The organism is Aeromonas genomosp. paramedia (genome assembly GCF_023093515.1).
Classification (GTDB): Bacteria; Pseudomonadota; Gammaproteobacteria; order Enterobacterales; family Aeromonadaceae; genus Aeromonas.
In genome coordinates this window covers 324,954-413,578 of sequence record NZ_JAAROG010000003.1, presented here as the reverse complement: position 1 = coordinate 413,578, position 88,625 = coordinate 324,954, and the positions used below count along the sequence as shown (strand labels likewise).

Below are 88,625 nucleotides of genomic sequence, written 5' to 3'. Positions count from 1 at the left end.
ATGTTATTCACGCTGGCCAACCTGTTTCGGGCGGACCAAATGATACGTCAGTGGGAGAGATCTCACTAAAAACTGGGAATAACGCCTTAAATGGCGAAGAAACGGTCTAAATAGGCTGATTCAAGGCATTTACGGGAGAAAAAATCGGCTCAAACATGAAGAAATGAAATGACTGAGTCAGCCGAGAAGAATTTCCCCGCTTATTCGCACCTTCCCTAAAATGAAAGAAGCCAATGCGGTCTTGTTGATGGATAAATTTATCTACTACCTGAAGCAACACCGCTTATATACCCGCACACTTGGAATTATTTGAGTCTCTAAAAATGAGGGGATCTCTGAGCCCGCGATGTGGTCAAGCGGGCACTGCACTACAATGCTGCCGCCCTGATATTGGTGCATAACCACCCGTCGGGATACCCGGAACCCAGCCGGGCAGATATCGAGATCACCCTGCGCCTACAGAATGCCCTGGCACTGGTGGATATCCGGATTTTGGATCATCTGGTCGTCGGTACTGAGGGTGTGGTGTCGCTGGCAGAACGAGGGAATTTGTAACTACCACGCCGGTCAGGGAGCACATGGAGGAAGGCATGGTCAGCAGTGAGCTCTACTACGACTTACCATCATTAGGAGTACACAGAAAATGGGAACCATAGGGAGTTGGGGATTACACACCCAAGTTCAACCACGTTTTGGCGCACGTGCAATTGTCGAACGAAACAGGGTCTCCCTATTTTTGGATCGCTGCGGCGTCTATGGCGATGGCCCACTCCATTACTACAGACCCATGGCACTTGTCATTTCTCTTTCGCTGACGGCTTCGGGGGTGACCACTGCATCTTTCAGCATCAGCTTGCCGCGCAACAGGCGATCCAGATGGACATCGAACGCATCAAATCGCGGGTGAGTCAGGGTCGGCAAGTGGATAAACACTGGTTTTTGCTGGCCGATGCGGTAGACCCGGTCTGAGGCCTGGGCCTCTTTGGCTGGGTTCCAGTGACGCTCCAAGTGGATCACATGGTTGGCACTGACCACGGTCAGACCGACCCCTGCAGCCACAGGGGACATGATTATCACATTGAAACCGGCTTGAGCCTCGAACTGGCTGATCAGCTTCTTGCGCGTCAGATCCTCGACTTTACTGGCCACCGCCTTGGTGTCGCCATTGATGATGGCGATATCCAGGCCGTAGATCTGATCCAGCCAGAGCTTGAGTACTCGCTGCAACCGCTTGGTCATCATAAACAGAATGACTTTTTCGTTCTGGCTACGGATCTGCTCCAGTAGCTGCAGAACAATGGTGAGCTTGCCGGATTCCTGCATGTACTGACGGGCCTGCTTGGCATCCTGACTGTAGAGCGCAGCTTCGTCATCCAGCCTTGGATGCAATGAGATGCTTCTGAGCCGGGAGAGTGCAGCCAGGGCCGCTCCTTGCATGTTTTCGTCACTAGCCCGGCGACTGCGATACTCATCGAGTACGGCATCATAGGCCTGCAACTGTAAGCCGCTCATGACGCGGCTCAATTCGGGGTGATAGCGTTGCAGCTGGCTATCTGCTTGCTGTACGCCACTACATATGGTCTTGCTGGGTAGTCCCTTGAGCTGCTCCTCTTTGACTCGGCGTAACATGAAGGTACCTACGGTGCGGCGTAATTGCTCGCCGATTTGGATACGGATCAGGTCGCGTTCTTGCTCTTCGGCATTCAGAATGGGTTTTATCCAGCTGTCCCGGTAGTGTTGCCAGCTACCGAGCAGCCCGGGTTGGGCGGTATCCAGCAAACACCAAAAATCTCCCAGGCTGTTCTCCACTGGGGTTCCGGTTGCCAGCAGCTTGAAGTCAGCCTTGAGGCCTTTGGCTGCACGGGTCTGTAAGGCATTGGGGTTCTTGATGTTTTGCGCTTCATCGAAGATCACCATACCCCAGTCGATGCGGCAGAGTGAAAACTGGTAGTCCCGCAAGGTTTGATAAGTGGTGAGTACTAGCCGTCTGTCCATGTCCAGCCGATGGATCCCGGCCTCTGGGCCTATGGCCAGGGCATAGCGGATGCTTTGTTCATCTAGCATGCCGCTTTCATCTGCCAGCGAGGCCAACTGTACCGACTCTCTTTCTGCACCTCGGATCCGAAACCTCCCTAGATCACGACCTGCTTGCAACACCACCTGGTCGCGAAACGGCACGCTGTTATAGGTCTTGGCGACCTCATCTTCCCAGTTCTCCAGCAGACTCAGTGGCGCCACCACCAGAATGGGCTTTTCTGCCTGGCCCAGGCTGCGTTGACGATGCAGGTATTCACCGATGGTCACCAAGGTCATATAGGTTTTGCCCAACCCCATGTCATCGGCCAGCAGGCCGCCTTGCAGTCGGTAGAGATCCTCGGGATCTTCATGCAAGGCCACATTCAGCAGTTTTAGCATCCATTCGATGCCTTCTTGCTGGTGAGAGAAGGGCGTGCGCGCATAGCGTGACCAGTCAGGTGAGGCTGGCAGGGTGGCGAAATTGGTCTTGTTCAACAAGGTGGTATGGATGGCATCCGCCTCCTTGAGAATGACGGCAACGCGCTCTTTGACTTTTTCTTCGTCTACTGGTGTCTCAAGTGTGACTGATTCATCTGCTGGTTCATCGTCGAGGCCAGAATGGCCGGCAAGACGTTGCTTGATGGCGGTAACTTGTTTTTCCACTACATCGACGTTGGTGATGTCGATCGTCTGTTCACCAAAAGTCAGAGTGCTGGCGCCTTGGGCTCGTGCCGCTTGCAATAGATCTTCAAAACGTTGCAATTCCTCAGGCGACTGAATAAGTCCGCTGAGTACCTCCGGGGGTGATGGACGGGAGTCAAGAGCAAACCAATTGTTTTGGTTGGTATCCAGCCCGCCAAAGTCCATGTACTGTAGTCGGCCTACACCTGCGACCCTAATGGAGAAACCAACCTCGAGATTAACCAAGGCGGCATCCAAAAAAGCGGTAGGGGTGGCAATAAACTCATTGACCTTGTCGGCAGGAATGCGTGTATTGGCCAGTACGTTGCGGATCCCGGCCAACCGGGGTTCGTCCAGCAGTACTACGCGATTATCTATTCGCAACACGCCGCCATTAGCGCTCATATCTATCTGCGCCCATCGCTTCTGCAATTGATCTGGCGTGGATCCCTCTCCCAGACAGGGGCAAAGCTGCAGGCTACCATCCGGCATGCGGGTGGCTATGATACCTATGTTGTCCGGCACCACTACGTCAAGGCGCTCAAAATGACTAAGGTCGATGCGCATACCACTTCGTGCCGCCGTTTGCAGCTCGGCCATCAGTCGCAGGTTAGCGGTTTCGCCTCGCAGCTCGGCTGTCAGGGTCTCGTGTTGCTCCCAAGCCATCAGTCCCATTAATTCTGCTGGCGTCAGCCAATAGCATTCTTGGCTACCCAAGTACAGAAAGGGCCCTTTGCGGGTAAAGGGGGTTTCCCCTTCAGGCATACTGGCGGTAATGGCTACCCGAAAGCCGCTGTTACCGGTTCGGCCGTGAATCGTGGAGACAAATTGCCCGGGGAAGCGGGGCGGCAGGTCCAGGATCTCGGCTTGTTCGCCATCCATACCAGTGATGTCTTCTGCCTCAATATGAAAACCATTAGCAGTGGTCTCGGCCACACCCTGCTCGGCCAACATGTTGAGGCAGATGAGTTGCACCTTTTGCCGGGTGTTCCCCTGTCCTACTTGCAGTGATTTGAGCTCACTTGCTGGCAGGAAAAAATTCAACCCGCTGGAGTCAGGTTGGCTGTGAAAACCTAACTGGTTGTTGATGGCGCTGTCCGTGTCGCCAATAAAAGATCGCAAGAATTCGACTAAGCGCATTTAGTGGCCTTTATGATGCTCTTCATAAGCGGTTAATTCCGCGGCTGCTACGGATGTGAGGTGCCAGCCATATTGGCTGTTTTGCCAGCAGAGCGTACCAAGGGGCCCATAAAGCTGTTGATTGATCTCTTGAACTGTCATGCCCAAGACGTTGGCGCCATGACGAGCTCTGTCACCGGCATTGCTGGCAAAATATTGCAGTACCTTAAGCTCTAGCGGTTTGAGCTGGCTAACCCGGGGGCAGAGTTCGGAGAGCGAAGGCTCCGCAACAGTGTTAGCGCTGGTTATTTCATCCGAATGGGGTGTTGCTGGAGTGGGTTTGTTCTTGTATTTGAACCTGCCATTCAGCTTTGAAAGCTGCTCAGCTGATAACTTGTTCACTGCACGTGACGCATTCGCTGGGAGCTGCTGGGGTTCTTCATAAAGCTTGGCCTGATGGGATGCCTCCCTGACTTGATCTACTGGTGATGGACTGAGACTAGTTAGAGCTGACTGGTGAGTTATCGTGTCGACAAATGACTTGGCTGTCGGCTGGCTGGGAGTTGGCACCGGTGTCCGTTTGGGATTGACTGCAGGGATGCCAAAGCGGCGAAGCTGGTATTGGTAGTCCTGGCGGCTCAGTAGTTGCTCCATATCCAGACCGATGCCGTTGTCTGCCAAGAAGGTGAAGACCTTGTGCTGCCAAGTGTGTGGTGTGTGGACGATGCTGGCGAGAGGAAGATTGCCATATCGTTTTTGGTAGCCAGCAGGAATGGTGGATGTCAGTGCGGCGTGGCTGAATATCCGTTTCTCATAAGTGGTCAGTATGTCACTTGGGGGCGCCAAATAGACCCAAATTTTGAAACTGTGGGAACCTTCAATCAGGTAGAAATCGCCACAGTCCAGATAGATCACCGCTTTATCGCTCATAGCCCCATCCATGGGAGCGAAGCTGGTTTTTACTTCCTTACCCAAAATCCCTTTAACGATTTGCTGGGCCCGGTTACCGAGTAGCAGACGGGTATTACGGATCAGTTTGAGTTTGAACAAGCCCTCCAGAAACAGCTTTCTGGCGGGAAACATCCGCTGTAATTCGTCGTTATGACTCTGGATCCCATATTGCTCAACGGCCTGCAAAAAGAGGCGAAGATCCTCTTTGGATAGCCAGCCTCTGACCTTTTGAATCCGTGCCTCGCCCAGTGGTTGCCACCATTGACGGTAATTTGTGGCGGCGCTGGATATGCGGGGATCGCCTGCCAGGTTGAGGATGAAGGTTTGCCAGGCATCGCTGGGCTCCTGGCCTGTACGGTCGATCAGGATCTCCAGCGCGGCATGGCCGATACAGCGGTCCCCCTCAAAGGGAGCCTTGCTGACCGAGGGTTTAAGTAGCTCATCCATCACAGGTGACCATTCGTCCAGTGACAAAGTGCGCAAGGTCTCGAGATAGAAGTGAGCCCGACAGATATCGCCATAGCGGCCATCATCTAGGCCTTGCAGGCCTAGTTCGCTAAATGTCGCACCAAGCTCGCGTCCTGCTTGTAGCGTCTGTTCGGCGAGCTGACGTGGGCCGTTCAGTCCAAGGAGTTTGTGCCCTTCTTGTTTTAGGCTAATGAGCGGGTTCGGCCGCAGGGTGGCAATACGAGGTTCTGGCAGTTGCTCCAGTTGTGACAGCAGTGCCTGTTCCAGCAGAGCACGAAAGCCATCATGTTGGTCTAGCAAGTCGAATTGGCGAAAGTAGAGCTGTACCAGTTGCTGAAGTGTTATTCGAGTCAGCCTGGGTTGTTGGGCATGCAACAGCGCGGAGAGGAGTTGGGGGCTGAGCAGCCGTTCGGCATACTGGTCGCCACTAAGCCAAAACCAACTGAGTGCACGAGCAGTGAGTCGGCGCTTCAGCAATCCAGGTAATGCCTCAAACCGGCCTGATATGGCCATGTTGCGCAGCAAGGTCAGCATCTGGCTGAAGGCGTCGTTGTGCCCTGCTGTCCCTTCCATCCTGGAAGCCTTCGTCTGGAGTTCGGTCCAGGCGTTTACCGTGGGTAGGCCCCAAGAGGTTGCCATGGATTTGGCCTCGGGCAACTTCATTGCTGAAGTTCCTCCTGCAGCCGTTCCTTCACTTGTTCGTACTGTGCGCTGTCTGGTCTGCGGATGGTAAAACGAATGTCGATGCGACGATTACGCTTAAAATCTGTCTCCGTCACTTGATTAGACACCGCTGGCCGTGTTTCTCCATAGCCACTGACCGAAAAGAGGGGATGGCCATCTCTATTTTTCAGCCGGGATAGTTGTTCATCACCGATGAGTGATTTTTCCCAAAACTGCCAGAGGGAAATGGCGCGGAAGGTTGACAGCCCCCAGTTACCCTTGCCCATAAAGCCCTGCAGGGGACGGTTGTCGGTATGTCCTTCGATGAAGATGGTATCTAGGAACTCCACTCGATTGTCACGAGAGATTACCATGTTAAGCACTTCGCCTATTTCCCTGGCCCGAGATTGATAGGTCGGACTTATATCAAAGGCGCCAGTTTCAAAGCCGAGCAGTTCGTTGGGAATGCTCAAGACGGTGTGATTCTGGCTGACCTCTACCTTGATGCCGCGCTTGCGCAGGGTCTCTACTGCTTCGTCAAGAATTGTGCGGCGTACTTGCTCGGCTTGTTTTAGCGCGACAATCTCTTCTTCAAACTTGGCTTGTTTATGCTCCAGCTCTTTTTGGATCTCCATCAGCTGCAGGATCAGGATCACCGAGGCCATAATAAAGATGACGAGCAGGGCGGACATGATGTCGGAAAAGGACATCCAGTAGGGATTTTCTTCGTCAACGTTGGTGGTTTGAGCTTTACGAAATTGCATCAGCGTTGCTCCAGCTCATCCAGCACACTGCTCATGGCTTCGGCCGTGTGATACATCTTGGTGGCATATTCCAGAGAAACCTTGTTCCACTGATCCATACGCTCATGAACCTGGGTGCTGACTTCGCTGGCGTATTTTTGCAGCCACTGTTCAGCCTGTTTTTCGATGGCTTCAACTTGGGAACGCAACGTCTCGCCTAAGGCATTGAATTCGGTTCTCACCCCTGTCAGGAATTGTTGCTGCGTTTGCTTCATCTCAACAAAGCCATGGCGAGCCTCACTGGCAGCCTGTTCGAAACGTTCTGCTCCCATCAGCAAGCCATCTTGCAATCTGGCCAGCATTTCGGCTTGTTGCTTGAGTTGATCAGTAAGTGCAGCATTTTGGCTACCGGCTTGCTCAATTTGTTGTGTCACTTGTTCCAAGCGCTGCCCCAGTAGATCGGCGGCAGAACGGACATTGGTGGAGAGCAGGCCTAGCTGATTGGCACTGCTGTCCATATGCTTGCTGCTCTGGGCTGCGGAATCGGTCACTTGCTGCAAGCGAGTCAGCAATTGCTGGTGCTGTTCCGCCATTTGGCGGCTTTGTTGTTGACCGGCTTGCACTGAGTCGGCTAAGGCGGTCAACAACGCTTGCTGCTGTTGTGTTACGTCAGTCAGCTGCTGTTGGAATTTATCCTGACGAATCTGTTCGCGAACATCCGCCTGAGCACCTTGTTGACTTAAGTTATCCAGCAGTTTGCCAACGGCATCCTGCAATGTGTTCTGTTGTTGCTGTACGGCCGAGGTCATAGCCTCGATTTGCTGTTGGCTCGCGGTGCCCAGACTGCCCAGCATTTTTTGTTGCTGCTCCAGTAACGTGGTTTGCTGTTGCTCATGTTGCTGGGCCAAGTCACCCATCATCTTACCAAATCGACTCTCCAACTGGCCTTGTCGTTCGTCTGCCGAATTGGCCAGTTGTTGCAACTGCTCCTGGAAACGTTTGGACTGCTCATCCTGAGCATCCAGGCTGCTAGTCTGTTGAGAGCTTAATTTACTAAACAGCTGTTCAAGACGTTCGCCCATGCTGCTGACGGCGATATTGACATCCGCGGCCACTTTTTCGAGCTGTTCACCCTGTACTCTGCCTGCCGAGCTCATACCCTCCATAAAGCTGCTTACCAGGTTTTCCATCACCTGGCTTGATTGTTGATTAGTGGAATGAACTAGGGTTTGGATGGCCGGCCCCATGATATTATTAAGTGTGTCAGTGAGGGCATTTTGCATAGCTTCGCTCATGCCATTGATGCTTTCTTGCAGTCGGTCTCCGATCCGCTCGTGCAGCTCCTGCAGTGCTTCTTTACTTTCTTTGCTGTACTCGGCGATATGCACCAGAGATTGTTCCGCAGGGAGTCTTGGATAGAGGAAATCAATCCTGTTTTGCAGGTCTTGGATATCGTTCAGCGCTTTGCGTTCAAACAGCTTTTCACACAGATTGAGCAGGAGACTGAAAGCAACCCCCCAGACCGAGGTCATAAATGCAACTGCTGCGCCAGAGATGAGCTTATTGATACCACTCTTGAGGGTCTCGATTTCTGCCGTATTGCCCACTAGCCCCTCTAGACCAATGGTTAATCCAACAAAGGTTCCGAGCACCCCGATCGCCACTAAAAAGCTGGGGGTCGCTGCTAGTAAACGGCTGGCGGTTAGGCCCGTTGCCAAGGTTTTTGCATTGAAAAAATGCTCCGCGTCAATGCTGTTGAAAAGTTGTTTCTTGTCAGAAGATAAGACAAGGCTTTCATCAAATTCCTGCCAGAGATGACCAATATTGTTGGCATTCAGCTTTTGAGCCCTCTGAAGTATTTCACGGCGAGAGTAAGCCAATGTTTCTCTACTTTGCCCATCCAACAAAGATCTCAATGCTTTGTTTCTTTCAATGAAATTGAGGTAGTGCTTAATCAAAAAAAACAGGGATAGTAAAAAGATGAAGCATGTGAATGACCAGAACCACGCACTGATCCCATTGGTAGTGCCATTCAGCATCTGGCTAAAGTCAGGCCATAGGTGTTTAAGTAAATCCCACATGTCTAATCCCAAATGTTCAACTGATTCTTGAAAAAAACCGGCAGTCTTTAACCTAGTGTTTTGACCAGGTCGAGATAACGAATGAACAAAAACAAAGTAATCCGCTCAACAGATGAGCCGCGTCAATCTGGTTTTGCCGGCACCATACCACAAACTTACCTAACTACTTTTCCCTAATACCCCCACCGGTTAAACGCCAGCGGCATCTTGTTGAGCTTCTCGCGATGCTCGCGCCAGTTGGGCAGATGGGTATCCATCAGTGTGATAAATCGCTGGTTATGTTTGCGTTCTAACAGATGCACCAGTTCATGAACCACAATAAATTCCAGGCATTCAGGGGGCTTCTTGACTAGTTCGAGGTTAATCCAGATGCGGGCCGTATCCGTTTTGCAGCTCCCCCACATGGTCTTCATCCGTTTGATACCGACAAACGAAGGGGTGACGTTGAGCAAGGCCTGCCACTTGGCAATCAATATCGGCAACCGCTGGCGCAGCAATTGGCGATACCAGCCCAGTAGCAAGGCTTCTCGCTTCGCGGCGTCATAATGAGCGGGAACCCGCATCCGGATCCACCCCCCTTGTAGCTTGACGCTGTGCGCACCCTCAACCAGGATCACCTCCAATCGATAGCCCCGTCCCCAAAGGTAGTGCGTCTCGCCACTGCACATCTGGCGCTCGCTCTGACGTGGCTGCGCCTGAAAGTGGGCCTGTTGTTGGCGGATCCAGGGCAAGCGTCTGACCACTGCCATTCTGATGGCCGTCTCCGACAGCGACGCCGGGGCCGAGACGCGCACGCGACCATCAGGGGGCAGCACATTGATGTGCAGGTTCTTGATCCCCTTATGCTGCAACTCCAGCGTGAGCTCACCAATGGTGATCAGGGGCATCAGTGGTACTCCTGCTGCGCTTTCACCAGCTCCATCACCTCGGCAACGGTCACATCGTATCCCTTGGTTTCTTCGGCAATGGCAAACGCGATCTCCCGCTCCTTGAAGCGATCGCCATACCAATCGGCCTTCTTGGTATAACGCACGGCGGTATCAATTCTGGCCACCAGCAGCTCATCCTTGCCCAGATTGTCATAGAGTGCCCGTTTGGCTGCCGTGTCTATGCTCTCTGGGTAGGCGCTCTGGCTATGGCTCTGTGGATATTTCACCTGCTTGGCCAGCTCGCGGACCTTTTCCAGATACTCCTGATAGGAGATGGCCTGCTGGCGGCGCAGATCGATCAGCTCATCGAGCAGCACCGACATCCTCTCGTAGTATTTGGGGTTGACCGGGTTCTCATCGACGATGGTCCGGCGCACGTTGTTTTCAATCGCCTCGGCCATCGACTCCTGATTGTCGCGCATCTCCTTGGGCAACCCATCCAGCGCCTCGGGGCCGCGCTGGATAATGAGCTCCAGCAGCCCCAGCTCCTCAAAGTCCATCAGCGTCTCGCTGGGGTCGGCATCCACCCACAGATCCAGCATCTGGCGCATGCCCGGCTCGAACTGCTTCATATCCACCAGATCACCACTGGCCAGCTTGATCTCATCCCGGACCTTGGCGAAGTGTTCGACCTCCTGCTTGATCGAGGCGGCCTGCGAGGCGCTGTAACCCGCCTCCTCCAGCTCACCCGCCAGATTGGTAAAGGCGCGGATCAACTTGGCCACCAACTGATAGAGGGTCAGCCGCAATGCCTCTTTCTCGCTCAACGTCTCTTCATCGGCTCCCGGCTCACAACAGAAATAATGCTGATAATCGAGTTGCGACTTGGGCGCCTTCACCGGCTCACACAAGGCACGGACGGCTTCCAGAGCGTTATCCAGATCCTCTTTGGCCTGGGCCAGTCGATCCTTGAGCAGCCCGGCCACATCCTCCTTGTCATAACCCGCGAAGGCCTCGGCCGTATAGTCGTTGACCGTCTTCTCCAGCGACTTGAACAGGTCTTTGTAATCGATGATGTAGCCGTACTCCTTGTCGTCACCATCCAGCCGATTCACCCGACAGATGGCTTGGAACAGGTTGTGATCAGCCATCTTCTTGTCGATATAGAGGTAGGTGGCAGAGGGGGCATCAAAACCGGTCAGCAGCTTATCCACGACAATGAGCAGCCGCATCTGGCCCGGCTCTTTGATAAAACGCTGCTTGACCAGTTTTTCAAACTCTTCGACCCGCTTAGCCGCCTCATCCTCCGGCTGCTCGAAATAGTCGGCCAGCATCTTGCGATAGATGTTGTACTTGGCCAGCTTCTCCGTCAGCCCCTCGCCCGTCTCCTCGCCCTTGATCTCGCTGGCATTGGGTTGGTAACTGGTGACGATGGCGCACTTGCCAGCAAAACCGGCCTGGCTGAACATCTCGTAACTTTTGCAGGCTTGATAGACGCTGGCGCAGACCAGCATGGCATTGCCACGACCATCGGCCAGCCGGGGCTTGCGCTCGAAGTCGAGCAGAATATCGGCCACTATCTGCTCCAGCCGCGAACGACTGGAGAGCAGCTTCTGCATTGAGGCCCACTTCTGTTTAAGCTGCTGCTTGCCCAGCCGCGAGAGATCCTTGGTCTTGGTATCGAACCACTCATCCACTTTTTTCTGGGATTTGACCCGCTGATCGATATCCCGCGCCTCGTAGCGCAGATCCAGCACCACGCCATCACTCACCGCCTCGTTGAACTTGTAGGTGTGAATGTAGGGGCCAAAGACCTCGATGGACTTTTTTTTGTCCTGCTTCATCAGCGGTGTGCCGGTAAAACCGATAAACAGAGCCTCCGGCAACAGGCTCTTCATAGCCCCATGCAACTTGCCAGACTGGGTGCGGTGACACTCATCGACAAACACAAACAGCTGGCCCTTGGGGCTGAAGTCCGAGGGCAAGCTGCGGCGCATATCAGCAATAAAATCATCCGAGCTGCCATCATCTTCGTCATCCGACTCGCCTTCTGGCGTGCGACCGAACTTGTGTACCAGCGAGCAGATAAGCCAAGGGTTATGGGCATGCAGACGGGTCACCAGATCGGCACCGCTTTTGGTGCGCAGGATCTCCTCCTCCACCCCACTGAATACCTTCTCGATCTGCTCATCGAGTTCGGTACGGTCGGTGATGATAAGCACCCGACTGTCGGTCACATTTTCGCGGATCCACTTGGCCAACCAGACCATGGTCAGGCTCTTGCCGCTGCCTTGGGTGTGCCAGATGATGCCGCCATCCCGGCGGCGGATATAGGCCTTGGCGGCACGGATGCCGAAATACTGGTTATGGCGGCAGGTTTTCTTGGTGCCCGCATCAAACACGATAAAGTCGTGGATCAGCTCCAGAAAGCGCGCCTTACTGCACAACTGTGCCAGATGCTGGTCCAGCAGATTGGCACTCGGCAGATCGACATGGTCGGAATGGATTGGATCGGCTGGCTCTTTCCACTCCAGATAGTATTTCTCGTGGGTTTCGATAGTGCCGTAGCGCACCCCTTGGGTGTCGTTGCCCGCCATCACCAACTGCATGGTGGTGAAGAAGTTACGGATAAAATCCTTCTTCTGGTTATCCAGGTTCTGGTGGATACCTTCAGAGACAGAGACGGTAGATCGCTTGAGCTCAATGACGCCAAGGGCAATGCCGTTGACATAGAGCACCAGATCCGGCCGTTTCTTATGCTCGCCCTTGACCGTCACCTCTTCGGCAATGGCAAAGTCGTTGGCCTGCGGATTGGCCCAATCGATCAGCCAGACGGTTTGGTTCTGCTCGCCTGCCCCTACTTTTTCCTTTACGCCATAACGCAGCAGGCGATAGACCTCCTTGTTGGCATCATAGAGGATGCGCCCTTCGCCCAGGCTCGCTGCCCGATCCAGTTGCCTGAGTACCTTGGGGATCAGCGCCGCGTCCACGCCCCGCCCCACCAGCCAAGCGGTCAGCAGTTCGGGCTCGACATTCCGGTTGTTCTCCCGCTTATGCCAATCCCCCAGATAGCGATAGCCCAGCTTCTGCTCGAAAAGATGGATCACGCGGTTTTGGGTTGCCCGTTCACGTTGGCCGACTGAAATCATGCTCTCTATCCCTGTTATTCTCTCAAGCCGCCGCGACAACCGCGCAGCCGCTTCTATTCGTTACACCAACGTCGTTACACCAATCCCTGCTGCAAACGGGTCAAGGCGATCTGCAGGCTGCGATCATCAAACAGCCGCGCCTTGCGCTCACCCCACGGGGTTCCCGCTGGCCAGCGATGCAACCCCTCGCGCAGCGCGCTCAGTGTCGGCGCACAGCCCTCTTCGGCGATCAACCAATCCACCGTGGCCAATAACTCCATGCCATAGGGCGACTCAAAACCATCGATTAACGCGGTCGTCTGCTCCAGTATCGGTAAAAATGCTTTGGCCTCGGTCTGGAGATAAACGGCAAGCTCTTGTTTTTTAGCCTCATTAAACCAGATGACATCAAACGGCTTGCTATCCGGGATGCGCTTGTCGGACTGCAGATAACTGCCGTCCATCGCATTGAGCAGATGGGTCAGATTGTTGGCATAAGGGCCATAACGATGGGCCTTAAACTGCAACTGCAGCGGATCCCCCAGCGGGTTACGGCCAATGACCCGAGCCAGAAACCAGGCCAGTTTCTGGATCTCCAGCAAGCTGCACTCCATCCCTAAAAACCAGTAGCGACGCACCAGTTCAGCAATCAGGGCCCGGGCCGGAGTCAGCTCCGCCACCCCGCCGCGCTTGGCCACATTTTGGTATTGGCTACTGGGCTCATAGAGCAGGATATCGATATCCAGATCGCCCAGTGCCGTTTCGATCGCCTGTTTGACCTCCGGCCAAGGCAGACCGCCGTTGCCAGCCCCCAGTGGTGGAATGGCAATCGAGGAGACCTGCTGCGCCTGTAACCAGGCCCGCAGATCCTGCAAACCGTCCTGGATCCACGCCATCTGTGCCGGATTGCGCCAGTGCTGTTTGGTCGGAAAATTCACGATCCAGCGCGGCCCTAGCAGCTCACCCGTCTGGGTAATAAACATCTTGCCGGTGACGACATCACCCTGCTTGCACGCCTCGGCATAGGCACGCATATTGGCCGGGAACCGCTCTTTGAACATCAAGGCGATCCCCTTGCCCATGACACCGACGGTGTTGACGGTATTCACCAGTGCTTCAACCGGAGCATCCAGCAGATTGCCTGTTGTATATCGAATCATCTGAAATACCACCCATCACGGACATAGACGGGGCGCGCGACCCCGACCCGATTCATGCATTGTTCCACGCTGTTCTTTATTTCTTCGTTGTAACACACCACGCCCAGCAACGCCTCGATGGGGCAATGTTGATGGATCAAGGCCTCGGCCTGATAGCGTTCCAGCTTGCTCAAATCTTCCGCATCACGCTTGAAGTCACGGCGCTGCAACAGTGGCCAGTCAATCCGCCCCAGATCGCCAAGATCGACATAGAAATTGGCCCACTGGTAATAGGCATGGCTATCGGTAAACACAAACGGTAGCCCCAATTCAGCTATGCGATGCAGGCTGGAAACCAGGATCAGGATTTCATCATTTTCACGCTGGGGAACACCGCGCCCTGAGTGAATATTGCTGAGCATGGGAGAAAACGGCGTGAAGTAGAAGGGCACATAGTCATTCAACACGCCGTAAGGCGCCAGCGGCACCGGATGGCGCGCGCGCTTGGCAATCAGCTCCGGCAACCCGATATGCACCCAGTGCGGGCTTTGCTGCTGACCATTCCCCGCCCACAGGCCATGGGTCAGGATCCATTCCAGATTATCCCGATGCACGATCCGGAATATCAGCGCCTTCTGCGGATTCAGGCTCTGGCTATAGTCATAACCCATGCCGTATTAGCTCCTATTTTGACAATTGGCTGCATTTTCAACCTCATCGAAATAAGTCTGAAATTCAGCGATCATCTGCGATTGATGGGCCAATGCCAGCTCACTATTCCAGTGTTCATGTTCATAAATCAGCGCCAGCTTGATCGAATCCACACGGTTTTTATTCCGCTCCTGAAAACGGACTCGTTTTTCGACATAGGGCTTATTGCCATACTCCGAATTGATACTGCGTGATACCAGCCCCAAATTACCAAAGCAGTCGAGCATTTCCTGATCAACCTTATTGGAATCTACAGACTCTGGACTCTGAGGGGAAACATGCTCCACCGAGTTTCGGGCCGTCATTCTAAAGGCGCGCCACTTGTCATCTTTCTGGTTGCAATAGCGTTCCCAGAGAATGTATTCCAGCTTGTAGAACCAGTAATGCGCAAAACTAGTCCCGTCATTAGCTGTTAGCACAGACTGCATATCGCGAAGTGGGTAGGCCTCACTCCATGGATTACGCACAAACTCGCGAGTGCGTTCGATCAGAGGCTGCTCACTGTCACTGCACAGTAGATGGTTATCCAGATACTTCAGATAGTGATGGGCGTTTTTACCACCTTGATCCAGCAGATAATTTAGAAGAGGCGTTAACCAATAATGGGTTGTCAATTGCTGCGAGTGATAAAGCATGCTTTGCAGCATGGCAAAGCCGCTTTCAACATCTTGACTGTCGCGGATCAGACTACAATATCCTCGACTTTCGTTTACTCTTAGTCGCCGAATCCCGAGATTCTCTTCATTTTCATCATCAGTGAGCCATTTGATCACATGCTTGTCGAACAGATAACGGCAACGCCACAACAGTTCTATAAAGCTGCGAACCTCATTGGTCTGTACCGACTTTTCACACTGAGCCAATCCATCCAGCCAATGCGTCTGGAAAATCTGTAGCAGCTCTTTATCCAGGATCTTGCTGATGTCGTCTCGATGCTGTCGCAAGAGGAAAAGACGCAGAACATGTTGCAGCAACATGGGAAAGCCGATAATGCTGCGCACATCATCTGCTTCATAACTCTCCTCGTCTTTGGAGTTCTCATCAGAAGGCTCAATAAGAAGCGCCCCATTTTTGAGAATATCCTCTAGTGACTGAGGCTCAAGTTCCTGTTGTCTGCCAAGCTCCCGCAGTGCATCGCGTACCGCAACGGGATCGGCTAGTCGCTCTCGATCCTGTTTTCCTGCCTCTGCATCATAAAGTGGCATCAGTTTGAGCCCCTTGACAGCCCGCAGGTTTTTTTCGACATAGGCACCCATAAACGAGCAGGCATCCCACATCTGGCCATACACGTCCCGCTCACTGCGCTCCGGCAACAGTGCCAGCAAGCGTGCCTTGAGGATCTCGTGATGCTGCAGTTGGACACCACGATTATTGATGACCTCAAACAGCTTGTTGAGATCCGTATTGGCCGGTACGCGGGTCAAGACCAGCTTTACCCGATCCCGGATAAACATACCTAGTTTGACAAGATCAACATGGCGACGTTTATTCGTCCCATCTGTGAAGTATCCCTCTATGACCTGCATGGCATAACCCAACGCAGCGGCTTCCGGCTCATCGGGTACGGCACGACCTTCCAGCAACGCCGTAAAAAATCGGCTAACACCGGGGCGAATGGCAAACCGAATGCGCGGCTCACGACCTTCCCCTAACCAGGCACCGCAAAAATCGTGAAGCGGGTTAACGCTGGTGTGCACTGTCATTGAAGTGGGAAGCAGACGCTCCAGCACCACACTCAGCAACCACAGGGTCGTAAAACGCTGTTGACCATCGATAAGATCCAGCAAAGGGTGTCCGCACTGGGTCTTCCCCTGCTCAATAACCAATGCGCCGCCCAGATAGAACACATCCTTGTCCGCTTCACAGGCACCCACCAGATCATCGAGCAAGACCTTGATCTGGTCACTGCCCCAGACGTAGAGCCGCTGATAGATGGGAATATTGAAGAGGCGTTTATCGGCAATAATCTCGGTCAACGAGGTCAATTTTGATTCGTGTTGCATCTTAGGCTTCACTCCCCCGACCAACAGGCCAGTACCCAGTTGTTACTGTCCGCGACTGGTTCTTTCCCCAAATACTCCAGCAAGGCATCCAGATAACGCCCCTGCACCCCATGACCCCGAGTGATACCCGCTGCTTTTTTATATCCCTCACTGCGCGCGATTTCAGACCGAAGAAAGGCTTTCACCTCCTCCGGGCGATAGGCACCACTTATCTCATCCAGCAGGTTGTATGGTGCATCTTTGAGGTATTTAAGTGGTGATGTCTGGAAGATGTAACTGTTTTTAAGCCGTAATCCGCCCAGAACCAACTCCAACCCAATCGCCACCGTTGATAACTGTTGATAGCCAAATCGATCCACATACATCAGCAGGGCCAACTTGAAGAGCTCTTGCAGATAGCTGGAATTAACACACACGACCCGCCGATAAAAATCACGAAACTTAAGCAGTTCCTGATTGCTGCTTGCTTGATACAGGAGTGCATCGAGCAAGGCCGCATATTTTTGCGCATAGAGGAAAAACCCTACCCCCTTGTGGATCGGTTGCCGCAGGGTGAATGGCAAACTCGCCGAATTCCAGCCCACCTGAACTGGCGACAACGCAAGTTGATAATCATCGCAGCCCTGTAATGTCAATGAACTGGCAAACTGATTCCGGTGCCCCGGGTAAAGCGGGATCTCATCGCTGTTCTGATCCGAGATGCTCTTGTGCTGAAAGGTTTCTAGCAAGCGATCATGATCTTCACGCTCAATGCACTTACTGCCCCGCCAGTTACGCGCGCGCCATAGGAAGTGATTGAACAGGACAGGAGCAAAATCCTGCCGTTGGTTCATTTGTCGCTGAGGGCCTGCCGCTTGCACCGACTCCCAACGCTGAGCACAGATTTTTTGCAACGCTTCAGTATCTGTTTTATCCGTCCCGCTGACCGCCCGCAGATGATAAGCCTTGAGCAGGTCGGTCGCATTGAGTGGCACGCCACGATGGTTCTGGGTGTCAAAAAAGGTAAAGGCCAGATCCTCCCGCTCTACCGTGATCACGGTAAAACGCAATTGATCAAAGATGGAAGGATCGAGCTTGGCAGGATCTCGCTCGGCTATTAGCCGTCGAGTCTCGCGTAAATTACGCGCCGAAATGGGCGAGCGATAATGAAATGCTATTCCCTGGGGTAACGAACCATGCAAAGCATGGTGCAGTACGGCCAGCGTGCTGAGCCGTTGCTGGCCATCGATAACAAACCTCGCCAGCTTCTCATCGTGCCGGTGCAGCAACACAGTACCGAGGTAGTAGACATGCTCTGTGTTGTTTTTTTTGAACTCGTGCAAATCATCCAGCAGTTGGTTCACCTTGAGTGAATCCCACACATAGGGCCGCTGATAGTGATCGAGTTGTAATGCCGCGCCTTCAGTACACAACTCGGCAAAGTCCATTACCCGAACCTTAACTGCTTGCTCCTGCATGGAGGCAATGACTTCTGGTGTGTGCAGGCTTTCGGCGTTCATTTCGCTATCCCGATGTTCAGTTATAAGGGCCGCTATCCTGCGGCCTGTTTTTATGGTTATCCCTGGGGGCAACCACAGCAGTCAATCAAACAACTAAAGCTGGATTTATATCGATATTTCAACAACATAATAAAAACAGCCGCACAAAACAACCGCATCAGTCAAGCAACCATCAAGCAAACTCCGCACTGGCTGGGCCCGAGACATCCGGCGCGGTGCGATTGCTCCGGGGGGCTGAGCCATGCTGACGCTGATATACCATGATCCGGTGTTGCCCTGTGGCACACAGACCGCCGAGCCCTCCCCTGAGTCGCCTCTTCCCGGAGCAGACAGGTACAAGGGGAAGATAGGGTTATGCCTTGCGGCTAAAGCGCCAGACGAGAATATATAATACCAATAAAATCAATAAGTTATATCTTATTGATTTTGCCAATTATTTTATATCTATTTGATTTTATTGATTTTTTTGATAGCCCCCTCTTAATCTCCCCCTTGCAAAGGGGGAGGAACGCCCCCCTGAAAAGGGAGAGGCACTTATGCCCCCGCCGCCAGCGGCAGGCGGATTTTGCCGGTCAGCAGTTGCTGCATCATGCCTTGTTTGAGGGCGCGGGCCTTCTCCAGCTTCTGGGTCAATGCCTGCAGCTCGTTATCCATATCGGATAAAATAGTGGCAATGGCGGTTTGTTCTTCTATATTCGGAGCAGAGAACTCGAAATTTACAAAATCCTTTTGATAAAGGTGGGTTATGGTTGAACCAGCCGTTATTTGATTCATGAAATCGTTAAAGAGTCGAGATGTGAGAACATAAAACAGGTAGCGCGGTACAAAACTATTGTTTTTGGGGCGAATAACAAAAACCCCACTATTGAGTGTAGCGGGCTTCTCTAGTGCTGATACATATCCAACTTTACCAACAGTTCCATCTTTAGTGATCAAGACATCATTTTCTCTGAGCTGGATATTAGTATCTTGTTTATAACGCCATTCACTCACATAGCAGCATTTATCCCACATCACAGCCCCAGCATCAAAATCGATACCAGTCACCAGATAAATATCACCTGAGACTTGATACTCTTTCGTTGTCAGAGCCTGCCAACCAATACGAGCTTTTAGTACAGCATCCTGACCAATTGAAATCTCTTCCCAATCATCCGGAATATCTCCCAGTTCGCTGGGTTTATAGCCTTTAGGCGTACCATCGGGGCGTAGGGCGAAGGCAGGCAGGCGGGTGCGGCCGGTCAGCAGTTGCTGCATGGTGCCGCTCTTGATGGCCTGCTTCTTGGCGATCAGCTGCTCCAACGCATCGATCAGCGCATCGCTATCCGACAGCACATTGGCAATGGCGGTTTGTTCGCCTGAATCATTTGGAACTGGAATTTTAATTTTTTTTAGATTAGCCAATGTTATTTCAAAAAACGTACTTCCTTTCGCCTCTTGAGCTGCCTGCTCTAATGCATTAGGACTTTGCAACGCCCAGTAAATATATTTATTTGACACATTTGGCAACGGGGATATTCTTGCCGTACCCTGCGTTAAATTAGCTCCTGCGACAGAAGGCGGGACATTCCTTACGTGACCTAATTTCCCACGAAGAGCATAAATAATATCTCCTTCATCTACTCTAGATCTTGCGAATGCTGCTGCAATTTCCACACTCGTTCTAAGCATTCCATCCACATTAAGCTCTCTGTCCGTCATATCTGAAACACGCACATATGGAATACCGTTCACGATATGTGGTCCACATTGCACGATCCCATAGGTGATTGGCACTCGGCACAGATGCTGTAACTCCTTAATATTCCAAGCCTCCGGAATAACCCCCACTTCGGTCTGCTGATAGCCTGCCGGGATCGCCTTGCCTGCTGCCTCTTGCATCATCTGTTCTGCCATTATGCCCACTCCAGCCCTATGCTCTTCAGATGAGCGGCGACCTTGGCCTCCAGAGCTGCGACCTGCTGGGTCAGTTGCGGCAAGGTGGCGCTGTAGCGCTCCTCCAACTCTTTGACGCGGTTGGCCAGCTGCTGGGTGATGCGCTCAATCTCCGCCTCAATGGCGGCCTGCAAACTGGCGCGCCACTTATCCTCCACCAGCAGTTGCTTGATCTCACTCTCCAGAAGCTTGGGGTAACGGGCAACCACCGCCCGATCCAGCGCCTCTTGCGCTTTTTTTACCGCCTTTTTAGCACTGCTTTCGGCTTCGAACAGCTTGATGGCGGTTTTCAGCGCCGCCTTTTCCTCGGCATCGCTGGCTTGCTTGAGCCGCGCCTTCAGGCTGGCGGGGTTGATCTTGCCCGCGTCGTTGGCCGCGTCACTCAGCAGCCCCTCCTCGCCGCCCTGCTCTTCCAGATTGCTTTCCAAGGCTTGGCTTGCCTCATCCGCGGCGGCCTGCAAGGCGTCGATTGCAGCCTGCTCGTCGGCAAAGAAGCGTGCCACCAGCAGCGCCGGTGGCAGCAGCTCGGCCTTGTATTTACTCTTGCCTAGCACCAGATCCGGCGTCTCTTTGAGCTTCTCGCCCCTATCGACTTTAAGCTCGCGCAGCACCTTGCCCGCCGCCCAGCCATCCTGGGAGAGCACATAGACATCGTCCTGCATCACGGCATGCCAGTAGTCCATCAGCAGCTGGTAGATATCGTAGTTATCGATCAGCGGCAACGGCGCATAGGCGGCGAGCAGCGATTCGCTGATCTCCTCGATCAATGCCTTGGGCGATTCGCCCGGCTCAATCTCCGGCAGATGGCACTCGGTAAACCAGCGCGAGAAGGGTTCGAGTGAAGCAGATGCAAAACGTACAAATTCGGGGTGCGCCAGTATGGTGCCCTTGACCTTGGCGGCCTCCACCAGACCATGGCTATAACCCGCATGGGCCGGGGCAAACAAATCGGCCCGCAGGGTCGGAAACACCTGCCAGTAAGCGCCCAGGGCGTCGATATCCCGATTGGGAATGCCGCCTTTAAGGTGGGCGGCCAGATCGTGCAGATCTTCGGCCTCGCTGGCATCGATATAGCGCGGAATATTCAGGTTGTAGTCGTTGGCGGCGATCTCGGAGAGCGGCACGGCGCGGCTGTAACGGGGAATTACCTGCTCGCGGGTAAAGGTATCGACAATCTTGTGGATGTCCTGCTCGCGCAGCCGGTTCTTGTTGCCATCTTTGATAAAGCCTTTACTGGCATCGATCATAAACAGGCGCTGGCTGGTATAGCCGTTGGCCTGGATGGCGCGCTGGTGCGCCGTCTCTTTGTCGATGACGATGATGCAGGCCGGAATGCCGGTGCCGTAGAAGAGGTTGGCAGGCAGGCCGATGATGCCCTTGATAAAGCCCTGTTTGAGCAGATTCTCGCGGATGCGCGCCTCGGCATTGCCACGGAACAGCACGCCGTGGGGCAAGATCACCGCCCCCTTGCCACGGCTGTTGAGGCTCTTGATGATGTGCAGCAAGAAGGCGTAATCGCCGTTTTTCTCCGGCGGTACCCCCCAGACAAAGCGGCCAAACTCATCGTGCTCAGCATCCAGGCCGCTGGTCCAGTTCTTGTTGGAAAAGGGCGGGTTGGCGACGGCAAAGTCGAAGCACTTGAGCTGGTTGTTGCCCTCCTTCCACTGGGGCGCGGCCAGGGTATTGCCCTTCCAGATCTTGGCGGTCGGATTGTCGTGCAGGATCATGTTCATGCGCGCCAAGGCGCTGGTGGCGTTATCCATCTCCTGACCGTAGATGGTGAGCCCCTTGGGTCCCGCCTCGTCACTGGCCTTGAGCAGCAAGGAGCCGGAGCCGCAGGTGGGGTCGTAGACGGTGGCATCTTGCGGCGTCTGGCGACTGATGCCGATCACCTTGGCCAGAATGCGCGACACCTCGGCCGGGGTATAGAACTGCCCCTTGGACTTGCCCGATTCAGTGGCAAAGTGGCGCATCAGGTATTCGTAGGCATCGCCTAGCAGATCATCGCCCTCGGTGCGGTTGGCGGAGAGATCCAGCCCCTCGAAGATGCCAATCAGCTTGGTCAGGCGGTCGATCATCTCCTTGCCCTTGCCGAGCTTGTCCTCATCGTTGAAGTCGGCGATGTCGATGACGCCCTTGAGATCATTAGCTTCGGCCAGCGCCGAGATGGTGAGGTTGATCGCCTCGCCGATATTCGCGGTCCCCTTGAGCGCCACCATGTCACTAAAACTCGCCCCGTGCGGCACCTCAATCATGGCGTAGGGGTTACCCTTGGCCTTGTCGGAAACGTACTTCACAAACAGCAGGGTGAGCACATAGTCCTTGTACTGGGAGGCGTCCATGCCACCGCGCAGTTCATCGCAACTGGCCCACAGGGAGGAGTAGAGTTCGTTTTTCTTGATAGCCATGGAAAGGGTTCCAATAAGAGTCAGTTTGCGCCAAGGGCGCATGGAAAACGAAAAGAGGCGATTGTTTGCACCCATACGGGTGAGCACGCCAGAGATTGCCAACGAGTTTACCCACTTGACCCCGTGGCAACCATGGTGGATATCACATCAGTGACGGATAGGCAGATCGTTTGCTGCAAAAGCCATCATTTGCCTTCCAGCAAGGCCGGCGGTGTGCTCTCGCCACGGCATTTGAGTTGTCCCAGCGCGTTGGTTCGACAGACGGTGCCATCAGATGCACGCAACTGACCAAGTGCATCTTCACGCCATGTCACCCGTTCACCGGTTTTGGCATTGCTGCCGCGAATATTGCCCAGCGCGTCTTGCCGATAGGTAGTGCCATCGCTCCCCTTAAGATTGCCGAGCGCGTCCTTACGCCAGGTCGTTCCGGTTCCCGAGTCTTTGATGTTGCCAAGCGCATCCTCACGTAAGGTGCCCTGCTTGCCATCGTCACATTGATAGCGGGTATGGCCCAATGCATCTTTTCGATAGGTGCAGTCGGCTGCAAACACGACTTGCGGCGTTAGGCTCAGCAGCAGTGCGGCCAGCGACCACTGGCGTGTCGCTAACCAAAAGCCGGGTTGGTGACTCATTGCATCTCTCCTCTGACGTGAACTCTATTGACTATACCGGGCCAGCCGCTCAGCCTCGATACTGAGGTTTTTAACATGTCGTGTTTTCAGGCGGATGCGTGATGGCAAGATCGTCCACTGAGGCGCGATCAGTCCAGCTTGAGAGAATTAACCTCGTTGGTATTTACCCACTTGCTCAAGAAAGTAGCTGCCCAGCTCACCCTTATGCTGGCTTGCTTCGCTTTCTGCGCTGGCCAAGTAACCGTTGCGCTCCTTCCATACCGCATATGCGGCGGCCTTCTCGACCTCGACCCGTTCTTGCTGCTCTTTCGGTAGGGCACACAGATTGTGACTCATACTGACCTCTTTGTTATTTGTTGGCGCCATGGTACGTCATCAGTGGCATGCGGGACTTGCGCTGGTTCAAAGGTGGTGCGCTATAATGGCTGTATATAAATACAGGTGTTTTGCCATGAAGCTGTTAACCCCAGACCCATCACCCGCCGAGGTGACCATCCCGCTGTTCTTACACCGCGCCTCTTGCGGCTTTCCCAGCCCAGCCAGCGACTATCTGGAAGGGAAGTTGGACCTTAACACCCACTGCGTGTCGCACCCTGCAGCAACCTTCTATCTGCGTGCCGAGGGGGAGAGCATGACCGGGGTCGGCATCTTTCCCGGTGACTTGCTGGTAGTCGATAAGAGCCTGACCCCGCGCCATGGTGATGTGGTAATTGCACTGCTTGACGGCGGCTTCACGGTAAAGACCTTGCAGCTCAAGCCGAGGTTGCGGCTGCTGCCAGCCAATCCGGCGTTCGCGCCTATCGACCCTTGCATGAGCCTCTCCCTGGAGCTGTTCGGAGTGGTCACCCATGTGATCGGCAATCTGAGGCAGCGTGATGGCTATAGCGCTCGTTGATGTAAACAACTTCTACGCCAGCTGTGAGCGGCTGTTTCGCCCTGAGCTGCGTGGCCGCCCGATCGTTGTGCTCTCCAACAACGATGGATGCGTGGTGTCGCGCAGCCCCGAAGCCAAGGCGATGGGTATCAAGATGGCCGGGCCCTACTTCAAGATCCGCGAGCAGTTCGAGGCGCATGGCGGTGTGGCATTCAGCTCCAACTACGCGCTCTATGGAGACATGTCTGGCAGGGTGATGAGCACATTGGAGACCATGGCCCCCGAGCTGGAGGTCTACTCCATCGATGAAGCATTCCTGTCACTGTCGGAGTCGTTTGCCGGGGACCTGACAGCCTATGGACAACAGATCCGGCAGCGAGTGTGGCAGTGGACCGGCCTAACGGTAGGGGTTGGGATCGGCCCCACCAAGACCCTCGCCAAGCTGGCCAACTATGCAGCCAAGAAGTGGCTTGCCACGGGCGGCGTCGTGGATTTGCGTGACGAGCTACGCCGTGCCCGGCTGATGGCCATCACCCCGGTGGATGAGGTGTGGGGCATAGGGCGGCGCTTGGGAGCCAAGTTGGTGGCACAAGGCATCAACACTGTGGCTGACTTGGTGGCTAGCGATGCCAAAGGGTTACGCGCCCAATACGGCGTGGTGGTCGAGCGGATCGTACAGGAGCTGCGTGGCCTGCCTTGCGCGGAGCTGACCGTTGAACCGGCGGCGAAGCAGCAGATCCTCTCGAGCCGTTCCTTTGGGGAGCGCGTGACTGACCGTGGGGAAATGGCTCAAGCGTTGTCAGGCTTTATGGCTCGCGCAGCCGAGAAGCTGCGGGCCGAGGGGATGTGCTGCCAGCGGGTGCACCTGTTCGTGCGGACCAGCCCCTTTGATGAACGAGCCCCTTACTACAGTGAGCAGGCGGGCATCCGGCTGGTCTGCCCTAGCGATGACACCCGGTTGCTGCTGCAGCAAGTGAACGTGCTGCTACCGCAGATTTGGCGCGACGGTTACCGCTATCAGAAGGGTGGCGTCATGCTGAGTGAGTTCACCCCCAAGGGGCAGCAACAGGCTGACCTGTTTGCCCCGTCCTCCGCTCAATCGGACGCGCTGATGGCCGTGATGGATCAGATCAAAGCCAAGGGGTTGGGAGGGGTAGGCTTTGCCAGCCAAGGCACGGGGTCGCCTGAGTGGATGATGCGACAAGAGCACCTGAGTCCCTGTTACACCACACGCTGGGAGGACCTGCCGGTGGCGAGGTAAAAGCCACCGAAGGTTGAACAGTCTATTCAAAGCTCGCTGGACAGGTAAATTTTGGACGGGGAATTTTTTTCCAAACGAGGAGCTGATACAACAGAGAGCGCCAACTTTCGCAAGAGTCAGTTACCTTTTGAGAAAGGTGAGAGTTAAAATTTCCTCCACGGCCAATTAACCACATATGACCATTCCAGCCCAGATAACACTATGTTATTGCAGAAGTTCTGATGTTAGGCATACGGTTAGGCATATTAAAATTTTCTGAATTGGCGATTTTTATTTTAAATCAATAAATTAACCATCCAGTTCAACCTCCCCCAGCACGTTTGGAAAAGGCCACTTCGCAGGAAGTGGCCTTTTTTTATGGATTGCGTTCATGTCTGAGCCGGCGCTGGCAGCCTGGTCGGGGGCTGTGGAGGGCTGATGCCGCCCTCTGCCGTGGCAGAGGGCGTCCTCGCGAGGGAGACTAGTCGCCGGATGTCAGGACCAGTCTGCGCCAGGGCCCCGTGATGTCACAGTGCCCCGTTTCATCGGTATTTTCCCAACCCAGCCGGTGATAGAACGCCAGCGCTGTGGTGTTGCGGGTGGCCACCTTGAGGGATGCCGGGGGCTTGTGTCCAGCCAGCCCGGCGGCCAGCAAGGCCCGCCCCATTCCCTGCCCATGCCAGTCGGCCACCACATAGAGGTGATGCACGAAACTGTCAGGGCCCCAGATGGAGATAAATCCGCAGGGGGTACCGCCCTTCTCCGCCACCCAGATCTGCTCACCCCGGGTCTGCTCGGCAAAATCCTCCAGCCTAAACAGGGAGGGCTCGACCCAATGAAAGGCCTGCCGCCTCCCCTTGAGGAACAGTTGCGCCAGCATGGGTTCATCTGCATCTCGCATCATTCTGATCATGAAGACATCCTTGATTTGCCTGCTCACTGCCTCCCACTCTCGATGGATCCCGCCGCGCTGTCAAATCAGCAATATGGACCCCCTTGAATACGTGATGCTGTGACGCAGGGCTGCCTATTTTATCGCCTTAGGGGCTATACTGCCTGGGTCCCGTCCATGACTGGTTTGAGGTTCACTGATTTATGGATAACAAGCAAATAGAAGGCAGTATTCTGGTACCCGCCCATATCGACGATGTCTGGCGGGCCTGGACCACGGAGAGCGGTCTGCGCAGCTTCCTGGCGCCGGAGTGTCTGATGGTGCCGGAACCCAACGGTCCTTTCGAAATCTATTTCAGGCCAGAAGCCCCGCTGGGGGAGCGCGGCAGTGAAGGGTGCCGGGTGATGGCGGTCATGCCCCATGACTTGCTCAGCTTCAGCTGGAATTTCCCGCCCCAGTTTCCCCATATCCGTCAGCAGAAGACCCAGGTCAGCCTGCGCTTCGTGCCCGAAGGTCAGGGCACCCGGCTCCATTTCCTGCAAACCGGCTGGGCCAATGACCCGGATTGGGACCTGGGCTATGCCTACTTCAGGGAGGAGTGGCTGGAGCTCAGTCTGCCAAGGCTGCAGTATCGCTTCACCCACGGTCCCATCGACTGGAACAACCCGCCGGGCAAGCAGCAGTTGAAATCCCTGGCCCAGTGAGGGGGGATTGAAATGAAAAAGGACCCTGCACGGGTCCTTTTTCTATGGCATTCAGGTGGTTATTCCACCGGCTCTTCGTCGAACAGGGGGTGGTAGAGCACCTCGCCCCGCAGGCCAGCCAGCCCCCCGGGCTGCAGCTCCATCGCCATGAAGCAGTCGGCGGGCACCTCGTAGATGCAGTGCAGGCCGAAGTCGCTGGCGGGTCTGAAGCCGAAGCGGCCATAGTAAGCCGGATCGCCGAGCACCACCACCGCCTTCCAGTCCATCTCCAGCGCCGTATCCAGCCCTTCCCGCACCAGATCCGAGCCGATGCCCTGCCCCTGCCAGTCCGGATGGACGGCCACCGGCGCCAGCCCGAGCCAGGGACCTTCCTGGCCATCAATGGTGATCGGGCTCAGCATCAGGTGCCCCATGAACTCGTACTCTTCCTCCTCGACCATGGTGACCACGGCGGCCCCACACTCGCGCAGGCGATTGACCAGTTCGGCCTCGTCGGGACGACCAAAGGCGGCGCTCACCAGCTCGTAGACTGGCAGCATGTCGCCGGGACGCTCGGTTCTCAACATACAGGGTTACTCCTCGTACAGCAGGGCGGCCATTATTTCACAGAAGTGGTCCCTGACTTGAATGCCTTTATCCGAAAATGGGAGGGCTGACTCAGGAAAACGAATGGCCATTCGTGCACAAAGCCTCGCAATGCACCTTCTTCCCACCGGCTTCGCCAGCATCAAGCACCAGGCTCCCCCAGCAACCGCAGCAGATACCCGAGGCCAAGCTCGCCCCTGTCCTTGAGCAGGACGCCGCCACCATGGGCCTGCACTCCGGGGGCCTCAGGCGCCAGCCAGGCGAACGGATGGCACCTGACCGTCAGCCCTGCGGGGAGGCGCCGCTCGCCGCTCGCCTCGGTTCCTTCCATGAAGAGCGCCACCTCCTGCCCCCCGATCTCGTCCTCATGGAGAATGGCCACCGCCACCCGATCGTCTTCGAGCCAGGGGGCCAGCGCCCCCTTGAGGTCGTCCGGCAGGTGCGGCGGGCGATCCAGCCGCCAATGATCCAGTTCAGCGGGTTGGCGTGCCGACCCGGGCCGCCGACCGCAATGGCGCATGCCGAGCTTGGCCATCACCCGGCCGGAGGCCAGGTTGCCCGGCATGTGGCGGGCGGTCAGGGCGGGCAGGCGCAGCTGCTCGAAGGCAAAGGCCCTGACCAGCCGTCCCGCCCGGGTGGCCAGCCCGCGGTTTTGCCAAGGGACACCCACCCACCAGGCCAGCTCGCCGTGCCAGTGCAGGGAGATGACCCCGAGCAGAGGGGCCGGCTCATCACCTGGGGGCAATGTCAGGGCCCAGGTCCGCCCCAGCCCGAGGGCGGCCTTGCGCCCGCTCATGGCGAGCCAGTCACGGGCCGCCTCCGGTGGATAGGGGTGGGGGATGTTGAGGGTGTAGCGGGCAAGCGCCTCATCCGAGCAGTAGCGCAGTATGGCCGGCTCGTCGGTGGCTTGCAGCGGCCGCAGTACCAGGGTCGCTGTCCCCTGATCGCCAGACTCGCGCAACACGGGGGTCATCAGGCGCCGGGCCAGCAGGCGTTGCAGTGCGGCGGCCAGATCCCCATCGGCGCCAAGGCGCATGTCCGCCCCATTGGGCCCCAGGGTGAGCAGGCCGCTCTCCTTGGCCAGGGTCAGGAGGACGCTGGAGGCAGAGATCAGGATCTGGCGGCTCGGGTCCGCCGTCATGAGGGGCGACTCATCCTCCCCCAGCCAGGCGGCGAGCAAGCCGCTGGCCGAGAGGATGCCGTCGGGCGGGCAGCGGGCCCAGGGCGCAGGGGTCACTGCCCCTTGCTCGCCGCCCCTGCCGCGCAGCAACTGCCAACGGTTGCCCTGCCCCTGCCCCCCCTGCAGCGCCCCCTGCCAGCAGGGCTGCCAGAGCGCCTCTTCTATCAACAGTTCCATGCTTCCCCCTGCGACCGCCGAACGGCGCAGCATAACCGGCTGCTAATGGTTTGTTAACCCATATATTTAGCATGGTTAAACGGCATACCCCATGAAAAAATGCCATATGGCCAGCTTGATGGCGGTCACATTAATGCCCCCCTGCCCTTCCTATCATGCCCCCATCTCGCTGCGGCCGGCGCCGCTCGTGAATGACAACGCATAACAAGAGAACACACTATGCAGCAAACCAGCCCACTCAAAACGGTGTTAGTCAGTACCCTGGCGACCGCCCTGCTGATCTTCGTGGCCCAGTACCTCATCGGGAAACAGGAGATCAGGATAGGCATCGCCATCATCCCCATACTGCCCATGCTCTTTGCCGTCATCATCGGCATGATGGTCTCCGCCAAGCCCGTCAAGGATCGCATCCCCGGCTGGAAGCGCCTCTTTGGCGAGAAGGAAGAGGGCTTCTGCGGCAAGATGGTGGGCTTCAGCCTGCTGATCCTGGGCACCCAGTATGCGGGCATGATCATCCCCAACCTCAAGATGATCCTGAGCGTCGGCGTGCCGCTCTTCCTGCAGGAGATAGGCAACCTGCTGCCCATCCTGATCGCCATTCCGCTGGCGGTGAAGTTCGGCTTCGGCCGCCGCGCCATCGGGGCCTGCTCCTCCATCAGCCGTGAACCCTCGGTCGCGGTGATCCAGGGCAGATTCGGCACCGGCTCCCAGGAGTACATAGGGGTGCTCGCCATCTACCTGTGCGGCTCCGTCATCGGCACCCTCTGGTTCAGCGTGCTCGGCAGTATCGCCCCGCTTACCGGTCTGCATCCGCTGGCCCTGGCCGCCGGCTCCGGCGTGGGCTCTGGCTCCATGCTGAGCGCCGCCTCCGGCGCCCTGATCAACGGCCTCGACGAGGCGCTGGCCCAGCAGGTGCTGAGCATAGCCGCCGCCTCGAACCTGCTCTCGTCGGCCCTGGGAGCGCTCTCCCTCACCTATCTGGGGCTGCCGCTTGCCGAGAAGATCTTCGCCATCTCTACCAAAGGAGAGAAAGCATGAAAAGCATCGTGATGGATATGCGCTTCGTCTTCCTGGCGATCCTGCTGGCCATGTTCACCCAGACCCTGACCACGGGCACCCCGCTCTGGCTGATGGGTGACAGCTTCGTCGCCATGTCCCTGGTGGTGTTCGCCTCCCTGGTGGCCAAGCGCTATCTGCCCTCGTCCTTGCCGGCCTTTGCCTATGCCACCATCATCGGCATCCTCATCTGCCTGCCCGAGACCCCGGTGCGCGGCCTCTTCATCGACGCCGTGGCCAGGATCTCCTTCCTCTCCTGCTGCGTACCGCTGCTGGCCTTCGCCGGTCTCTCGGTGGGCGGTCTGCTCGAGGAGCTCAAGAAGATGTCGTGGAAGGTGATCCTCATCTTCATGATCGTCTCCACCTGCTGCTTCTTCGGCGCCTCCCTGGTTGCCCAGCTCGGTTTCTCCATTCAAGGGATCATCTGATGAACCACTACCATATCGAACCTGACCTGCTTGCCCTGCGCGACTTCAGCCACGAGGTGCGCCACCACCTGCACCGCATCCCGGAGTACTCCGGGGCCGAGTTCAAGACCTCCGCCTACTGCCGGGGATTGATGGAAGAGTTCGGCTACCAGATTACCCTGTACCCGGGTTTCACCGGTTTTCACGGGGATCTGCACATAGACCCTGCGCTGCCCACCATAGCGTTTCGCGCCGACATGGATGGCCTGGAGATGCACGACATGAGCGAGGTGGCGTTCAAGTCCACCCATGAGGGGATGGCCCACAACTGTGGCCACGACTCCCATATGGCGATCGCCCTGACCGCAGCCAAGTTTCTGGCCGCCAACCGCGATCGCCTGCAGTACAACGTCCGCTTTATCTTCCAGATGGCGGAAGAGGATATGCGGGTGCCGGGGGCCGAGAAGATGGTGGAGCTCGGCTGCATGAAGGGGGTGGACGAGGTCTATGCCCTGCACAACGACGGCGCCATGGAGACGGGCACCATCAAGTTCAACCAGGGGGTCATGTCCTCCTGGGGCTCGGCCTGGACCCTGGATGTACACGGCATCTCCGCCCACGGCTCCACCCCCCACAAGGGGCTGGATGCCATCCGCGAGGCGGTGCGGATCATAGAGGACATGGACTACATAGTCGCCAAGCGCACCAGTCCGTTCAGCCCGGCGGTCTTTGGCTGCGGCATGATCAACGGTGGCACCATTCCCAACGCCGTCGCCGATCATGTGCAGGCCCGTGGCACCATACGCGCCATGGACGCCGAGACCGACCAGATCCTGAAAAACAGCTTCAGGGACATCATCGCCCAGAGCGAGCTGCGCGGCTTCAAGACCACCATGGTCCATGCCGGCTACCCGGCGGTGGAGAACCACGCCGAGGCCTGCGAGCGCCTGCTGCAAGCCGCCGCCGAGGTGCTGCCCGCCGAGGGTATCAATGCACAGGGCCAGCCCATGACAGGCAGCGAGGACTTCAGCTACATGATCAACGCCACCCCGGATCGCAAGGGGGCCATGTTCTTCCTCGGCAGCGGCTGCCAGGCCAAGGGGATCTGCAACTACCTGCACGCCAATCCCTACTACCTGGATGATGACTGCCTGCTGATCGGTGCCCAGATCTTTGTCAATCTGGCGACCAGAGGCGATTAATCCCGCATACCGATAAACAGAAGAGAGGCCAATGGCCTCTCTTTTTTTACCTCTACCATTTCGCGCTGCATCGCGGCCCCGGCTAGTTGTCTCTGCCATTCAGGGCCGCAGCACGGATCCGGCGCTACAACCAGGGCAGGGTCGTCGACGGGGCTGGCGTCCCCTGGTTGAGCAGCGCCAGCTGCACCGTCTCCCGGCTCACGTGGGGGGCATAGAGGTGGATGAAGTCGTACATGTAGTCCCTCAGGTGGGCGTGCCTGCGCAGGCAGACATGGGCCACGCTCGAGGCAATCAGGTGATCGATGTTGAGGCAGACCAGGCTCTCCCTGTCCCCCTCGTCGAACGCCGAGATGGCGATCACCCCAACCCCCATGCCGAGGCGCACATAGTGCTTGATGATGTCGCTGTCGGTGGCGGTCAGCACTATGCGGGGGCTGAGGCCATGACGACCGAACGCCTTGTCCATCTTGGAGCGACCGGTGAAGCCGAACACATAGGTGATGAGGGGATAACGGGCCAGATCCGCCATGGCGAGCGGCTGGCAGTCGAGCAGCGGATGGCCGTGGGGCACCACAACGCCGCGTCCCCAGCGGTAACAGGGCACGGTCGCCAGCTCGTCGAACAGGTGCATGGACTCGGTGGCGATGGCCATCTCCACATCCCCGTTTTGCACCATCTGCGCCAGCTGGGCCGGCGCCCCCTGATGCAGCTGTATGCTCACCTCTGGGTAGCGGCGAGAGAATTCCGTAATGACCGACGGCAGCTTGTAGCGGGCCATGGTCTGGGTGGTGGCGATGCGCAGCACCCCGCTGGTGGCCAGCTGATCCCCAAGGGAGAGCTGGCCAATCTGCTCCACCTGGGCCACCACCCCCTTGGCCAGCTCCATCACCTGCTCCCCCATGGGGGTCAGGCCCACCAGGTTCTTGCCCTTGCGGGTGAAGAGCGCCAGCCCCAGCTCGTCTTCCAGCATCTTCATCTGCTTGCTGAGGGTCGGCTGGGAGGTGTAGAGCTTCTCTGCCGTCGCCGAGATGTTGAAGTTGTTCTTCACTATCTCGGTGAAGTTCTTGAGCCTGGCTATGTTCATCAGGGGGCCAGTCGCTCTATGTGCCAGCCATCCCCCTCGCGGGTGTAGTAGAAGCGATCGTGCAGGCGATGCTCCCCGCCCTGCCAGAACTCCACCGTCTCGATCCGCACCCGGAAACCGCCCCAGAAGCTCGGCAGCGGCACCTCCCCATTGGCAAACTTCTGCTTGAGCTCCAGGAACTTGGCCTCCAGCACACCGCGGGCCGAGATGCGGGTCGACTGCTTGGAGACCCAGGCGGCTATCTGGCTATCCTTGGGACGACTGTGGAAGTACTTCATCACCTCGAAGGTGCTCATCTTCTCCACCCGGCCGGTCACGTGCACCTGGCGGTCCAGGGGGTGCCAGGGGAAGAGCAGGCTGATACGGGGGTTGCCCTCCAGCTGGTGTGCCTTGCGGCTGCCCATGTTGGTGTAGAACACCATGCCTTCGGCATCGTAGTGCTTGAGCAGCACGGTGCGCTGCCAGGGCTGGCCGTCGGCATCCACTGTGCCCACCACCATGGCGGTGGGGTCGGTCAGCCTGGCCTCGCACGCCTGGGCCAGCCACTTCTCGAACAGGGCGAGAGGCTCGGCCGGCAGATCGGCCCGGTGCAGTCCGCCCCTGGTGTATTCACGACGCAGATCAGCCACATCCATCATCTTGATTTTCCTTCTCTCTTTCTTTGCCGCCCGTGCGGCTGTGGATGGGGGCATTGTGCGACGAGCACGTCATGGGTACAAGCCTGGGGGCGGCCAAATGCCGGCACCAGAACCACAAAGGGAGGCCTGTGCCTCCCTTTTTCTGCCGGCAGCTTGCCGCCTGCCTATGGTTTGCCGTCAACCGGCGGGCAATGGGCCAGCATTTGCCGGTTATATTCCGCCGCATAGGCGCTCAGCCTGGCGTGGGCCTCCTTCTGATCCGGCTTGATGACATCGCCGAGCCCCTCCAGGTAACGCACGCCGCAGCGGGCCTTGGCCGCCGCCTGCTGATCCGCCGCGATGCCGGGTGCCACCTCGCCACGACCGGCCCGCACTATCAGCCGGTAGTCCTGCCTGGCCAGGCTGGCACTGACCGCCTGATCCAGGGTGTCGGCATCGGCCTGACAGCCGCCGAGCAGGGCGAGCAGCAGCACGCCGGCCAGCCTCATGCCCGCCTCCGTTGCCAGCCCAGCAGCGCCAGGGCCAGGGTCCAGAAGCCGAGGGCGCCACCGCCACCACCGCCGCCCTCTTCCCCACGCTGGGTCACCGACAGCTTGAGCGGGCTGATGGCGAAGAAGAGGTTGTCACTGCAGGCCACCTTCAGCCTGGCGGTGCCGTCGTTGCCTGCGGGTATGGTGACGCTGGCCGAGCCGGAGTTAGGCTGGCCGCTGGCGAGCAGGGTCCAGCTCACCCCCTCGTCCCGGGTCAGGGAGAGCTCCACCTTGCTGCAGTTGATGGGGGCCGCGTTGGTGCCGGCCACGTCCCAGCTGATGGTCTGGCTGGCGCCGGCTCCCAGCGGGGTCACCAGCGGGCTGGTCAGGGCAAAGGCCTTGCCGGTGTTGACCACCTGGATCTTCATGTCGTCACTGGCGACACCGCCCTTGCCATCCCGCGCCGTGAGACGGAAGTTGAGAGCCCGGTTGGTGGCAGGCCAGGCCTCCCCCTTCGCCAGGGTGTTGGTGAGCAGGGAGGGCAGGCTTGGCAGGGTGCGCTCCGGCAACGCGGTCGGCGCCACGAAGCGAAACAGCGGGCGACTGCCGTCGTCCACCATGCTGGCGACGCTGAAGGACTCGGTGCCGAGATCGATCTGCTCCCAGGTGTAACTCAGGGGATCCTGATCCAGATCCGCCCCGGCGCCCTTGAGCACGAAGGGGGTGTTGGCCGGGATCACATAGTCGTTGCCGGCGGCGACCTGGGGCGCGTTGTTGGTCAGGCGCTGGGGAGTGCCGCAGCTCGCGACCGTGGCCATGTGGGCTCGCATCTGCTCGATGGACTTGCTGTGGAAGTAGGGCAGGCTGTTGGCCTGCAGGTTCTCCTCCCCGCAGATCCCCGCGTAGGCCATGATGGAGCTGCCGCTGCCGGGCTCCCAGGCCTGGCTGGCCTCCCGGTTGCCGCCGCCACAGCTGCCTGTGGTGCCGTTGAAGGTGTGGTCGGCGCCGAACTGGTGGCCGATCTCGTGGGCCACGTAGTCGATGAAGAAGGCATCCCCCACCGGATCCGGGGAGCCCGTCATGCCCGCCGATTTCTCCGCGGTGCAGAGCACCCCCAGCCCCGCCAGGCCGCCGCCCCCGGTGTTGACCACGTGACCTATGTCGAAGGGGCCAAGCTTGGTGCCTGCCTGGCTCTGTGCCTGCTGCTGCACGAGGACGTTGATATCGATGTCGTTGTCATCGTTCTGGAAGGGGTCGGCAGCAGTATCCGTATAGATAATGGTGTCGTTGCCGCTGGCGAGCTGGAACTCGGCGGCGACGTCACGCTGATACACCTCGTTGACCCGGTTGAGCAGGGTGGCGATGGCGCCGAGACCCGCCTCTACGGTGCCGCCGTGATACTGGGTGTACTCCCCCGCCGCCGAGATGGCGATGACGTAGCGCTTGCGCTCGTTGCCATCCACCAGAACCTGACGGGCCAGCGCCTTGGCCTGGGAGCCGATGACCCTGTCCGCCTCTTCCTCCAGCCGGCTGTGGGCATCCTGCTGGTAATAGATGGCGTAGCCTTCACCGTTTCTGAGCGGGTCCACGAACACCATGCGGCCCTGGTGGCTGAACATGGCGTGGAACCCCTGGGGACCGAGATCGAAGCGCCCCGTCTCCATCGGATTGGACTCGTCATACCCCTTGAATGCCAGAATGCCGGGATACATGGCGGCGAGATCCGATGGCAGCAGATCATAGGCCTGCAGGTTGAAGGTGACCTCCTTGCCATCCGGCAGCGGCAGGGTCAGTCGGGGCTCCCCTCCCTGCAAACCGGCGAAGTGATCGGCCGGCACAGTGGCAATGCGATATTGGCTGGCCCGCACCTCATAGCCATCGGCGGCGGTGGCCCGCGCCGCCACCGTATTCCACTCACTGGCGGCCAGGCCGGTGGCGTTCATCAGACCGGCCACCAGCAACGCCAGCGGAGCGTATTTCATCAACTGCATCTTTGTAATTCCTTTTTCCATGCGTTCGCCTGAACTGCCTCAGCATCATTTTCCTGCCAGGGTGAGAAGTCCAGCCCCATCCTCTGTACATTCCCCGAATGGGGACGGTTGCACCAATGCAGTCTAGCCCCTATCATGGCGCGGATTTGTCCGTTTCAGAACCCTCCTGTGTCACGGGCCGGTTCATCCTTTTTTGGCCAAGGTTAATCTCATGCTCAAATCCCCACTGTTGCCCCGTTTCGGGGATCTGGTCGTTGCCATTGTTGACGATGTACTCGGTCAGGGTCTCACCCTGGACCGCGCTTATGCCCGTCACTTCTCCGGCATCGAACTCAAACCGCAAGAACAGGCAAGGATTGCCCTGGTCACCGGCGACCTGCTGCGTCGTCTCAGCCTCTATTGCTTCCTGACCGGCATCCAGGTCCGTCAGGCCGAAAAGAATGTCTGGCCGCTGCTGCACAGCTGGCACGCCTTCCACAAGATTGCCCAGCCCAACAACCCGACCCTGGATCGCTTCAATGAAGAGGCATTCCGTCGCCGTCTGACCGAGGCCAAAAAGAACCCGGTGCTGATGGATGGTTGCCCGAGCTGGCTGGAGAAGCTGGGCAGCGAGCAGCTGGGGGAGGCCTGGCCTGCCGAGCGTGCCGCCCTGGCCTGGATGCCCAAGCGCTACCTGCGGGTCAACACCCTCAAGTGCACCCGGGAAGAGCTGCAGGCCATTCTGGCCAAAGAGCATGTCACCACCATTCCGGTAGACGGTGTGGAGACTGCCCTGCAGGTCACCTCGGACGCCGCCCTGTTCCGCACCAAGGCCTTTGCCGATGGCTGCTTCGAGCAGCAGGATGCCGGCTCCCAGCTGGTCGCCGCCGCCCTGGAAGTGACCCCGGGCATGCGGGTCATCGACGCCTGCGCCGGTGCCGGTGGCAAGACACTGCACATCGCCGCCATGATGGAAGGCAAGGGCCGCCTGCTGGCGATGGACGTGGAAGAGTGGAAGCTGGAGAACCTCAAGCAGCGTGCCCGTCGCGCCGGTGCCCACAATGTGGAAACCCGGGTCATCACCAGCAGCAAGACCGTCAAGCGCCTCAAGGAGAGCGCCGATCGCGTGCTGCTGGACGTGCCCTGCTCCGGTCTTGGCGTGCTCAAGCGCAATCCGGATGCCAAGTGGCGCGACACCGCCGAGCGTCTGCCGGTGCTGGTCGCGCTGCAAGAAGAGATCCTGCAGCGCTACAGCCAGATGGTGAAGGTGGGCGGCCTGCTGGTCTATGCAACCTGCTCCATCCTGCCAGAGGAGAACCGCCAGCAGGTGGACAAGTTCCTCGCGGCCAACGAGAACTATCGCCTGCGGGATGACCACACCGTCAGCCCCTCAGAGACCGGCTTCGACGGTTTCTACATGGCCCGTATCGAACGGATCGCCTAAGGCCCTGCGCACCCATAGAAAAGGGGAGCCATTGGCTCCCCTTTTTGCATGATGCGGATGCGACCTTATTCGGCGGCGGCATCATCCTGCTTGTGCTTGGCGGCGACTTCCTTGATCAGGGTCTGCAGCTCGCCAGCCTGGAACATCTCGATCATGATGTCGCAACCACCGACCAGCTCACCTTCCACCCACAGCTGCGGGAAGGTCGGCCAGTTGGCAAATTTCGGCAGCTCGGCACGGATGTCCGGGTTTTGCAGGATGTCGACGTAAGCAAAGGGCTCGCCACAGGACATCAGGGCCTGGGAGGCCTGGGCAGAGAAACCGCAGCTGGGTAGCTTGGGGGATCCCTTCATGTACAGGATGATGGGATTCTCAGCCAGTTGCTGTTTGATCTTTTCAATAGTTTCCATAAATGCCTCACTAGAGCGATTTCGGCGGCCATTCTACTGCAAACCGGGCAGACCACAAACTGGCAAACCGTCCCGAATGCAAGAAGTGATGAATCAATACGCCGCAGCTTGATCCGGATCATGGCGAGAATCAAGAGTTGTTCGCCCATCTTTGATGCTGCTACAATCGACGGGCTTTGGGCCGTCTGGCCCCATCATTTCAAGAACAATTCTTTTCAACATAGAAAAGAGTACGCAATGTCTTGCAACCGTCGCCTTCGCACGGCCCAGCCAATGGAGAGTAGAAAATGGCTTTCGAACTTCCCGCTCTGCCCTATGCAATCAATGCTCTGGAACCGCACATCTCCCAGGAAACCCTGGAATATCACCACGGCAAGCACCACAACACCTACGTGGTCAACCTGAACAACCTGGTGTCGGGTACCGAGTTTGAAGGCAAGTCTCTGGAAGAGATCATCAAGACCTCCACTGGCGGTGTCTTCAACAACGCCGCCCAGATCTGGAACCACACCTTCTACTGGCACTGCCTCTCCCCGAACGGCGGTGGCGAGCCCACCGGCGCCCTGGCCGATGCCATCAACAAGGCGTTCGGCTCCTTCGCCGAGTTCAAGGATGCGTTCACCAAGTCTGCCATCGGTAACTTCGGCTCCAGCTGGACCTGGCTGGTGAAGAAAGCCGACGGCTCCCTGGCCATCGTCAACACCTCCAACGCCGGCTGCCCGCTGACCGAAGCCGGGACCACCCCGCTGCTGACCGTCGACCTGTGGGAGCACGCCTACTACATCGATTTCCGCAACCTGCGTCCGAAGTACATGGAAACCTTCTGGGCCCTGGTCAACTGGGAATTCGTGGCCAAGAACCTGGCTGCCTGATAGCCTCTTCTCGCCAAAACGCCCCGCACTGCGGGGCGTTTTTTTATGGCGAACAGGCAACGAAAAAGGCGCCATGGGCGCCTTTCTGATAACCATGGGTCGTTACTGGTCTATCTCGTCCAGATACTCGTCCAGGTTGCTGTCATCCTCCTGCTGGCCCTGCTGCTTGTGCTCAGGCTGGCGACCCGTCACCTTGCCGTCGTTGTACTGCAGGTAGAAGTCCTTGGTCAGGGCATAAGGATCGAGCGCATTGTCGATGATCCGCTCCTGATCGATCAGCTTGGAGCGCGTACCCAGGCCATCCAGCGCCCAGTGCACGAACTTCATCGGGAAGGTCAGCAGGGCGTAGGGGAAGTAGAGGGTATCGATGGTGTCCCCCACCAGCTCGCGAGTGGTGGTCGGGCCGTAGACGGGCACCATGATGTAGGCGCCATCCCCGATGTCCGCCTTGCCGAGCACAGTATCCATCTCCAGCATGTTGCGCTCGAGGCCGGCATGCTTGGCCACGTCGAAGATCCCCAGCAGACCTATGGTGGTGTTGAGGGTGAAGCGGCCCAGGTTGGTCCCCGCTCCCTTCAGATCGCCGACCAGCAGGTGGTTGATCATGCTGCTTGGCTCGTCGAAGTTCTCCACCAGGTTGTCGATGCCGTCCTTCATCCCCTGCGGCACATAGCGGGCGTAGCCATGGACCACGGGCCGGGCCACATAGGGTTCCAGCACGTCGTAGTTGATGGCCCACATGGCACGGTTCGCCCCCTGGAAGGGATCGCGGGGATCGCTGGCCGTGCTGGTCGCCCCGGGGCGACTGGGGGTTTCGTTGAGATCCAGGCTCTCTGGGCCCGGCTTGGGAGGGCCACCGGCACAGCCCCCCAACAGCAGTGCCACTGCCAATGCTCCTGAACGCAGATACATATGAAAGTCCTAAGCTTTTTTGGGAATCTTTATGGATTATAGGTAGGCCCGCCCCGTCCCGGGGTCGGGCCAAGGGGGTATTAGAGTGCGTGATCGATGCGGATGTCAATCGGCGCTGTGGGGATGGTGGTGGTCGGCACTGTGACCGAGACCCCCTCGAAGGCGCCTTCCTTGTTCATGACGTTGCCGCCCCGGGAGAGGCGAGCCTTGAACTGCAGCTCGGGATAGGCCGCCAGCTTGCTCCCCTCTATCATGGCATCCCCATCCCCCAGTGACAGGGTGAGGGGCAACTGCGGACCCGGGATGCGCTTGACCGCGATGGGCATGGGCGGGCCATTGGGGATCACCGCAAAGACGAACAGGTGGGCATCCTCCGGCAGCTGGATGCCCGGCGCCAGAGTGATGTGCAGGGGATACTCTCCCTCCTTCACCGCCACTACCTGGGCATTACCCTGCTCGGCCTGGGCGGCGGGTGCGGCTGTCACGGCGATGCCGCGCTGACGCAGTTGCTGCTCGGCATACTCGATGGAGCGCTCCACCATGGCGTGACGGGTCGAGCCCTGCTCCAGCAGCGGCAACATGGCTCGCCAGCGCACCAGCGCGGTCTGGAAGTCCTCTTTCTGCAGCGCCATGAAGGCATGGACCGAGCGCGCCTCTATGTTGGCCGGATCCTGGGCGATGGCCGCCTGCAGCAGCTGATCCGCCCTGGCCTCCTCCCCCGTCATCATCAGGGCCTGAGCATAGGGCACCGCCACCATGGCCTTCTGCGGGGCCAGGGAGTAGGCCCGTTCCAGCGCCTCGCGGGCCATCTCGGGGTCGTTGCCATCCAGGGTCAGACGCCCCAGCAGCAGCCAGCCGCGGTAGTCGTTCGGTTCATCCTTGAGGCGGGTACGCAGGCCTAAGGTGAAATCCAGCAGATCCTGCTCTGTCACCTCGGCATCCCGCTCCACCAGGATGCGGTTACTGAGCTCACCAAGACGGCTGCTGGCATCCTGCCAACGGCTCACCTCCTGCCAGGCCCCCAGCTGGTAATAGAGCCCCAGACTCACCACCACCAGCACCAGCACACCCGGGATCCAGGTCAGGCTCTTGCCGCCGCGGGCGCTCTGCTCCACGTCGGGGATGTCGTCCAGCAGGCTGCGTTGCAGCTCCACCAGAGACTCGGACTCCTCGGCCAGTATCCCCTGCTCACGCTCCTCTCCTATCTCCCGCAGACGCTGACGGTAGAGCTGCTTGTTGAGGGCCGAACGGCTGATGCTCTGGCGACCCTCGCCGCGCCACAGCGGCAGGATCAACGCCAGGCTCGCCAGCGCCAGCAGGGCCGCGATCACTATCCAAAATGCGGTCATTGTTTCTCTTCCTCTTTGAGCAGCTCGGCCAGACGGCGCCGCTCTTCTTCGCTCAGGGCGTTATCCATTCGTTTTGTCGCCGCCGGGGCACGGCGGCTGCGCACCACCACAGTGGCGGCACCGATGACGATGACCAGCAGGGGGCCGAGCCAGAGGATCAGGGTGGAGGCCATCAGGGGGGGATCATAGAGGATGAAGTTGCCGTAACGGGCCACCATGTAATCCACCACCTCCTGCTTCTCCTTGCCTTCCCGCACCATCTGGTAGGTCTTGTCCCTCAGATCCTTGGCGAGCCCCGCATTGGAGTCGGCGATGTCCTGGTTCTGGCACTTGGGGCAGCGCAGCTCCTTGGTCAGCTCGCGGAAGGTCTGCTCCTGGGCATCGCTGTCGAAGGTGTAGACGTCGATGGCGGCGCGAGCCTGGCCGGCACCCAGCAGGCCCGCCAGCAGCAACAGGGATGCAATAAGCGTTTTCATCAGAGTTGCCCTCACTTCATGGCCTCGAAGATGGGTTTGAGGGTCGAGGCCCAGACCTCGGGATTGACGTCCCCCACGTGGCGATAACGGATGATGCCCTGGCTGTCGATGAAGAAGGTCTCGGGGGCGCCGTAGACCCCCAGATCCAGCCCCAGCATGCCGTCCGGATCATAGAGGTTGACCTCATAGGGGTTGCCGAGCTCCGCCAGCCACTTGATCGCCTTGTCCCGCTCATCCTTGTAGTTCATGCCGACGATGGGAATGCCCTGCCCCGCCAGCTGCTTGAGGTAGGTGTGCTCCCCATAGCAGGTCGGGCACCAGGTGGCCCAGACGTTGAGCAGCATGGGACGCCCCTTGAAGATGCTCCTGTCATGCTGCTTGTCGAGGTCGTAGATGTCCTGCAGGGTGAACACGGGCACCTCCTTGTCCACCATCACGGATTCCAGCTTGGTGGGGTCCGAGTAGAGCCCCTTGAACAGGAACACGGCCCCCATCAGGAAGATGATGAAGGGCAGCAGAAACAGCCAGGTCTTCTTGCTCATGCCTTGGTCTCCTCGTCACGACGGCCGAACCGGTAGCGTTTGTCCAGCATTGCCAGCACGCCGCCGATGGCCATGAAGACGCCGCCGAACCAGATCCAGCGCACGAAGGGCTTGTAGTAGATCCGCACCGCCCAGGCGCCGTTGTCGAGCTGCTCGCCCAGCGCCGCATAGAGATCCCGGGTGAAGCCGGCATCGATGGCGGCTTCGGTCATCGGCATGCGACTGACCTTGTACATCCGCTTCTCGGGCTTGAGCAGGGCTATCTGCTTGCCGTTCCTGTGCACCTCCAGCACCCCCTTGAAACCGTCGTAGTTGGGGCCGTTCTTTTCGCTGATGCCGGCAAACACGAATTCGTAGTCGGCGAAGTGCACCCGATCGCCGGCCTGCATCCGCAAGTCCTTCTCGATGCTGTAGTTCTGGGTGCAGGCGATGCCGATGATGCTGACCGCGAGCCCCACGTGGCCGAGGATCATGGCCCAGTGGCTGTTGCCGAGTTTGCGTACCCCGGTGGCAAAGCCGTGCTTGTGGGTGGCGCGCACCCAGGTCTCCTGGATGCTGGTGATGATGATCCAGCTGCCCAGGCCTATGCCGAGCGCGGCCCAGGGCTTGAACTCCCCGGCGAAGAGCTGCGGCAGCAGCAGGGCGGCGGCCAGGCTCAGCCCCAGGGCCAGCACCACCTTGCCCTTGAGCTCACCAAGCTCCTGACGGCGCCAGCGGAACAGCGGCCCCACTCCCAGCAGCAGGGCGAACGGGATGATGAGCCAGCTGTAGATGTGGTTGAAGAAGGGGGTGCCGATGGAGATGCTGCCAAGCCCCAGCTCCTTGTGCACCAGGGGCAGCAGGGTGCCGAGCAGCACAGTCAGCAGGCCCGCCACCAAGAGGATGTTGTTGCCAAGCAGCAGGGTCTCGCGACTCCAGAGCTCGTGCTTGCCGTGGCTCTTCACCTGGGAGCCCTTGAAGGCGAACAGCAGCAAGGAGCTGCCGATCACCGCCAGCAGGAAGCCCAGGATGAAGAGGCCGCGGGTCGGATCGGAGGCAAACGCATGGACCGACACCAGCACGCCGGAGCGCACCAGGAAGGTACCCAGCAGGCTCAGGGAGAAGGCCGAGAGCGCCAGCAGCACAGTCCAGGCCTTGAAGGTGGCGCGCTTCTCGCTCACCGCCAGGGAATGGAGCAGGGCCGTGCCCGCCAGCCAGGGCATGAAGGAGGCGTTTTCCACCGGATCCCAGAACCACCAGCCGCCCCAGCCGAGCTCGTAATAGGCCCACCAGGAGCCGAGCACTATGCCAAGGGTCAGGAAGACCCAGGCCGCCATGGTCCAGGGACGGGACCAGCGCGCCCAGGTGGCGTCGAGGCGCCCCGTCATCAGGGAGGCGATGGCAAAGGCGAAGGCCACCGAGAAGCCCACGTAGCCCATGTAGAGCATCGGCGGGTGGAAGATGAGGCCCGGATCCTGCAGCAAGGGGTTGAGGTCGCGCCCATCCACCGGGAAGTACGGCAGGGTGCGGGTGAAGGGGTCAGAGGTGAACAGCACGAAGGCGGTGAAGCCCACCGAGATGAGGCCGAGCACCCCCAGCACCCGCGCCACCGCATCCAGCGGCAGGCTGCGGCTGAACAGGGCCACGGCCGCGGTCCAGCCCCCCAGGGTCAGCACCCAGAGCAGCAGGGAACCCTCGTGGGCCCCCCACACCGCCGAGATGCGGTACTGCAACGGCAACAGGCTGTTGGAGTTGGTGGCCACATACTGCACGGTGAAGTCGTTGTCGACGAAGGCCCAGGTGAGGCAGAGGAAGGAGAGCAGCAGCAGCAGGAACTGGCTGTAGGCGAGCGGACGGGCCGCCGACATCATGCCGAGACGCCCCAGTCGGGCGCCGATCAGCGGGTAGATCCCCAGCAGCAGGGCGGTGGCAAAGGCCAGGATCAGTGCGAATTGCCCCAGTTCAGGGATCATGGCTGACTTCCTTTCAATTGCGCCGCGACCAGAACCGGTGCACAGGCATGAGACGGTGAGAACTGCCCTACTTCGGGGATCATTGACTATTTCCTTTCGATGGCGCTGTGAGACATACCGATCCGGCGGCGAAACGAGGTGAACACAAGGTCAAGGCTGCCAACGTCATTGCTTGGCCCCCTGCAATTGCGCCTCGGTATATTCGGGCTTGAAGTGCATGCCATTGGTGGCGTCCGCCACTTCCGGCGGCATGTAGTTCTCGTCGTGCTTGGCCAGCACCTCGAAGGCGGCCACCGTGCTGGCATCCTTGAGGGTGCCCTGGGCGACTATGCCCTGCCCTTCCCGGAAGAGATCCGGCAGTATGCCGTCAAACTCCACCGTCACCAGATGGCCGCCGTTGTCCACCAGCTTGAAGGCCACCTTGAGGCTCTGGGGATCCCGCTGCACCGAGCCCGGCACCACCAGGCCGCCGATGCGCAGGCGCTGACCCTCTTCCGGCTTGATCTTGTCCGGCCCCTTGCCTTCCACCAATTCGCTTGGGGTATAGAAGAGATCGATGTTCTGGCTGAGGGCATAGAGCACCAGGCCAGTCACGCTGGCGAGGCCCAGGCTGATGGCCAGAATGATGGTGAGGCGTTTCTTGCGTCTCGGGTTCATAAGGTGTTCTCCATCTGCTGGGCCGCCTTGCGACGGGCCTCGCGGGCCTGCTTGTTGCGCAATTCGCCGAGCAGGCTGCGGGTTTTCAACCGGGTGGAAATGACGATGCCGACCAGGCAGATCGCGGTCAGGCCGAAGGAGAGCCAGACGTAGAAGGCGTAACCGCCCATGGCCATGAAGTCGCTGAATGAGGCAAAGTGCATGCTTACTTCTCCTGTCTGGCGATGTCGGCAACCCAGGGGCGGTGCCACTCCCGCATCAGCAGCTCGTTCCTGAACCGCATCAGGGTCAGGGCCCCGAGGAAGGTGGCAAACGCCAGTATCATGATGAGCAGCGGCCACAGCATCTCGGGGGAGATGGAGGGCTTGTCAAACTTGGTGATAGAGGCGCCCTGGTGCAGGGTGTTCCACCACTCCACCGAGTAGTGAATGATGGGCAGGTTGATCACCCCCACCAGCGCCAGTATGCCGGCGGCGCGCCCCGCCACTACCTTGTCGCTGAAGGCGTTGTAGAGGGCGATGACGCCGAGGTAGAGAAACAGCAGGATAAGTTCCGAGGTGAGGCGCGCGTCCCACACCCACCAAGTGCCCCACATGGGCTTGCCCCAGGCGGCGCCGGTGAAGAGGGCGATGAAGGTGAAGACGGCGCCCACCGGGGCGATGGCCGCCACCGTCATGTCCGCCATGCGCAGTTGCCACACCAGGCCGATGAAGGCCGCCACCGCCATGGTGGAGTAGGCCCCCATGGAGAGGATGGCGGCGGGCACGTGGATGTAGATGATCCTGAAAGAGTCACCCTGCTGATAATCGGCGGGGGCAAAGGCCAGCCCCCAGACGGTGCCTATGATGAAGGCGAGCAGGCTTGTCACGACAAACCAGGGCAGCAGGGTGCCGGCCAGCCCATAGGCGCGCTCGGGTTTGGCATAAGGGTGCAACCATTTCCACATAGCTCACAGAACCTTTCAGTTATTAATTTTTAAGTGGCGAGGCCTACCATACCCACCGCCGGGAAACATCATATCCCCCCAAAGCAATAAGCAGCCATCCCCTTGATCTATCTCAATTATATTTTTCAAAAAACAGCCTCAAAAGAGGCTTTTTTGATAATTAATCAGTTGACGCTGACCCGCAGTGCCGCCGAGATGGCCAGGGGCGTCAGGGTCAGGGCCCCCACCAGCATGGCCCCCAGGATCGCCAGCTGACCCCCGTAGGGCAACCCCATGCTCGCCGCATCGATGGCGGAGGTGGCGAAGATCAGCACCGGGATATAGAGCGGCAGCAGCAGCAGGCTGAGCAGCACGCCCCCCTTGCGCAGCCCTGCCGTCAGCGCCACCCCGACGGCGCCGAGCAGGCTCAACACAGGGGTGCCGAGGGCCAGGGTGGCCACCACGGCCAGATAGCTCTTCATGTCCAGGGAGAGCAGGATGGCGAGCAGCGGAGAGATCAGCAGCAGCGGCAGGCCGGTCAGCAACCAGTGAGCGATCACTTTCGCCAGCGCCAGCAGCCCGAGGGGATGAGGCATCAGCATCATCTGCTCCAGGGCGCCGTCGCTGAAGTCATCGCGAAACAGCCGCTCCAGGGAGAGCATGGCCGCCAGCAGGGCCGCCACCCAGATGATGCCCGGGGCGATGCGGGCCAGCAGCTGGGGCTCGGGCCCGATGCCCAGCGGAAACAGGGTGATGACGATGAGGAAGAACCAGAGCGGGTTGAAGATGTCGGCCCGCTGGCGCAGGGCCATCAGCAACTCGCGGTGAATAAGGTGTATGACGGCGCGCAGCATGGCTACTCCTGCAACAGCGAGGTCAGGGACAGGGTCTTGAGCCGCCCCTGCATCAGGGTCAGATCCTGGTGGGTGGTGAGCACCACCATGCCCCCCCGATCCGCGTGGGTCAGGAACAGTTGCTCCAGCACCCTGACCCCCTGCTTGTCGATGGCGGTGAAGGGCTCGTCGAGGATCCAGAGCGCCGGGCGCTCAGACAGCCAGAGCCTGGCCAGCGCCACCCGCCGCTGCTGCCCGGCCGAGAGCTGGCCCGCGGGATAATCCTCGAAGCCGGCGAGGCCGACCTGGGCCAGCACCTGCCAGAGATCCACGGAAGCCTCGGCCGTGCCGTGCAGCTTCTGATAGAAGGAGAGGTTCTCCAGGGGGGTCAGGGTCGCCTTGACGCCGGGCTGATGGCCCAGATAGAGCAGGCTGGCATGGTACTCATCCCGGCAGTGGCGGATGTTCTCCCCGTTCCAGCACACCTCCCCCGCGAAGGGTTGGGAGAGGCCGGTCAGCAGCCGCAGCAGGCTGGTCTTGCCCACCCCGTTGGGGCCTTCAATCTGCATCAGATCGCCCGAGCGCACCGCGAAGGAGAGATGTTCAAACAGGGTGCGATCTTCACGCACGCAGCTCAGATTGTTGGCTTGAAGCAGCATGAGGGTGTAATCGTTGAAAATGAGGCGGCCTGCATCTTAACACAGGATCCGGAGGCGTCTTTTCAAAGATGCCAATAATCAACAGGATTTGTGGGGGAGATCGCGCACCGGCAGAAGAAGATGTGGCAGGGAAAAGAGGGGCGGCACATGCCTCCCCTCTCGATCTGAAGCAGGGGTCAGGTGCGACCCTTGCGCAGGGAGATCAGCAACTCGGCTTCGGCCTGGGGCAACTCGCATTCGCTCATCACCTCGTCGAGATCGGCGCCGAGCTCCACCATCTTGGCGGCGCGGCTGTAGAGGCGGCGCTCCGGATCCTGCAGGGTCAACTCCTGCTGGCTATCCTGGATCTTCTGCATGGCCCCTTCGGCGGATTGCAGGCGCTGACCCATGCCGATGGCACCGGTATGCAGCTCCATCATCTGCTTGCGCAGACTCTCGAGCTGCCCCTGCAGCGTCTCCATCCTGGCCTCGGACTCTCGCTGACGGCGGCGGTGACCCAATAGACCGTAGAGGGCCAGCACCAGCGCCAACAAGGACAACCCCAAGGCTGCGAATTCAATCATCAAACTGTCACCTTCCTCATCACAGGGTCCCGCTCGGCATCAAGGTGCCGCGGGCAGATCCGGGACCGCTGTTGTATCACTTTTTGACGCGCCGTTACAGGGAGCCGATATCGTCCCACTCTTCGTCGGAGAGCAGCTTGTTGAGATCCACCAGGATCAGCAGCTGACCGTCGCGGTTGCTGACACCCTGGATGAACTTGGCGCTCTCCTCGGTGCCCACCGCCGGGGCGGCGTCGATCTCGGAGGAGCGCAGATAGACCACCTCGGCCACGCTGTCCACCATGATGCCGATCACCTGCTTCTCCGCCTCTATGATGACGATGCGCGAATTCTCGCTCACATCACCGGCCGGCAGGCCGAAGCGGGAGCGGGTGTCGATGACGGTCACCACGTTGCCACGCAGGTTGATGATGCCCAGCACATAGTCGGGCGCACCCGGGACCGGGGCTATCTCGGTGTAGCGCAACACTTCCTGGACCTGCATCACGTTGATGCCATAGGTCTCGTTTTCCAACTGGAAGGTCACCCACTGCAGCACTTCGTCCTCGGCCAGATTTTGTGCAATATTGCGCTTCTCTGTCATCTTCTTGATCCTTGTATGAACCCGTCAACGGGTAAAATTAGCAATAAAACCATGGCAGTGCCGATGTTGTCAGCGGCCTTCGATGTTCACGCCTCGGCCAAGGAGCACCAAGAGCTCCCTGACGTGCAGCAGGGCACACATCTTCTCCTTGACCATGCCCGCCAGCCAGGGGCGTTTCCCCTCCTGATGGCGCCACTTCACCTGATCCCGATGCAGCAGTTCGGTGCCCTTCAACTGATGACAGGCCAGTCCCCAGGGTGATTCCCCCAGCATAATCAGATATTTGTACTCGTCTATCTCCAGATGCTGGCCCGGCATGACCCACTGGGCCGTGTCGACCACGTTCATCTTCTGCTCCCGGGAGGTCATGATCCCCTTGTACCAGCCCGGCTGGCCGAACAGGGAAGTCACCTCCCCCAGCTGGTGAATGCCGCCGAGCTCGGTCAGGGGCACGGCGAAGGTCACCCCGGCCACGTCGAAGAAGAGCGCCTGAAACTCGTTGCCGGTATCCAGGTTTTCCCAGGGCGCAGGGGCAGGCTCGGGTTCCGCCGCCAGCACGGGTTCGGCCAGTGCCAGGGCAACGGGCTCGGCGCTCACCGGGATCACCTCGGGCGTCACCAGGGCCACCTCGACTGGCTCGGGCTCTGCCTCGACCTCGAGCTGGAAGGGCTCGACATGCAGCTCTTCATGGCTCAGGACATCCATCTCATCCTGCACCTGGCTCACCTGGGCGAGCAGCTCGCTCAGTTGCGCCAGCCGGCTGTCGGCTTCGAGATAGGGGGCCGCAGCCACCTCGGGCAAGGGGGCGGGCTGAGGCTGCAACTGCAGCACAGGGGCCGGCGCCTCCTCGTCCGGATCGTCCCGCAGCAGGAGATCATCGAGCAGCAGGGAGTGGAAATAGTCATCCATGGCCCGAACCTGGGTGGTCTCTCTCATGGCTTCACCTCCTGGGTCCGTTGACGCTCAAGCGCATCGAGATTGTTGAGCAGGGTCTCGTAGGCATAGGTGCCACGGCTGCCCGGTGCATAGATGGACGGGGGTATGTGCAGCAGGCTGGCATCCCGGAATTTGGTGTCGATGGGAATGACCGCATTCCACACCGCCTCCCCATACTGCTCCTTGATGGACTGCAGCGTCATCAGGGAGGCCCGGGTACGCTTGTCGAACATGGTCGGGATCACGGTATAGCGGAACTTGTCCCGCTTGGATCGCTGCATGATCTCGAAGGTCTTCATCATCCGCTCCAGCCCCTTCAAGGCCAAAAATTCGGTCTGCACTGGCACCAGGATGCGATCGCAGGCCGCCAGCGCATTGACCATCATCACCCCCAGCACGGGCGGGCAGTCGATGAGCACATAGTCATACTGGTCCTGCACCCGCAACAGGGCACGCTTGAGCACCAGCCCCATGCCTTCCCGGTTGCCCATGACCCTGTCCAGGGTCGCCAGCGTGATGGAGGCGGGCAGCAGGTGGATGTTCTCGAACTTGGTCTTCAGGGTCATCCGGTTGACCAGCTCGGCACTGGGCTTGGCCGCCTGGAACAGCTCGTAGAGGGTGCCTTCCAGCCGGTCCGAGTCAAAATCGAAATACGAGGTCAGGGAGGCGTGGGGATCGGTGTCGATCAGCAGCACCCGCTGGCCACGCTGGGCCAGAATGCCCGCCAGGGAGACGACCGTGGTGGTTTTACCGACTCCACCCTTCTGATTGGCAACCGTCCAAACAATCACTGTATCAATCCTGCCTTGTTGTTATGCGTATGCCACCACCGGGCAGCGTCACCACTCTGACGTTCTCGCTGTCGACGCTCTGTGGCGCGGCCGGAGCCGGCGTCGCCGTCAGGGAGTTGACGGGGAGTCGCGGCACCCAGGCGAATCTGGATATGGCGACCACGACCTTGCGATTCTGTAACCGCCCCTGCTCGCTGCCGTTGTCGGCGAAGGGGGAGAACTCCCCATAGGCCTCGTAGGCGAGCCGCTCGGGGGCTATCCCCTTGGCCACCAGGGCACCGAGCACAGCCTCGGCGCGGGCGGCAGACAGGGTCCAGTTGGAGCGAAACATTTCGTTGTTGATCGGTTGGTTATCCGTGTAACCCCGCACCCTGACATAGTTATCGACCGGTTTCAGAATACCTGAAAGCGTATCGAGCACAGGGGCCGCATTGCTCCCCAGAAAGGCGCTGCCGCTGCGAAACAGCAGGCCGGAACTCAGCTCCACCGTCAGCCAGTTGTCATCCTTCGCCAGCTTGACCACGCCGGCATCCACCAGGGCGCCCATGGCCTCCTGCAGCTGCAGGTCTATGGTCGCAAGGGCCGTGCCGTCTTGCTGGATCGGGGTGCCCGTGATGGGGGCGCGCGAAGGCGACGGTGAGGCCTGGCTCTCCAGCAGGGAAGGCGCGGCCGACACCGGGTTGTTGAGCAGGGAGTTGCCCTGCCCTTCCAGCAGGCCATCGCTGCGCGGCACCTGGTTGAAGGCCTGGGTCATGCCCTCGATGACGGCGCGGTACTGCTCCTTGTTGACGATGGCCACCGAGTAGAGCACCACGAAGAGGGCGAAGATGAGCGTCATGTAATCGGCATAGGAGACCAGCCAGCGATCGAGATGTTCTCGCCCCTGCAGGTGCAAACGATAGCGCTTGCGCATGGCTATTCCCCTTTCAGATAAGCCCGTAGCCGCCGTTCAACCTGCTGGCCGTTCTCCCCGTGGGCGATGGCCAGCAACCCTTCCAGCGTCATCTCCTGATAGAGACCGTAGTGATAGTGGAATGCCCGCAGGCGATTCGCTATCGGCAGATAGAGGAGGTTGGCAAAGCCCACCCCGTAGATGGTCGCGACGAAGGCGATGGCGATGCCGGCGCCCAGGGTACCCGGCTCCTCCAGGTGAAACATGGCCTGGATGAGGCCTATCACGGCCCCTATGATGCCTATGGTCGGGCTGTAGCCCCCCATGGCCTCGAACACCCTGGCAGCGTGCTCGTTGCGCTCCTGCTCGATGTCGATATCCGCCTCCAGCAGGCGGCGGATATCCTCGATGGAGACGCCGTCCACTATCATGGTGAGCCCCTGGCGGGTGAAGGGATCGCTCTCCTGTTCGGCCTGGTTCTCCAGCGCCAGCAACCCCTGCTGGCGCGCAAACTGGGCCCAGGCCTGCAGGCGCTCGGCCTGCTGCACCAGATCCAGTTGCGGCGGGAACAGCATCCAGCGCGCTTGGGCGAGGGCGGACAGCATGTACTTGCGGGGCGTCTGCAGGATGACGGCACCCCAGGTGCCCCCGACCACGATGACGAAGGCAGGGCCATCCAGCAGGGTCAGCAGGCTGCCGCCGTGCCACCATTGGGCGACGGCCACGGCGACCAGCGCCAGCACCAGGCCGAACATGCCCATGGTCAGCGGCCCAACTCGACCAGGATGCGCTGGGCCACCCTGTCCAGTGGCAGGGATTCGCTGGCTATGCCCGCCTTGGCAACCGCCTGGGGCATGCCGTAGACCACGCAGGAGGCTTCATCCTGCGCCCAGATAGTGGCGCCCTGCTCCTTGAGCAGACGCGCCCCGTCCCGGCCATCGGCGCCCATGCCGGTCAGCACGATGGCGAGCACCTTGTCGCCGTAGATCTTGGCGGCGGAGGCGAAGGTGATGTCGACACAGGGCTTGTAGTTGACCTTGTCATTGCCCTCTATGATGCGAAGGCGAGCTCCTGGCCCGCGCCCTTCCAGCAGCATCTGCTTGCCACCTGGGGCCAGATAGGCGTGACCAGGCCTCAGCACGTCACCGTCTTCAGCCTCCTTGACCCCGATCTGGCACAGGCCGTTGAGACGGGCGGCGAAGGCCGCGGTGAAGGTGGCCGGCATATGCTGGATCAACAATATGGGGTGAGGGAAATCTCCCGGCAGCTTGGTCAGCACGTTCTGCAGCGCCACCGGGCCACCGGTGGAGGTGCCGATGGCCACCAGCTGATAGCTCTTGCCGCTGCGCTTGAAGCTGGCGGGCGCTGCGGCGCGAACCGGCTCGGGCTGGCGCTCAAGAGGACGCGCCAGGGCAGCGCCGAGAGCGGGGCGCACCGCAGGCTCCGGCGTCCGGGGTCTGGCGGCCGCCATCAGGAAGCGCTTGCGGGCTATCTCCCTGACGCGCTGCTGCAGCAGCTTGACGGCCTCATCCTTGTCCCTGGCTATGTCTTCGAACTTCTTGGGCAGGAAATCCAGGGCACCGGCATCCAGTGCATCCAGGGTCGCCTTGGCCCCCTCGTGGGTCAGCGAGGAGAACATCAGTATGGGGGTCGGACACTTGGCCATGATCTCGCGCACGGCGCTGATGCCGTCGAGCACCGGCATTTCGATGTCCATGGTGATGACATCAGGCCGCAACTGCAGCGCCTTGTCTACCGCCTCCCGGCCGTTCTGGGCCGTGTCGATCACCGTCATCAGGGGGTCCTGATTGATGATCTCGCTGACCCGACGACGGAAGAAACTCGAATCGTCGACCACTAATACCTTGACTGCCATTGTTATTCTTTTAACTCCTTGGGCCAGACGCTCAGTGGCGGCGGGCATAGGCCTTGAGCAGGCTGGGCACGTCCAGGATGAGGGCGATGCCGCCATCGCTGGTGATAGTGGCGCCGGCCATGCCGGGGGTCCCCTGCAACAGGTTATCGAGCGGCTTGATCACCACCTCTTCCTGACCGATGAGGTTGTCCACCACGAAGCCCACCTGCTGGGTGCCGATCTGGACGATGACCACGTGGCCTGTGTCCTGGCGGGCCGTTCTGCCGGCACCGCGTACCAGCCACTTGTGCAGGTAGAACAGCGGGATCGCCTTGTCACGGACTATGATGGTGAGCTGGCCGTCCACCACGTTGGCCTTCTTCAGATCCAGGTGGAAGATTTCGTTCACGCAGCCAAGCGGCAGGGCGAAGGTCTGTTCACCCACTTCCACCATCAGGGTCGGCAGTATGGCCAGGGTCAGGGGGACCTTGATCTCGAGGCGGGTACCCTTGCCCCAGGTCGAATCGATGTGCACCGAGCCATTGAGGCTGACAATGCTGGTCTTCACCACATCCATGCCGACACCACGGCCGGAGATGTCTGAGATCTCGGACTTGGTGGAGAAACCGGGGGCGAAGATCAGGTTATAGGCGTCGTTGTCGCTCATGCGCGCCGCGCTGTCGGCATCGAGCACGCCACGGCTGATGGCGATGGCTTTGAGCTTCTCCGGATCCATGCCGGCGCCGTCATCCTCGATGCAGAGCAGGATATGGTCACCCTGCTGGGAGGCGCTCAGGGTGATGGTACCCTGACGGGGCTTGCCCGCCTTCTCCCGCACATCCGGCATCTCGACCCCGTGGTCGCAGGAGTTGCGCACCAGGTGAACCAGGGGATCGGCCAGGGCCTCCACCAGGTTCTTGTCGAGATCCGTCTCTTCACCCACCATCACCAGCTCGATCTCTTTCTTGAGGGTGCGGGCGAGATCGCGCACAACGCGGGGGAAGCGACCGAAGACCTTCTTGATAGGTTGCATGCGGGTCTTCATGACCGCGCCCTGCAGATCGGCAGTCACCACATCCAGGTTGGCCACCGCCTTGGACATCTCTTCGTCGTTGCTGGCGATGCCGAGGCTCACCAGGCGGTTTCGCACCAGCACCAGCTCGCCCACCATGTTCATGATGACGTCCAGGGTCTTGGTATCCACCCGCACCGTGGTGTCGTTTTGCACCGCACTGCTCTCGGCGGGGGCCGCCTGCTTGGCAGGGGCGGGGGCCGGGGCCGGTTTGGCCGGGGCAGAGGCCGGTTTGGCGGGGGCGGCGCTGGCCGCGACCGGCGCCTTGGGGGTCACGGGCGCGGCGGGAGCCTTGGGCTCGGGAGCCGGAGCAGCCGCCATGCTGTGCTGGGGTGCCTGGCCGCGGCCATGCAATTCATCCAGCAGGCGTTCGAACTCGTCGTCGTCGATGAGCTCGTCCACCTCTTTTTGTACCGATTGCAGCGGGGAGAGATCCGGGGCGCCGCCGTGCTGGCCCTGGCCATGCAGCTGATCGAGCAGGGCCTCGAACTCGTCGTCCGTGATGTCGCCCGAACCGCTCAACACGGGGGCGGCAGACACCGTCGGCGCCTTGCCGGCACCGTGCAGTTCATCCAGCAGGCGCTCGAATTCGTCGGCGGAGATCTCGTCGATGGAGCCGCCACCGTTGACGGCCACAGGGGCGCTCTCGGCGACGATGACGGGTTCGGGCTCGGGTTCTGGCTGCTGCGGGGCGGCAACACTGGCGGTCCGCAGCTGCTCCTGCCCTTCCGGTTTGCACAACTCGTGCAGATCGTGCAGCAGATCCGCAGAGGCCGGGCTGGTCGGCTCCCGGTTCTGCACCTGGGCAAACATGACGTTGATGGCATCAAGGGCCTGCAAGATGACATCCATCAGCTCGGCACTGAGGGTTCGCTTGCCGTTGCGCAGCATGTCGAACAGGTTCTCGGCACCGTGGCAGACGTCCACCAGCTCGGTCAGGGAGAGGAAACCCGCTCCCCCCTTGACGGTATGGAAGCCGCGAAAGATGGCATTCAACAGATTCTTGTCATCGGGCCGCTTTTCCAAGTCGACCAGTTGTTCAGACAACTGTTCCAATATTTCTGATGCTTCGACCAAAAAGTCTTGCAGTATGTCTTCATCAACTTCGAAGGCCATGCGTCACTCCATTAGAATCCCAGGCTAGACAGCAGATCGTCCACATCATCTTGACCATTGACCACATCGGACCTTGTCTGCGGGTTCATGATGGGGCCTTCTGCCTCGATGCCGCTCGCCGGCAGGCTGCGCGCCGAATTCTCGATGACGGCCTCACCAAACATGGTCAGCATCTCTATCAACTTTGTTTCAACTTCCTGCACCAGCTTGATCACCTTGCGGATCATCTGACCGGTCAAGTCCTGGAAATCCTGAGCCATCAGGATTTCAGTCAGCAGTTGTCGTAACTTATCGGCATCCGTCTCCGAAGCCTTAATAAAATCATTCAGTTGATGGCAGAGTGCCTTGAACTGGCCCAGTTCAAGATCCCGGCTCATCAAGGCATTCCAATTGGGCATCACCAGCTGAATGTTGTCATTGAGCCGATCGGCGATGGGAAGGCTGGCCTCGACCGCATCCATGGTGCGATTGGCCGCCTTGTCCGTCATGTCGATGACATAGCTGAGCCGCTCCCGGGCATCCGGGATCTCATGGGTGGCCAGGTCGGGGATCCTGGGATCCAGGCGAAAATCCTGCAGTGAGTTGTGCAACTGGCGGGTCAGCTGCCCCACCTTGTCAAACAGGGCCGCCGCATTGGGGGCGCACACATCGGCGAGGATGGTATCGGCCTGTTCAAACTCTTCTCGCTCCAGGTGGGCAACCAGCATCCTTGCCTGTTCAAGCGAGATCATGGCACTCGTTTTGGCCTTCATCCCTGCCGCTCCTTAGCCGATTCGTTCAAAGATTTTGTCGAGCTTCTCTTTGAGGGTGGCGGCAGTGAACGGCTTGACGATATAGCCATTGACCCCGGCCTGGGCGGCTTCGATGATCTGCTCGCGCTTGGCTTCCGCAGTCACCATCAGTACCGGCAGGTGCTTGAGTTTGTCATCGAGACGGATCGCCTTGAGCAGGTCTATGCCCTGCATGCCGGGCATGTTCCAGTCGGTGACCACGAACTGATAATCGCCGTTTTTCAACATCGGCAGGGCCGTGTTGCCATCGTCTGCTTCATGGGTATTGTTATATCCCAGGTCACGCAGCAAGTTCTTGATAATCCGGCGCATCGTTGAAAAATCGTCGACGATGAGGATTTTCATGTTCTTGTCCAAAATTCCCTCCTAAATAGCCGCCAAAACGGCTCACTTACATGATGCAGATCGCAGGTTTTATGGTGCGGATTATGCCTTAGAGTTGCGTTCCAGTGTAGCCAGTACAACCACTTATAAATTCCAATCTCTCAAACGGGCCCGCAGCCTGTGCATGGCCTGGCTGTGGATCTGGCTCACCCGAGACTCGCTCACGCTCAGGACTTCCCCGATTTCACGCAAGTTCAGCTCTTCGTCGTAATACAGTGACAGCACCAGGGCCTCCCGTTCCGGCAGGCGGGCGATGTGTTCGGCCAGGGCGCCCTGAAAGCGCTCGGCCGCCAGATCGTCGAAGCCGCCGTGACCGCTGGCGTCATCGGGATGCCCTATCACATCCTCGCTGACCCCGAGATCCTCGATGCCGATGATCTTGCCGCAGGAGACATCCTGCAGCATGGCATGGTATTCGCCAAGGGAGACCCCCATGTTGGCGGCCACCTCGGTGTCTCTGGCATCCCGGCCATGGGCCTGCTCCACGTTCTCGATCGCCTCTGCGATGGCACGGCTGTTGCGGTGCACCGAGCGGGGCACCCAGTCCCCGCGGCGGATCTCGTCGAGCATGGCGCCGCGGATGCGGATGCCGGCATAGGTTTCAAAGCTGGCGCCCTTGCTGCCGTCAAAGTTGCGGGAGGCTTCGAGCAGCCCAATCATACCTGCCTGGATCAGGTCATCCAGCAAGACACTGCTTGGCAGGCGAGCCAATAAATGCTGGGCAATCCGCTTGACCAGCGGAGCATGACGCTCGACCAGCACGTAGGAATCCTGATGACGCAAGTATGCTTGGGCTTTATTCACGGGAGTCTTCCTGTGCTATGACCGGCTTTTGCAATAAGTTTTCCAGGAAAAATTCGAGGTGTCCCCCCGGCTGGTTCGGGATGGGCCAGCTCGCCGCCTTGTTCGCCAGGGCACGGAATGCCAGGGAGGCGGGGGACTTGGGAAACGCCTCGACGATCAGCTTCTGTTTGCGCACCGCGGCCCGCAGGTTGGTGTCGTAAGGCACGCAGGCCACCAGCTCCAGGGAGGTGTCCAGGAAGCGGTCGGTGACCCGGGTCAGCTTGGCGAACAGCTCCTGCCCCTCGCGCAGGGAGCGGACCATGTTGGCCACCACCTTGAAGCGGAACACCCCGTGATCCTTGGAGAGGATCTTGATGAGGGCATAGGCATCCGTGATGGAGGTGGGCTCGTCGCACACCACCACCATGATGTCCTGGGCCGCACGGGTGAAGCTCAGCACCATGTCGGAGATCCCCGCCGCCGTGTCCACCAGCAGCACGTCCACCTGGGTCTTCATCTCGCTGAAGGCGCGAATGAGCTCGGCATGTTGCACCGGCGACAGCTCGACCATGGACTGGGTGCCCGAGGTGGCCGGCACTATCATCATGCCATAGGGCCCCTCGACGATGATGTCGTCTATGGTGCACTCCCCCGCCAGCACATGGGAGAGGTTGCGGTGCACCCGCAGCCCCAGCATGACGTCGACGTTGGCCAGACCAAGGTCGGCATCCAGCACCAACACCCGCTTGCCCTGGGCGGCCATGGCTCCCGCCACGTTCAGGGTCACGTTGGTCTTGCCAACGCCCCCCTTGCCTCCGGACACGGCGATCACTTTCACTCGATTGTTTTGACGCATTTTGCGCAGACCACTCGCCTGATCCATATACATGTTACTCATAAAACTCCGAATCTTCGGCCTCGCCAAAACCTGAACCCCAGAAGTAAGGGTCTTCTGTTTCCCGCTCCAGCGAGCCCATGGCCGCGCCGACCAGCAGCGCCGCATTGGCAACTTGAATATCTTCCGGCACCCGCTGTCCATCCGTGATGTAGCTGATGGGCAGGGCGTTCTGAATGCATACGTTAATCACTTCACCCAGATTCAGGCTCTCGTCGAGCTTGGTCAGGATGCAGCCGGAGAGCGGAATGCGCCGGAAGTGATCCACCGCCTCCTGCATCACCCGGCGCTGGGAGGTGGCCGACATGACCAGGTAGCTGCGAATGCGCACCTTGGCATTCTTCACCAGGGTGTCGAGCTGCTCGGTCAGGCGGATATCCCGCTGCCCCACCCCGGCGGTGTCGATGAGCACCAGCCGGCGGTGACGGAACTGATAGAGCGCACTGGCCAGCTCCTCGGCATCGCGCACCTGACGCACCGGGCATCCCATGATGCGACCATAGGTCTGCAGCTGTTCGTGGGCCCCGATCCTGTAGTTATCCGTGGTGATGAGGGCCACCTGCTCGGCGCCATACTTCATGGCAAAGCGGGCCGCCAGCTTGGCGATGGTGGTGGTCTTGCCCACCCCGGTCGGGCCGAGCAGGGCCACGGCACCGCCCTGGCGCAGGATGTCGTCTTCGCTGATCTTGAGCTGGGCCGTCAGCACCTCGGCCAGCTGGGCCATGGCCTGATGGATGGGCATGTCTTCCGGGATAAGCCCGGCCAGCTGATCGGCGAAGGCATCATCGAACCCCATCTTCTTGAGTTCCTTGATGAGCAGTGCCCGCATCGGCTCGCGGCGCTCCACCTCCTGCCACATCAGGCCGGAGATCTGGTGCTCCAGCAGCTTGCGGATGCTGGCCATCTCCTTGCGCATCCCCTCCATCTCCTGATCCCGCGGGGCGGACTGGGCAGCACGGGGGCCGGGGGCCGGGCGCGCCTTGGGCTTGGCGGGCTCGGGGGCCGCCCCCCACTGGCCCTGTTCGGCCAGGGTTCTGGGTGCGCTGGCGGCAGACGCCAGTCCGGCGGACTGGGTGCCGGCGCCGCCATTGCCCTGCCAGGAGGCCGGCGCAGCATTGCCGTTGCCCGCCCCATTCGCTGGCCATGACCCCTGAGCGGCGTTGCCGCCCGCCGGATTGGACGGGTTGAGCTTCTGCTGGCGCGCCAGCAGGGCCGCCAGGGTATCGGCATAATATTCGTTCTGCTCCTTGGGGGGAGCCGAGCGCGTCATCTGCTTGCCCGCAGACGAGATATTGACGCTCTCATCGTTCAACTGACGGCGAACCGGCGCATCTTTAGGTCCAGGCACCTGGGACTGATAATCGACGGCCGCGACTATCTCCACCCCACCGGTGACCTTTTTGTTGGACATGATGACGGCATCCGGCCCGAGAGTCTCCTTGACCTCGGCCAGCGCCGTGCGCATGTCTTTGGCAAAAAACCGCTTAATCTTCACCCGTCATCTCCGCTAACTAGCCCTGTCCCACCGCACTGACGATGCGGATCTGCTTGTCATCAGGCACTTCCTGATAAGACAGGACGCGTAATCCAGGAATGGCATTCTTGACAAATTTCGCCAGGGTATTGCGCAATATCCCCGATGTCAGAAGCACGGCCGGCTGGCCTTCCAGTTCTTGTCGTTGAGTGGCTTCCACCAGGGAGCGCTGCATCCGCTCCGCCAGTCCCGGTTCTATACCGGCGCCATCTCCCCCACCTGCTTGCAGGGATTGATGCAATATGCGTTCCAGTTCTGGTGAAAGGGTGATCACCGGCAGCTCGGGCTCGGGGCCGGCAATCTCCTGCACGATCAGCCTGCGCAGGGCGATACGGCAGGCGGCGGTCAGCACTTCCGGGTCAGGGCTGCGTGGCGCATATTCCACGAGGGTCTGCAGGATAGTGCGCATATCGCGAATTGGCACGCCTTCATTGAGGAGATTTTGCAATACCTTGACCAGGTTGCCCATGCTGATCACTTCGGGAACCAGCCCTTCCACCAGCTTGCTCTGATGCTTCCCTATCATGTCCAGCAGTTGCTGCACCTCGTCGTGACCCAGCAGCAGGGCGGCATGGTTGGAGAGGATCTGGCTGAGGTGAGTTGCCACCACGGTGGCCGCATCCACCACTGTGTAGCCAAGGGTCTGGGCCTGGGAGACCTGATCCTTGGCGACCCAGACAGCTTCCAGTCCGAACGCGGGATCCTGGGTCGCTATGCCCTGGATCTGGCCGAACACCTGACCCGGGTTGATGGCCATCTCCTTGTCGTGATAGACGGTGGCCTCGCCGGTGCTCACCCCCATCAGGGTGATGCGGTACTGGTTGGGGGCGAGATCCAGGTTGTCGCGGATGTGCACCGCAGGCACCAGGAAGCCGAACTCCTGGGAGAGCTTCTTGCGCACCCCCTTGATCCGGTTGAGCAGCTCGCCCCCCTGGTTCTTGTCCACCAGCGGGATGAGCTGATAGCCCACCTCCAGGCCTATGATGTCCACCGGCATGACGTCATCCCAGCTCAGGTCCTTCTGCTCCACCGGGGCATCACCCTGGGCCGGCAAGAGTTCACCGCTCGCCGCCCTGGCCTTGTTCAGTTTCTCCCGGCGCAGCAGCCACCAGGCCCCTGCTGCCGCCACGGCCCCCAGACTCAGGAAGGCCAGGTGCGGCATGCCGGGCACACTGCCCATCATCAGCAGTATGCCGGCGGAGATCACCAGCGCCTTGGGGTTCTCGAACAGCTGGCCGAGCACGGCCGTGCCCATGTCCTGATCGGTATTCTGGCGGGTGACTATGATGGCGGCGGCGATGGAGAGCAGCAGGGACGGGATCTGCGCCACCAGGCCGTCACCTATGGCGAGCAGGGTGTAGATCTCGGCCGCTTCGCCGAAGCTGAGCTGGTGCTGCATCATGCCGATGATGAAGCCACCGATGATGTTGATGAAGAGGATCATGATGCCGGCGACGGCATCCCCCTTCACGAATTTGGAGGCACCGTCCATGGAGCCGTAGAAGTCAGCTTCCTGGGTCACGTCCTGACGGCGCTTCTTGGCCTCTTCCTGGTTGATGAGACCGGCGTTCAGGTCCGCATCTATGGCCATCTGCTTGCCGGGCATGGCATCCAGGGTGAAGCGGGCGCTCACCTCGGAGATCCGGCCCGCACCCTTGGTGACCACCACGAAGTTGATGATCACCAGGATCATGAAGACGATGATGCCCACCGCATAGTTGCCGCCGATCACCACGTTGCCGAAGGCCTCGATCACATGGCCCGCCGCCGCGCTGCCGTTGTGCCCTTCCAGCAGCACCACCCGGGTGGAGGCGACGTTGAGGGCGAGTCGCAGCAGGGTCGCTATCAGCAGGACTGTGGGGAAGGCGGCAAACTCCAGCGGCCGACGGGTATAGACGGCCACCAGCAGCACCACTATGGAGAGGGCGATGTTGAAGGAGAAGAGGATATCCAGCATCAGGGGCGGTATGGGGAGCACCACCATGCCGAGGGAGGCGAGCACCAGCAACGGGGTCCCTATCCCCTTGCTGAGCAACCATCTGTACTCTTTGAAGCGGCTCACTCCAGCCTTGAATCCCATCGTTCTTCTCGATTTACCACTGCCGATGGCGAATTAAAGCAAATATCAAGCCAATTACCCAACCAATTGATCTATATTGATTTTATTTTGATGCTGTCAGAAGTCCGTCGGAGGACTTGTTCGGGTAGCTTGATGGGCAGCGAGGTGTTGCCCGCAAATCCCGCTGGAACGGGCAGCGCCATGGTGATCAGTGTGGGGAATGGCGAGCCGATCCATGGCAAACGGGGCGGGAGCGAGGCTAGATGCAATATTCAGGTGGCACAGTGGACTGCTCCCTGGCAACGGGAGCTGTCAACGCCTCAGAGCACTGACGACTTGCGATAGTCCGGTGGCATAGTGGACTGATCTAGGGCGCTCAGGGCAGCCAGCCTCCGCTGAACACCAGACTACCTGCGATATTCCGGTGCCATAGTGGACAGATCCCTGGGGATGGAGACAACCAGCGCCTCCCAAAATAGAGATTACCTGCGATATTCCGGTGCCATAGTGGACAGATCCCTGAGGATGGAGACAACCAGCGCCTCCCAGAATACGGATTATTTGCGATATTCCGGCGGAATGGGGAGATCCCTGGCGACCGGGGTCGGGCGGCGGCCACGACCACGGCGGAACTTCTTGAGCTGATAGACGTAGGCCAGCACCTGGGCCACGGCGGCAAACAGCCCCTCGGGGATCTCCTGGCCAATCTCGGTGGCGTGGTAGATGGCCCGGGTCAGGGGCGGCGAGGACATCACGGGGATGTCGTATTCCCGCGCTATCTCCCGGATCTTCATCGCCACCTCGTCCACCCCCTTGGCCAGCACCTTGGGCGCGGCCCCCGGCTTGCCCGCGTCGTACTTCAGGGCCACCGAGTAGTGGGTCGGGTTGGTGATGATGACGTCCGCCTTGGGCACATCCCCCATCATGCGGCGCATCGCCATCTGCATCTGCAACTGGCGTATCCGCCCCTTGACCTCGGGCTTGCCATCGCTGTCCTTGAACTCGTCCTTGATCTCCTGCTTGGTCATCTTGAGCTGGCGATTGTGGTTCCAGGTCTGGAAGGGCACGTCTATGGCGACGATGGGGATCAGGGCGCAGCAGAGGATGATCAGCATCCACAGCAGCAGATCCAGGGCGTCTATGATGCCGCCGGGGAAACCCTCCAGGGAGAGGTTGAGCAGGTGATTGAACTGGCTCGACAGCATCCACCAGGCGAACAGGCTGATGAACACCACCTTGGCGATGGACTTGACGAGCTCCACCAGGGATTGCACCCCGAACATCCTCTTCAAACCACTCAAGGGGCTCAATTTGCTCCATTTGGGCAACATGGCCTCGGAGGAGAAGTTCATCCCCCCCAGCAATGTGTTGCCCACGAAGGCGGCTATGGTCACCAGCAGGAACAGCAGGCCGAGAGGTTGCAGCAGCTCCCACAGCAGGGTGGGCAGCATGACCCCCATGGCGTTGGGATCGAAGGCCTGATCCCGGTCCAGGGTAAAGCCCATGGTGAGTACCTTGACCATGGCCCCCGCCAGGCTCTCCTTGATCATCAGCAAGCCGAACACGGTCGCCAGCAGGACGCTGGCAGTCCCCAGCTCCTTGGAGCGTGCAATCTGCCCTTTTTCCCGGGCCTGTTGCAGTCGTTTGCCCGTGGGTTGTTCTGTGCGTTCCTGATCGGTATCAGCCATGCTGACCCCCGACTGACTGGCCGTTGTCGATCAGCCAGCCGATAGCATGGCCTGGTTGTTCGGTGCCGTTGACCCGATCGGTATCAATGGCATGCAGTCCCCCGACTGACTGGCCGCTGTCGATCAGCCAGCCGATAGCATGGCCTGGTTGTTCGGTGCCGTTGGCCCGATCGGTATCAATGGCATGCAGTCCCCCGACTGACTGGCCGCTGTAAGTCAGCCAGCCGATAGCATGGCCTGGTTGTTCGGTGCCGTTGACCCGATCGGTATCAATGGCATGCAGTCCCCCGACTGGCTGGCCGTTGTAGATCTGCCAGCCGATAGCATGGCCTGGTTGTTCGGTGCCGTTGACCCGATCGGTATCAATGAGATGCAGTCCCCCGACTGGCTGGCAACTGTCGAGCAGACCGGTATCAACCATTCTGCCCCCCCAGGCACTGGACCTTGATAAGCTCGCAACTGGTCTCCTGCACCCGCTCCCAGAGGGAATCGAAGTGCCCCATGAAGCCCCCTATGGTGAGCCAGAGGATAAACAGACCCGACATCATGCTGACCGCAAAGCCGATGCTGAAGATGTTGAGCTGGGGGGCCGCCCGGGTCATGACCCCGAATGCGAAGTTGATGAGCAGCAGGGCTATGATGGCCGACAGGGCCATCACCAGGGAGGCCTGGTACATGACCCCGAGGAAGCTCACCAGGCTGCGGATGGCGGGCAGGCTGAGCCCGCTGTCCGAGACCGGCAGGGTCTCGAAGCTCAGCACCACCATCCTGATCATCAGGAGATGGCCATCCACCGCCAGGAACACCAGGGTCGCCAGCATCAGGTAGAACTGGCCCACCACGGGAGCCGACTGGCCGTTCATGGGATCCACCAGGGTGGCAAAGCCCAGGCTGGTCTGCATGGCGATGATCTGGCCCGCCATCACGAAGCTTTCCAGCAGAAACTGGGTCATGAGGCCGAGCGCTATGCCGATGAGCAGCTGCTGCCCCAGCACCAGGAAGCTGCCGACGGAGAACAGCTCCACCTTGGGCATGGGGGGCAGCAGGGGGGCGATGATGAAGGTGATGGCGAGCGCCAGCCCCATGCGAACGTTGGCAGGAGCGAGCCGGCTGCCGAACACCGCCATCACCATCAGCAGGCTGCTCACCCGGGCAAGCGGCCAGAGCACGGACGCCAGCCACTCCATGATCACCGCAGTGGTGTAGCTCACGCCGCCGCTCCGAAAGCCGTGGGACGGGTCGTCATCGGCAGCCTGACGGTCGCAAATGCCGACACTGGCATCAGCCGACCACCTCGGGGATCTGGCTCACCATCAGCTGGAAGAAGTCCATCAGGCTCTGCAAGCCCCAGTGGGCACCGGCCCCCAGGGCCAGCAGGGTGACCACGAGACGGGGCAGGAAGCTCAGGGTCTGTTCGTTGATGGAGGTGGCGGCCTGGAAGATGGCGACCACCAGCCCCACCATCAGGCTCGGCAGGATCACGGCGCACACCATGATGGTCACCAGCCAGAGCGCCTCGCGGAATACGTCGACAAAGGTTTCAGGACTCATGTTCGTGCTCCTTGCGCGGCTTAACCGCCCGTCCCGGCCAGCCTGGCCAGGGACACCGGGATGAGCTTGAGGGACGGCATCACCCCGCCCCCAACCCGAAGCTGGTCGCCAGGGAACCCAGGATCAGGTTCCAGCCATCCACCATGACGAACAGCATCAGCTTGAACGGCAGGGAGACCAGCATGGGGGAGAGCATCATCATCCCCATGGCCATCAGTATGCTCGCCACCACCAGATCGATGACCAGGAAGGGCAGAAACAGCATGAAGCCTATCTGGAAGGCGGTCTTGAGCTCGCTGGTGACGAAGGCCGGGATCAGCACCCGCAGCGGCACATCGGCAGGTTTCTCCACCTGCACGTTCGCTATCTCCATGAAGGTGTTGAGATCCTTGACCCGGGTCTGGGCCAGCATGAACTGGTGAATGGGCAGCTCGGCCTTTTCCAGCGCCTCCTTGGGCCCTATGGTCTCCGCCAGATAGGGCTGCAGCGCCTCCTCGTTGATGCGATCCAGCACCGGCGACATGATGAAGAAGGACATGAAGAGGGCGATGCCGATCAGCACCTGGTTGGACGGGCTCTGCTGCAGGCCTATGGCCTGTCTGAGGATGCCGAGCACCACTATGATCCGGGTGAAGGAGGTCATCATGATGACAATGGCCGGCAGGAAGGAGAGCGCGGTCATCAGCGCCAGCACCTGCAGGGTCAGGCTGTACTCCTGACTGCCATCCGCCATGGTCTTGACCGTCAGCGCCGACATGCCGTCCTGGGCCATCGCCAGGGGCGACAGCAGCACGCAGAGCAGGCCCAGGCAACCGATCCAGTTAACTTTTTTCATGCTTGCCCATCAATTTGCCGAGCTGCTGGGAGAAGGCCTGGGGCTGACGCTCGTCCAGGGGCTCTTCCAGGCGATAGAGGAAGTTGACCTGCTGCGGCGTCACCCCGATGAGCAGCTGTTGCTCGCCCACCTTGACCACCATCAGCTTCTCCTTGTAGCCGAGCGGCAGGGTGGCGATGACCTTCATCTGGCCGCCCCCCATCACCTGGGTGAGCTTGCTCTTCTTGAGCAGGAAGCCCAGCACCAGGATGAGGCCGATCACCATCAGGCTGGATAGCAGCCAGGAGGTCATGCTGGGGGGAGTGGCACCCGCCCCCGGGTTGGCCAGTGCAGGGGCGGCAAACAGTATCAGAGCGAGAGCACGGATCATTTGAGTTTCTTAATTCGCTCTATCTGGCTGATGACATCGGTCAGGCGAATGCCGAACTTGTCGTTCACCACCACCACCTCGCCGTGGGCGATCAGGGTGCCGTTGACCAGCACATCCAGGGGCTCGCCCGCCACCCGATCCAGCTCCACGACAGAGCCCTGGTTCAGCTGCAGCAGGTTGCGGATGCTGATCTGGCTGCGCCCCACTTCCATGGCGATGGTCACCGGGATGTCCAGAATGGTGTCCAGCTTGCGCCGCTCCTCGGCGCTGATGGGGGCGTCGTCCTTCAGCTCTTCCAGGGGGGCGGGCTTGGCCTCGGCCGTCACCTGCTCTTCCAGCGCGGCAGCCCAGGCGTCAGCCATCAGATCCTGCTCGTCATCGGTTCCGCTCATCTTCACTTCCTCATGCTGCTTCTTGACCCAGGTCGCAGGCGACGGGTCTGTTAGGGCTGTTTATCGGCGATGCTGCGCTCGAGCTCTTCCAGCTCGGCCTCGCCATCGATGCGCACGCCCCCCCGGGTCACCAGATGCATCTCTGTCTTGACTCCGTCAGGGCGCTTGATTTTGTCCACTATCTTGAGCGCCACGTTCTCCTTGGTGCGCCCCATCTTGGCGTGGAAGGTGGGCAGGTCCTCCACGAAGACCAGCAGGTTCTCCGGCATCTCCACCGGGATGATGTCGCCCGGTTGCAGCTCCATCAGCTCGCGCAGGGAGAGCTCTGTCTCCAGCAGCTTGGCCTTGAGCTCCACCTTGACGTCCATGATCTCGTCGCGCAGGGCCTTGCTCCAGCGCACGTCTGTGTCGCCCTTGTCACTCTGCACCCCGGCATCCAGCAGCTCGCGGATGGGTTCGAGCATGGAGTAGGGCATGGCCACGTGGAAGTCGCCGCCGCCGCCATCCAGCTCGATGTGGAAGGAGCTCACCACTATCACCTCGGTGGGGCTGACGATGTTCGCCATGGCCGGGTTCACTTCCGAGTCGAGGTATTCGAAGCCGACGTCCATCACGGGCGCCCAGGCATCCTTGTAGTCCTCGAACACCAGCTTGAGCAGCATCTGGATGATGCGCCGCTCCGTGGGGGTGAACTCGCGCCCCTCTATCTTGGCGTGATAGCGGCCGTCGCCGCCGAAGAAGTTCTCCACCAGGATGAAGACGAGACGCGCCTCCATGGTGATGAGCGCCGTCCCCTTGAGGGGGCGGAAGCGCACCATGTTCAGGCTGGTCGGCACGAACAGGGTGTGCACGTACTCGCCGAACTTGAGCATCTGCACGCCGTTGATCGACACCTCGGCGGTGCGCCGCATCATGTTGAACAGGCTGATACGCATGTGACGGGCGAACCGCTCGTTCACCAGCTCCAGGGTCGGCATGCGGCCACGGACGATGCGGTCCTGGGAGGAGAAGTCAAACTGGGCGATACCGGGATCCCCGGCCGCCCCTAGCTCTTCCTCTTCGACATCATCGACACCGTGCAGCAGGGCATCAATCTCGTCCTGACTTAACAGATCGCTCACGCTTCACCTTTCATTGCATGACAAAGCCGGTAAACAGCACTTGTTCTATTACGGGGGAAGAGACCAGATCCTTCAGGACCAGGCGACACTCTTCCAATGAATCCTGACGCAGCTTCTCCTTGCCCTCGAAGGTCATCAGCTGCTCGGCGGTTGCCGCGCTGAAGACCCGCAGCAGGGTCCCTTCGATCAGGGGAATGTTCTGTTTCGCCAGGGTCTCGTCAGCGGCCCCGCGCACCATCAGCTGGATCTTGATCTGCACCAGCCGATCCCGTTGCCCGCCCGCCACGTTGAACACGAAGGGGCGCGGCATGCCCACATAGAGGGAGGGCTGGGGCGCACTGGCTTCGGGCTTGGCCTCGGCGGTGTCGGCCGCCGGCTCGTCCGACCCGGCAAACATGAACCAGGCACCGGCCCCGCCGCCACCCAGGAGGATGACGACCAGGGCGACTATCATGATCAGCTTCTTTTTCTTGGCCGCCGCCGGGTCCTTCAGCGTCAGTTCGTTATCGTCTGCCATCCCTTGTCCACCCTAGTCTCAAACTTGTTCGGTATCATAAACTTACTCGGGCAGGCATCAAGCATAGAAATCAATTCCGGCATCGTTTGTCGATTCCACCAGCAGACTAAGGGTGCGGGCCCTGCCCTCCCCCTCCGACTGGTCGCCACCGGCAAAGCCTCCCCCTTGCTGACCCTGGCCGCCGAAGCCAGACTGGCCCTGTGATGACGGCTGTCCCTGCTGCTGTTGCCCCTGCTGCTGCGCCTGTTGTTGCACCACCGTCTGACCGAGCTGGATCCCCTGCCCCGCCAGCATGTCCCGCAGCCTGGGCATGGCCTGCTCCAGCATCTCCCGGGTCTGGCCATGCTGCACCACGAAGTGGACGCTGGCCTGGCTGGAGGCATCCAGCTGGATCTGGATCTTCATCTTGCCAAGGCCCAGGGGGTCTAGCTGGATCTCCGCCTGCTGCAACTTGTCCGCCAGCATCAGGTTCACCTTCTGGTGCAACTGGGCTGGCGCCTCCGGGGTGGCCAGCTTGAGGTGCGGCAGGCTCTGGGGCTCCCGTCGCGCGCTCACCTCGGCCGCCGGCTTGCCATCGCTGCTCTGGGCATGCTGCAGCGGCTGGCTTCCCTCGCTCGATTCGGTGCCCTTGACCTCGATCCCGAGCTGCTTGCCCAGCTCATCGAGCCTGGATTTCTGCGCCGCCGGTTTGAGGTCCACGGCGGCTCCGACGGCCACCGCGGGTTCGGCCTCCATCTGCTGGATGCCGGCCGAGAGCGCCGTCAGCGAGGCTTGCGGCCCCTGGGACTCGTGACGCGCCAGCGTCTGCTGGGGCGCCGTCAGCACGGGATCCGGGCTGGATGGAGCGGGCTGGGGAGTGGTGCCACTGGCCACCGTCTCGGCTCTGGGGGCCGCGCCTGGCTTGGCCTCCCGGGCGTCACCAGCCGGGCTCGCCTTGTCGCCCTCGCCACCGGCAGTGCCAGGTTCTGGCATGTCCTGCGCCGCGCCCTGGGGCTCCACCCTGACCACGCCTGCGTCGAAGGCCCTGGCGGTGGTCGCAAAGGCCGCGGTGATCTGTTCGTCATGGGAAACTGGCCCGGACGGCTGCCCGCCCGCCACCGAGCCCTGACTCGCCTGCACAGGGGGGGCCTCACCGGCCACCACCTTGGCAAGCAGGGCCGCCCGCGCCTCGCCGGACAAGGGTTCAGTCGCCACCGCGGCCGCCGGCTGACCGCCCTTGGGCGCCGCCGTGTTGTGTTCGGCAGTGGCCTGCTCGCTCTGCTGCGGCTCCGAGGGCTGGCCCTTGCCTGCGGCGACGGGTGCCTTGTCAGCGGCGAGCCCGCTCTCTTCATTTTCAAGGGGGAGCGCCTCTGCGCCCTGCCCATCGACCGCCACCGGCAAGGCAGGCGCCGTCCCCGCCATCACAGGCCCCGCGGCCTGTGCCACGGGATGCGACTCGGGCGGCAAGTCATTGCCGTCGACGGTCGCCGTCACCTCCTGGGGGGGCAAGGCAGGGGGCACCACCAGGCTGACATCCTGCCTGAGGGAGGCCTGCAGCTGCTGCAAAAAATCCTCGGGGGGAAGCTCGGTCTCCTCAGAGGGTGCCTTGCTGGTCGTCTCCTGACTGCCCGTTGCCTCGGCAGACGCCAAAGATTTGGCATCCGGGGTGGCCGCAGCCAGGACGTCGTCACCCCCTTGACTGGCCGATGGCTCCTGGCCCACCAGCTGGGCCCTGGCCATGGCATCGGCAAATGCGGCCTTGCCGTCCGTCAGCGACAGATCCTTTCCTTCCCCCCCGGCGAGGAGCGAGGGCGACAGGGCGCCGTCGGCAGGGACTGCCTGACTGGGCGCTAGGTTTAACTGGGTCTGTATCATGCTGGGATCCCTGACGACAATCCTGTGATGACCGCACATCCAGGGGCGGAGGCGGCGTCTTAGCCTGTGTTGACAATAGAAAGCAAGTTACAGGCCAGAATGGTGATAGCGTCGCAGTATGGCGTAGTCGTCCAGCATCTTCTGCTCCTGACGCTGGGCCTTCAGCTGCGCTCGTCCCGCCTGCTTCTCGAGCAGCAGCTCGACGGCCTTGCGCCGCTGCTGGGCTTCGAGCCACTGGGTACGGCACTGGGCCAGCGCCTCGCGCACCTGCAGCACCCCTTGGTACTGCTGAGTCGCCGCATTTTCCAGCTTGTTGATGAAGGCGTGATACTGGCTGTTCTGCTGGGGCGTGATCCCCTGCAGGCCGCGATCCGTCCACTGCTGGTGATAGATCTGGCGGTACTGGTTGAGGGCGTTTTGCTGATCCATGAACAGCTTGAGATCCTGCTGGGCCTTGGCCAGCGCCATGGCGGCCTGCTGTTCAGCCTCCAGCAGCCGGCCCGCCAGCAACGTCAATCCTTTACTCATAAGGGCTCTCCACCGGTTAACGCATCAGCGGCATGGCCACCAGCTGCAGGGATTGCAGGCCTTCGTCGTAGTGAATGACCTCGCGCATCTTCTGCTGCAAGAACTGATCCAGATAGGGTTTCTGGATAATGGCCCTGTCGATGCGCGGATCCGATCCCTGGCTGTAGGCGCCTATGGTGATGAGATCCCGGTTCTGCTGATAGAGGGAGTAGAACTGCTTGAAGGCGCGCGCCAGCTCCATGTGCTCAGGTGAGGTCACCATGGGCATGACCCGGCTGATGGATTTTTCGATGTCGATGGCCGGGTAGTGGCCCGCATCCGCCAGCTCCCGTGCCAGCACTATGTGGCCATCCAGGATGGCCCGCGCCGCGTCGGCGATGGGATCCTGCAGATCGTCCCCCTCCGTCAGCACGGTGAAAAAGGCCGTGATGGAGCCCTGGCCGTCGCTGCCGTTGCCGGCCCGCTCCACCAGCGCCGGCAATTTGGCAAACACCGAGGGGGGGTAGCCCTTGGTGGCCGGCGGCTCCCCCACCGCCAGGGCGATCTCGCGCTGGGCCTGGGCGTAGCGGGTGAGAGAGTCCATCAGCAGCAGCACGTTGAGCCCCTGCTCGCGGAAATACTCGGCGATGGCGAGCGCCGTCTCGCACCCCTTGAGCCGCATCAGCGGCGAGGCATCGGCCGGCGCTGCCACCACCACGGCGCGCTCGCGCCCCTCGGCGCCGAGGATCTCCTCGATGAACTCCTTCACCTCCCGGCCCCGCTCGCCGATGAGGCCCACCACCACCACGTCCGCCACCGAGCCACGGGTCATCATGCCGAGCAGCACCGACTTGCCGACCCCGGAGCCGGCGAACAGCCCCATCCGCTGACCCCGTCCCACGGTGAGCACGGCGTTGATGGCGCGCACCCCCACGTCCATGGGCTCATGGATGGGACGACGGGCCAGGGGGTTGATGCGATGCTGGGCGAACTGCACCGTCTGGGAGGAGATGATGGGGCCCAGCCCGTCCAGGGGCTGGCCTATGCCGTCTATGACACGGCCGAGCAGGTTCATGCCCACGGGGATGCCGTGATCCTCGGTGATGGGCACCACACGGGCGCCGGGAATGACCCCCTTGAGCTGTTCGCTCGGCATCAGAAACAGCCGATCGCCGGAGAAGCCCACCACTTCGGCCTCCAGCACGCCGTCCTGGGTGTCGATGCGGCAGAGGGCACCGATGGCGGCGCGGCAGCCGATGGCTTCCAGGGTCAGCCCCACCACCCGGGTGAGTTTGCCCGCCACCGGCGGTATGGGAGCCAGATCGCGGACCCGGTAGCCTTGCAGTCGACTGAGCAGGGATGCGGTCATCGCGCCTCCAGAGAGAAAGGGGAAAGAGGCCGAGACAGGGCGCCCGCCGCCATGATCATCAGGCCGGGAGACAGTGCGCAGCCTGTACCTGACCGGGAAAAAGTGTCAGCCGGCATTGTCACGAAGGAAGTTGCGCAGCAGTTGCTCGATGCGCCCCGTGAGGGTCAGATCGATGCTGGAGAGTTCGGTAGCCAGCTGCAGATCCCCCGGGGAGAGGGTGGGATCGCTTTGCAGCCGCCAGTGGCGCCGGGCACACTCCTCGGCGCCGAAGGCCTGCTCGACCCGGGCCACATCGTCCGGATGCAGCATCAGGGTGACCCCCTGCTCGGCGGCGGGCAGCAGGGCAAGGCCCTGCTTGAGGGCCTCGAGCAGCAGTCTTGGGGAGGTCTCGGCCTCGTGGCGAATGAGGGCGCGGGCGAGCTGCTGGACCAGTGTGATGAGCTGCTGCTCCACGGCGCCATCCAGCTCCTGGAGCGGATTGGCGAGGCGGGCGGCGAGCCCCTGCCAGTGGGCAATCTCCTGCTCCACCTGGTCGCGGCCCAGGGCCAGCCCCTCTTCGCGGCCCTGCTCCAGACCCGCCTGATGGCCCTGCTGCAAGCCTTCCAGCTTGCCCTCTTCGAGCCCCTTGGCAAAACCGGCCTCCCGCCCCTCGGCCAGCCCCTCTTCCCAGGCGGCCTGGCGGATAGCCTCCACCTCTTCGGCGGTGATGCTGGGGGTGGGCTCCTCCGGCTGCTCTTCTGGCGGCATCTCGTCCGCCTGCTCCTGGCGATACCAGTCAGGGCCGAGCCCCAGGGCATTGCTCTGGATCTCGGATTCGACCTCCATCTCGGGCCAGCCCCAGGCCTCCACCCGGGTCTCGTCCGTCTCGGGTCTGACATAACCCCGCAGCTTGCTGTTCTTGTTATTCATGTGCGAAAGACACTCCTGGCGTGCCGGACGAAGGGGGCGACATCATCGCACATTCCATTGCCCATGGCTTAGAGGAACTCTTCGCCACCGCCGGCCCCCAGCATGATCTCGCCCGCGTCCGCCAGACGGCGTGCCGTGGAGAGGATCTCCTTCTGGGCGGCTTCCACCTCGGAGACCCGGATCGGCCCCATGGCCTCCAGATCGTCCGCCAGCATCTCGGCGGCCCGCTTGGACATGTTCTTGAACACCTTCTCCCGCATCTGGTCGTCCGAGCCCTTGAGGGCCCGTTGCAGCAGATCCCCGGGCACTTCCCGCAGCAGGGTCTGGATGCCCCGATCGTCCACGTCGATGAGGTTCTCGAACACGAACATCAAGTCCTGGATCTGCTGGCTCATCTCCTCGTCCGACTCGCGGATGGAGTCCATCAGCTGGCCTTCGATGTTGGTGTCCAGGTAGTTCATGATGTTGGCGGCCGCCTTGAGGCCACCCATCTTGGCCGCCTGGGCACCGGCCGCACCGGCGAACTGCTTCTCCATGATGTCGTTGAGCTCTTGCAGCGCCGCCGGTTGCACCTCTTCGAGGTTGGCGATGCGCATCACCAAGTCGAGGCGCACCTGCTCCGGGAACTGGCTCAGTATCTCGGCGGACTGCTCCGGCTCCAGATAGGAGAGCACTATGGTCTGGATCTGCGGGTGCTCGTTCTGGATGATGCTGGCCACCTGGCGGGCATCCATCCACTTGAGGGAGTCGAGGCCGCGGGCGCCGGATCCCAGGATGATCTGATCCACCAGGTTGCTGGCCTTGTCCTCCCCGAGCGCCGCCACCAGGGCCTTGCGCACGAAGTCTTCGCTGCCGATGCCGATGTTGGTGTATTTCTGGATGTCGTCGATAAATTGACGATGCACCGCCGCCACCCGGTCGTGACTGAAATCCGACATGGAGGCCATCGACATGCCGAGCCGCTGCACCTGCTTGGGCTCGAGGTGGCGGAAGATCTGGGCAGCATCCTCCTCGTTGAGGCTCAGCATCAAGACCGCCGCCATCTCCATCCCGCCCATCTGATCCAGGATCTGGCGCTGGCTTTCGGTGATGTCGTTACCGGTGACTTGGTTTTTCTTCTCTTCAGGCATCTCGGTTCGTTACCCATTCTTTGATGACCTGAGCGGCCAGGTCTGGTTCATTCGCTACCAAGGCACGCACGGCCTTGAGCAGGTCCTCGTCACGGTGCAGATCAGGCAGCTTGAGCTGGCCATCCCGCAAGCCGAACACCGGCTCGGCCTCGGCCTGGGCCGCCAGCAGGCTCAGCTCGTCGTCGCCACCCAGTACGGTGTGGTTGTCAAAGTCCAGCTCCCCTTCCGGCTTGGCATCCGGGTAGAGCAGGCGCTTGAGCATGGGCCGCACCACGGTGACGATGAGCACTATGATGACCAGCACCGAGGCGGCGATGCGCACCGCGCGCCAGAACCAGGGCTGCTCGTAGATAGGCATGTCGGCCACGGCTTCCAGCTCGGGGCGGTTGAACGGAATGGCAACCACCTCCAGGGTGTCTCCCCGGGTCACGTCAAAGCCGAGGCCGCCGCTCAGCAGACGGCGCAGGGTATCGAGCTCGGCCTGGCTGCGGGGCTCGCGAGTGACGGCCCCCTCAGCACCGGGAGTGGCCTTGTAATCCACCGCCACCGACACCGTCATGCGGCGGATGCCGCCCTGCTGGCGCCGGATGTGGCTGACGGTAGTGTCCAGTTCGAAGTTGCGGGTCGCCTCCTTGCGGGAGCGGCCGGAAGAGCCGGTTCCCCCTTCAGCGCCGGCGGCCTGTTCGGGAATGCTGGAGGCGGCGGGGGGCTGATTGGTGAGCGCACCAGGCACGCCGCCATTGCTGCCATTGGCGCTGTTCTCTTCCACCGTCATCTCGGAGCGCACCGCAGGCAGGTCAGGATTGTAGGTCTTGCGGGTCTGCTCCTGCTGGGAGAAGTCGAGGGAGAGATCCACCTCGGCGGTATAGTTGTCGGCTCCCAGCACCGGGATCAGGATGGCGTCAATTTTTTGTTTGTATTCGAGCTCCTGCTTCTGCTGCATCGCAAACTCCTTGCGAGTCTGGGCAGAGAGCGGGTCTTGCGAGCCGGAGTTGAGCAGACGGCCGTTCTGATCGGTCACGGTGACGCGGGTCGGCTCCAGGCCGTGCACGGCGGAGGCGACCATGTCGACGATGGAGTCCACCTCCCCCTGGCCCAGGGCAGCCCCTTTCAGGCTCAGCACGACGGTGGCGCTCGGCTTGCGCTCGTTGCGGGCGAACACGTTGTCTTTCGGGATGGCCAGCAGCACCTGGGCCTTGGCGACGTTCTGGAACTGCTCGATGGCGCTCGCCAGCTGGCGCTCGCGGCTCAGTTTCAGACGCTCGCTCTCCATGCGCTGGCTGACCCCGAAGCTGGAGTCCTTGAGCAGTATGGCTTCGCCGTCGTTGCTGGCCTCGCTGCTGCTGGCGAGGCCGGCGCGGGTCAGGCGCAGCCGGATGTCCGCATAATTCTCGGCACTGACCAGCACGCTCTTGCCTTCGACCTGATAGGGGATCTTCTGCTGATCCAGATAATCCAGGGTGGAGACCAGCTCCTGGGTGTTGAAGGTGCCGAGGGGACGCATCTCCGGCTCCTTGCCCCACAGCAGGATGAAGACGGCGATGGCCAGACAGATGGTCAACCCCAGGATCAGGGTGATCTGCCGCAACACATCGGTGTTGGACAAGAAGCCCAGGGCCGAGCTCTTCTGCTCGTGCTCATCGAGGGCGGCAGCCCCCTCGTTGTTCATCAGCAGATCGCCGTTTGGATCGTTAGCCACTCTTCAGGTCCTTATTGCTGACATCTTCGTGATGCTCGGTCGCCATGGGGCCGAGTTATACCGGCATGTTCATGATGGTCTTGTAGGCATCGACCATCTTGTTGCGCACCTGCACCGTCGCCTCGAAGGCGATGGAGGATTTCTGCCCGGCGATCATCACCTCGGACAGGTCCACCGACTTGTCGCCCATATCGAACCGGGTGCGCAGATCGTTGGCGCTGCCCTGCAACTCATTGACGTTGTCCAGGGCCTGCTGCAGCATCTGACCGAAATCCGAGTTGACCGGACGACCGGGCTGGGTCAGCGGCGTGGCACCGGCTTCGACCTTGAGTGCCTGCATCTCTTGCATCAGGCTGCTTGCGCTAATTTCCATCTTCCCTTCCCAGACAAATCATTGACACTGGCAAGCCTTAAGCAATTAGAGTGCCAAAAGAGAAGAGGGACTGGCCGCCGGCGCCAAGGGGCAGCCACAAGCGGGCCCCAGGCCCTGGCTCATGTCACCCCAGCACCAGCTTCAGATAACCGAGATGCAGATCTCGGTGCTCGTCCGCTGGCAGCTTGACCAGCACCTCGTCGTGCAGGAAGCGCGCCTTCTCGGTGGCCTGCTCAGGGTCCACCAGGCCCACCGCCACCAGCCTGGCGACGATGGCCAGCGCCAGAGCCATGGTCGCCTCGTCCGCCCGTCCCCAGCCGAAGACGATCCCCTCAGCCGCCCCTTCCGTCAGGGGTGCGACCTCATCGCCATTGACCCAGAGGACCATGGGACTGCCCTCCTGCAGCCGCAGATAGATGCTCTGCCGCTCCCACTCCCGGCGCCGGTCCACGGCAGATTCAGATGCTTGGGTCATGCCACTCTCCTTGTTCAACGACTGTGTCTTGCTTGCGCCCATGAAAAAGAGGGCCGAAGGCCCCCTTTTTACTGCAAGTCACGTCATTTAAACAGGCAGTATTTCAACATGATAAAAGAAAAATACCGGATCGCTGCCAGGGACCTTAGTCACTTGTTCAGATCGTCATCAAGCCAGTATTTGGAACCCGAGATATTGGCATCGAGCAGCAGCCCCTTCTCCCCGATCTGGTAGATGGCCATGCCGCCATTGTACTTGGCGGTCAGCTCGGCACTCTCCTTGCCGGCCACGGCCCCCACTTCGGAGGTGGCCTCCCAGCCCTTGTTGACGAAGGCATCGAACCTGGCCTTGTCTTCAAACAGCACCACCTGCTGGTAGAACTTGCCCCCCATGCCGGCGGCCAGCCCGGCGCCAAACATCTTCATATAGGTGTGCTTGCCCGTCTTGCGATTGATGGCAACCCCGGATCCCTGGTTGGTGTGCACCATCAGGGAAAACTTGCGCGAGTCGAACACCGCATAGCCATAGGCCTTGTCAAACAGCAACTTGGCGGAGGGTTGCTCGTTGAACAGCCGTACCAGGGCGGTATCGGCCATGGTATCCAGGGCGGTTCTGGCCTCGGCGGGGGTCTTGGGCTCCAGCATGGTGTCGAGCTTCTTGTCGGCGGCCGTCAACCACTCCTTGCCGGTGGCGGCGCTCTCTTCCGTCCAGGCGCCCGCCTTGTTGTAGGCATCGGCTCCCCAGGTGGAGACAGACTCCCAGGTCGCCTTGGAGAAGTCGGTGATCCCCTGCCAGGCTTCCTTGCTGGTGTCGCTCACCGCGGTGCCAAGCTCGGAGGCCGCTTCCTTCAATTTCGCCCAGTCGGCATGGCTGGGGCCAGATGCAAGTGCCAGGACGGCGGCAATCAACCAGGATCGGCTCTTCATTGTGTGCTCCTTTAATATCCCATCAGCGGACATGTCACCCTATCAGATTTAAGACTACTCAAAGAAGTCCTGAGTGCCTGTCCCCTCCAGCGGGTCAACCAGGGCCAGGCTTCCCCGGCGGCGAGGGGACGGCGGCTGTGCCCTCATGAGCGGGCACAGCCTCCCTGACGACAAGGGACAAAAGCTGACCGTAAATATTGTTCGGCCTGACAACCTCGGTTGTATAGTTTTTGGTTAGCCATTCCGGTAAAATCCGCGCCCTTGAATAAGAGCCACCTAAGAGTGATTGAGCGATGTCCAACACAAAACAGGCCCCCAAAGTAGGATTCGTCTCCTTGGGTTGCCCCAAAAATCTGGTCGATTCCGAGCGCATCCTGACCCAGCTGCGTACCGAAGGGTACGATGTGGTGCCCAGCTATGACGATGCGGAGCTGGTGGTGGTCAACACCTGCGGCTTCATCGACAGCGCGGTACAGGAGTCGCTGGAAGCCATCGGCGAGGCCCTGGCCGAAAACGGCAAGGTGATAGTCACCGGCTGCCTCGGCGCCAAAGAGAACCAGATCCGCGAGATCCACCCCAAGGTGCTCGAGATCACCGGCCCCCACGCCTATGAAGAGGTGCTGGGCCACGTTCACAAATACGTGGAGAAGCCGACCCACAACCCCTTCACCAGCCTGGTGCCGGCCCACGGCGTCAAGCTGACTCCCCGTCACTACGCCTATCTCAAGATCTCCGAGGGCTGCAACCACCGCTGCACCTTCTGCATCATCCCCTCCATGCGCGGGGATCTGGTGAGCCGCCCCATTGGCGAGGTACTGGCCGAGGCCAAGCGCCTGAAAGAGGCTGGCGTGAAGGAGATCCTGGTGATCTCCCAGGACACCTCCGCCTACGGCGTGGACGTCAAGCACCGCACCGGTTTCTACGACGGCATGCCGGTCAAGACCAGCATGGTCGCCCTGTGCGAGGAGCTGGCCAAGCTCGACATCTGGGTGCGCCTGCACTACGTCTACCCCTATCCCCACGTGGATGACGTCATCCCCTTGATGCGCGACGGCAAGGTACTGCCCTACCTGGACATTCCGCTGCAACACGCCAGCCCGCGCATCCTCAAGCTGATGAAGCGCCCGGGTACCGTCGAGCGCACCCTGGAGCGCATCCAGAAGTGGCGTGAGATCTGCCCCGAGATCACCCTGCGCTCCACCTTCATCGTCGGCTTCCCCGGCGAGACCGAAGAAGAGTTCCAGATGCTGCTGGACTTCATCGACAAGGCTGAGCTGGACCGCGTTGGCTGCTTCAAATACAGCCCGGTCGAGGGCGCCAAGGCCAACGAGCTGCCGGATCCTGTGCCGGAAGAGGTCCAGGAAGAGCGTTTCCAGCGCTTCATGGAGCTGCAGCAGCAGGTCTCCGTTCGCAAGCTGGCCCGCAAGGTCGGCAAGGAGATGACAGTGCTGATCGACGAAGTGGACGAAGAGGGCGCCACCGGCCGCTCCTTCGCCGACGCCCCCGAGATCGACGGCCTGGTCTACCTGAACGGCGAAACCGGCCTCAAGCCCGGCGACATGGTCAAGGTGCGCATCGACGAAGCGGACGAATACGATCTGTGGGCCAGCCTGATAGGCTAAGTCCGCAGTTCATGATGGCGCCTGCCCGGCAGGCGCCAATAAAAAAGCCAGTCAGTGACCCTGACTGGCTTTTTTATTGGTAGCACCGATAGGTTATGCGCGCTGAAGCGGGGCGCACGCTGCTGCGCCTGGCGTCACTCGGTCAGCGCTTCTGACGAGGGCTAGATGCCGGTATCTGCCACCATCACCAGAACATGAAGGCCTTTATAATGGACCTCCTCAAGGGCCTTGAAACCATGGCGGCAATAAACGCCACCGCTCAGGTTCTCGGTTTGCAAGTACAGCTTGCTGATCCCTGCCCTGCGGGCACGGCTGAGGATCTCTGTTACCAGCAAGGAAGCGACCCCCTGCCCGCGTGCTTTTTCAACGACATAGACCCCACCCAACCAATGTTCGTACTCGGGAAACATCGCCATTTCGCGGATCTTGAGCTCGGCAGCCCCCACCCATTCACCGGCCAGGCGGGCCAGTACCATCAGCGGAGCCCGGTCGACCTGGGTGGCCGCCGTGACCTTGGCCAGCACCTGCTCTTGAGTGCAGCGACCACTGTCGCGGCACCATTCGTCAAAATACCATGAGGCAACCACGCCTGCGGCAGATGGCGCATCAGCCAGTAACAACAACTCCATAAAGCCTCTTTTGCGAATAACCCATGACCTGCAGGGGAAGGATGAACACGACGAGGCGAAACCCAGGGTCGCACCCGCGAGCGGCGGCCTCGCCAGCAATGAGGCTCCGAGACCGGCATGCTCTAGACAAGGTTATCGAATGGATATCATAACCAGCCAGGGAGTGGAAGGGTCGGGAGCCAAGGCGCACTTTCCCGCCATGACCCAGCAACCGGTTCTGCAGCTGGCGTGGTAGATAGGCCGGGGTGAAGGTGGTCTTGGCCTGCGGCTTCATCGACCAGGTGGAGCTGGACCGCGTTGGCTGCTTCAAATACGGCCCGGTCGAGGGCGCCAAGGCCAACGAGCTGCCGGATCCTGTGCCGGAAGAGGTCCAGGAAGAGCGTTTCCAGCGCGTCATGGAGCTGCAGCAACAGGTCTCCGTTCGCAAGCTGGCCCGCAAGGTCGGCAAGGAGATGACAGTGTTGATCGACGAGGTGGACGAAGAGGGTACCACCGGCCGCTCCTTCGCCGACGCCCCCGAGATCGACGGCCTGGTCTACCTGGACGGCGAAACCGATCTGAAGCCCGGCGATCTCGTCAAGGTCCGCATCGACGAGGCGGACGAATACGACCTCTGGGCCAGCCTGGTCAACTAATCCGCCAACGGATGTGACACCCGAAGCCGGTCAGTGAATGCTGACTGGCTTTTTTATTGCCAGCAAGCCACCTGCACGCCCCCCCCCCTCGGCAGCCGGCACCGGCTCCTTCTGCAAGAGAGGGGCCGCCTGCCATCACCCGACTCACCGGGAGATGCCCCCTTAGTGAGCCAGCGCACAGTTCTGCCCCGCCCCCAGGTTCGCTTGTTTCAAGCTCAAAAAAAAGCCACTGAAGGGGCGCAAAAACGAGCACGATCCACTTCACACTATCGTCTTTGAATTGTCATAAAGGGTGACTTGGTACTTTGTGAGAATTAATGCAACTGTATAATTTAAAAGGATTAAAAATAGAGTTTGACGATAATGACGAGAGAGTGCGAGTTTTTACGATATCGACGAAATGAAGAGTTGTTGTTTTCCTGTTAACTCTGCTTTTCTAAGGGCGTTGGATGACACAACTACAAAGGTGCAAAACCTGACCAACATTGAGGGCCGGCATCCAAGCATGGGATCCGGTGCTCCATTCCAAAACCATGGAAGACCAATAAGAAAGGAAAAAATATGCTTGCCAAAGTATCCAAAATCGCTACCTCAGTCATGCTGGGAACCCTGATGCTCGCCGGTACCGCCGGCACTGCCATGGCCGCCGAGAACAAGACGGTGCTGACCCTGGTCGCGCAACAGGAGACCGCATGGGTCAAGAACTTCAACCCCTTCCTGCAGGCCGGTCTGCTGCACACCACCCGTCACTTCATCTATGAGCCTCTGGTGATCTTCAACGATATGCAGGGTGGCAAACCCGTCTATCGTCTGGCCACCAACTATGCCTTCAGCGATGACCTGAAGTCGGTCACCTTTGACCTGCGCGAAGGGGTCAAGTGGTCCGATGGTGAAGCCTTCACCGCCGACGACATCCTCTTCTCCTTCAACCTGGTCAAGGCCAACAAGGCGCTGGACGAGCGCTCCATCTGGACTCAGATCAAGGGTGTCGAGAAGCTGGGTGAGCACAAGGTCAAATTCGACCTGGCCGAGGTCAACACCAACGTTGTGAACGACCTGGTGCTGGTGCCAATCGTCCCCGAACATCAGTGGAAGTCGGTGAAAGACCCGGTTGCCTTCACCAACGACAAGCCGGTCGGCACAGGTCCCTTCACCGAAGTGGACAACTTCTCCGCCCAGCTCTATACCCAGTGCCGCAACCCGCACTACTGGGACAACGCCAACCTCGCCATCGACTGCCTGCGCATGCCGCAGATGGCCACCAACGACCAGGTACTGGCTGCCGTCATGAAGGGTGATGTGGACTGGTTCGGCTCCTTCGTACCGGACATCGAGCGCCTCTACGTCGGCAACGATCCCAAGAACAACAAGTACTGGTTCCCGGCCTCCGGCACGGTGGCGTTCAACGTCAACTTCCAGAGCAAGAACCCGGGCAATAACGAAGCCTTCAACGACATCAACTTCCGCCGCGCCTTCTCCATGGCGATGGACCGCCAGTCCATGGTGGACATCGCAGGCTACGGCTACCCGACCGTCAACGAATACCCGTCGGGTCTGGGCAAGGCATTCGCCTCCTGGGACAACCCGGAAGTCGAGAAGAAATACGGCAAGTACAACAAGTTCGATCTGGAAGGTGCCAAGGCACTGCTGAAGGAAGCGGGCTACAAGGACTGTGACGGCGACAAGTTCCTCGACACCCCGAGCTGCAAGAAGATCGAGTTCAAGGTGCTGGTACCGAACGGCTGGACCGACTGGGTCAACACAGTCCAGATCGGGGTCGAAGGCCTGCAGGCCCTGGGTCTGAACGCCAAGACCTCCACCCCGGAAGCCACCGTCTGGACCGAGAACCTGATCACCGGTGACTTCGACGTCGCCCTGCAGGGTTACTTTGCCGGTGCCAACCCGCACAAGTACTTCGAGACCGCCTTCCACTCCCGCAACATGGGTGAGCGCGGCAACCGCTTCGCGGCGCCCCGTTACAAGGATCCCGAGCTCGACAAGCTGATCGATGACTTCACCCAGACCGCCGATGCGGCCAAGCAGAAGGAGATCATGTTTGCCATCCAGGAGCGCGTCGGGGCCAACCAGACCATCATCCCGGTGTTCAACAACCCGACCTGGTACGAATACAGCACCAAGCGCTTCAATGGCTGGTTCAGTGCCGACAACCCGGTCGCCAAGCCGCAGGTACACCCGGACACCCCGGAGCGTCTGCTGCACGTGTTGTCACTCAAGCCAAACAGCTAATCACCTCGGCCCCCTGCGGGGGGCCTCTTTCCCCGCCATGTCTTCCATTCCCCGTCTTTGCCGGGGTTGGGGGAGCTTTGCCCGGCGCGGGGCAGGCTTGCAGTAAAAGGTATCACCATGGGATTTATACTAAGACGCTTCTCCTTCTATCTGGTCGCCTTCCTGGTGGCCGCCACCATCAACTTCCTGCTGCCCAGAGCCATGCCCGGAGATCCCGTCTCCGTCATGTTCGCCCGGGCCGGCGCCATGATGGAACCTGCCGCCCTCGAGGCCCTCAAGGCCACCTTCGGGTTCGTTGACGGTCCCATCACCACCCAGTTTCTCGCCTATGTGAAGAGTGTCTTCACCTGGGATCTCGGCACCTCGGTGCGCTACTACCCCCAACCGGTCGCCGACGTGCTCGGTCGCGCCATCGGCTGGACCCTGTTCCTGGTGGGCACCTCCACCATTCTGAGCTTCTCCATCGGCTCCATCGTCGGCATCTTCGCCGCCTGGTACCGGGGGGGACGCATGGACAGCATCCTCTCCCCGCTCACCCTGGTGATGCAGGCCATTCCCCCCGTGGTGGTCTCCCTGCTCGCCCTGTTCCTGTTCGGGGTCAGCCTCGGCTGGCTGCCCATCGGCTACGCCTACAGCCCGGAAATCACCGCCGATTTCGGCTGGGAACACATCAAGAGCATCATGCTGCACGCCATCATGCCGGTGGGCACCCTGGCCATGGTACAGGTGGGGGGCTTCCTCATCACCATGCGCAACAACATGATCAACCTGCTCGGCGAGGACTACATCACCATGGCCAAGGCCAAGGGGCTCTCCAGCAACAGGGTCATCTTCAACTACGGCGCCCGCAACGCCGTGCTGCCCAGCGTCACCGCCCTCTCCATGGCACTCGGCTTCGTCATCGGCGGCTCCCTCATCACAGAGGTGATCTTCAACTACCCCGGCCTGGGACTGACCCTCTATCAGGGCATCCTGGCCCGCGACTACCCGCTCATTCAGGGGCAACTGCTCATCATGACCATCACCATGCTCAGCTTCAACTTCCTGGCGGACGTGCTCTATGTCTTCCTGGATCCCCGTCTGCGTACAGGAGGCAAATAAGATGCGTATGCCGACCATCCTCAAGATCCTGCTGGGCAACAAGAAGGCGGCCTTCGGCCTCGCCATCGTGGTCACCTTCGTGCTGATGGCCCTGTTTGCCCCGCTGCTCGCCAGCAACGAGCCCACCAAGCGGGTCGCCCGCCCCCACCAGCCCCCCAGCGTGGAGCTGGTGATGGGATCCAACCGCATGGGCCACGATCTCTGGGCCCAGTTCACCAGTGGCGCCCGCATCTCCCTGATGGTGGGCTTCGGGGCAGGCCTGCTGGTCTGCGCCCTCGCCATCGGCATCGGCATCACAGCCGGTTACTTCGGCGGCGTGGTGGACGAGTGCCTCACCTTCCTGATGAACGTGGTGCTGGTGATCCCCAACCTCCCTTTATTACTGGTACTCGCGAGCTTTATCGGGGAGGCGTCACCGACGGTGATTGCGCTCATCATAGGCTTTACCTCCTGGGCCTATGGCGCCCGGGTGATCCGTGCCCAGACCCTGGCGCTGCGGGAGAAAGAGTTCGTCATCGCCGCCGAGGTGCTGGGGGAGCCGGCCTGGCGCATCATCCTGGTGGAGATACTGCCCAACCTCATCTCCATCATCGGGGTGAGCTTCATCGGCTCCATCATCTACGCCATCGTCACCGAGGCGACCCTGGAGTTCCTGGGACTGGGCGACCCCACCGTGGTCAGCTGGGGCATCATGCTTTACAACGCCCAGACCTCCAGCGCCATCCTGGTAGGCGCATGGTGGGAGATCCTGGCCCCCTGCTTCGCCATCGCCACCCTGGGGGCGGGTCTGGCCATGCTCAACTTCGCCATCGACGAAATCGCCAACCCGCAACTGCGCTCTCACAAGGGCCTGCGCCGCTGGAAACAGCTCGCCGTCCCGGCCCCGATCAACGCTCAGGAGAAGACAGCATGAGCTCGCAACAACCCCTGCTGTCGGTACGCAACCTCTGCGTCGACTACATCACCGAAAACGGCGACGTGCGCGCCGTCAATTCCGTCAGCTTTGACATCGCCCCCGGCGAAGTCTTCGGCCTCGCCGGCGAGTCCGGCTGCGGCAAGTCCACCGTCGCCTTCTCGGTGGCGCGGCTGCACAAGCCGCCCGCCTACATAAGTGGCGGCGAGATCCTGTTCAAGGGGGAGAACATCCTCGGCTTCGACGACGAGCGGCTGCGCAGCTACCGCTGGCGCCAGGCGAGCGTGGTGTTCCAGTCCGCCATGAATGCGCTCAACCCCGTGCTGCGCATGGAGGAGCAGTTCTGCGACGTGCTCTTGGCCCACAACCCCGGCATGACCCGCTACGAGGCCATCAAGCGCGCCCAGGAGCTGCTGGAGATAGTCGACATCCACCCGAGCCGGCTCAAGGACTACCCGCACCAGTTCTCAGGCGGCATGCGCCAACGGCTGGTGATCGCCATCGCCATGGCGCTCAACCCCGAGCTGCTCATCATGGATGAGCCCACCACGGCGCTGGATGTGGTGGTGCAGCGGGAGATACTGCAGAAGGTCTACGCCCTCAAGGCGAAGTTCAACTTCTCCATTCTCTTCATCACCCACGATCTCTCCCTCATGGTCGAGTTCTGCGATCGCATCGGCATCATGTATGCGGGGGAACTGGTGGAGGTGGCGCCGTCCAAGTCAATACTGACCGCCCCATTGCACCCCTACACCAAGGGACTCGGCAACTCCTTCCCGCCCCTGCACGGCCCGAAAACCGTGCTGGAGGGGATCCCCGGCACCCCGCTCAACCTGCTGGAGGTGCCGGTCGGCTGCCGCTTCCAGGCCCGCTGCGGCAAGGTGCACGCGCGCTGCCGCCAGGAATATACCCAGCTGGCCGAGATCCGCCCCGGGCAGCAGGCCGCCTGCCACCTCTATGACTCGGCCGAGGAATCCCTGAACCACCCCATCTATCTGGACAAGGCCGCTGGCTGTTAAGGATGTCTGTCATGCAAATCGCCCAAACCGACGCGCCCATCATCGAGGTCCAGCATCTCTACAAGGACTTCGCCGTCAACTCCAATGCCATCAAGAGCGGCAAGATGCGGGCCCTCTCCGACATCACCTTCAACCTGCACCGGGGCCGCGCCCTGGCGGTGGTGGGGGAGTCGGGCTCCGGCAAGAGCACCATCGCCAAGATCATCGCCAAGATGTACAAGCTCTCCAACGGCCGCATCCTCTACCGGGGCCGGGATCTGGAGGAGTTCAACAAGGGCACCGCCCTGCTGGACTATCGCCAGAGCGTGCAGATGGTATGGCAGGATCCGTTCGGTTCATTGAATCCGACCCACACCATCTACCACCACATCGCCCGCCCCCTGCTGCTGCACAGCAAGGTGAGCGACAAGCGGGAGCTGCCTGACATGGTCTATGCCCTGCTGGAGAAGGTCGGGCTCACCCCGGCCAAGGCAACGGCGGCCAAGTATCCCCACCAGCTCTCCGGCGGCCAGCGCCAGCGGGTCAACATCGCCCGCAACCTGGCGGTGGAGGCGGAAGTGGTGCTGGCGGACGAGCCCACCTCCATGCTCGACGTCTCCATTCGCATCGGCATCCTCAACCTGATGGAGCAGATGAAGAACGAGCTTGGCGTCTCCATGCTCTACATCACCCACGACATCGCCACCGCCCGCTACGTGGCCGAAGACTTGGCGGTGATGTACGTGGGTCACATGGTGGAGTGGGGTGAAGTGGACGAGATACTGCACCACCCCCAGCACCCCTACACCCAGCTGCTCATCTCGGCGGTGCCTGACCCCGAGAAGAGCATCCACGCCGAGCTGGAGGGGGGCCGCAAGGGGGAGATACCGCTCTGGACCCCGGAATCCCGGGGCTGCCCCTTCGCCGGTCGCTGCCATCAGGCCATGGCGCGCTGCAAGGAGAGCCTGCCTCCCGTGACCCGGCTTGCCGACAACCACTTCGTGCGCTGCTACCTGCACGAATAAGCCAGCCCCCACGCCGGGGGCGGCCTTACCGGCCCGCGACACCTTCACCCGGGCCTCTTCGCGAGGCCCCTTCATTGCCCAGACCAGGGAGTAAAGCTGGATGGAACTCTTGATCAATCAGGTGGGTTACGAGTGTGACGGACACAAGATTGCCCTGCTGCAGACCGCCGCCGACGTGGAGATAAGCGGCCTGGTGCGACTGCGCCGCCTGCATGATGACCGCCTCCTGCTGGAGGTTCCTCTCCAGGCCGCAGGCCAGGTGCCCGGCTGGCAGGGGCGCGCTTACTGGCGCGCCGACTTCTCTGCATTCAAGGAGTCCGGCCACTACCGGCTGGAGGCGATAACAGCCCAGGGCATAGTCCGCTCCACCCGCTTCGCCATAGGCCAGGATCTGCTGACCGGCCGCTGCCTCTCCGATGTCATTCACTACTTCAAGGGGCAGCGCGCCAGCGGCACCTTCGATAGGGCCGACCGCAACGCCCGCCTGTTTGGCACCGACCGGCACAAGGATGTGCACGGGGGCTGGTTCGATGCCAGCGGCGACATGAGCAAGTACCTGAGCCACCTCTCCTACGCCAACTACCTCAATCCCCAGCAGACTCCATTGGTGGTGTGGAGCCTGCTCAAGAGCCGGGCGCTCCTGGCGACGCGCCGGGACATCGACGGGCTGAACCTCTGCAAGCGGCTCAGTGACGAGGGGCTGCACGGGGCGGATTTTCTCTGCCGGATGCAAGATGAGAGTGGCTTCTTCTACATGACTCTGTTCGACAAGTGGAGCAAGGATCCCGAGCAGCGCGAGCTGTGCGCCTACGCCACCCAGCAGGGGCTAAAATCCGCCAACTGGCAGGCGGGCTTTCGCCAGGGGGGCGGCATGGCCATCGCCGCCCTGGCCCGGGCAGCCCGCGAGCAGACCGGCGGCGACTTTGATACCAGCCACTATGCCGGGGCGGCCAGGCGCGGCTACCTGCACCTGCGCGAACACAACCTCGCCTACCTGGACGACGGTTGCGAGAACATCATAGACGACTACTGCGCCCTGCTGGCGGCGGTGGAGCTGACCCAGACCCTTGGCCGCGACTGGCTCGGGGAGGCAAGGGACAGGGCCGGCAGGCTCTGCGCCCGCCAGCGCCCCCACCCCGAGCTTGGCCACTACTGGAGTGCCAACGAAGACGGCTCGCGCCCCTACTACCACGCCGCCGAGGCGGGTCTGCCGGTGCTGGCCCTGCTGGAATACCTGGGGGTCGAGCCGGATCAGGAGCGCCGCGCCCGGGTGAGTGCCGTGGTGCAGCAGGCGCTGGCCACCGAGCTGGCCCTCGCCGCCCGGACGGGCAACCCCTTCGCCCTGGCCCGCCAATATGTGAAGGGGGTCGACGAAGCCCCCCGCATCAGCTTCTTTATGCCCCACCACAACGAGTCCGGTTACTGGTGGCAGGGGGAGAACGCCCGGCTGGCCTCCCTGGCCGCCATGGCCTTCGCCGCGGCTCGCCACTTCCCCCAGCAGAGCGCACTCCTGATGACGTTCGGCCAGCGCCAGCTCGACTGGATCCTCGGACAGAACCCCTTCAACGCCTGCATGCTGGCGGGTCACGGCATCAACAACCCGAGCTATACCGCCGGTTATCCCAATGCACCCGGGGGTATCTGCAACGGCATCACCGCCGGGTTCGATGACGAGAATGATGTGACCTTTATCCCGGAGGCGTACAAGGAGAGGCTGGATCAGAACTGGCGCTGGGGGGAGCAGTGGATCCCCCACGGCGCCTGGTTCGCCCTGGCCATCAGCTGGCAGAGTGCGCCGGAGGCCCGTCATGATTGAGACCTACAAGGACAGGCTCGATCATAACTGGCACTGGAAAGAGCAGTGGATCCCCCACGGCGCCTGGTTTGCCCTGGCCATCAGCTGGCAGAGTGCGCCGGAGGCCCGTCATGATTGAGTACTGGGTCGGGGTCGATGGCGGGGGGACTCACACCCGCGCCCGCATTCGGGACAAGGGGGGCAGAGTGCTGGGAGAGGGGCGCGCCGCGGGCTCCAACCTGGAGCTCGGCATCCCCCTCGCCCACGCCAACGTGCTGGCGGCCATCGCCAGCGCCCGCCTTGCCGCCGGGCTTGGCATCGAATGCGAACAGCAGATGGGAGTGGGGCTGGCGCTCGCCTCCGCCGAGCTGGCCGACTGCTACCACGCCCTGCTTAAGATGCCCTTCCCCTTCGCGAGCGTCAGGCTCACCTCCGACGCCTTCGGCGCCTGCCTCGGCGCCTTTGGTGGCCGCGAGGGAGCCATCCTCATCGCCGGCACAGGGTCCGCCGGGCTCATCTACCGCCATGGTCAGCTGCATACCTGCTCAGGGCGCGGCTTCCCCATCTCGGATCTCGGCAGCGGCGCCTGGCTCGGGCTGCGCGCCATCCAGCAATCCCTGCTCTGCCACGACGGCATCCTGCCTCCCAGCCTGCTCGCCGTGCGCCTGCTCGATCACTTCAAGCGGGATCAGGCCGAGGTAGTGCGCTGGGCCGCCCGCGCCATTCCCGCCGACTATGGCCGCTTCGCCCCCTGGGTGTTCGACGCCGCCAGCGACGGAGACGAGCTCGCCAACCAGCTGCTGGATGAAACCTGCGCCCAGTTGCAGACCCTGCTGGAGGGCATGAGGCTGCTGGGAGCCGACCGCATCGCCCTGCTGGGCGGCGTCGGCATGCGCCTGGCCCCTCGCCTGGGGCACCTCAACCTGGTTCACCCGCAAGCCGATGCGCTGGAAGGCGCCATCCTGTTTGCCCAATCGGAGGCCTACCCATGCCTGCATCCCTGAGCCCTGTCGGGTGTGAACGATGCGCTGGAAAGGGCACAACCCCGTTTGCCCAGTCGGAGGCCTACCCATGCCTGCATCCCTGAGCCCTGTCGGGTGTGAACGATGCGCTGGAAAGGGCACAACCCCGTTT

At 60.5% G+C, this 88,625-nt stretch carries 82 protein-coding genes and 3 pseudogenes; 20 read left to right on the top strand and 65 right to left on the bottom strand.

From position 1 onward, the window contains the following. Positions 1 to 342: 342 nt before the first annotated feature. Both HB860_RS04430 and HB860_RS22345 read left to right on the top strand, forming a co-directional pair. Positions 343 to 555 (top strand): annotated as a pseudogene (locus HB860_RS04430) (JAB domain-containing protein); the annotation flags it as partial. Positions 556 to 643: 88 nt separating this feature from the next. Further along, positions 644 to 751: pseudogene (locus tag HB860_RS22345) on the top strand (hypothetical protein); the annotation flags it as partial. A 26-nt stretch (positions 752 to 777) separates the two neighbouring features. On the opposite strand, the gene HB860_RS04425 reads toward HB860_RS22345, so the two are convergent. The 14 genes from HB860_RS04425 to HB860_RS04360 form a co-directional block, all read right to left on the bottom strand. Next, complete coding sequence (locus tag HB860_RS04425; protein ID WP_043129796.1) at positions 778 to 3,837, bottom strand: DEAD/DEAH box helicase; 3,060 nt, start codon at positions 3,835 to 3,837, stop codon at positions 778 to 780. Further along, positions 3,838 to 5,898 (bottom strand): EH signature domain-containing protein, encoded by a 2,061-nt coding sequence (locus HB860_RS04420; RefSeq protein ID WP_043129793.1) that lies wholly within the window; start codon positions 5,896 to 5,898, stop codon positions 3,838 to 3,840. After that, positions 5,895 to 6,662 (bottom strand): OmpA/MotB family protein, encoded by a 768-nt coding sequence (locus tag HB860_RS04415; RefSeq protein WP_024941047.1) that lies wholly within the window; start codon positions 6,660 to 6,662, stop codon positions 5,895 to 5,897. The genes HB860_RS04420 and HB860_RS04415 overlap by 4 nt, the downstream gene beginning before the upstream one ends. After that, complete coding sequence (zorA, locus tag HB860_RS04410) at positions 6,662 to 8,722, bottom strand: anti-phage ZorAB system protein ZorA (RefSeq protein ID WP_043129789.1); 2,061 nt, start codon at positions 8,720 to 8,722, stop codon at positions 6,662 to 6,664. The genes HB860_RS04415 and zorA overlap by 1 nt, the downstream gene beginning before the upstream one ends. Before the next feature lie 173 nt (positions 8,723 to 8,895). Continuing rightward, positions 8,896 to 9,609: a M48 family metallopeptidase gene (locus tag HB860_RS04405; RefSeq protein WP_103828955.1), complete on the bottom strand. Its 714-nt coding sequence runs from the start codon at positions 9,607 to 9,609 to the stop codon at positions 8,896 to 8,898. Continuing rightward, positions 9,609 to 12,740, bottom strand: a complete 3,132-nt coding sequence (locus tag HB860_RS04400; protein WP_182954683.1) for a type I restriction endonuclease subunit R — start codon at positions 12,738 to 12,740, stop codon at positions 9,609 to 9,611. Before HB860_RS04400 ends, HB860_RS04405 begins: the two co-directional genes overlap by 1 nt. 74 nt (positions 12,741 to 12,814) lie before the next feature. After that, positions 12,815 to 13,879 carry a type II toxin-antitoxin system antitoxin DNA ADP-ribosyl glycohydrolase DarG gene (gene darG, locus HB860_RS04395; RefSeq protein ID WP_041206015.1) on the bottom strand — a complete coding sequence of 355 codons (1,065 nt, stop codon included), beginning with the start codon at positions 13,877 to 13,879 and terminating at the stop codon, positions 12,815 to 12,817. After that, positions 13,876 to 14,529, bottom strand: a complete 654-nt coding sequence (gene darT / locus HB860_RS04390) for a type II toxin-antitoxin system toxin DNA ADP-ribosyl transferase DarT (protein ID WP_049636669.1) — start codon at positions 14,527 to 14,529, stop codon at positions 13,876 to 13,878. Before darT ends, darG begins: the two co-directional genes overlap by 4 nt. 6 nt (positions 14,530 to 14,535) lie before the next feature. Continuing rightward, positions 14,536 to 16,572 (bottom strand): DUF262 domain-containing protein, encoded by a 2,037-nt coding sequence (locus HB860_RS04385; RefSeq protein WP_049636668.1) that lies wholly within the window; start codon positions 16,570 to 16,572, stop codon positions 14,536 to 14,538. Positions 16,573 to 16,580: 8 nt separating this feature from the next. Continuing rightward, positions 16,581 to 18,071: a DUF262 domain-containing protein gene (locus tag HB860_RS04380; RefSeq protein WP_232098005.1), complete on the bottom strand. Its 1,491-nt coding sequence runs from the start codon at positions 18,069 to 18,071 to the stop codon at positions 16,581 to 16,583. Between the two features lie 534 nt (positions 18,072 to 18,605). After that, positions 18,606 to 19,967, bottom strand: coding sequence for a restriction endonuclease subunit S (locus tag HB860_RS04375; RefSeq protein ID WP_049636667.1), 1,362 nt, complete (start codon positions 19,965 to 19,967; stop codon positions 18,606 to 18,608). Continuing rightward, complete coding sequence (locus tag HB860_RS04370; protein ID WP_049636666.1) at positions 19,967 to 22,414, bottom strand: type I restriction-modification system subunit M; 2,448 nt, start codon at positions 22,412 to 22,414, stop codon at positions 19,967 to 19,969. The genes HB860_RS04375 and HB860_RS04370 overlap by 1 nt, the downstream gene beginning before the upstream one ends. Before the next feature lie 185 nt (positions 22,415 to 22,599). Further along, positions 22,600 to 23,046 (bottom strand): hypothetical protein, encoded by a 447-nt coding sequence (locus tag HB860_RS04365; protein ID WP_021138009.1) that lies wholly within the window; start codon positions 23,044 to 23,046, stop codon positions 22,600 to 22,602. A 147-nt stretch (positions 23,047 to 23,193) separates the two neighbouring features. After that, a complete protein-coding gene (locus tag HB860_RS04360; protein WP_247625834.1) occupies positions 23,194 to 23,382 on the bottom strand; it encodes a DUF3283 family protein in 189 nt (62 codons plus the stop codon). Positions 23,383 to 23,497: 115 nt separating this feature from the next. Here HB860_RS04360 and umuD point away from each other — a divergent pair, with 115 nt between their 5' ends. Together umuD and umuC are read left to right on the top strand one after the other, a co-directional pair. Continuing rightward, positions 23,498 to 23,941, top strand: a complete 444-nt coding sequence (umuD, locus tag HB860_RS04355) for a translesion error-prone DNA polymerase V autoproteolytic subunit (protein WP_024941056.1) — start codon at positions 23,498 to 23,500, stop codon at positions 23,939 to 23,941. Further along, positions 23,922 to 25,181: a translesion error-prone DNA polymerase V subunit UmuC gene (gene umuC / locus HB860_RS04350; protein WP_247625833.1), complete on the top strand. Its 1,260-nt coding sequence runs from the start codon at positions 23,922 to 23,924 to the stop codon at positions 25,179 to 25,181. The genes umuD and umuC overlap by 20 nt, the downstream gene beginning before the upstream one ends. Before the next feature lie 460 nt (positions 25,182 to 25,641). Here umuC and HB860_RS04345 read toward each other — a convergent pair whose 3' ends face one another. Beyond that, positions 25,642 to 26,073, bottom strand: coding sequence for a GNAT family N-acetyltransferase (locus tag HB860_RS04345; protein WP_247625832.1), 432 nt, complete (start codon positions 26,071 to 26,073; stop codon positions 25,642 to 25,644). A gap of 182 nt (positions 26,074 to 26,255) precedes the next feature. On the opposite strand from HB860_RS04345, the gene HB860_RS04340 reads away from it, so the two are divergent. Beyond that, entirely contained in the window at positions 26,256 to 26,756 is a 501-nt protein-coding gene (locus HB860_RS04340) for an SRPBCC family protein (protein WP_139435240.1), read from the top strand. Positions 26,757 to 26,815: 59 nt separating this feature from the next. Here HB860_RS04340 and HB860_RS04335 read toward each other — a convergent pair whose 3' ends face one another. Both HB860_RS04335 and HB860_RS04330 read right to left on the bottom strand, forming a co-directional pair. Next, entirely contained in the window at positions 26,816 to 27,322 is a 507-nt protein-coding gene (locus tag HB860_RS04335) for a GNAT family N-acetyltransferase (protein ID WP_139435242.1), read from the bottom strand. Positions 27,323 to 27,483: 161 nt separating this feature from the next. Next, on the bottom strand, positions 27,484 to 28,698 hold the full coding sequence (locus HB860_RS04330) for a GNAT family N-acetyltransferase (RefSeq protein ID WP_247625831.1): 1,215 nt from the start codon (positions 28,696 to 28,698) through the stop codon (positions 27,484 to 27,486). Between the two features lie 219 nt (positions 28,699 to 28,917). Here HB860_RS04330 and HB860_RS04325 point away from each other — a divergent pair, with 219 nt between their 5' ends. Genes HB860_RS04325 through HB860_RS04315 form a run of 3 tightly spaced genes read left to right on the top strand, consistent with a single transcriptional unit; the run spans position 28,918 to position 31,363 of the window. After that, positions 28,918 to 29,736 carry a DUF3100 domain-containing protein gene (locus HB860_RS04325; protein ID WP_139435246.1) on the top strand — a complete coding sequence of 273 codons (819 nt, stop codon included), beginning with the start codon at positions 28,918 to 28,920 and terminating at the stop codon, positions 29,734 to 29,736. Further along, complete coding sequence (locus HB860_RS04320) at positions 29,733 to 30,182, top strand: hypothetical protein (RefSeq protein ID WP_247625830.1); 450 nt, start codon at positions 29,733 to 29,735, stop codon at positions 30,180 to 30,182. The genes HB860_RS04325 and HB860_RS04320 overlap by 4 nt, the downstream gene beginning before the upstream one ends. Continuing rightward, positions 30,182 to 31,363, top strand: a complete 1,182-nt coding sequence (locus HB860_RS04315; protein WP_247625829.1) for a M20 metallopeptidase family protein — start codon at positions 30,182 to 30,184, stop codon at positions 31,361 to 31,363. The genes HB860_RS04320 and HB860_RS04315 overlap by 1 nt, the downstream gene beginning before the upstream one ends. A 124-nt stretch (positions 31,364 to 31,487) precedes the next feature. Here HB860_RS04315 and HB860_RS04310 read toward each other — a convergent pair whose 3' ends face one another. The 4 genes from HB860_RS04310 to HB860_RS04295 all read right to left on the bottom strand — a co-directional run bounded on the left by HB860_RS04310 (position 31,488) and on the right by HB860_RS04295 (position 35,546). Further along, positions 31,488 to 32,447: a LysR substrate-binding domain-containing protein gene (locus HB860_RS04310; protein ID WP_247625828.1), complete on the bottom strand. Its 960-nt coding sequence runs from the start codon at positions 32,445 to 32,447 to the stop codon at positions 31,488 to 31,490. Then, positions 32,447 to 33,085, bottom strand: coding sequence for a pyridoxamine 5'-phosphate oxidase (gene pdxH, locus HB860_RS04305; protein ID WP_139435254.1), 639 nt, complete (start codon positions 33,083 to 33,085; stop codon positions 32,447 to 32,449). Before pdxH ends, HB860_RS04310 begins: the two co-directional genes overlap by 1 nt. Before the next feature lie 164 nt (positions 33,086 to 33,249). After that, a complete protein-coding gene (locus HB860_RS04300) occupies positions 33,250 to 33,573 on the bottom strand; it encodes a hypothetical protein (protein WP_139435256.1) in 324 nt (107 codons plus the stop codon). After that, positions 33,570 to 35,546 carry a reprolysin-like metallopeptidase gene (locus HB860_RS04295; RefSeq protein WP_247625827.1) on the bottom strand — a complete coding sequence of 659 codons (1,977 nt, stop codon included), beginning with the start codon at positions 35,544 to 35,546 and terminating at the stop codon, positions 33,570 to 33,572. The genes HB860_RS04300 and HB860_RS04295 overlap by 4 nt, the downstream gene beginning before the upstream one ends. Before the next feature lie 211 nt (positions 35,547 to 35,757). Between HB860_RS04295 and HB860_RS04290 the strand changes: the two genes are divergently transcribed. After that, positions 35,758 to 36,969, top strand: coding sequence for an RsmB/NOP family class I SAM-dependent RNA methyltransferase (locus tag HB860_RS04290; protein ID WP_247625826.1), 1,212 nt, complete (start codon positions 35,758 to 35,760; stop codon positions 36,967 to 36,969). A gap of 65 nt (positions 36,970 to 37,034) precedes the next feature. Here the strand turns inward: HB860_RS04290 and HB860_RS04285 are convergent, their stop codons facing one another. Further along, positions 37,035 to 37,379, bottom strand: a complete 345-nt coding sequence (locus HB860_RS04285; protein WP_139435261.1) for a Grx4 family monothiol glutaredoxin — start codon at positions 37,377 to 37,379, stop codon at positions 37,035 to 37,037. A gap of 287 nt (positions 37,380 to 37,666) precedes the next feature. On the opposite strand from HB860_RS04285, the gene sodB reads away from it, so the two are divergent. Continuing rightward, a complete protein-coding gene (gene sodB, locus HB860_RS04280; protein ID WP_247625825.1) occupies positions 37,667 to 38,251 on the top strand; it encodes a superoxide dismutase [Fe] in 585 nt (194 codons plus the stop codon). A 102-nt stretch (positions 38,252 to 38,353) separates the two neighbouring features. Here sodB and HB860_RS04275 read toward each other — a convergent pair whose 3' ends face one another. The 42 genes from HB860_RS04275 to befA form a co-directional block, all read right to left on the bottom strand. Continuing rightward, complete coding sequence (locus HB860_RS04275; protein ID WP_247625824.1) at positions 38,354 to 39,163, bottom strand: MlaA family lipoprotein; 810 nt, start codon at positions 39,161 to 39,163, stop codon at positions 38,354 to 38,356. An 80-nt stretch (positions 39,164 to 39,243) separates the two neighbouring features. Next, on the bottom strand, positions 39,244 to 40,512 hold the full coding sequence (gene ccmI, locus HB860_RS04270) for a c-type cytochrome biogenesis protein CcmI (RefSeq protein ID WP_247625823.1): 1,269 nt from the start codon (positions 40,510 to 40,512) through the stop codon (positions 39,244 to 39,246). Next, the gene (locus HB860_RS04265; RefSeq protein ID WP_247625822.1) at positions 40,509 to 40,988 is read right to left on the bottom strand and encodes a cytochrome c-type biogenesis protein; all 480 of its coding nucleotides are present in this window, start codon (positions 40,986 to 40,988) and stop codon (positions 40,509 to 40,511) included. Before HB860_RS04265 ends, ccmI begins: the two co-directional genes overlap by 4 nt. An 11-nt stretch (positions 40,989 to 40,999) precedes the next feature. Further along, entirely contained in the window at positions 41,000 to 41,530 is a 531-nt protein-coding gene (locus HB860_RS04260; RefSeq protein ID WP_139435269.1) for a DsbE family thiol:disulfide interchange protein, read from the bottom strand. Continuing rightward, entirely contained in the window at positions 41,527 to 43,482 is a 1,956-nt protein-coding gene (locus tag HB860_RS04255) for a heme lyase CcmF/NrfE family subunit (RefSeq protein WP_247625821.1), read from the bottom strand. The genes HB860_RS04260 and HB860_RS04255 overlap by 4 nt, the downstream gene beginning before the upstream one ends. A 165-nt stretch (positions 43,483 to 43,647) precedes the next feature. Then, entirely contained in the window at positions 43,648 to 44,139 is a 492-nt protein-coding gene (ccmE, locus tag HB860_RS04250; protein ID WP_139435273.1) for a cytochrome c maturation protein CcmE, read from the bottom strand. Continuing rightward, positions 44,136 to 44,342 (bottom strand): heme exporter protein CcmD, encoded by a 207-nt coding sequence (gene ccmD / locus HB860_RS04245; protein WP_202046403.1) that lies wholly within the window; start codon positions 44,340 to 44,342, stop codon positions 44,136 to 44,138. Before ccmD ends, ccmE begins: the two co-directional genes overlap by 4 nt. Before the next feature lie 2 nt (positions 44,343 to 44,344). Beyond that, positions 44,345 to 45,085 carry a heme ABC transporter permease gene (locus tag HB860_RS04240; RefSeq protein ID WP_025326267.1) on the bottom strand — a complete coding sequence of 247 codons (741 nt, stop codon included), beginning with the start codon at positions 45,083 to 45,085 and terminating at the stop codon, positions 44,345 to 44,347. A 164-nt stretch (positions 45,086 to 45,249) separates the two neighbouring features. Beyond that, on the bottom strand, positions 45,250 to 45,918 hold the full coding sequence (gene ccmB, locus HB860_RS04235; protein ID WP_202046404.1) for a heme exporter protein CcmB: 669 nt from the start codon (positions 45,916 to 45,918) through the stop codon (positions 45,250 to 45,252). Positions 45,919 to 45,920: 2 nt separating this feature from the next. Further along, entirely contained in the window at positions 45,921 to 46,556 is a 636-nt protein-coding gene (ccmA, locus tag HB860_RS04230) for a cytochrome c biogenesis heme-transporting ATPase CcmA (protein ID WP_139435277.1), read from the bottom strand. Between the two features lie 176 nt (positions 46,557 to 46,732). Next, a complete protein-coding gene (locus HB860_RS04225) occupies positions 46,733 to 47,119 on the bottom strand; it encodes a DUF2802 domain-containing protein (protein ID WP_139435279.1) in 387 nt (128 codons plus the stop codon). A gap of 94 nt (positions 47,120 to 47,213) precedes the next feature. Next, positions 47,214 to 47,702, bottom strand: coding sequence for a chemotaxis protein CheW (locus HB860_RS04220; protein WP_005333026.1), 489 nt, complete (start codon positions 47,700 to 47,702; stop codon positions 47,214 to 47,216). A gap of 69 nt (positions 47,703 to 47,771) precedes the next feature. Then, complete coding sequence (locus HB860_RS04215) at positions 47,772 to 48,638, bottom strand: chemotaxis protein CheW (protein ID WP_247625820.1); 867 nt, start codon at positions 48,636 to 48,638, stop codon at positions 47,772 to 47,774. Beyond that, positions 48,635 to 49,429: a ParA family protein gene (locus HB860_RS04210; protein WP_139435283.1), complete on the bottom strand. Its 795-nt coding sequence runs from the start codon at positions 49,427 to 49,429 to the stop codon at positions 48,635 to 48,637. Before HB860_RS04210 ends, HB860_RS04215 begins: the two co-directional genes overlap by 4 nt. Positions 49,430 to 49,433: 4 nt before the next feature. Next, positions 49,434 to 50,342, bottom strand: coding sequence for a flagellar motor protein MotB (locus HB860_RS04205; protein WP_247625819.1), 909 nt, complete (start codon positions 50,340 to 50,342; stop codon positions 49,434 to 49,436). 2 nt (positions 50,343 to 50,344) lie between these two features. After that, positions 50,345 to 51,082, bottom strand: coding sequence for a flagellar motor protein (locus tag HB860_RS04200; protein WP_162519155.1), 738 nt, complete (start codon positions 51,080 to 51,082; stop codon positions 50,345 to 50,347). Between the two features lie 2 nt (positions 51,083 to 51,084). After that, complete coding sequence (locus tag HB860_RS04195; RefSeq protein ID WP_247625818.1) at positions 51,085 to 52,197, bottom strand: protein-glutamate methylesterase/protein-glutamine glutaminase; 1,113 nt, start codon at positions 52,195 to 52,197, stop codon at positions 51,085 to 51,087. A gap of 31 nt (positions 52,198 to 52,228) precedes the next feature. Further along, entirely contained in the window at positions 52,229 to 54,364 is a 2,136-nt protein-coding gene (locus HB860_RS04190; protein WP_247625817.1) for a chemotaxis protein CheA, read from the bottom strand. A gap of 11 nt (positions 54,365 to 54,375) precedes the next feature. Continuing rightward, the gene (locus HB860_RS04185) at positions 54,376 to 55,116 is read right to left on the bottom strand and encodes a protein phosphatase CheZ (RefSeq protein WP_025326257.1); all 741 of its coding nucleotides are present in this window, start codon (positions 55,114 to 55,116) and stop codon (positions 54,376 to 54,378) included. Positions 55,117 to 55,128: 12 nt separating this feature from the next. Then, on the bottom strand, positions 55,129 to 55,500 hold the full coding sequence (gene cheY / locus HB860_RS04180; protein WP_425266319.1) for a chemotaxis response regulator CheY: 372 nt from the start codon (positions 55,498 to 55,500) through the stop codon (positions 55,129 to 55,131). 123 nt (positions 55,501 to 55,623) lie between these two features. After that, on the bottom strand, positions 55,624 to 56,343 hold the full coding sequence (locus HB860_RS04175; protein ID WP_025326255.1) for an RNA polymerase sigma factor FliA: 720 nt from the start codon (positions 56,341 to 56,343) through the stop codon (positions 55,624 to 55,626). Further along, positions 56,336 to 57,211, bottom strand: a complete 876-nt coding sequence (locus HB860_RS04170; protein ID WP_025326254.1) for a MinD/ParA family protein — start codon at positions 57,209 to 57,211, stop codon at positions 56,336 to 56,338. Before HB860_RS04170 ends, HB860_RS04175 begins: the two co-directional genes overlap by 8 nt. Before the next feature lies 1 nt (position 57,212). After that, positions 57,213 to 58,712: a flagellar biosynthesis protein FlhF gene (gene flhF, locus HB860_RS04165; RefSeq protein ID WP_247625816.1), complete on the bottom strand. Its 1,500-nt coding sequence runs from the start codon at positions 58,710 to 58,712 to the stop codon at positions 57,213 to 57,215. A 16-nt stretch (positions 58,713 to 58,728) separates the two neighbouring features. Continuing rightward, positions 58,729 to 60,831, bottom strand: coding sequence for a flagellar biosynthesis protein FlhA (flhA, locus tag HB860_RS04160; protein ID WP_139435519.1), 2,103 nt, complete (start codon positions 60,829 to 60,831; stop codon positions 58,729 to 58,731). 536 nt (positions 60,832 to 61,367) lie between these two features. Next, entirely contained in the window at positions 61,368 to 62,498 is a 1,131-nt protein-coding gene (flhB, locus tag HB860_RS04155) for a flagellar biosynthesis protein FlhB (RefSeq protein WP_247625815.1), read from the bottom strand. Continuing rightward, positions 62,491 to 62,919, bottom strand: a complete 429-nt coding sequence (locus tag HB860_RS04150; protein ID WP_247625814.1) for a hypothetical protein — start codon at positions 62,917 to 62,919, stop codon at positions 62,491 to 62,493. Before HB860_RS04150 ends, flhB begins: the two co-directional genes overlap by 8 nt. Then, positions 62,912 to 63,709, bottom strand: a complete 798-nt coding sequence (fliR, locus tag HB860_RS04145) for a flagellar biosynthetic protein FliR (protein ID WP_202046411.1) — start codon at positions 63,707 to 63,709, stop codon at positions 62,912 to 62,914. Before fliR ends, HB860_RS04150 begins: the two co-directional genes overlap by 8 nt. A 70-nt stretch (positions 63,710 to 63,779) precedes the next feature. Beyond that, entirely contained in the window at positions 63,780 to 64,049 is a 270-nt protein-coding gene (gene fliQ, locus HB860_RS04140) for a flagellar biosynthesis protein FliQ (RefSeq protein ID WP_010673927.1), read from the bottom strand. A 79-nt stretch (positions 64,050 to 64,128) separates the two neighbouring features. Further along, the gene (gene fliP / locus HB860_RS04135; protein ID WP_247625813.1) at positions 64,129 to 64,884 is read right to left on the bottom strand and encodes a flagellar type III secretion system pore protein FliP; all 756 of its coding nucleotides are present in this window, start codon (positions 64,882 to 64,884) and stop codon (positions 64,129 to 64,131) included. Then, positions 64,871 to 65,254 (bottom strand): flagellar biosynthetic protein FliO, encoded by a 384-nt coding sequence (gene fliO, locus HB860_RS04130; protein ID WP_247625812.1) that lies wholly within the window; start codon positions 65,252 to 65,254, stop codon positions 64,871 to 64,873. Before fliO ends, fliP begins: the two co-directional genes overlap by 14 nt. Next, a complete protein-coding gene (gene fliN / locus HB860_RS04125) occupies positions 65,251 to 65,646 on the bottom strand; it encodes a flagellar motor switch protein FliN (protein WP_025326247.1) in 396 nt (131 codons plus the stop codon). The genes fliO and fliN overlap by 4 nt, the downstream gene beginning before the upstream one ends. A gap of 50 nt (positions 65,647 to 65,696) precedes the next feature. After that, positions 65,697 to 66,767: a flagellar motor switch protein FliM gene (gene fliM, locus HB860_RS04120; protein ID WP_106887475.1), complete on the bottom strand. Its 1,071-nt coding sequence runs from the start codon at positions 66,765 to 66,767 to the stop codon at positions 65,697 to 65,699. A 10-nt stretch (positions 66,768 to 66,777) separates the two neighbouring features. Continuing rightward, a complete protein-coding gene (gene fliL / locus HB860_RS04115) occupies positions 66,778 to 67,284 on the bottom strand; it encodes a flagellar basal body-associated protein FliL (RefSeq protein ID WP_247625811.1) in 507 nt (168 codons plus the stop codon). 57 nt (positions 67,285 to 67,341) lie between these two features. Further along, positions 67,342 to 69,138 carry a flagellar hook-length control protein FliK gene (locus HB860_RS04110; protein WP_247625810.1) on the bottom strand — a complete coding sequence of 599 codons (1,797 nt, stop codon included), beginning with the start codon at positions 69,136 to 69,138 and terminating at the stop codon, positions 67,342 to 67,344. 87 nt (positions 69,139 to 69,225) lie between these two features. After that, a complete protein-coding gene (gene fliJ / locus HB860_RS04105) occupies positions 69,226 to 69,666 on the bottom strand; it encodes a flagellar export protein FliJ (protein WP_139435529.1) in 441 nt (146 codons plus the stop codon). A gap of 16 nt (positions 69,667 to 69,682) precedes the next feature. Continuing rightward, positions 69,683 to 71,014, bottom strand: a complete 1,332-nt coding sequence (gene fliI / locus HB860_RS04100; RefSeq protein ID WP_139435531.1) for a flagellar protein export ATPase FliI — start codon at positions 71,012 to 71,014, stop codon at positions 69,683 to 69,685. Positions 71,015 to 71,119: 105 nt separating this feature from the next. Next, complete coding sequence (gene fliH, locus HB860_RS04095) at positions 71,120 to 71,923, bottom strand: flagellar assembly protein FliH (protein ID WP_247625809.1); 804 nt, start codon at positions 71,921 to 71,923, stop codon at positions 71,120 to 71,122. 68 nt (positions 71,924 to 71,991) lie between these two features. Next, positions 71,992 to 73,053, bottom strand: a complete 1,062-nt coding sequence (gene fliG / locus HB860_RS04090; protein WP_139435536.1) for a flagellar motor switch protein FliG — start codon at positions 73,051 to 73,053, stop codon at positions 71,992 to 71,994. Further along, a complete protein-coding gene (gene fliF / locus HB860_RS04085; protein WP_162519164.1) occupies positions 73,046 to 74,752 on the bottom strand; it encodes a flagellar basal-body MS-ring/collar protein FliF in 1,707 nt (568 codons plus the stop codon). Before fliF ends, fliG begins: the two co-directional genes overlap by 8 nt. Before the next feature lie 55 nt (positions 74,753 to 74,807). Then, positions 74,808 to 75,125: a flagellar hook-basal body complex protein FliE gene (gene fliE / locus HB860_RS04080; RefSeq protein ID WP_106887480.1), complete on the bottom strand. Its 318-nt coding sequence runs from the start codon at positions 75,123 to 75,125 to the stop codon at positions 74,808 to 74,810. 124 nt (positions 75,126 to 75,249) lie between these two features. Then, positions 75,250 to 75,600 (bottom strand): hypothetical protein, encoded by a 351-nt coding sequence (locus HB860_RS04075; protein ID WP_247625808.1) that lies wholly within the window; start codon positions 75,598 to 75,600, stop codon positions 75,250 to 75,252. A gap of 149 nt (positions 75,601 to 75,749) precedes the next feature. After that, on the bottom strand, positions 75,750 to 76,526 hold the full coding sequence (gene befA, locus HB860_RS04070; RefSeq protein WP_247625807.1) for a beta cell expansion factor BefA: 777 nt from the start codon (positions 76,524 to 76,526) through the stop codon (positions 75,750 to 75,752). Between the two features lie 293 nt (positions 76,527 to 76,819). Here befA and rimO point away from each other — a divergent pair, with 293 nt between their 5' ends. Continuing rightward, positions 76,820 to 78,148, top strand: coding sequence for a 30S ribosomal protein S12 methylthiotransferase RimO (gene rimO / locus HB860_RS04065; protein ID WP_247625806.1), 1,329 nt, complete (start codon positions 76,820 to 76,822; stop codon positions 78,146 to 78,148). Positions 78,149 to 78,309: 161 nt separating this feature from the next. Here the strand turns inward: rimO and HB860_RS04060 are convergent, their stop codons facing one another. Beyond that, positions 78,310 to 78,777 (bottom strand): GNAT family N-acetyltransferase, encoded by a 468-nt coding sequence (locus HB860_RS04060; protein WP_247625805.1) that lies wholly within the window; start codon positions 78,775 to 78,777, stop codon positions 78,310 to 78,312. A gap of 269 nt (positions 78,778 to 79,046) precedes the next feature. Between HB860_RS04060 and HB860_RS04055 the strand changes: the two are divergent. The 9 genes and pseudogenes from HB860_RS04055 to HB860_RS04020 form a co-directional block, all read left to right on the top strand. Then, a pseudogene (locus HB860_RS04055) lies at positions 79,047 to 79,412 on the top strand (TRAM domain-containing protein); the annotation flags it as partial. 561 nt (positions 79,413 to 79,973) lie between these two features. Continuing rightward, on the top strand, positions 79,974 to 81,659 hold the full coding sequence (locus HB860_RS04050; protein ID WP_139435547.1) for an ABC transporter substrate-binding protein: 1,686 nt from the start codon (positions 79,974 to 79,976) through the stop codon (positions 81,657 to 81,659). 117 nt (positions 81,660 to 81,776) lie between these two features. Then, positions 81,777 to 82,760: an ABC transporter permease gene (locus HB860_RS04045; RefSeq protein ID WP_005331240.1), complete on the top strand. Its 984-nt coding sequence runs from the start codon at positions 81,777 to 81,779 to the stop codon at positions 82,758 to 82,760. Position 82,761: 1 nt separating this feature from the next. Next, entirely contained in the window at positions 82,762 to 83,673 is a 912-nt protein-coding gene (locus tag HB860_RS04040; protein ID WP_247625804.1) for an ABC transporter permease, read from the top strand. After that, the gene (locus tag HB860_RS04035) at positions 83,670 to 84,692 is read left to right on the top strand and encodes an ABC transporter ATP-binding protein (RefSeq protein WP_247625803.1); all 1,023 of its coding nucleotides are present in this window, start codon (positions 83,670 to 83,672) and stop codon (positions 84,690 to 84,692) included. Before HB860_RS04040 ends, HB860_RS04035 begins: the two co-directional genes overlap by 4 nt. An 11-nt stretch (positions 84,693 to 84,703) precedes the next feature. Continuing rightward, entirely contained in the window at positions 84,704 to 85,696 is a 993-nt protein-coding gene (locus HB860_RS04030; RefSeq protein ID WP_139435555.1) for an ABC transporter ATP-binding protein, read from the top strand. A 100-nt stretch (positions 85,697 to 85,796) separates the two neighbouring features. Further along, the gene (locus HB860_RS04025; protein ID WP_247625802.1) at positions 85,797 to 87,512 is read left to right on the top strand and encodes a glycoside hydrolase family 9 protein; all 1,716 of its coding nucleotides are present in this window, start codon (positions 85,797 to 85,799) and stop codon (positions 87,510 to 87,512) included. Beyond that, a complete protein-coding gene (locus HB860_RS22145) occupies positions 87,505 to 87,630 on the top strand; it encodes a hypothetical protein (protein ID WP_269091855.1) in 126 nt (41 codons plus the stop codon). Before HB860_RS04025 ends, HB860_RS22145 begins: the two co-directional genes overlap by 8 nt. Beyond that, positions 87,623 to 88,495, top strand: a complete 873-nt coding sequence (locus HB860_RS04020) for a BadF/BadG/BcrA/BcrD ATPase family protein (RefSeq protein ID WP_247625801.1) — start codon at positions 87,623 to 87,625, stop codon at positions 88,493 to 88,495. Before HB860_RS22145 ends, HB860_RS04020 begins: the two co-directional genes overlap by 8 nt. Positions 88,496 to 88,625 lie beyond the last annotated feature (130 nt).

What these genes read in the sequence shown, in the direction of transcription:
- fliN (WP_025326247.1), bottom strand. Translation starts at nt 65,646, where the DNA reads ATGAGCGGAACCGATGACGAGCAGGATCTGATGGCTGACGCCTGGGCT.
- HB860_RS04255 (WP_247625821.1), bottom strand. Translation starts at nt 43,482, where the DNA reads ATGATCCCTGAACTGGGGCAATTCGCACTGATCCTGGCCTTTGCCACC.
- fliO (WP_247625812.1), bottom strand. Translation starts at nt 65,254, where the DNA reads ATGATCCGTGCTCTCGCTCTGATACTGTTTGCCGCCCCTGCACTGGCC.
- HB860_RS04170 (WP_025326254.1), bottom strand. Translation starts at nt 57,211, where the DNA reads ATGTATATGGATCAGGCGAGTGGTCTGCGCAAAATGCGTCAAAACAAT.
- HB860_RS04025 (WP_247625802.1), top strand. Translation starts at nt 85,797, where the DNA reads ATGGAACTCTTGATCAATCAGGTGGGTTACGAGTGTGACGGACACAAG.
- ccmI (WP_247625823.1), bottom strand. Translation starts at nt 40,512, where the DNA reads ATGACCGCATTTTGGATAGTGATCGCGGCCCTGCTGGCGCTGGCGAGC.
- HB860_RS04265 (WP_247625822.1), bottom strand. Translation starts at nt 40,988, where the DNA reads ATGAAAACGCTTATTGCATCCCTGTTGCTGCTGGCGGGCCTGCTGGGT.
- HB860_RS04035 (WP_247625803.1), top strand. Translation starts at nt 83,670, where the DNA reads ATGAGCTCGCAACAACCCCTGCTGTCGGTACGCAACCTCTGCGTCGAC.
- fliJ (WP_139435529.1), bottom strand. Translation starts at nt 69,666, where the DNA reads ATGAGTAAAGGATTGACGTTGCTGGCGGGCCGGCTGCTGGAGGCTGAA.
- fliL (WP_247625811.1), bottom strand. Translation starts at nt 67,284, where the DNA reads ATGGCAGACGATAACGAACTGACGCTGAAGGACCCGGCGGCGGCCAAG.
- rimO (WP_247625806.1), top strand. Translation starts at nt 76,820, where the DNA reads ATGTCCAACACAAAACAGGCCCCCAAAGTAGGATTCGTCTCCTTGGGT.
- HB860_RS04150 (WP_247625814.1), bottom strand. Translation starts at nt 62,919, where the DNA reads ATGGTTGATACCGGTCTGCTCGACAGTTGCCAGCCAGTCGGGGGACTG.
- HB860_RS04375 (WP_049636667.1), bottom strand. Translation starts at nt 19,967, where the DNA reads ATGGCAGAACAGATGATGCAAGAGGCAGCAGGCAAGGCGATCCCGGCA.
- HB860_RS04365 (WP_021138009.1), bottom strand. Translation starts at nt 23,046, where the DNA reads ATGAGTCACCAACCCGGCTTTTGGTTAGCGACACGCCAGTGGTCGCTG.
- fliI (WP_139435531.1), bottom strand. Translation starts at nt 71,014, where the DNA reads ATGACCGCATCCCTGCTCAGTCGACTGCAAGGCTACCGGGTCCGCGAT.
- fliE (WP_106887480.1), bottom strand. Translation starts at nt 75,125, where the DNA reads ATGGAAATTAGCGCAAGCAGCCTGATGCAAGAGATGCAGGCACTCAAG.
- HB860_RS04195 (WP_247625818.1), bottom strand. Translation starts at nt 52,197, where the DNA reads ATGGCAGTCAAGGTATTAGTGGTCGACGATTCGAGTTTCTTCCGTCGT.
- HB860_RS04075 (WP_247625808.1), bottom strand. Translation starts at nt 75,600, where the DNA reads ATGACCCAAGCATCTGAATCTGCCGTGGACCGGCGCCGGGAGTGGGAG.
- HB860_RS04340 (WP_139435240.1), top strand. Translation starts at nt 26,256, where the DNA reads ATGGATAACAAGCAAATAGAAGGCAGTATTCTGGTACCCGCCCATATC.
- HB860_RS04415 (WP_024941047.1), bottom strand. Translation starts at nt 6,662, where the DNA reads ATGCAATTTCGTAAAGCTCAAACCACCAACGTTGACGAAGAAAATCCC.
- HB860_RS04360 (WP_247625834.1), bottom strand. Translation starts at nt 23,382, where the DNA reads ATGAGTCACAATCTGTGTGCCCTACCGAAAGAGCAGCAAGAACGGGTC.
- HB860_RS04405 (WP_103828955.1), bottom strand. Translation starts at nt 9,609, where the DNA reads ATGCCCCTGATCACCATTGGTGAGCTCACGCTGGAGTTGCAGCATAAG.
- darT (WP_049636669.1), bottom strand. Translation starts at nt 14,529, where the DNA reads ATGGGTTATGACTATAGCCAGAGCCTGAATCCGCAGAAGGCGCTGATA.
- fliQ (WP_010673927.1), bottom strand. Translation starts at nt 64,049, where the DNA reads ATGAGTCCTGAAACCTTTGTCGACGTATTCCGCGAGGCGCTCTGGCTG.
- flhB (WP_247625815.1), bottom strand. Translation starts at nt 62,498, where the DNA reads ATGGCTGATACCGATCAGGAACGCACAGAACAACCCACGGGCAAACGA.
- pdxH (WP_139435254.1), bottom strand. Translation starts at nt 33,085, where the DNA reads ATGATGGATGTGGCTGATCTGCGTCGTGAATACACCAGGGGCGGACTG.
- HB860_RS04240 (WP_025326267.1), bottom strand. Translation starts at nt 45,085, where the DNA reads ATGTGGAAATGGTTGCACCCTTATGCCAAACCCGAGCGCGCCTATGGG.
- umuD (WP_024941056.1), top strand. Translation starts at nt 23,498, where the DNA reads ATGAAGCTGTTAACCCCAGACCCATCACCCGCCGAGGTGACCATCCCG.
- HB860_RS04040 (WP_247625804.1), top strand. Translation starts at nt 82,762, where the DNA reads ATGCGTATGCCGACCATCCTCAAGATCCTGCTGGGCAACAAGAAGGCG.
- HB860_RS04190 (WP_247625817.1), bottom strand. Translation starts at nt 54,364, where the DNA reads ATGGCCTTCGAAGTTGATGAAGACATACTGCAAGACTTTTTGGTCGAA.
- HB860_RS04200 (WP_162519155.1), bottom strand. Translation starts at nt 51,082, where the DNA reads ATGGGCATGTTCGGCCTGGTGCTGGCGCTGGTCGCCGTGGCCGTCGCC.
- HB860_RS04320 (WP_247625830.1), top strand. Translation starts at nt 29,733, where the DNA reads ATGAAAAGCATCGTGATGGATATGCGCTTCGTCTTCCTGGCGATCCTG.
- HB860_RS04185 (WP_025326257.1), bottom strand. Translation starts at nt 55,116, where the DNA reads ATGAAGGCCAAAACGAGTGCCATGATCTCGCTTGAACAGGCAAGGATG.
- HB860_RS04335 (WP_139435242.1), bottom strand. Translation starts at nt 27,322, where the DNA reads ATGTTGAGAACCGAGCGTCCCGGCGACATGCTGCCAGTCTACGAGCTG.
- HB860_RS04050 (WP_139435547.1), top strand. Translation starts at nt 79,974, where the DNA reads ATGCTTGCCAAAGTATCCAAAATCGCTACCTCAGTCATGCTGGGAACC.
- HB860_RS04275 (WP_247625824.1), bottom strand. Translation starts at nt 39,163, where the DNA reads ATGTATCTGCGTTCAGGAGCATTGGCAGTGGCACTGCTGTTGGGGGGC.
- zorA (WP_043129789.1), bottom strand. Translation starts at nt 8,722, where the DNA reads ATGTGGGATTTACTTAAACACCTATGGCCTGACTTTAGCCAGATGCTG.
- HB860_RS04385 (WP_049636668.1), bottom strand. Translation starts at nt 16,572, where the DNA reads ATGCAACACGAATCAAAATTGACCTCGTTGACCGAGATTATTGCCGAT.
- HB860_RS04325 (WP_139435246.1), top strand. Translation starts at nt 28,918, where the DNA reads ATGCAGCAAACCAGCCCACTCAAAACGGTGTTAGTCAGTACCCTGGCG.
- ccmD (WP_202046403.1), bottom strand. Translation starts at nt 44,342, where the DNA reads ATGCACTTTGCCTCATTCAGCGACTTCATGGCCATGGGCGGTTACGCC.
- HB860_RS04290 (WP_247625826.1), top strand. Translation starts at nt 35,758, where the DNA reads ATGCTCAAATCCCCACTGTTGCCCCGTTTCGGGGATCTGGTCGTTGCC.
- HB860_RS04315 (WP_247625829.1), top strand. Translation starts at nt 30,182, where the DNA reads ATGAACCACTACCATATCGAACCTGACCTGCTTGCCCTGCGCGACTTC.
- HB860_RS04020 (WP_247625801.1), top strand. Translation starts at nt 87,623, where the DNA reads ATGATTGAGTACTGGGTCGGGGTCGATGGCGGGGGGACTCACACCCGC.
- HB860_RS04205 (WP_247625819.1), bottom strand. Translation starts at nt 50,342, where the DNA reads ATGCGCAAGCGCTATCGTTTGCACCTGCAGGGGCGAGAACATCTCGAT.
- cheY (WP_425266319.1), bottom strand. Translation starts at nt 55,500, where the DNA reads ATGAAAATCCTCATCGTCGACGATTTTTCAACGATGCGCCGGATTATC.
- HB860_RS04420 (WP_043129793.1), bottom strand. Translation starts at nt 5,898, where the DNA reads ATGAAGTTGCCCGAGGCCAAATCCATGGCAACCTCTTGGGGCCTACCC.
- HB860_RS04110 (WP_247625810.1), bottom strand. Translation starts at nt 69,138, where the DNA reads ATGATACAGACCCAGTTAAACCTAGCGCCCAGTCAGGCAGTCCCTGCC.
- HB860_RS04030 (WP_139435555.1), top strand. Translation starts at nt 84,704, where the DNA reads ATGCAAATCGCCCAAACCGACGCGCCCATCATCGAGGTCCAGCATCTC.
- ccmB (WP_202046404.1), bottom strand. Translation starts at nt 45,918, where the DNA reads ATGCTGCGCGCCGTCATACACCTTATTCACCGCGAGTTGCTGATGGCC.
- HB860_RS04425 (WP_043129796.1), bottom strand. Translation starts at nt 3,837, where the DNA reads ATGCGCTTAGTCGAATTCTTGCGATCTTTTATTGGCGACACGGACAGC.
- sodB (WP_247625825.1), top strand. Translation starts at nt 37,667, where the DNA reads ATGGCTTTCGAACTTCCCGCTCTGCCCTATGCAATCAATGCTCTGGAA.
- ccmE (WP_139435273.1), bottom strand. Translation starts at nt 44,139, where the DNA reads ATGAACCCGAGACGCAAGAAACGCCTCACCATCATTCTGGCCATCAGC.
- fliP (WP_247625813.1), bottom strand. Translation starts at nt 64,884, where the DNA reads ATGAAAAAAGTTAACTGGATCGGTTGCCTGGGCCTGCTCTGCGTGCTG.
- HB860_RS04045 (WP_005331240.1), top strand. Translation starts at nt 81,777, where the DNA reads ATGGGATTTATACTAAGACGCTTCTCCTTCTATCTGGTCGCCTTCCTG.
- HB860_RS04300 (WP_139435256.1), bottom strand. Translation starts at nt 33,573, where the DNA reads ATGAGGCTGGCCGGCGTGCTGCTGCTCGCCCTGCTCGGCGGCTGTCAG.
- HB860_RS04220 (WP_005333026.1), bottom strand. Translation starts at nt 47,702, where the DNA reads ATGACAGAGAAGCGCAATATTGCACAAAATCTGGCCGAGGACGAAGTG.
- HB860_RS04215 (WP_247625820.1), bottom strand. Translation starts at nt 48,638, where the DNA reads ATGAGAGAGACCACCCAGGTTCGGGCCATGGATGACTATTTCCACTCC.
- umuC (WP_247625833.1), top strand. Translation starts at nt 23,922, where the DNA reads ATGGCTATAGCGCTCGTTGATGTAAACAACTTCTACGCCAGCTGTGAG.
- HB860_RS04400 (WP_182954683.1), bottom strand. Translation starts at nt 12,740, where the DNA reads ATGATTTCAGTCGGCCAACGTGAACGGGCAACCCAAAACCGCGTGATC.
- HB860_RS04060 (WP_247625805.1), bottom strand. Translation starts at nt 78,777, where the DNA reads ATGGAGTTGTTGTTACTGGCTGATGCGCCATCTGCCGCAGGCGTGGTT.
- HB860_RS22145 (WP_269091855.1), top strand. Translation starts at nt 87,505, where the DNA reads ATGATTGAGACCTACAAGGACAGGCTCGATCATAACTGGCACTGGAAA.
- befA (WP_247625807.1), bottom strand. Translation starts at nt 76,526, where the DNA reads ATGAAGAGCCGATCCTGGTTGATTGCCGCCGTCCTGGCACTTGCATCT.
- HB860_RS04225 (WP_139435279.1), bottom strand. Translation starts at nt 47,119, where the DNA reads ATGATTGAATTCGCAGCCTTGGGGTTGTCCTTGTTGGCGCTGGTGCTG.
- HB860_RS04260 (WP_139435269.1), bottom strand. Translation starts at nt 41,530, where the DNA reads ATGAGCAAGAAGACCTGGCTGTTTCTGCTGCCCTTCATCATCTTCCTG.
- fliG (WP_139435536.1), bottom strand. Translation starts at nt 73,053, where the DNA reads ATGCCTGAAGAGAAGAAAAACCAAGTCACCGGTAACGACATCACCGAA.
- flhA (WP_139435519.1), bottom strand. Translation starts at nt 60,831, where the DNA reads ATGGGATTCAAGGCTGGAGTGAGCCGCTTCAAAGAGTACAGATGGTTG.
- HB860_RS04285 (WP_139435261.1), bottom strand. Translation starts at nt 37,379, where the DNA reads ATGGAAACTATTGAAAAGATCAAACAGCAACTGGCTGAGAATCCCATC.
- HB860_RS04370 (WP_049636666.1), bottom strand. Translation starts at nt 22,414, where the DNA reads ATGGCTATCAAGAAAAACGAACTCTACTCCTCCCTGTGGGCCAGTTGC.
- darG (WP_041206015.1), bottom strand. Translation starts at nt 13,879, where the DNA reads ATGATTCGATATACAACAGGCAATCTGCTGGATGCTCCGGTTGAAGCA.
- HB860_RS04295 (WP_247625827.1), bottom strand. Translation starts at nt 35,546, where the DNA reads ATGCAGTTGATGAAATACGCTCCGCTGGCGTTGCTGGTGGCCGGTCTG.
- ccmA (WP_139435277.1), bottom strand. Translation starts at nt 46,556, where the DNA reads ATGCTGCTTCAAGCCAACAATCTGAGCTGCGTGCGTGAAGATCGCACC.
- HB860_RS04345 (WP_247625832.1), bottom strand. Translation starts at nt 26,073, where the DNA reads ATGATCAGAATGATGCGAGATGCAGATGAACCCATGCTGGCGCAACTG.
- HB860_RS04330 (WP_247625831.1), bottom strand. Translation starts at nt 28,698, where the DNA reads ATGGAACTGTTGATAGAAGAGGCGCTCTGGCAGCCCTGCTGGCAGGGG.
- fliH (WP_247625809.1), bottom strand. Translation starts at nt 71,923, where the DNA reads ATGAATAACAAGAACAGCAAGCTGCGGGGTTATGTCAGACCCGAGACG.
- HB860_RS04310 (WP_247625828.1), bottom strand. Translation starts at nt 32,447, where the DNA reads ATGAACATAGCCAGGCTCAAGAACTTCACCGAGATAGTGAAGAACAAC.
- HB860_RS04380 (WP_232098005.1), bottom strand. Translation starts at nt 18,071, where the DNA reads ATGAACGCCGAAAGCCTGCACACACCAGAAGTCATTGCCTCCATGCAG.